95 protein-coding genes and 2 tRNA genes (1 of these 97 running past the window's edge) are annotated in these 115343 nt (G+C 54.4%); 52 read left to right on the top strand and 45 right to left on the bottom strand.

Annotation, left to right across the window (positions count from 1 at the left end; translation table 11 throughout):
- Both JUJ53_RS12445 and JUJ53_RS12440 read left to right on the top strand, forming a co-directional pair.
- On the top strand, positions 1-725 hold the 3' portion of the coding sequence (locus JUJ53_RS12445; protein ID WP_204152341.1) for an alkaline phosphatase family protein. Its footprint begins 673 nt before the window's first position; only the last 725 of its 1398 coding nucleotides appear in the window; its start codon lies off the left edge, out of view; it ends in the stop codon at positions 723-725.
- A 567-nt stretch (positions 726-1292) separates the two neighbouring features.
- Entirely contained in the window at positions 1293-1631 is a 339-nt protein-coding gene (locus tag JUJ53_RS12440; protein WP_204152340.1) for a P-II family nitrogen regulator, read from the top strand.
- Positions 1632-1745: 114 nt separating this feature from the next.
- On the opposite strand, the gene JUJ53_RS12435 is transcribed toward JUJ53_RS12440, so the two are convergent.
- The 4 genes from JUJ53_RS12435 to JUJ53_RS12420 form a co-directional block, all read right to left on the bottom strand.
- Entirely contained in the window at positions 1746-2735 is a 990-nt protein-coding gene (locus tag JUJ53_RS12435; RefSeq protein WP_204152339.1) for an NAD(P)-dependent oxidoreductase, read from the bottom strand.
- A 102-nt stretch (positions 2736-2837) separates the two neighbouring features.
- Positions 2838-3899: a uroporphyrinogen decarboxylase gene (gene hemE / locus JUJ53_RS12430; protein ID WP_204152338.1), complete on the bottom strand. Its 1062-nt coding sequence runs from the start codon at positions 3897-3899 to the stop codon at positions 2838-2840.
- Positions 3900-4048: 149 nt separating this feature from the next.
- Positions 4049-5314, bottom strand: a complete 1266-nt coding sequence (locus tag JUJ53_RS12425) for a hypothetical protein (protein WP_204152337.1) — start codon at positions 5312-5314, stop codon at positions 4049-4051.
- A 29-nt stretch (positions 5315-5343) separates the two neighbouring features.
- Positions 5344-6597, bottom strand: a complete 1254-nt coding sequence (locus JUJ53_RS12420; protein ID WP_343327946.1) for an FIST N-terminal domain-containing protein — start codon at positions 6595-6597, stop codon at positions 5344-5346.
- Positions 6598-7043: 446 nt separating this feature from the next.
- Here JUJ53_RS12420 and JUJ53_RS12415 point away from each other — a divergent pair, with 446 nt between their 5' ends.
- Together JUJ53_RS12415 and tsaE are read left to right on the top strand one after the other, a co-directional pair.
- Positions 7044-7268, top strand: a complete 225-nt coding sequence (locus JUJ53_RS12415) for a Calvin cycle protein CP12 (protein ID WP_204152335.1) — start codon at positions 7044-7046, stop codon at positions 7266-7268.
- A 148-nt stretch (positions 7269-7416) separates the two neighbouring features.
- A complete protein-coding gene (tsaE, locus tag JUJ53_RS12410; protein ID WP_204152334.1) occupies positions 7417-7893 on the top strand; it encodes a tRNA (adenosine(37)-N6)-threonylcarbamoyltransferase complex ATPase subunit type 1 TsaE in 477 nt (158 codons plus the stop codon).
- 69 nt (positions 7894-7962) lie between these two features.
- Here the strand turns inward: tsaE and JUJ53_RS12405 are convergent, their stop codons facing one another.
- Both JUJ53_RS12405 and JUJ53_RS25100 read right to left on the bottom strand, forming a co-directional pair.
- Positions 7963-9291: a four-carbon acid sugar kinase family protein gene (locus JUJ53_RS12405; RefSeq protein ID WP_204152333.1), complete on the bottom strand. Its 1329-nt coding sequence runs from the start codon at positions 9289-9291 to the stop codon at positions 7963-7965.
- Positions 9292-9496: 205 nt separating this feature from the next.
- Positions 9497-9622, bottom strand: coding sequence for a hypothetical protein (locus JUJ53_RS25100; protein ID WP_275415762.1), 126 nt, complete (start codon positions 9620-9622; stop codon positions 9497-9499).
- Between the two features lie 872 nt (positions 9623-10494).
- On the opposite strand from JUJ53_RS25100, the gene JUJ53_RS12400 reads away from it, so the two are divergent.
- Positions 10495-11553 (top strand): septal ring lytic transglycosylase RlpA family protein, encoded by a 1059-nt coding sequence (locus JUJ53_RS12400; protein ID WP_204152332.1) that lies wholly within the window; start codon positions 10495-10497, stop codon positions 11551-11553.
- 201 nt (positions 11554-11754) lie between these two features.
- Here JUJ53_RS12400 and map read toward each other — a convergent pair whose 3' ends face one another.
- The gene (map, locus tag JUJ53_RS12395; protein ID WP_204152331.1) at positions 11755-12534 is read right to left on the bottom strand and encodes a type I methionyl aminopeptidase; all 780 of its coding nucleotides are present in this window, start codon (positions 12532-12534) and stop codon (positions 11755-11757) included.
- Between the two features lie 238 nt (positions 12535-12772).
- Positions 12773-13429, bottom strand: coding sequence for a DUF938 domain-containing protein (locus JUJ53_RS12390; protein WP_204152330.1), 657 nt, complete (start codon positions 13427-13429; stop codon positions 12773-12775).
- Positions 13430-13711: 282 nt separating this feature from the next.
- Between JUJ53_RS12390 and infC the strand changes: the two genes are divergently transcribed.
- From infC to JUJ53_RS12360, 6 genes are all read left to right on the top strand, one after another.
- On the top strand, positions 13712-14200 hold the full coding sequence (gene infC / locus JUJ53_RS12385) for a translation initiation factor IF-3 (protein WP_204152514.1): 489 nt from the start codon (positions 13712-13714) through the stop codon (positions 14198-14200).
- Positions 14201-14469: 269 nt separating this feature from the next.
- Entirely contained in the window at positions 14470-14967 is a 498-nt protein-coding gene (locus JUJ53_RS12380; protein ID WP_204152329.1) for a CGLD27 family protein, read from the top strand.
- A gap of 64 nt (positions 14968-15031) precedes the next feature.
- Positions 15032-15985, top strand: coding sequence for an asparaginase (locus tag JUJ53_RS12375; RefSeq protein WP_204152328.1), 954 nt, complete (start codon positions 15032-15034; stop codon positions 15983-15985).
- A 409-nt stretch (positions 15986-16394) separates the two neighbouring features.
- A tRNA-Met gene (locus JUJ53_RS12370) sits at positions 16395-16471 on the top strand.
- 301 nt (positions 16472-16772) lie between these two features.
- Positions 16773-18227, top strand: a complete 1455-nt coding sequence (locus JUJ53_RS12365; protein ID WP_204152327.1) for a DUF697 domain-containing protein — start codon at positions 16773-16775, stop codon at positions 18225-18227.
- Positions 18228-18256: 29 nt separating this feature from the next.
- Entirely contained in the window at positions 18257-19669 is a 1413-nt protein-coding gene (locus tag JUJ53_RS12360) for a DUF697 domain-containing protein (RefSeq protein ID WP_204152326.1), read from the top strand.
- A gap of 167 nt (positions 19670-19836) precedes the next feature.
- On the opposite strand, the gene JUJ53_RS12355 is transcribed toward JUJ53_RS12360, so the two are convergent.
- Positions 19837-20568: an SH3 domain-containing protein gene (locus tag JUJ53_RS12355; RefSeq protein ID WP_204152325.1), complete on the bottom strand. Its 732-nt coding sequence runs from the start codon at positions 20566-20568 to the stop codon at positions 19837-19839.
- A 767-nt stretch (positions 20569-21335) separates the two neighbouring features.
- Here JUJ53_RS12355 and JUJ53_RS12350 point away from each other — a divergent pair.
- A complete protein-coding gene (locus JUJ53_RS12350) occupies positions 21336-21845 on the top strand; it encodes a hypothetical protein (protein WP_204152324.1) in 510 nt (169 codons plus the stop codon).
- A gap of 150 nt (positions 21846-21995) precedes the next feature.
- On the opposite strand, the gene JUJ53_RS12345 is transcribed toward JUJ53_RS12350, so the two are convergent.
- On the bottom strand, positions 21996-22373 hold the full coding sequence (locus JUJ53_RS12345; RefSeq protein ID WP_204152323.1) for a hypothetical protein: 378 nt from the start codon (positions 22371-22373) through the stop codon (positions 21996-21998).
- 257 nt (positions 22374-22630) lie between these two features.
- On the bottom strand, positions 22631-23032 hold the full coding sequence (locus JUJ53_RS12340; RefSeq protein WP_204152322.1) for a DUF4359 domain-containing protein: 402 nt from the start codon (positions 23030-23032) through the stop codon (positions 22631-22633).
- A gap of 253 nt (positions 23033-23285) precedes the next feature.
- Between JUJ53_RS12340 and JUJ53_RS12335 the strand changes: the two genes are divergently transcribed.
- Positions 23286-23744, top strand: a complete 459-nt coding sequence (locus JUJ53_RS12335; RefSeq protein WP_239125007.1) for a c-type cytochrome — start codon at positions 23286-23288, stop codon at positions 23742-23744.
- Between the two features lie 170 nt (positions 23745-23914).
- On the opposite strand, the gene JUJ53_RS12330 is transcribed toward JUJ53_RS12335, so the two are convergent.
- Positions 23915-26062, bottom strand: coding sequence for a CHASE2 domain-containing protein (locus tag JUJ53_RS12330; RefSeq protein WP_204152321.1), 2148 nt, complete (start codon positions 26060-26062; stop codon positions 23915-23917).
- Between the two features lie 191 nt (positions 26063-26253).
- Between JUJ53_RS12330 and JUJ53_RS12325 the strand changes: the two genes are divergently transcribed.
- Together JUJ53_RS12325 and JUJ53_RS12320 are read left to right on the top strand one after the other, a co-directional pair.
- Positions 26254-27123, top strand: coding sequence for a shikimate dehydrogenase (locus tag JUJ53_RS12325; protein WP_204152320.1), 870 nt, complete (start codon positions 26254-26256; stop codon positions 27121-27123).
- Positions 27124-27259: 136 nt separating this feature from the next.
- Positions 27260-27646 (top strand): hypothetical protein, encoded by a 387-nt coding sequence (locus JUJ53_RS12320; RefSeq protein WP_204152319.1) that lies wholly within the window; start codon positions 27260-27262, stop codon positions 27644-27646.
- 76 nt (positions 27647-27722) lie between these two features.
- Here JUJ53_RS12320 and JUJ53_RS12315 read toward each other — a convergent pair whose 3' ends face one another.
- Positions 27723-28988 carry a lipid-A-disaccharide synthase gene (locus JUJ53_RS12315; RefSeq protein ID WP_204152318.1) on the bottom strand — a complete coding sequence of 422 codons (1266 nt, stop codon included), beginning with the start codon at positions 28986-28988 and terminating at the stop codon, positions 27723-27725.
- Between the two features lie 154 nt (positions 28989-29142).
- Here JUJ53_RS12315 and obgE point away from each other — a divergent pair, with 154 nt between their 5' ends.
- Entirely contained in the window at positions 29143-30225 is a 1083-nt protein-coding gene (obgE, locus tag JUJ53_RS12310; RefSeq protein ID WP_204152317.1) for a GTPase ObgE, read from the top strand.
- 89 nt (positions 30226-30314) lie between these two features.
- Here the strand turns inward: obgE and JUJ53_RS12305 are convergent, their stop codons facing one another.
- Positions 30315-31115, bottom strand: coding sequence for a hypothetical protein (locus JUJ53_RS12305; protein WP_204152316.1), 801 nt, complete (start codon positions 31113-31115; stop codon positions 30315-30317).
- A gap of 327 nt (positions 31116-31442) precedes the next feature.
- Here JUJ53_RS12305 and prfC point away from each other — a divergent pair, with 327 nt between their 5' ends.
- From prfC to recG, 5 genes are all read left to right on the top strand, one after another.
- Complete coding sequence (gene prfC, locus JUJ53_RS12300) at positions 31443-33071, top strand: peptide chain release factor 3 (protein ID WP_204152315.1); 1629 nt, start codon at positions 31443-31445, stop codon at positions 33069-33071.
- A gap of 268 nt (positions 33072-33339) precedes the next feature.
- The gene (locus JUJ53_RS12295) at positions 33340-34011 is read left to right on the top strand and encodes a pentapeptide repeat-containing protein (protein ID WP_204152314.1); all 672 of its coding nucleotides are present in this window, start codon (positions 33340-33342) and stop codon (positions 34009-34011) included.
- A gap of 126 nt (positions 34012-34137) precedes the next feature.
- Positions 34138-35385: an MFS transporter gene (locus JUJ53_RS12290; RefSeq protein ID WP_204152313.1), complete on the top strand. Its 1248-nt coding sequence runs from the start codon at positions 34138-34140 to the stop codon at positions 35383-35385.
- 387 nt (positions 35386-35772) lie between these two features.
- Positions 35773-36783: a hypothetical protein gene (locus tag JUJ53_RS12285; protein WP_204152312.1), complete on the top strand. Its 1011-nt coding sequence runs from the start codon at positions 35773-35775 to the stop codon at positions 36781-36783.
- Complete coding sequence (gene recG / locus JUJ53_RS12280; RefSeq protein WP_204152311.1) at positions 36783-39245, top strand: ATP-dependent DNA helicase RecG; 2463 nt, start codon at positions 36783-36785, stop codon at positions 39243-39245. The genes JUJ53_RS12285 and recG overlap by 1 nt, the downstream gene beginning before the upstream one ends.
- Before the next feature lie 100 nt (positions 39246-39345).
- On the opposite strand, the gene aroH is transcribed toward recG, so the two are convergent.
- Positions 39346-39753, bottom strand: a complete 408-nt coding sequence (gene aroH / locus JUJ53_RS12275) for a chorismate mutase (RefSeq protein ID WP_343327945.1) — start codon at positions 39751-39753, stop codon at positions 39346-39348.
- 171 nt (positions 39754-39924) lie between these two features.
- Positions 39925-40746 carry a signal peptide peptidase SppA gene (gene sppA / locus JUJ53_RS12270; protein WP_204152309.1) on the bottom strand — a complete coding sequence of 274 codons (822 nt, stop codon included), beginning with the start codon at positions 40744-40746 and terminating at the stop codon, positions 39925-39927.
- Positions 40747-41051: 305 nt separating this feature from the next.
- Between sppA and JUJ53_RS12265 the strand changes: the two genes are divergently transcribed.
- Complete coding sequence (locus tag JUJ53_RS12265; protein ID WP_204152308.1) at positions 41052-42110, top strand: DMT family transporter; 1059 nt, start codon at positions 41052-41054, stop codon at positions 42108-42110.
- A gap of 9 nt (positions 42111-42119) precedes the next feature.
- On the opposite strand, the gene JUJ53_RS12260 is transcribed toward JUJ53_RS12265, so the two are convergent.
- Positions 42120-43073: a ribonuclease Z gene (locus JUJ53_RS12260; protein WP_204152307.1), complete on the bottom strand. Its 954-nt coding sequence runs from the start codon at positions 43071-43073 to the stop codon at positions 42120-42122.
- A gap of 363 nt (positions 43074-43436) precedes the next feature.
- On the opposite strand from JUJ53_RS12260, the gene JUJ53_RS12255 reads away from it, so the two are divergent.
- Both JUJ53_RS12255 and JUJ53_RS12250 read left to right on the top strand, forming a co-directional pair.
- On the top strand, positions 43437-45527 hold the full coding sequence (locus JUJ53_RS12255) for a GAF domain-containing protein (RefSeq protein ID WP_204152306.1): 2091 nt from the start codon (positions 43437-43439) through the stop codon (positions 45525-45527).
- A 288-nt stretch (positions 45528-45815) separates the two neighbouring features.
- Positions 45816-46415, top strand: a complete 600-nt coding sequence (locus JUJ53_RS12250) for an SRPBCC family protein (protein WP_204152305.1) — start codon at positions 45816-45818, stop codon at positions 46413-46415.
- Here JUJ53_RS12250 and JUJ53_RS12245 read toward each other — a convergent pair.
- The gene (locus tag JUJ53_RS12245; RefSeq protein WP_343327950.1) at positions 46366-48699 is read right to left on the bottom strand and encodes a glycosyltransferase; all 2334 of its coding nucleotides are present in this window, start codon (positions 48697-48699) and stop codon (positions 46366-46368) included. The genes JUJ53_RS12250 and JUJ53_RS12245 overlap by 50 nt on opposite strands.
- Before the next feature lie 598 nt (positions 48700-49297).
- Between JUJ53_RS12245 and JUJ53_RS12240 the strand changes: the two genes are divergently transcribed.
- Positions 49298-50305 (top strand): ATP-binding cassette domain-containing protein, encoded by a 1008-nt coding sequence (locus tag JUJ53_RS12240; protein WP_204152303.1) that lies wholly within the window; start codon positions 49298-49300, stop codon positions 50303-50305.
- Positions 50302-51108 (top strand): ABC-2 family transporter protein, encoded by an 807-nt coding sequence (locus tag JUJ53_RS12235; protein ID WP_204152302.1) that lies wholly within the window; start codon positions 50302-50304, stop codon positions 51106-51108. The genes JUJ53_RS12240 and JUJ53_RS12235 overlap by 4 nt, the downstream gene beginning before the upstream one ends.
- Positions 51109-51262: 154 nt before the next feature.
- Here JUJ53_RS12235 and infB read toward each other — a convergent pair whose 3' ends face one another.
- From infB to rimP, 4 genes are all read right to left on the bottom strand, one after another.
- Complete coding sequence (gene infB / locus JUJ53_RS12230) at positions 51263-54436, bottom strand: translation initiation factor IF-2 (RefSeq protein WP_204152301.1); 3174 nt, start codon at positions 54434-54436, stop codon at positions 51263-51265.
- 506 nt (positions 54437-54942) lie between these two features.
- Positions 54943-55242 (bottom strand): YlxR family protein, encoded by a 300-nt coding sequence (locus JUJ53_RS12225; RefSeq protein ID WP_204152300.1) that lies wholly within the window; start codon positions 55240-55242, stop codon positions 54943-54945.
- A gap of 138 nt (positions 55243-55380) precedes the next feature.
- Positions 55381-56844 carry a transcription termination factor NusA gene (gene nusA / locus JUJ53_RS12220; RefSeq protein WP_204152299.1) on the bottom strand — a complete coding sequence of 488 codons (1464 nt, stop codon included), beginning with the start codon at positions 56842-56844 and terminating at the stop codon, positions 55381-55383.
- A 115-nt stretch (positions 56845-56959) separates the two neighbouring features.
- Positions 56960-57427: a ribosome maturation factor RimP gene (gene rimP, locus JUJ53_RS12215; RefSeq protein WP_204152298.1), complete on the bottom strand. Its 468-nt coding sequence runs from the start codon at positions 57425-57427 to the stop codon at positions 56960-56962.
- A 650-nt stretch (positions 57428-58077) separates the two neighbouring features.
- On the opposite strand from rimP, the gene JUJ53_RS12210 reads away from it, so the two are divergent.
- The 4 genes from JUJ53_RS12210 to JUJ53_RS12195 all read left to right on the top strand — a co-directional run bounded on the left by JUJ53_RS12210 (position 58078) and on the right by JUJ53_RS12195 (position 64939).
- The gene (locus JUJ53_RS12210; protein ID WP_204152297.1) at positions 58078-58665 is read left to right on the top strand and encodes a 2OG-Fe(II) oxygenase; all 588 of its coding nucleotides are present in this window, start codon (positions 58078-58080) and stop codon (positions 58663-58665) included.
- A gap of 131 nt (positions 58666-58796) precedes the next feature.
- The gene (gene glmS, locus JUJ53_RS12205) at positions 58797-60701 is read left to right on the top strand and encodes a glutamine--fructose-6-phosphate transaminase (isomerizing) (protein WP_204152296.1); all 1905 of its coding nucleotides are present in this window, start codon (positions 58797-58799) and stop codon (positions 60699-60701) included.
- 268 nt (positions 60702-60969) lie between these two features.
- Positions 60970-62427: a DUF2779 domain-containing protein gene (locus JUJ53_RS12200; RefSeq protein WP_204152295.1), complete on the top strand. Its 1458-nt coding sequence runs from the start codon at positions 60970-60972 to the stop codon at positions 62425-62427.
- A gap of 331 nt (positions 62428-62758) precedes the next feature.
- Complete coding sequence (locus JUJ53_RS12195) at positions 62759-64939, top strand: IMS domain-containing protein (RefSeq protein WP_204152294.1); 2181 nt, start codon at positions 62759-62761, stop codon at positions 64937-64939.
- A gap of 113 nt (positions 64940-65052) precedes the next feature.
- On the opposite strand, the gene JUJ53_RS12190 is transcribed toward JUJ53_RS12195, so the two are convergent.
- Both JUJ53_RS12190 and gcvT read right to left on the bottom strand, forming a co-directional pair.
- Positions 65053-65511 (bottom strand): ATP-binding protein, encoded by a 459-nt coding sequence (locus JUJ53_RS12190; protein WP_204152293.1) that lies wholly within the window; start codon positions 65509-65511, stop codon positions 65053-65055.
- 243 nt (positions 65512-65754) lie between these two features.
- Complete coding sequence (gene gcvT / locus JUJ53_RS12185) at positions 65755-66873, bottom strand: glycine cleavage system aminomethyltransferase GcvT (protein WP_204152292.1); 1119 nt, start codon at positions 66871-66873, stop codon at positions 65755-65757.
- Between the two features lie 1032 nt (positions 66874-67905).
- Here gcvT and JUJ53_RS12180 point away from each other — a divergent pair.
- The gene (locus JUJ53_RS12180) at positions 67906-68907 is read left to right on the top strand and encodes a sugar transferase (protein WP_204152291.1); all 1002 of its coding nucleotides are present in this window, start codon (positions 67906-67908) and stop codon (positions 68905-68907) included.
- On the opposite strand, the gene JUJ53_RS12175 is transcribed toward JUJ53_RS12180, so the two are convergent.
- Positions 68878-69867: a stage II sporulation protein M gene (locus tag JUJ53_RS12175; RefSeq protein WP_204152290.1), complete on the bottom strand. Its 990-nt coding sequence runs from the start codon at positions 69865-69867 to the stop codon at positions 68878-68880. The two genes, JUJ53_RS12180 and JUJ53_RS12175, sit on opposite strands and share 30 nt — an antisense overlap.
- Positions 69868-70467: 600 nt before the next feature.
- On the opposite strand from JUJ53_RS12175, the gene hemH reads away from it, so the two are divergent.
- Positions 70468-71631: a ferrochelatase gene (hemH, locus tag JUJ53_RS12170; protein WP_204152289.1), complete on the top strand. Its 1164-nt coding sequence runs from the start codon at positions 70468-70470 to the stop codon at positions 71629-71631.
- A gap of 219 nt (positions 71632-71850) precedes the next feature.
- Positions 71851-72351 carry a hypothetical protein gene (locus JUJ53_RS12165; protein ID WP_204152288.1) on the top strand — a complete coding sequence of 167 codons (501 nt, stop codon included), beginning with the start codon at positions 71851-71853 and terminating at the stop codon, positions 72349-72351.
- A gap of 20 nt (positions 72352-72371) precedes the next feature.
- Here the strand turns inward: JUJ53_RS12165 and JUJ53_RS12160 are convergent, their stop codons facing one another.
- Entirely contained in the window at positions 72372-72857 is a 486-nt protein-coding gene (locus JUJ53_RS12160) for a hypothetical protein (RefSeq protein WP_204152287.1), read from the bottom strand.
- A gap of 506 nt (positions 72858-73363) precedes the next feature.
- On the opposite strand from JUJ53_RS12160, the gene aroA reads away from it, so the two are divergent.
- Complete coding sequence (gene aroA / locus JUJ53_RS12155) at positions 73364-74707, top strand: 3-phosphoshikimate 1-carboxyvinyltransferase (RefSeq protein ID WP_204152286.1); 1344 nt, start codon at positions 73364-73366, stop codon at positions 74705-74707.
- A 60-nt stretch (positions 74708-74767) separates the two neighbouring features.
- Here the strand turns inward: aroA and JUJ53_RS12150 are convergent, their stop codons facing one another.
- Both JUJ53_RS12150 and lpdA read right to left on the bottom strand, forming a co-directional pair.
- Positions 74768-75166 (bottom strand): glyoxalase, encoded by a 399-nt coding sequence (locus JUJ53_RS12150; RefSeq protein ID WP_239125004.1) that lies wholly within the window; start codon positions 75164-75166, stop codon positions 74768-74770.
- 80 nt (positions 75167-75246) lie between these two features.
- On the bottom strand, positions 75247-76677 hold the full coding sequence (lpdA, locus tag JUJ53_RS12145; RefSeq protein WP_204152285.1) for a dihydrolipoyl dehydrogenase: 1431 nt from the start codon (positions 76675-76677) through the stop codon (positions 75247-75249).
- A gap of 781 nt (positions 76678-77458) precedes the next feature.
- On the opposite strand from lpdA, the gene JUJ53_RS12140 reads away from it, so the two are divergent.
- Entirely contained in the window at positions 77459-77677 is a 219-nt protein-coding gene (locus JUJ53_RS12140) for a hypothetical protein (RefSeq protein ID WP_204152284.1), read from the top strand.
- A gap of 33 nt (positions 77678-77710) precedes the next feature.
- Here JUJ53_RS12140 and JUJ53_RS12135 read toward each other — a convergent pair whose 3' ends face one another.
- A complete protein-coding gene (locus JUJ53_RS12135) occupies positions 77711-78511 on the bottom strand; it encodes an RNA methyltransferase (RefSeq protein ID WP_204152283.1) in 801 nt (266 codons plus the stop codon).
- A 252-nt stretch (positions 78512-78763) separates the two neighbouring features.
- Here JUJ53_RS12135 and psaM point away from each other — a divergent pair, with 252 nt between their 5' ends.
- From psaM to JUJ53_RS12100, 7 genes are all read left to right on the top strand, one after another.
- A complete protein-coding gene (gene psaM / locus JUJ53_RS12130) occupies positions 78764-78859 on the top strand; it encodes a photosystem I reaction center subunit XII (protein WP_204152282.1) in 96 nt (31 codons plus the stop codon).
- Between the two features lie 327 nt (positions 78860-79186).
- Positions 79187-79585 carry a hypothetical protein gene (locus JUJ53_RS12125; protein WP_204152281.1) on the top strand — a complete coding sequence of 133 codons (399 nt, stop codon included), beginning with the start codon at positions 79187-79189 and terminating at the stop codon, positions 79583-79585.
- A 315-nt stretch (positions 79586-79900) separates the two neighbouring features.
- Positions 79901-80701, top strand: a complete 801-nt coding sequence (locus JUJ53_RS12120; RefSeq protein ID WP_204152280.1) for a hypothetical protein — start codon at positions 79901-79903, stop codon at positions 80699-80701.
- A 214-nt stretch (positions 80702-80915) separates the two neighbouring features.
- Entirely contained in the window at positions 80916-82016 is a 1101-nt protein-coding gene (gene rseP, locus JUJ53_RS12115; protein WP_204152279.1) for an RIP metalloprotease RseP, read from the top strand.
- 8 nt (positions 82017-82024) lie between these two features.
- On the top strand, positions 82025-82723 hold the full coding sequence (gene nth / locus JUJ53_RS12110) for an endonuclease III (RefSeq protein ID WP_204152278.1): 699 nt from the start codon (positions 82025-82027) through the stop codon (positions 82721-82723).
- Positions 82724-82842: 119 nt separating this feature from the next.
- On the top strand, positions 82843-83145 hold the full coding sequence (gene rpsN, locus JUJ53_RS12105) for a 30S ribosomal protein S14 (protein WP_204152277.1): 303 nt from the start codon (positions 82843-82845) through the stop codon (positions 83143-83145).
- A gap of 226 nt (positions 83146-83371) precedes the next feature.
- A complete protein-coding gene (locus JUJ53_RS12100) occupies positions 83372-84118 on the top strand; it encodes a bifunctional 4-hydroxy-2-oxoglutarate aldolase/2-dehydro-3-deoxy-phosphogluconate aldolase (protein ID WP_204152276.1) in 747 nt (248 codons plus the stop codon).
- On the opposite strand, the gene JUJ53_RS12095 is transcribed toward JUJ53_RS12100, so the two are convergent.
- Complete coding sequence (locus JUJ53_RS12095) at positions 84006-85115, bottom strand: glycerate kinase (RefSeq protein ID WP_204152275.1); 1110 nt, start codon at positions 85113-85115, stop codon at positions 84006-84008. The two genes, JUJ53_RS12100 and JUJ53_RS12095, sit on opposite strands and share 113 nt — an antisense overlap.
- Before the next feature lie 2 nt (positions 85116-85117).
- On the bottom strand, positions 85118-85465 hold the full coding sequence (locus tag JUJ53_RS12090; RefSeq protein ID WP_204152274.1) for a DUF565 domain-containing protein: 348 nt from the start codon (positions 85463-85465) through the stop codon (positions 85118-85120).
- 185 nt (positions 85466-85650) lie between these two features.
- Here JUJ53_RS12090 and JUJ53_RS25095 point away from each other — a divergent pair, with 185 nt between their 5' ends.
- From JUJ53_RS25095 to phoU, 3 genes are all read left to right on the top strand, one after another.
- On the top strand, positions 85651-86628 hold the full coding sequence (locus JUJ53_RS25095) for a hypothetical protein (RefSeq protein WP_204152273.1): 978 nt from the start codon (positions 85651-85653) through the stop codon (positions 86626-86628).
- Positions 86629-86788: 160 nt separating this feature from the next.
- Positions 86789-87691, top strand: a complete 903-nt coding sequence (locus JUJ53_RS25090; protein WP_204152272.1) for a GUN4 domain-containing protein — start codon at positions 86789-86791, stop codon at positions 87689-87691.
- Positions 87692-88291: 600 nt separating this feature from the next.
- The gene (gene phoU / locus JUJ53_RS12075; RefSeq protein WP_204152271.1) at positions 88292-88957 is read left to right on the top strand and encodes a phosphate signaling complex protein PhoU; all 666 of its coding nucleotides are present in this window, start codon (positions 88292-88294) and stop codon (positions 88955-88957) included.
- A 161-nt stretch (positions 88958-89118) separates the two neighbouring features.
- Here the strand turns inward: phoU and JUJ53_RS12070 are convergent, their stop codons facing one another.
- From JUJ53_RS12070 to JUJ53_RS12045, 6 genes are all read right to left on the bottom strand, one after another.
- On the bottom strand, positions 89119-89736 hold the full coding sequence (locus JUJ53_RS12070) for a CU044_2847 family protein (RefSeq protein WP_204152270.1): 618 nt from the start codon (positions 89734-89736) through the stop codon (positions 89119-89121).
- 205 nt (positions 89737-89941) lie between these two features.
- Positions 89942-91309 (bottom strand): bifunctional UDP-N-acetylglucosamine diphosphorylase/glucosamine-1-phosphate N-acetyltransferase GlmU, encoded by a 1368-nt coding sequence (gene glmU / locus JUJ53_RS12065; protein ID WP_204152269.1) that lies wholly within the window; start codon positions 91307-91309, stop codon positions 89942-89944.
- 144 nt (positions 91310-91453) lie between these two features.
- The gene (locus JUJ53_RS12060; RefSeq protein WP_204152268.1) at positions 91454-92479 is read right to left on the bottom strand and encodes a two-component system response regulator; all 1026 of its coding nucleotides are present in this window, start codon (positions 92477-92479) and stop codon (positions 91454-91456) included.
- Positions 92480-92961: 482 nt separating this feature from the next.
- Positions 92962-96273, bottom strand: coding sequence for a carbamoyl-phosphate synthase large subunit (gene carB, locus JUJ53_RS12055; RefSeq protein ID WP_204152267.1), 3312 nt, complete (start codon positions 96271-96273; stop codon positions 92962-92964).
- 214 nt (positions 96274-96487) lie between these two features.
- The gene (gene lptB / locus JUJ53_RS12050) at positions 96488-97207 is read right to left on the bottom strand and encodes an LPS export ABC transporter ATP-binding protein (protein WP_204152266.1); all 720 of its coding nucleotides are present in this window, start codon (positions 97205-97207) and stop codon (positions 96488-96490) included.
- Between the two features lie 154 nt (positions 97208-97361).
- On the bottom strand, positions 97362-97892 hold the full coding sequence (locus tag JUJ53_RS12045) for an LptA/OstA family protein (protein ID WP_204152265.1): 531 nt from the start codon (positions 97890-97892) through the stop codon (positions 97362-97364).
- 284 nt (positions 97893-98176) lie between these two features.
- On the opposite strand from JUJ53_RS12045, the gene JUJ53_RS12040 reads away from it, so the two are divergent.
- From JUJ53_RS12040 to JUJ53_RS12025, 4 genes are all read left to right on the top strand, one after another.
- Positions 98177-99514, top strand: coding sequence for an adenylate/guanylate cyclase domain-containing protein (locus JUJ53_RS12040; protein ID WP_204152264.1), 1338 nt, complete (start codon positions 98177-98179; stop codon positions 99512-99514).
- Positions 99515-99835: 321 nt separating this feature from the next.
- Entirely contained in the window at positions 99836-100840 is a 1005-nt protein-coding gene (crtR, locus tag JUJ53_RS12035; protein WP_204152511.1) for a beta-carotene hydroxylase, read from the top strand.
- Between the two features lie 239 nt (positions 100841-101079).
- Positions 101080-104079, top strand: coding sequence for an L-glutamate gamma-semialdehyde dehydrogenase (gene pruA, locus JUJ53_RS12030; protein ID WP_343327944.1), 3000 nt, complete (start codon positions 101080-101082; stop codon positions 104077-104079).
- A 252-nt stretch (positions 104080-104331) separates the two neighbouring features.
- Positions 104332-104547 carry a hypothetical protein gene (locus JUJ53_RS12025; RefSeq protein WP_204152263.1) on the top strand — a complete coding sequence of 72 codons (216 nt, stop codon included), beginning with the start codon at positions 104332-104334 and terminating at the stop codon, positions 104545-104547.
- 254 nt (positions 104548-104801) lie between these two features.
- Here JUJ53_RS12025 and JUJ53_RS12020 read toward each other — a convergent pair whose 3' ends face one another.
- The 8 genes from JUJ53_RS12020 to JUJ53_RS11985 all read right to left on the bottom strand — a co-directional run bounded on the left by JUJ53_RS12020 (position 104802) and on the right by JUJ53_RS11985 (position 112135).
- Positions 104802-105125: a regulatory protein SipA gene (locus tag JUJ53_RS12020; RefSeq protein WP_204152262.1), complete on the bottom strand. Its 324-nt coding sequence runs from the start codon at positions 105123-105125 to the stop codon at positions 104802-104804.
- A gap of 69 nt (positions 105126-105194) precedes the next feature.
- Positions 105195-106274 (bottom strand): A/G-specific adenine glycosylase, encoded by a 1080-nt coding sequence (gene mutY / locus JUJ53_RS12015; RefSeq protein WP_343327949.1) that lies wholly within the window; start codon positions 106272-106274, stop codon positions 105195-105197.
- Between the two features lie 179 nt (positions 106275-106453).
- Complete coding sequence (locus tag JUJ53_RS12010; protein ID WP_343327943.1) at positions 106454-106792, bottom strand: DUF760 domain-containing protein; 339 nt, start codon at positions 106790-106792, stop codon at positions 106454-106456.
- 127 nt (positions 106793-106919) lie between these two features.
- The gene (locus JUJ53_RS12005; protein ID WP_204152261.1) at positions 106920-107318 is read right to left on the bottom strand and encodes a RidA family protein; all 399 of its coding nucleotides are present in this window, start codon (positions 107316-107318) and stop codon (positions 106920-106922) included.
- A 45-nt stretch (positions 107319-107363) separates the two neighbouring features.
- Positions 107364-107792, bottom strand: coding sequence for an NUDIX hydrolase (locus JUJ53_RS12000; RefSeq protein WP_204152260.1), 429 nt, complete (start codon positions 107790-107792; stop codon positions 107364-107366).
- Positions 107793-108119: 327 nt separating this feature from the next.
- Positions 108120-108500: a response regulator gene (locus tag JUJ53_RS11995; RefSeq protein ID WP_204152259.1), complete on the bottom strand. Its 381-nt coding sequence runs from the start codon at positions 108498-108500 to the stop codon at positions 108120-108122.
- 575 nt (positions 108501-109075) lie between these two features.
- Positions 109076-110353, bottom strand: coding sequence for a serine--tRNA ligase (serS, locus tag JUJ53_RS11990; protein WP_204152258.1), 1278 nt, complete (start codon positions 110351-110353; stop codon positions 109076-109078).
- A 300-nt stretch (positions 110354-110653) separates the two neighbouring features.
- Entirely contained in the window at positions 110654-112135 is a 1482-nt protein-coding gene (locus JUJ53_RS11985; RefSeq protein WP_204152257.1) for a DUF4912 domain-containing protein, read from the bottom strand.
- A 556-nt stretch (positions 112136-112691) separates the two neighbouring features.
- Here JUJ53_RS11985 and JUJ53_RS11980 point away from each other — a divergent pair.
- The 3 genes from JUJ53_RS11980 (at position 112692) to JUJ53_RS11970 (ending at position 115307) form a co-directional block, all read left to right on the top strand.
- Positions 112692-113432 (top strand): DUF2993 domain-containing protein, encoded by a 741-nt coding sequence (locus tag JUJ53_RS11980; protein ID WP_204152256.1) that lies wholly within the window; start codon positions 112692-112694, stop codon positions 113430-113432.
- Positions 113433-113570: 138 nt separating this feature from the next.
- Positions 113571-115130 (top strand): HAMP domain-containing histidine kinase, encoded by a 1560-nt coding sequence (locus JUJ53_RS11975; protein ID WP_204152255.1) that lies wholly within the window; start codon positions 113571-113573, stop codon positions 115128-115130.
- An 88-nt stretch (positions 115131-115218) separates the two neighbouring features.
- Positions 115219-115307, top strand: a tRNA-Ser gene (locus JUJ53_RS11970).
- Positions 115308-115343 lie beyond the last annotated feature (36 nt).

Below are 115343 nucleotides of genomic sequence, written 5' to 3'. Positions count from 1 at the left end.
AGCCGGGCTCTCCCTATGCCAACGCCATCCATGACTACTACGTGCATATCGACCAGCGGGTGGAGCAACTGCTGAACGATTGCGACGACCAAACCGCTGTGCTGATCGTGTCCGATCACGGGGCCCGACCGCTGGTGGGAGGGATTTGTATTAACCAATGGCTGATCGAGCAAGGCTACCTCAGCGTGGTCGAATCACCCACCACGCCCACATCGTTGGATGAGTTGACCATTGACTGGGAGCATACCCAAGCCTGGGGCGCGGGGGGCTACTATGCCCGGATTTTCCTCAATGTCAAAGGGCGTGAACCCAATGGCATTGTGCCCTTAGCTGACTATGAGCGCCTGCGTACGGAACTGGCCGAGAAACTGGCTAGGATTCCTGCCCCGGATGGGACACCCATGGATAACCGGGTCTACAAGCCCCAGGAGGTCTATCAACGGGTGCGTGGGATTGCGCCTGACCTGCTGGCCTATTTTGATGAACTGGCCTGGCGATCGATTGGTACGGTGGGTCATGCCGAGCTCTACACCACTAATAACGACACCGGCCCCGATGATGCCAACCATGCCCGCTATGGCCTCATGATTTTCCATGATCCCCAACAGCCTAAGGGGGGACAGGTGCTCGATCAAGCCCAGATTTATGACATTTTGCCCACGCTGCTCGATCGCTATCAGCTCACGGCTCCGCCTAAGCTACGGGGCAAGGTGCTGCCGGTTTAGACCGATGCCAACCTCAGCTTCAACCGATGAGCTAGGTGAACCCATAGGGGTGCGATCGCCCCGGATGGATCGACCAAACTTCTGTAACCCTGATTCTCACCTAGGTTGAGCTAGCGTCGGCATAACCCAACGGACTCTGAGCTGGCGCTGGGCCTCCCGTTGCTCGAACCAGCCTACGGAACAAGATTGGTCAGTCAATCAGGCGATCGCCCTAGGTCACCAAACGCTGAAATCGAGATGGTTGAGCTAGGAGAATTTGATGAGAGAATACAAAGGAGAGCAAACCGTATCAATGACTACAAAACACCGTGAGCGCACGGTGCTACAACCAGTCAAGTCACTGGGCATCCTCTAGGTTTGCTATCGCAGTGGGTAAGCGGTACGGTTGAGTGGTTTCGTCACCGCTGTTTAGGGTAACAATGAGGTTCTTGTGCGCACAAGGGTCGATCGCTCTTCTGCATGGGCAGGAAAGCTGATAGAACCTATCTTCTCCATGAAGGCAGGTAGCTCATGATCCTCGGTGGCATAACCTTGTTTGAGAATTTGATTAGGAGTCATTGAAGGCTTATGAAGAAAGTTGAAGCAATCATCCGTCCCTTCAAGCTAGATGAAGTGAAGATTGCCCTCGTCAATGCTGGCATCGTAGGGATGACCGTTTCAGAAGTACGTGGATTTGGTCGGCAAAAGGGTCAGACCGAGCGCTACCGTGGTTCTGAATATACGGTGGAGTTTCTACAAAAGCTCAAGATTGAGATTGTAGTAGAAGACGATCAGGTGGATATGGTGGTCGATAAGATCATCTTGGCAGCCCGCACCGGGGAAATTGGAGATGGCAAGATCTTTGTCACCTCTGTGGATTCGATTATTCGGATTCGTACCGGTGAGAAAAATCTAGAGGCTATCTAGCCGTCCAGTATTTCTGAGGAAGGGTTGCGCCGCTAGCCAGTCCTCAGGCAATATGGGTTAAAGCCAACCAGACCCCACGGGTCTGGTTTTTTCGTTGGGTGCGTAGCCGTTGCTCTAGGTGCGCTTTGGATCGATGCCGTTGATTTTCAATAGGTCGGCAATGCTGGTGCAGTAGTGGGGTAATCCTAGAACCGTGGGATTCATGGGATTTTGATAGACAAAGTGGCGATAGTCTAGGCAAAAGCGATCCCAGGCTTCCATCTGAATACGAAAAACCCGAATGATGATATTGGCCAGGTGAATCGAAAGGGGAATGCGGAAATAAATACGCTGGTTCAGATAACGACAGATTTGGGCGATCGCTTGATTGGCGGTGAGGGGATCGTTGCCCAGCACCCATTCGCGGGATTCGCCAGGCTCAGGCGGATGGTCTACTAAATAGGTGACAACTTGGGCAATATCCTGGGCATGGGTGATATGAAAGCTGCCGTCGGCACTCAGGAAGCGAATTAGTCCCATCCATTGAATCACCTCGGGCAGTCCGGCGGAAATCTGCGAGTAGGGTTTTTGCCCATCGCCACCGAAGACGAGGGTGGGGAAGAGGGTGGTGACCTTGGGGGCGATCGCTAATTGGGGCAGTCGCTGATGACAGATATATTTTGATCGCACGTAGCCAGTGCCCATCTGTCCCGCTTGGGGCAGGGGCTGATGATCGCGACCTAGGATACTGGCAGTGGAAAAATAAATCACCTGCTGGCAGCGCTGGGCATCCAACAAGCTCATCAGTTGCAGGGTTTTGGTGACGTTAATGTCGTAGGCGCGCTGCTCGCCACCCCAGGCCGTCGCAATCAGGATGGCGGTATCGATGGTGCTGAGCAGCGCGCGATGGTCTTCGATCTCGTAGAGATCGCCGGTGATCACATGAATGCCCGATCGCGCCTCTAGATTCAGCTTGAGCTTAGCTGGATTCCGCACCAGCAGAAAAAGCTCGTGGGAGGTTTGCTGAATCAACAGTTCGGTAATGTAGTGCCCAATGCAGCCACTCGCGCCGGTGATAAAAATCCGTTGAGGTGCAGGAGATTTAGGAGTTGCTGAAAAGGTCATAGATTATCCGTTACGCAGACCACGCTAGCATACGCCAAAACAAGTATGGATGGCGACCGAGCGATCGCCATCCATAGCATTATTCAACCCCTAGGGTCACCATCAGGTGGCTGCGAGCAGTTGATCCGCTTGCTTCGCCGTCTCAAAGAAGAAGGCGGCATTTTCTTCGGGGGTGCGCTGGAGGATGCCGTGACCAAGGTTGAGAATATGACCCCGGTTGCCGGCCTTGCGGATGGTGTCAATAATGCGATCGCGGATGACGGCTTTGGAGCCAAACAGCACGCCAGGATCGATATTACCCTGAACGCCAATGTTGGGCCCTAGGCGGCGGCGAGCATCGGCCATGTCCACCGTCCAGTCTACGCTGACGATATCAACGCCCGATTGACCCATGCGCTCTAGAACGCCAGCGCTACCGCTGATGTAGAGAATCATGGGCGTATCGGGGTGAACCGCTTTGACCTGACGGATGACCTGCTGCTGGTAGGGCAGGGCAAAGACGTCGTAGTCCTGCGGGCTCAGTTGACCAGCCCAGGAGTCAAACAACTGCACCACCTGAGCGCCACAGTCAATCTGATGGCATAGATAAACAGCGATCGCATCTGCCAACTTACCGAGGAAGGCGTGGAGAATCTCGGGCTGGGTGAAGGCCAAGTGCTTAATCACCGCATAGTCTTTGGAGCTTTTGCCTTCCACGGCATAGGCGGCCAACGTCCAAGGCGATCCAGCAAAGCCAAGCACGGTGGCTTCATTGCCTACTTCTTGGCGCAGGGTTTGCAGAATCGTGCGGATAAAGGGGGTGGATTCATCCGGCTCTAGGGTGTGCAGTTGATTCACCTGCTCTAGGGTGCGGATGGGATTGTCGATGATCGGCCCCTTGCTCTCGATGATTTCAAAGGGAATACCGATGCCAGGCAGGGGCGTCAAAATATCGGAGAACATGATCACCCCATCGGGACGGAAAGCCCGCCAGGGCTGCAGCGAGATCTCGATGGCAATGTCTGGATTTTCAGATCGTTCACGAAATGAGGGGTATTTTTCGCGCAGATCACGGTAAACCTTCATGTAGCGCCCAGCCTGACGCATCATCCACACGGGAGGACGATCCAACACTTCGCCCCGAGCCGCCCGCAACAAATAGGGAACCTGATTCGATCCGCTCATTTCGACTCCAATTCTTAACGTAGTCTTTTTAAACGCATTTGCTAGCTTATCACTGAGCGATCGCCCCAACATGGCATGGCGGTTTACGAAACGTTAAGCTGTCGGCTACACGTTCGGGCCGATTGCCGATGAGGAGTCTAATGGATTGACTAGATTTGAGGGGGTGGGTCGTCGCCATCCGCCGATGAATAGGGCGGGATCAAGATCCGAGGGGCGTCGGGATCTACCCCGTCTGGCTGAAGGACGGTGTTGGGTGACTCAGAGGATGGATCTGACGACGGAGACCCTGGAGCAGTCTCTTCCTCGTTGCGGTAGCTGTAGGAATAAAGGGTGCCGCTTTGCTGACGGCGTACCGGATCTCGCTGGACTTCGTAGATAGATGGCGCAACTTCCTCGGGGCGATCGCTCTCCTGATCGGCATCGTCGTCCCAATCATCCCAGTCGTCTAAGTCGCCTAGGTCGTTGTCTACATCGCTATCTGAACGATCTGGATCGTCAAAGCCTAGATCGTCAACGTCTGGATCATCGGCATGGCGATCGCGCCAAGCTTGCCAGGCAGCAGCCCGATCTCGGTCATAGTCATCAAAGCGCGGGTCATCGTAGACGGAGACGCTCGGGGAGACATCCTGGGATGGATCGTCGTATGGGGAGTCTGCCTCACGCTCGTAGTAAGCTGCGTCGTCGTCTAGGTCTAAGATGTCGTCATCCAAGTTGTCGTAACCTGGTTCTGGATAGACCGCGCGCGGGTCGTCCTCCTCAGCCTGCCAGTCGTCCCAGACGGCAGATTCTTCCACCGGCTGATCCAGCTCGGGATCAGGGGTCACATAGGTGTAGGTTGGCCGACCATAGTCGCGATTCTCGGGCGGCTGACCATAGGACGGCTGGGACGCCGATGGCTCGGCTGTACTGCGCAGGACTTCCGCATCCGTTACCAGGGGCTCCCGCCGATCGCCCTTGGGGATACTACCCTGCCAAGATTCCCACGACTCCCAATCTTCCTTGGATCGCTGCCAAGGGGTATCCCAGGTTTCTCCCCAAGCAGGTTGAGAGGATCGTTGGGATGCTTGAGAAGTGCGATCGCGCTTTGTTGCTCGTGGTTCAGAAGGCGGACTGCCGGCCCGATCCCTCGGTTCTTGACGCCAGCGTGAAAAGGGTGGCGATCGCCGGGGAGCAGGCTCATTGGCCGCTGTCCAGCGTTCCGTCGGCCGCTTTGCATCCGCCTGAAAAAGCCCCATGAGAATGAGAGCTGTCGCCACGCCACAGCCCAAGGCTCCTAAGATCCACACCGATAGGGGCATGGCCAGAGAGATGCGGCCTAGCACAATCAGCGGCACGGAGTACGACCAGTTTTGCACCGCAAACAGGATCAACCCAGCCCCTAGTCCTAGCCCTAGCAATCGATTAAACGTGACCATTCCCCTGCATCATCACAACTAGTTCCAGTCTAGCGGCTTGGATCCGGCGATCGGCAGATACCGAACACTGAGGTATAGCCGTGGAGGAAGGTGGTATTACCCACAGGCCCGACTTCGCCGTTGCAGAAAAAGCCACTTAGGGGCGTATCAACGAGGTAGCGATGGAAGAGCCGAGAATCTACATTGGGCTGTCCGTATAGCCCCTCCCCGCGGCCGAGGCAGGCAAAGAGGAGTGCGCCGATGGGCGAACTACCTTGATGATCCTGGTTTTGATATTGGGTGAATAGACCTTCCATGTCATCAATCGACGTTTGGGCATCCCGTAGATGAAACTGCACCCGTTGCCCTGGCCGTACCCGATCCCCAATGGCGATCGCCCCCACCTTGGGATCGACGCCAATCAGGTTGCGGATCAGGAAATCACCCTGGCCCAGCTTTTCCTTAAACTCATTCTGGGCAATGCCGATAAAAAGGGAATTCTGCGCCAGCATCTGATCATCCTCGCTCAGATCCCGGATTAGCATCTGCAAGGTTTCGAGGGGCGTCTTGCCGACCTCGCAGACTCCGGCCATTTCATCAGCCTCCAGCTCTAGAACGATATTGCGCTCGCCCTGCACAACTCGATAGGGACAGCCAATGGGGCGACAACCCTGGGCTACAATGGCATCGATGACAATATTGCCGCTGAGGGCTAACCCCACAATGCCCTCGTCATAGAATTCGTAGTTGCAAAACAGCCCGCATTGCCCGGTGACCGAGCCAGTGCTGGCCAGCCCCCCAATTTTCACGGAGCCTGGGTAGGCAAAGTCTAAACCCTGCAATAGGTCATTGATCCCCGGTGCAAAAGGTTCTGATAGCAAAACGAACTGGGGTTGATCTGCAGGCGATACTCCGACTAGATCCACCCAGGCATCCGGTGCGGCATCTGGGTCAGGCAAGAGTTCAGAATCAAGGTGAAAGGCTTCCACCTTGACGCCGGGTAGGTGGGCTAAGGTGAGGCTGAGGGCGGCTTCCCCTTCCACTTCCTGCGCTGCATCGCGGGTGCTGGCTTGCCCAATCACCCCACCGCCGCTGCCGCCCACAATGGTGGCTACATCGAGGTAATTGCGCAGGAGCGGCATCAAGCGCGGGAATTCACTGGCATAGGCAGATGAGATGAACACAATCGCCAGGTCGGCTGGAGCATTCAACTGCTGAGTTGCGTTATCAACCACGTCTTGAATAGCGGCTTCAAGAGATGGGAGAGTGGAGAGGGCGTTAGCCCATTTCATAGGGTCAGTCATAGTACTAGTTCGCCGAGTCACAATACGAACTGTCGTAGCGTTCTCCCTATTCTCTAGGAAAACGGGTCAACAGAGAAGTTAAGAGCTGTGAGGCGTTGCTCAATCTTGGTCAACATTGTTCAAGATCCAGACTTCTTCAGCGATCGCCTTCCGGTGAGTTTGGTAACATTGTTGACTAGAACAAGGGCGATCGCACAGTAGCATAGGGATTGGGAAGGTTTGGGTCTCTCTGTCTATGTGGATGATCTAGATTCCAGCCACGGCAAATCTAAAGATAATAGGTTTGGCATTTATGGGGGCTAAATGCGTGAATGGGCTTCAGGGTCAGCCGTTGCATGGCAGGGTTCGGGGTTTTCCCATTCACGACCTCGAAGGTTTCAGACTAAGATAGTCCAGGGTAGACCACCCGAATGTACTGAGATAAGTCATAACCATAACGAAAAGCTATGAGCGATATCCACAACCAAATTGAGCAAGAACGTGAACAGGCACGGGCCGTATGCAGCACTGAAGGTGCTTCCTCTGGGGAATGTGCTGCTGCATGGGATGCTGTAGAAGAACTGCAGGCTGAAGCAGCCCACAAAAAGAGCAAAGAACAGCCCAAAACCTCGTTTGATCAATATTGCGACGAGAACCCTGAAGCTGCTGAGTGCAGAGTCTACGACAACTAAGCCAATTGCTGGGCCCAGTAGTCAGACTATGAACGTGTTTCAAATCAACGTGGGGATCGCATGGGTGATCCCCTTGTTTTTTGTTCAGAAGATCTGACGACGCTTCACCGTGATCTCAAGGCTAGCACGACGCTCATCCATGGATGTGATGGAATTATTGTTACCCAATCCCGCCGCCACCCATCGCCTAGGACAAGTTCTAGGGCGATCGCTTCCGGTTGGAACAATTTTGCTACTAGACGGAAATTTAGGCAGCGGCAAGACCAGTTTAGTTCAGGGTATAGGCCATGGATTAGGGATTTCCGAACCGATTGTCAGCCCCACCTTTACCTTGGTCAATGAGTATCTAGACGGTCGGCTGCCGCTCTACCATTTTGATCTCTATCGCCTAGACACCCAGGCGGTGGCCTCGCTTTATATTGATTTGTATTGGGAAGGGGTGGAGTATCCCTTGGGATTAGTGGCCATCGAGTGGCCCGATCGCTTGCTCCAATGGCCTGAGCCAGCCCTCCATATTCAGCTATCGATCACCCATGATGATCAGCGTTTGGCTACCCTCATGCCTGTGGGGCCGGTGCTGCCGTCTTGGTTTAAGTCGCTTCAAGGATTGATGGCGGCAGGGTAGGGCGGATTCCATGGGGATGCTACCAACCCTGCCTACTAGATCTCTAGGGATCATCAGCTTCCAGGATCATCAGGTTCCAGAACGATTTAGGCGGCGATAGGCTTCAGCTAGGGAGGTGCGATCGCCCACGTTGCCGGGAAAGAGAACCACCGGCAGGTTCGGGAACTGGGGATGATCGGCGGGGGTGCGAATGATGGAACAGCCGGGTAGAATTTGCCCGAGGAGTCTAGCTGCGGTGAGGGCTAGACCGGTGCTGACGACGTCATTGGAGGTGATCCCGCCTTTGCTAATCAAGAATCCTAGGTTGTCTGGCAGGTGGCGCACCACATCCATGAGTAGATCCGAGACGGCTACCCCGAACGCTAGGCGAGTTTCGATGCTATCAAACGTAAGCTCTTCGCGGCTGGTGTAGATTACGGGTGTTTGACCAGCGCTGTGGACGGTGTGAATGCGATCGCAAATATTGGTCAGCAGGTCGGCGCGCTGTTGATCGCTGGCGTCGAGTAAGTGGGCGACGTCAATCTCAACCCCAGCAACACCGGGTTCCTTCAGGAGTTCGTTCAGTTGCTCTGTTGTTTTCTTGACGTGGGATCCCACCAAGACGGCACCGGGTTGCCCGTGACGAGTGTAGGCTCCCATCTGGTCGGCGGGGGTGGGCTGGGGGGGAAGATCTGCCAAGGCGGTCAGTAAGCTGGCGGCGCTGCGAAACAGAAAGCGCTTTCCCTGGGCGGCAGCAGCCAAAACATCCTGGGCAAATCGATCCAAGTCCGCCTGCTCTTCGGCATCTACCACGCCACATTGGTTATCACGGAGGGCCAGGAGGCGATCGCCCGTACCGCCCCGGATATCAGCCAGCAAAAATCGTTCCACATTCTCACTGGAAATGCGGCCTTTGGTTTTCTCTTCGACATAGTCGGGGAGATAGCTGTGGTGGTAACCAAAGACAGAGTCCTGCGCAAACTCGGTGGTGTGTACCGGTGTTTCGACGCCATCTATTAATAAGTAGTGAATGCTGTCGCGGGTGATGCGTCCACCTTCAAAAAAGGCGGGGGTGAGGAAATGGGCATCGAAGGGGCCCAGCTCCTCGGCGATCGCATCGGTTTCAATCGGGTAGTGACCGCGCAGGGTGGAATCAGAGCGGCTCACGATCAAAAAGTCTTGGAGCCCCACCTGAGCGATCGCCCGCTTGAGGGCTTGGCATACCTCACGGGTGATCTGGTTGGCCTGCTCAGGGGGCAGGGCGCGGGTGTTAGTCAAGATAAAAAAGATGGGAGCATCATCCAGTAAGCCCAGCTTGAGGGTGTCTTCATCCCAGCGGGTGAGCAGGAGACAGCTATGCACGGTTTGAGATCCGGTGGGATCATCATCCAGCACAATAATTTTGGGTTGCGTAGACATAGGCTTCTCTCTTAATGCTTCAAGCTAGGACTCACGCATCGCTAAGACCTGATTGGCTGAACCATCTTTCCCCCCATCCTCCAGCCCCTTCTCCCACAAGGAGAACAAGAATAGGTGTTTTCAAAGCCCCCCGCCCGCTCTGGGAGAGGGGTTTGGGGTGAAGGTCTTCAAGTTGTGTCCGTCAACCAGCACTAGGACATGCTGCCTAGCCCCGAGTCGGGTGATTCGGCCAGCGATCGCGCTCTTCGATTTTCCCACTGTCGGCCATGAATTCCCTAGGCGATCGCTGAAATCCATGGCGATCGCCTAGGTTGTATAAGATGAAACTCAATAAATCTAGTGAAATGATAGTCTGGGATGATTGATAGTCTCACTCTAAGTCTTAGTATGCTGCCTGTGAGACATTAGATTAGTAGGTTTGATGAGCCATTTGAGTCGGGATCGTCTTGGGGTGTATTTCTCCATATCTGGGCTGGGTTGAACTGCCGATTTTAGAGAAGATGCGATCGCCTGTAATCTTTATGACGTAGGAACTCGATGCTCTGGGGCTGGAAGGGACTCGTCCAGCATTCTCTTGACCTCCTTGGTGTGATCGAGCGCACGCTAATTAGGTGCGCTCGACACGGTTTTAAAGCAGGTGACTCGAAAAAACTGCCTTCGATCAGGCTAAAACCAGTCTCAGACCCCTACCTGAGACCCCTGAATCAATAAGGAAGTCCTATCTATGTAGCGCCTAATGATATGCCAGAGCCAGATTTATACCCCTGAGCGATCGCTGTGATCCTTCAGGAGTAGGCTGTTATGGCATGAGACTCGTGCTGGCGATCGAGATCAGGCAGTATGAACAAATGTAAACTTGCCATTTGATGCTTCAGCGGCACTTTTGTGGAGTATGGAGCGCTGAACGTCTTGTATGGCAAGGGCGATCGCCCATTGATAAGCAGATCTAAATCTTAGTCGAGAGGGATAGGTCTTCCGTGTGATCCCCTGATCCCCAAGCTAGAACCTTCATGCTAGGCTGTTGCAGTTCCGAACACAGAAGGGTGAACGCGTAACGAGTATGGACTGGTGCTCTGCACTTCTCCTAATGGGTATGACCTAGATACCTAGGTTTTTCCATCGTTAGGACATCATTTTCGTTCCACACATTCCTTTTATAAAGGGTATATGGCTCAAAACAATCAACAGCTTTGGAGTAGTCTGATGACTGCTGCACTCGTTATCGGAACGCTAGCGACCTCGTCTTCTGGACATGCTAGTGTCGCCGGAACCGCAGATAATGACTCAGACGCCAACGTTGCGATCGCAGAGTCTGCGCCTAATCACATCGCAAACGACGGTGTCAGCACCGAGGCCCTGACGACAGCTTCCACTGAAGATGTTGTGAAGGTCGGTGAATATCACTCTCGTAACTCCATTGAACTCTCTCAGAGTGAGGCGATCGCTAGCATTTTGCCCCATCAACTCGATGATCGGCAAGCTGCGACCCTCTATATCCGAGACATTCCCGTCATCACGTTCTTGGCTCCCCTTGATGAGGGTGGCTCGGCTACTACCGATGACGCGAGCGCAGACGTAAAAGTTTCAGGATCTCAAGAAAGCGTTGTGCTTGCCCAGGCTTCAGCATCGTCTGATGTTGATGACTATGCTCAAGATCCTGTTTGGCGTGCTACCGCTATTGCTGCTAACCTCAACCAGCTCTATCGCAGTGGCGTTGATCCATCTTCGATCACGGCTATCTGGGACGATGAAGGCGATCGCCTCGTCATTCAGGTGGGCGATCGTGAGCTAACTGAGATCAACGAAACGACGATTCTGCCTGATACGACCCGAAATCCTGCAGAAGATGCCCTCCAGGCCACGAACCGGCTTCGTCGCCTCTTGGGAGGAGCTGAACCCTTGGGTGAAGTCTATGGCTTGCCTGCCCCTGAGCCTGCTCCTAGCGCATCCTACCATGCTGTTCTGCGTACCCTTAGCGGCATGGCATCCTGGTATGGCCCAGGCTTCCACGGCAACTACAGCGCCAGTGGTGAAATTTTTGACCAAAATGCCATGACGGCGGCTCACCCCAGCCTGCCTTTTGGCACCCAGGTACGCGTCACCAATCTAGATACGGGGCTATCTGTGGTCGTTCGTATTAACGATCGCGGCCCCTATGCCCATGGACGCGTGATTGACCTGTCGGCAGGTGCCGCCCAGGTGATTGGCCTGGTGAGTTCGGGTGTTGCGCCCGTTAGCCTAGATGTTTTAGGCAATAACTAGGCATGACGCCAGCTTTCCCAACTCTCCGCAGATTTACTCTCTGATTCGGACATGGAGGGCGATCGCTTCAACGGTTTACTGTGTTAACCGATTAAGACCGATCTAACCCTCTCCCCTTCTATGGAACATCGAGCGACAGTCATGCACTGTCGCTCTTTTTTTACGATCCCTAGATCCCTGGTCTAGAAAGAGCCTTGATGGTCAGGCGACGACCAACTCGGGATGCTGCGTGAGGATTTCCACGCCCTCTTCGGTGACCGCGAGGGTATGCTCAAACTGGGCTGAAAGCTTGCGATCTTTGGTGACTGCTGTCCAGCCATCCTCCAGCACGTCCACTTCCCACGTCCCTTCATTGATCATCGGTTCGATGGTAAACACCATGCCGGGGCGCAGCTTCTTGCCCCGCCCTCGTCGGCCGTAGTGCGGCACTTGGGGCGCGGTGTGAAAAATCCGGCTGACGCCGTGACCCACGAAGTCACGCACCACCGAAAACCCTTGGGCTTCGGCATAGTCTTGAATGGCGGCACCGATATCTCCAATGCGGGCTCCTGGCTTGACTTCGGCAATGGCAAGCTCCAGACATTGCTCGGTCACTTCGACTAAGCGTCGAGCGATCGCCGACGGTTCTCCGACAAAAAAGGTGCGGGAGGTATCGCCATGGTAGCCATCCACCGTTGGAGTGACGTCTACATTAATAATGTCTCCGTCCCGCAAAATTTGTTTGGCATTGGGGATGCCGTGGCAAACCACTTCGTTGACGCTGGTGCAGATCGATTTAGGAAACCCGTGGTAGCCCAGGGGCGCACTTTTGGCACCGTGGGCTTGAGTCCAGCGTTCTGCCTCATCATTGAGGTCTAGGGTGCTCACCCCAGGTTTGATCATGGGTGCTAGATGATCGAGCAATTGGGCGGCAAGCTGGCCGGCAGCTCGCATTTTGTCTACTTCACGGCTTGATAATAAAACGATCGCTTCGGTATTCATGAAATCTTAAGGGTTACAGTCTCTAATCCTGACATAGTCATGCAGGCTTGAGGTCGTAGAGCGGTTGGGAATCTGGATTGTCCATGCCTCAAGAGGCCATGCAGCACCTGCAACCTCGATTCAACCCTGCTTGTTTTAGGATACCGTTGCCTGCTCGGTTCTGCCTCAGGGATACGAGATCTGTGAGGCTCATGGCTCGGGACTATCCCATCAATCTCGCGGGGATTGTCTAGTCTAGCTAGCGCTGGAACACCACAGAGAGGTTGTTGGCGGGCATGGGCACTGTTTTGACCAACTGCAACTGGTGGGCGATCGCCACGGCAACCACATCTTCCAAGTTGCGCACGCCCCAATCAGGATTTTGGGCGCGCAAACTTTCATCGAAGGCTGCATTACTGGGTGCGGTATGCTGTCCCTGCTGTTTGTAGGGGCCATAGAGGTAGAGCACGCCCCCCGGTGGTAAGAGGCGCTCGGCTCCGGCAAACAGCCCTAGGGTGGCGCTCCATGGCGAAATGTGAATCATATTGATATTCACTAGGGCAGCGATCGCCCCCGGTTCAAATCCTGAGTCAGCCAAGCTGGCAGGCAACGGAACTTGTTCCACGGGCCAAGGACTGATGGCGGCATCGAGGAGAATGGGCGGATAGAGGGTTTCGCAGGGGTGGTGCGATCGCCAAGCGGCAATGCTGTCGATCGCTAGAGGATTGGCATCGGACGGCAGCCAGCGGCGGGGTGCAAGACGAGGCGCAAAGAAGACCGCATGTTGCCCGGTGCCGCTGGAAATTTCTAGCACGGTGCCCGTTTCAGGCAGCACATCTTGCAATACAGCCAAAATTGGCTCACGGTTGCGATCGGTGGCCGCCGCATATTGACGATGGTCAGATGGTGAAGTCATAGGCAATGTGGGGGAGTAGCGATGCAAAGTTTCGTGAATTTCAGATCCAACTCTGGTTCGATGATGTTGGATCCAAGCTTTGATAAGGTTACTCTAGAAGTAGAGTAATCTGATGCGAATGTCCAAGTCTGAACCAGTATCTCGCCGCACCTAGGCATCGTGCCGAAGCAACGAGTCAGCGGCTCAGGCTAGCTTCGAGCCATGAAGCCAATTTGTGTCGAGATGGCCATCGGTAGGGTTCCGACTACCGTCAAACATGTTGAGTTTTAAGAGGATAGAGCTATCGCTAATAAGCAACTCATTAACCACCGCATTCGATCGCCGCGTGTTTTGCTGATTGACCATGAAAACACCAACCGTGGCGTAACTGAGACCCGCGATGCCCTGCAGCTTGCTGAGAGTGTGGGGTTGGATCTAGTCTTGGTTTCTGAGTCCAAGGATGTTCCAGTTGCTAAAATCCTGGACTACGGTAAACATCAATACCAACAAAAGAAACGCCATCGTCAGAATACCAGTAAGCCCACGGTCAAGGAAGTGAAGCTGCGCCCCAATGTGGGTGAATCAGACTACAGCCTTCGGATTAAGCGAGCTGTTGAATGGCTAGACAAAGGTGATTCTGTCAAATTCCAAGTGCGATTACGGGGACGGGAACACCAGCATCGCGATCGCGCCGCTGAGCTACTAGAGCGGGTTGTGACCGATTTAGGTGAATCAGCCAAGGTACAGTCTTTTGATCGGCGGGCGCTGATTGTACAAGTCACCCCTGCTTAACCTGGACACAACAGGTTCAAGGCTGAACATCCTAGGGCACACCCTCAGCATGAACACTCATGGTGCGGTGTAGAGTCTAGGGGCTGAAAATGTGTAGGGAAGATGTGAAAGATGGGCTTAGTCTGTGGAGGTCATCTTACCGGATGGTGATGCCCATTTTTCAACCGATAGGCTACCCCTCAAAGTTCCTTTGAGCAGAATGCTTTGGGGGGTTTACACTAGGGGCAGGAGCAATCCCCATCCGCCACTTAACTACGCCTGTTTTTCGAATGAAGTCTCCTGTTTCCCGCTGTCCAGTTCCTCACGAACAACAACCTATTAATGAGTACCAAGAGCTGCGAGCATCGTGGTTCTATAGCTGGGGAACTCGCAACCTCCGGGGCTATATTGCGCCGATCGTGGTGCTCTGGCTTTTGAGTTGGGCGATCGCTGGCCCCGTGGCGGCGGTCAGCTTTGTGCCAGCCAAGGTGCCGCTACAGTTTTTCCTGGCAGCGGCGACCGGGGCCTGTATTATTCCGGCTTTGACCCTAGCCCGCCTGTATTTAGGATGGATGTATATTCGCGATCGCCTTCACAAACAGACGATTTCCTACGAAGAGTCGGGCTGGTATGACGGTCAGCTTTGGACGAAGCCAGATACGGTGGTCACCCGCGATCGCCTGTTGGTGAGCCACGAAGTTCAGCCTATTCTCCAGCGCTTGCAGCAAACCTTTGGTTTGTTTCTGCTTTTGGGGTTAGGGGAAAGTTTAGTATGGGGCTTGCTTTAGCCCAGGCAAGTACAACTCTGGGGTTTGACGGGCGATCGCTGTTTAGTTGAGATATTGCCTAATCATGACTAGGGGAAAACGCACTCAAACGGCAGAACTCGAAGTTCGGCTTTTGCGAGAAGGAATTGTTGAATCAACCCACCAAGTGCAAGCGGTGGTCTGTGATGAGCGGGGGCGAATGCTGTCCCTGGCTGGTAGCGGTGAGGCGGCGGCGTTCATTCGCTCAGCCCTAAAGCCATTTCAGGCCCTAGCGGTGACCACCACGGGAACGCTGGAAACCTACAACCTCAACGATCGCGACTTGGCGATTATTTGCGCTTCCCATCAAGGGGCGATCGAGCAAGCGCGCCAAGCCTTCAACATTTTATGGCGCTGTGATGTGGAGCCCTCAGCTCTGCAATGCCCCATCCCTGCCGATAAGCAAAGCCCGCTGGAGCATAATTGCTCTGGTAAGCACGCGGGCATGTTGGCGGTGTGTAAGCAGCGCAATTGGTCTCTAGGCAGCTATCTCCAGCCTAGCCATCCGGTGCAGCGGCTGATCTTGGAAAAGGTAGCTGATCTGTTGCAGATGCCCGCAGAAGAATTCATCGGAGCCCATGATGACTGTGGCGCACCCACCTACTTTATGCAGCTTCGGCAAATGGCTACCCTCTATGCCCTGCTAGCCTCGGGCAGCAGCGTGGATATGGAGCGAATTATTCGCGCCATGACCCACTATCCGGAGATGATTGCCGGCCCCGGTCAGTTTGATACGGAGGTGATGCGCTTGACGGAAGGCGAAATCGTCAGCAAATCGGGAGCGGAGGGTGTTCAATGCATTGCCCGGGTCGGAGAAGGCATGGGGCTTGCGATCAAGTGTGTGGATGGATCGCGGCGGGCTAAGTATGCTGTTGCCATTCACCTGCTGAAGCAACTGGGATGGATCACGCCAGCGATCGCCGAGACCTTGTCGGATGTTCACATGACCATTGGTGCATTCAAGCGGCTGGATATTATCGGCGAACTAGCGATGCTGTAGGGCGCGGTTGCTTGAGACGAGGTCTAGGTTGCCGACGCGATCGCAAAATAGCAATCCTCGTTTTGATCAGTAGCTTGTCCAATTCACCCGATCCGGAACGCAAGCATCAGCTTTTGCAACCCATCTCGTCAGCCTGTTTTCACCAAGCTCGGGCTAGACGATATCGTTTCTGTGCGAGCGTGGGACCTATGCGAGCGTGGGAATGCTCCCAGGGTTGCTCCTGCACCCAGACCCAGCCGCAGGAGCGACCAAGACAGGTGTCAAGGCGGAAGCGTTGGCACCCTACGAACGGTTCTTAGCAAGCTCGGGCAAGATGTTCAACCTGAGAATTGCGATCACAAAACAAATTTGTTGCGCAGATGAGATACCTTCTGCTATACTCGATAGAGTGACAAAAAAACAAACGCGACGCGGGGTAGAGCAGTCTGGTAGCTCGTCGGGCTCATAACCCGAAGGTCAGTGGTTCAAATCCGCTCCCCGCCACCACTTTGTAAGACTCAAAAATCCCTGTTGCCTTTTTGGCGGCGGGGATTTTTGATGATCCCCATGGTTTGTGACCTGATGGAGTGTTTGGCACACCGGTGGACTGTGTCAGGACTCGATAGGATAAAGTAGGACTGAAGCATTCACCCGAGAATTTTGGGGTGGTTGTTCACCAAGAGAACAACCGGGTCACGAGACTCATAGCTCCTGCATCCTGACCAATCCCTGACTGGGTCTTTAGAGCAAGGATATCAGCGAGTGCTTCGATCCCTCTAACGTGACGACAGAATTAAGTGAGACTGGCATGGCAATAACGTTGCAGCGCCCCATTTTGATTGGTGGATTGGGCTTGACCGCAAGTATTTGGCTCCTTGATAGCCTGGGTGCCTCGGTGGTGGGGCTGGGAGACAATCTGGTCTGGGCGATCGCTCTTGGGTCTGGCATTTGGTGGATGCGCCATCGCCGCAGTCCGGCTGTTGAACCCACTACCCTACCCAAGGATCGCCCGGCGGTGGAAGCTGCGATTCAGTCGGCGATCGCCCTGATCGATCAGCTTGAAGCGGAACTTCAACAGGAGGCGACTGCTGCAACCCCTGGCATCGTCGATCATCTGCGATCGCAACTGGAGCACTTACAGGGTGAACTGGATCGTTCTACGCTGCGCCTAGCGATTGTCGGGGAAGCTGCCGTGGGCAAAACGGCGATCGCCCAACAGCTTACCCAGCAATGGTTACCCAAGATCTCTTGGCCTACCGATGTAACTGCGGTAGCGATCAGCGACGTGTCGTCCCAAGCGATCGCTCTGGAGGAATCGGAATCGGTGCTCAAGGATGCCGATCTGGTGCTGTTGGTGACCCCTGGTGATTTGACGGAGTCTAGCTACCAAGCGCTGGTCGGCTATGCGACGGCTGGGCAACGGGTGCTGGTGGCGTTCAATAAGCAAGACCAATATCCCTTGGATGAGCGATCGCTGCTGCTGCATCAGGTGCGCCAACGGGTGGCGGCCTATGTTCCGTCGGCGGATGTGGTGGCGATCGCTGCCGATCCAGCCGCGATGAAGGTACGCAAGCATCTAGAGGATGGCACGGTGCAGGAATCGTGGCAGCAGTCCGAAGCTGATCTAGCTAGTCTGAGCCAGACTCTCACCTCCCTGATCCCCCAAGGGCGATCGCTGGTACTAGCTACGGTGGCCCGCCAGGTGCATCAGGTGCGCGTAGCTACCCTAGCGGAACTGAATCGCTATCGCCGCCAACGGGCCATGCCTTTGATTGAGCAAGCTCAGTGGATTGCCGGTGCTGCTGCTTTTGCCAATCCGGTGCCGAGCCTTGATTTGCTGGCCACAGCAGCGGTGAATGCTCAGTTGGTGCTCGATTTGGGCAAGGTGTATCAGCAATCCTTCTCCATGGAGCAGGCTAAGGCGGTGGCGGGAACCATGGCCAAGCTGATGGTGCAAATGGGCGTGGTGGAACTGTCCACCCAGGCGATCGCTCCCCTGCTCAAAACCCATGCTCTGACCTTTGCCGCGGGTGGTGCGCTACAGGGCATGAGTGCTGCTTATCTAACCCGATTGGCTGGCTTGAGCCTAGTAGACTATTTCCAAGCCCAGAGCATAGTGGATCCCAGCGATCGCACCCCCTTCTCGCTCCAGCCTGAGGCGCTCAAACAACGGCTGAACGATGTCTTCCAACAGATGCAGCCGCTGGGCCAGGTGCGGGCTTTGGTGGATCAAGGTTTGCGGCGTCTTGCTCCCACTGCCTAGGGCCGATCGATTACTTGGTGATGCTGCCTATGTCTCGCTCTGATTTAGTTCGCCCCCAGCTTGCCGACACCCACTTCAATCGGGCGCGCGCCAGTCTGCGGCAACTGCTGAATCGCTATGGTCGTCAGGGGCGATCGCGATCCTCTACCGAACTCCAGGCGGCCCTTAAGCCAAGGCTGGATCAGCTTGCCGGTGCCTTGGATAAACTGAACGGCTACCTCGTCCGGGTGGCGGTGTTTGGCCTGGTCAGTCGTGGTAAATCGGCGGTGTTAAATGCTCTGATTGGTCAAAAGGTGCTGCCCACAGGGCCCATTCATGGCGTGACCCAATGGCCGCGGTCGGTCTTTTGGTCGCTGGAGACGGCTATGGGCAAGGCCGTGATTGAGCTGATTGATACACCGGGCTTGGATGAAGTGGACGGTCAGGCTCGGGCGGATATGGCCCGCGAGATTGCTGAGCAGGCTGACCTAATCTTGTTTGTGATCGCTGGGGACATGACCCGCACGGAATACCAAGCGCTGCACGATCTGCTGGCGGCGCACAAGCCCTTGATTGTGGTCTTCAACAAAACCGATCTGTATCCCAACCGCGATCGCACCGTGATTTTTCAACAGCTTCGGGCGCGGCTGAACTCCGGTCACCTGAACTGCCCTGATCCCAATTTGACCCTAGACGACGTTGTGCTCGTGGCTGCCGAGCCAGCGCCTATGGAGGTGCGTGTGGAATGGCCCGACGGACGCATCACCCAAGAATGGGAAGCACCACCCGCCCAGATTACGCCCTTGACCCAGCGGCTCTTGGCGATCCTGAATCGAGAAGGCAAGTCATTGCTGGCTTTGAACGCCATGCGCCAGGCGGAACTCACCGAGGCGGCGATCGCTCAAACCATTGTGGCGCAGCGGGATGCTGATGCTGAACAGTTAATTTGGAGCTTTGCCAAGTGGAAAGGGTTGGCCGTAGCGCTTAACCCGATTGCCGTATTGGATATTGCCGGAGGAGCGATCGCCGACCTCGCGATGATCCGCGCCTTGGCCCGCCTCTACGGGCTACCCATGACTCGCTATGAAGCCGGTAAGTTGCTGAATGCTATCGTCTGGAGCGGTGGACGTTTAGTACTCGGGGAATTTGCCTCCAATGTGCTGTTGGGAGCGGGCAAGAGCGGGGCAGCCATGGCTAGTCTATGGGATGGTGGTAGTAGTCTTGCAGCCTACGGTACGGCGGCGGCAGCCCAGGCAGCGATCGCTGGCTATGGTTCCTATCAAGTGGGTAAAGCCGCCCAAATTTATCTAGAACAGGGCTGTTCTTGGGGCCCTCAGGGGGCCAGCACGGTGCTGCAAGATATTCTGAGCCAGGTGGATGCAGATACCGTGATTGCCCGTCTCAAGTCGGATATTCAAGCGGCAACCCATGCCCAACCTGTACCGTCCTCGGAGCAACCCTAATATCAAGGGTTCGTTCATGCCCCTAGGGCTAGTTGCTACCCTAGAGCCACCGTTCAGATAGATCGTATGCCGTAGCCTCAAACTCCTAGGGAGTGTTTTAAAACTCATCCAAACCCTGATTCTCTCGTACGAAAGATCAAGGGGTTTAGCAGGTTTTAAAACAGAGCCTAGCCTGGAGAGCGTGGAGCTGACCCATCAATGGAACAAAGGCTCAAGTTGCCCTCGCTGCCGGGCTGACCATTAGAAACCCATCCCGTCAGGGGGGAAACGATCGCCACCCAGTTGCGGCCATCGACTTCGGTGATGGTTGCAGGAAAGCCTCCGGGATCCAGGTGGGTGCCATTGGCTACACCTCCCACAATCTGCTCTGCCTCCCCGGGCCAAGCTCGTACATTCAGCCCACTGCTAATGGGCGAATTGACCTGCAGGCACTCGACCGGCTCAATCTGAGTGGCGATCGCTGTCATGGTGGTGGTGCGGACAAATGCTCCGGTTGCATCCCGACAGCCATACTCCACCAGTCCAGTGCCTAATTGGGAGACGAGGGTGCTGAGCCGAAACCAATAGTCAATCGATGGGGCAGTCTCTCCTAGAGCAGTCTGACAGGCCTGTTCAAAAGCAGCGAAGCGCCGGAGGTCTTGGTTGAAGAAGCCGGAGCCAAAGCTGGTCTCGGTTTGAGGTGTTTGACGTTGCCATTCGCCCCAGCCGGCTTCCGGATCTGCACGTAAGGGCGCAACCGATGCCCCGCCTACCCAGAGTAAGGCTGTGGTGACAGACATCCAGAGTCCCATTCCTCGACGGATATCTTTCTTAAGTGAAGTGTTGTGGCTGCTACCTAGCGCTTGGGTGAAGCTAGTGGAATTGCGGAGACGGCAAATGACATTCAACGGACTTTTCATGGCTTAGATGATGTTTTTGTGAAATCTATCGCTCTTATACGAAGTTTTGATGATGATTTCTGACTAGGTTGATGCTTCCCAGATGTGGCTCATGAGCACCTATGCTGTCGTTTTCAAGGCTTGAGTCTTAAAATAGCCAGCGAATATGGGAAATAACCGTAGTTTTGCAGATTTGGCGAGATCAGTAATAATGCTAGTGGGGGGTTAAACCCCTCAGCGTTAACAGCGGACTGCCCTAGCGTCCATCCTTCCAATCCTATCGGTGAGATCCTGGTGGTGAAGCAATCGTTGATCACAACTATTCAGGGATATCTCAGGGATATCTTGATTGGGTATTGGCACTAGAAACTAGGCATAAGGATGATTCGGCACAGAGGGGGCGGGAGCAACGAACCGCGTGTTAAGATTACGCTCCATCAGGGGTCTGCAACTGCACGATAGGATTCTACGTCGTCTTTATCAGGTGTATCGCACATCCAACGCGATGATGCACAGATCAGGTGTTCACGCATGACTGACGCTCACTGCCCAACAGTATGACTGAGGTAGCAAGAAGAACGTTCCCCGCTGGGAGTATCTACGTCACTCAGGGTACCTTGCTCTCTCCATCCATCGTCTGTGGTGCATAGATGTGTTTGGGTCATGCTCCTTATATGCATTTGCAACCAGCCCTCATGATTCCTTCCTCTTCCGCTAAGTTTCTTAACCGCGCGGCCCCAGAGCTGCCCCTTCGATCACCCTCGTTGTTGGCGAAACAGACATCCCTGTTGCCCCAACTGTCACCTACCTCTGCTATCTTACTACCCCGGGCTCAGGATAATCCGCCGGTTTGTGTGCGGTTGGATATGGAAGATCTACAGTGCTTTGAGCGTGTAGAACGTCAGTTTGACGCTTGGGGAATTGTGTTTAAAAATGCGATCGCTCTTCATCCATCCAATCCTGCTTTTCCTACCCGTGCCGGCAAGACGGTCTTAACCGGCGCACCCCACAGTAGCTGGATTGGGGTACAGTTCCATCGTCCTGTTAGCTACGTGAGTGGATTTGTCACCAGTTCACGCCAACTGGCGCTGTCTGCCTATAATGCGGCGGATCAATTGGTTGCTAAGTCTGAGATTCCTAGCGCAAACTTACTAGATGCTACATCGGTGTATCCGCCCAATCTTCAGTTAAGCGTGCGAGGTCAAGCTATTACTCGCATCGTGTTCCACGCGTTTAACGGGCAGTTCACCTTAGATGAGCTGGTCTTTTCGAGCGAAGCTGTTGCTGTCCGTTCATAGCCTATCTAGCAGGTCATAGCCCCTCTAACAAACATCTCCCACCCGGTTGGATGAGAGATGTTGTGAAGGGTCTTGCTAGCTCAGCTACCCACGTGAACAATGAGAACCGTTGAGCACGTCATCCTGAGAGCCTACTAGAGAATCTGTAGCCTAAGCAGTGGGGGTTTTGACGCGGCGGGCCATATCCATAAAGGGAGTGAGGCTGGGGCCGGGACGACGACGCTTGGTGCTAGGTGAGGTCGAAAACTTCGTTGCAAAGTTTTCGAGGACAGGAGATGGATTGGGTTTACTGAGAGTAGCCGGCGCAGGAGACATAGCCACTGGTGCTGGGGCTGGCTTGGGTGCAGCAGCTTCTGGGGAAGGTGATGTTGGTGCAGGTGCAGCCTCTGGGGCTGGCTTGGAGGAGGCTGCAGGTTTGGGGGTAGACTCTGCTTCCATGTAATAAGCCGACTTACCAATGCCAAAGATCTTGAGAATGCCGCCCAAAAACGCAAAGATGCCGCCAAAAATCTTCTGTATAAAACCCATTACTGCGATCGCTCCTAAAGGTTCTGCTAAATGTTGACGTGAACTTCAGACAAAGACAGGTTAAAAGCCATGGACAAACCTGGCCCGGCAACATGCTGCTGAAGATGACTGCAACATGACAACACCGGAGGCTTGCAATATGTTCAGCTTGCCATCTACGAGATTACCATGAGACTTCCACCGCCGTCAGCCTGAATCAACAGGAGTCGCCGGCATTGTTTGGCGATGATTTGATGCGGCAATTTCCAACCGGCATTCTAGCGTTGCTCTGCGGTGTAAATGTAGAAATTTTGAAACACGCCCACCGACTCCACATAGTACGACGGCAGCATGTCGTGTATTTGGAGATTGGTCTTATAAATGCTGAGCACGTAGAAGTTTTGGCGCTCTGTGCTTCTGGAGATGATCTGGCGAACTTGGTTTTGGTTGCTGTCTAGGAGCGATCGCAAGAGCGTGCCACATTGATCCTGCAGCAGGTCTTGCAAAAAACCAGGGGTGTCTTGGCAGATCTCATCACTACGGGTTTCGAGGTAGAGAGTGAGTTGCTGGGTGGCATAGTCTTCATAGGCCTCTTGTCCGGGATTGGTGATCACCATGGCACCTCCCAACCCTACTAAGGATGCACCTAGAAGTAAACTGGCGAACTTAAACAATTTCATAGCATTCGGATCCAAATCTCTTGGTCAATCAACGTGGGGGATAAGACTACCTTCAAAGCGCTGACGGAAGGTTGCGGATGGCAGCCGGGCGAACAGCATCTTGTTGGGGCTGGGGTTTGTCCTACTCAGGTTTGGAATAAGGTCTGAAAAAACTGAAACGCAGGTCAACCTTGGTGTCTAAATCTTGGAGAATGTAGGAAAATGTAAAAAAATGTATCTGCAACATTAATTCTAATTGAGTGTGAATCACGTCATGAGCCGACTTGTGCAAGTTTGGGAGTGGATGACATCCCAGTCAATTCCCTGGATCAGACGTGAATGGGAACGATTAAGTTCACGCAAGGGCATGGGAGGGCGATCGCTCCGGTGGTGGTGGGCGGCTGGGCTGGCGGTTTGCATGGTGGGAGTTCCCGATCGCGCCCTAGCCATCAACGTACCCCAGGGAGCTGAGTTGTTTAACAGCAACTGTGCCCGCTGCCATATTAATGGACAGAATTTAATTTTGCCGGACAAGAACCTGCAGTACGACACGCTGCAAACCTATCAGATGAATTCTGTGGAGGCGATCGCCCATCAAATTCGTCATGGCAAAAACATCATGCCAGCGTTTGGCGATCAGTTCAGCCCAGAGCAACTGGAGAACATTGCTACCTATGTGTTGATGAATGCTCAGCAGGGTTGGAATGCGGTCGCTCAATCTCCGTCACCTTAGCCCATTCGCAACTGCTATTAACCTGTGGCATTGATGCAGACAACGACTGTCATGGATGACGGTTTTGTCCACCATGGGTGACAACTAGGCTCTGGTTTAAAACCTGCTAAACCCCTTGATTTTTCGTACGAGAGAATCAGGGTTTGGATGAGTTTTAAAACACGCCCTAGTTACTCTGTCCACATCATGGTTTCGATCGCCTGTTGATAGCGATGGAGACGATAAAATCGATAGCTAACAATGACACTACCGGTGATGACAAAGGCAAGCACTGGCGCAACGACAGGTAACCAACCTTGATTGATAAACAGCAGGATGCTGGTGCCCACAATAATCACCAACACTGAGGCGCTGCTTAAGCCTAGCGAAAGGGGATGACGAACATACCAGGTGAGTCCACCACCGACGAGGGCCCACAGCAAAATCCAAGCCATTTCAGCTTTGGCGGGGAAAAACCAATACAACGCATTGCCGTCGGTTGCCGCGGTCAAAAGCTGGCTGACCATTTGAGCATGGATGATCACCCCAGCCATTTGATGGTCTTCTTTTAGGCTGGCGGTATAGGGAGTATCAAATAGATCTCGGGCACTGGGGGCTGTGGTGCCAATCAGGACAATGCGATCGCGGATCCAATCTGGCTCAAAGTTGCCATCGAGGATATCGCTGACGGTGATGGTTTGGGCAAGGTGATGGGGCGATCGATACCGCAGCAAGATCTGATATCCAGCCGCATCTACAGATTGGTAGCCTCCAGAGTAGGACTCTAGGGGAATGAGGCGACTCTGGCCGATGTTAAGCTGTTCTAGATTATTTTCCCCATTGACAGGGACAATGCCATCTTCTTTGAGATAGAGCAAGGCTACCCGGGTTGCAAAGGAATGCAGAACCTGAGATTCGTAGGATGCAAAGATCAGATTGCGACGGACAATACCGTCGGCATCAATGGGAAAGTCGTTAAAGCCAATGCGTTCGTCTGGAACGCCCGGTGGTGCAGGAATGTGCCCCCCTGCCACGTCTCCCATTTTGGTAATGGCAATCACGTTATCGGCTTGGAGCTGTTCAAGGAGTAGATCTCGACCGGGATCCTGAGGAATATCCCGATACAGGTCTAAACCGATAACTCGGGGGGAGTACTCTTGCAGCGTACTTAAGACGTCGGACAAGGTGGCATCTGAGGGCGTCACGCGCTGCAGGCGCTGCAGATCGGCTTCAGTAATCTGAACAATCAGCAAGCGTGGATCTGGGTCTAGGCTGGGTTTCAAACGCACCATGTGATCATAGGCAGATAGTTCTAGCGGCTCTAGCCAGCCTAGAGACTGAAGACCAATGACGCCTGATGCGATCGCCACGGATGCCGCGATCGCCACCCCGAAGCCCGATCGCAATTGCCCTCGCCAACCAGGGCCTGGTCGAGCATCAGCATTTAGGGGCAGCCGCAGCATGGACTCTGGCAGCAGCATGGATGGCGGCACTTCTGTAATATTGGTGGGCAGCTCAGATAGCTTATCTAAGGCCCGCAGCACATCTGTTGCAGATTGGAAGCGGGTGCGAAATTCGTAGCGCACCATGCGATCGAGAATCAGACTCAAGCCAGGACTCACCCGCACCACATCTTTCCAGAGAATTTGGGAGGTATCGGGATCAACCGGTAGTTCTGTGGGTTGTTGGCCGGTGAGCGCCTGAATCGCGGTCATCCCGAGGGCGTAGATATCGCTGCTAAAACGCGGGCTGCCAGCAAGCTGTTCACCGGGGGTATAGCCATGAGTGCAAATACCTACAGTGAACTGCGTGTTGCCGCTTTTCTCTCCCCCGAGCAGTTGGGTGCCCAGTTCTTTCACGGCCCCAAAGTCAATTAGAACAATTTGACCATCGGGGCGACGAATTAAGTTGCCGGGTTTAATGTCGCGGTGGATCACCCGGCTCTCGTGGACAAAGGCTAGGATTTGTAGGACGTCCCGCAGGAATTCAATCACCTGCCCTTCGTCGAGACAGTTGTCTCTAGAAAATTCATCGCTGAGGGCATGGCCGTCTACGAAGTCCTCGATGATGTAGAACTCTTGATTTTCTTCAAAAAAGTCTATTAATCGGGGAATTTGTTCATGTTGCCCGAGGCGCTCTAAAATGCGTGCCTCGGTTTCAAACAAGCGGCGAGCCACACTGAGGGTGCGCTCGTCTTGGCTGATGGGCTGAAAGTGTTTGATGACACAGTAAAACGGCTCTGATTGCTGAATATCCTGCGCCAAATATGTGCGGCCAAATCCACCGGAACCCAGTAGCCTTATAATTTTGTATCGCCCACCGATCAACGTATCGAGCATAGTGGTTAGTCAAACGTCGAGACTAAGTACTTCAAGGCCGCAAGATCCCTGCAACGTTTATTGAGAGCTGATGATGGCACAATGATGGACACCCCTGATGGAGCTAGTCATCTTCTAGTTTTGTTACAGGATACTCTATCTTATCGGCTAGAGGGGTGGAACGTGACAAGACTCAAACTCTTAAACCTACTATGACTCAGATTTGTGGTACGACTCAACTGCTGGGTGTGATTGGCCATCCCATTGCCCATACCTTGTCTCCAGCGATGCACAATGCAGCGATCGCTCACCTAGGGCTGGATTATGTCTATCTACCCTTTGCCATTGCGCCGGAGCGGTTGGCGGTGGCGATCGCTGGCTTTGAGGCGATGGGGGTGCAAGGGTTCAATGTCACCATCCCCCACAAGCAGGCGATTATGCCGTTGCTGACCACCGTGACGGCTGATGCGCGGGCGGTGGGCGCTGTGAATACGGTGTGCCGCACAGCAGACGGTTGGCTGGGCACCAATACGGATGTGTTGGGCTTCATGGCTCCCCTGCGAGAGCGATCGCCGGTGAGTGCTTCAGAAACGGTTGTCATCCTGGGTAACGGCGGCGCGGCGCGGGCGGTGGTGGCCGGCTGTGACCAGTTGGGCTATCGCCAGATTTGCGTCGTGGGACGCAGTGCCGACAAGCGTCGAGAGTTCATGGAGAGTTGGCGATCGGTGCCCCTCACGTCCCGGCTTTCTGTGCATTCCTGGGACGATCTGCCCCAGCTTTTACCCTCTGCCACCCTGGTGGTCAATTCCACGCCCTTGGGCATGCATCCCCAAGAAGATCGCTCTCCCCTCAGCCGGACGGATCTGCAGCAACTACCGGCTGGAGCCATTGTGTATGACCTGATCTACACTCCCAATCCCACCCGGTTGCTCTCAGAAGCGCGGGAGTTAGGGGCGATCGCTCTAGATGGCTTAGAAATGCTGGTGCAGCAGGGGGCGGCTGCTTTGGAACTATGGATTGGTCAACGGGCTCCGGTGGACGTTATGCGACGGACGTTGAAGGATGCTTTAGGATTACCTTAAAGGCAACGTCAAGCCCTGCGTCATCTACGTCATCTACTGTGTCACGGTCTTAGATCCCCGGTCATAGTCCTAGGCGATTCCCACTGCAATTCCCATTACAATATATGGAGAATTGTTAATAAACGAAGGCGCGCTCATGGTGACGGACATCTTTCCCTTCCGCCTACATCTTGATCCAACGACATTGGCAGGCATTAGCCTTTGGGCGCTGGCGCTGTATCTAGGCTTCTTTCCCGTAGGTGAATGGGTCACGGTGCAACTGGGGCGCTGGTTCAACTATGCTGAGCGATCGCTCTATACCCCGGCTGAGTTTGAGCGCACTCGGTCTGGACGAGAATCCCTGAACGCCCTCTACGCCTCAGTGTTCAGCATTGTGCCCTTCCTGGGAGCTGGTGGGCTGTGTAACTACGGCGTGGAGATCGGGCTAGGGCGCAGTTGGTCGGTGAGTGTCGGCATGATTGCCTGCATCGGCTGCGGGATTTATGAACTGGGGCGACGCAGCGTGCAGTCGGATGCGGATTAGTTTAGATGTGGATTGCTTAGCAGCCTAGGGTGAGCGATCGCCTTCTCTGCGCAAGTGCCGGATGTTGAAGGGTCTGTCAAGATGACGTTGGCAATGGGTTCTCAAGCAAGTCTAGGGTGAGGTGAGCGATCGCAGCGGCGGCTCCCGGTTTACCCCGAGCTGCTCGTAGTTGCTGGCGCATGTGGGTCAACTGCTGGGGATCATTGAGATACGACAACGCCACCTTGGCTACCTGCTGGGGCTCTAGGCTGCCAACGAGTTCTGGAACAATTTCCTTGCCGGCCCAGATGTTGGGCCAGGCCAACAGGCGCGGCTTGCGGAGAAACCAGCCGTTGATCAGCTTGGCCATGAGGCTGCCGACGCCGGGTAGGTTAGCCAATAGCCCCGGAATGCCGTCCCAGGCACGCATGGCGTCTAACTGCTGGGTGGGAAGCATGACGATCATGGGGATGGTGAGGGCTCCCAATTCGGCGGTATTGGCTCCAATAGTGGTTAGGCAAAGCTGGCATTGGGCGAGGGTTTCATAGGCGGGAAAGCTGCGGATGAGGGTGATTCGCAGGCCATCCCGAGTTTCTAAATAGGGCGGATCACCAGAGTGCAGGGTCGCGCCGGTGAACTGGAAGATCGCGGCGATCGCATTCTGGGCTGGGTCGGCAAAGTGGGCTAGGGTCTCCAGATCCAACGTAGGCGCAACCGGCAGGATGAAGCGGGCATGGGGGCGCTGGCGGTGAATCTGTTGGGCGATCGCTAAACAGAGGGGTACGCCCTGGGCTAGCTTGGCGGGTTTGGAGCCGGGTAATAAACCAATGTGCTCTGTATCAAGTGTTTCTAACGCTGGCACCGCCCCAGCTTCCGCCATTAGGTCTCCCACTACGGTGAATTTAGGGCGATGGCGTACGGGAGCACGCTGGCACAAATCTGCTTTCATGACGGCAAAGCGATCGATCCAGCCATGCCAACGGGTGTCCCATTCACCATAGATCAAGGTTTTGTAGCCAAGACGGCGACCGATGATCACCGGAAAAATCTGATCGCCACCCAGAAAGACCACTACGCCGCGATCGCGCCAGTCCCAGTTCTCTGCCGTCTTACCCCAAAGTAAAAACGGAAAAAAGTCCGTTGCTCCCTGCACCCGATCCACCTCTGGATAGCTCTGAACAATAGCGGCTTCTCGTCCGCTGGCATTGGCACAGGGCGAGAGGATGACGGACAGGCGCAGGGTGGAGCGATCGCCCCCCCAAGCCTGGCGGAGAGCTTGCACCACCGGCCGCACCCAGGTGGCCACTTCGCCCGGGCCGTTGGACAGAATCAGGATATCGACCAGTTGGCCGGGTGGGTCCATCGTTGAGTCAATCGGTTCAGTCATGGATAGTTTGATGGCGGGGGCTTGACATGGGTCTGAGGAATCCGCACCCGCTAGCGGTCAATCCGGACAAAAGTCCCCAAGATTCCTCCAAAATCGCCTAGGATTGATCCAGGTACTCTCACCCACAGCAATGCAGTTTATTGATCAGGCCCAGATTGAAGTCTTTGCGGGAGACGGAGGGGACGGCATGGCCGCCTTCCGCCGCGAAAAGTATGTTCCGGCTGGTGGTCCCTCGGGGGGCAATGGCGGTCGGGGCGGATCGGTCATTTTAGTGGCTGATGAAAATTTACAGACCCTCTTGGACTTCCGCTATGCCCATAAGTTTAAGGCAGAACCGGGTAAGCGCGGCGGGTCGAGCAATAAGACCGGTGCCAATGGCAGCGATCGCGTCATTGAAGTACCCTGCGGTACGGTGATTACCGATGTGGAAACGGGGGAACTGCTGGGAGATCTAGTAACGCCCGGCCAAACCCTTTATGTGGCGCGGGGCGGCAAAGGTGGCTTAGGAAATCGCTGCTTCTTGAGCAACCACAACCGCGCTCCAGAACATGCTTTGCCCGGTCTGCCCGGTGAGCATCGCGTCATCAAGCTGGAACTGAAGCTGCTGGCGGAAGTTGGCATTATTGGTCTGCCCAATGCGGGCAAATCCACCCTAATTTCTGCCCTGTCGGCGGCTCGTCCTAAGGTGGCGGATTATCCCTTCACCACCCTCGTGCCCAACCTCGGTGTGGTGCGTAAGCCATCGGGGGATGGTACCGTCTTTGCCGATATTCCAGGGCTGATCGAAGGAGCCCATGCCGGGGCTGGGCTGGGCCATGAATTTTTGCGCCACATCGAGCGGACTCGCCTGCTGCTGCATTTAGTAGATCTGACGGCTGCGGATCCCGTTGGCGATTTTCGTACCATTCAGGCTGAGCTGCAGGCCTATGGCCATGGCTTAAGCGATCGCCCCCAGGTCATCGCCCTCAGCAAGATTGATGTGTTGGGGCTCTCGTCTGACGATCCGGTTGACGATACCGTGCAGGACATCATCCAACAGCTTCAACCCCACAGCATTGCTCCCGTCCAATTGATTTCTTCGGGAACTCGTGCGGGTCTGGATACGCTGATGGAACATGTGTGGCAACAACTGGCTGCTCTACCTGCCGAGCCGCCCGCCATACCTCCGCCGATTCTGGCTCAGACGGCTAGTGAATTTCATATTCCGGTTTAGCGCAAGAGCCCGCTAGAGCTGCTACTCCGATGCCTAGCATCTCCAAGGTCTGAGAGTCTGAGGGACTAGGATCCCTCAGATCCTGCTCTCTATATATCTTGGGAGTCTATGGTGTCTTCAAAGCTATGTCCTATCATCTGGGACATGGCGGGAGCTGGTCTTGCCGATGCTGGAGATTTGGATGATCCTACAGAGACCGCCAACCGTTGGAATTGCGTAGCGATGTAATCTAGCAACCCGTAGACAAAAGCCAGCACGCCCAGCATTTCGAACACTTCTTCAATGGTCAGCATGACGGCCATCATCATATTTTGATCGGCTGATAACTCTCCGGTTGAACTGGCAGCTTGCCAATGCAGGGCTCCAACCACTTCCATCAAAACTGCGCCACCTACGTATAAAACGAAGGCGGCTACGAAAAAGCGCTGGGTTTTCTTGGGTAAGTGCAACAAAAACCTGATGTAGGCGATGCCAAACACCAGGGCGAAAAGGGCTGCAGGAATCACCCAGGGCTGGCTGAAGGCTTGACTATCAGGCAACACCTTCGGCGTTACATGGTTGAGCAGCTCATGTAGGCTAGCCGCTTCGTCTACGGATAGGTATAGAAAGGCGATCGCCAGACCCGTCCAGTAATACCGGAAGCGATCGCCTGCGGTGTGTTTGGCGATCGCAATTGTAGCTAGCAGAGCTGAGCACAACAGCAGGGTGATGGAGGAATACCAGGTGGGGATACTCTGCTCGGTATTGACATCAAAGCGGGGTACAAACCCAAACATCATGTCATCCCCAAGATAGAACTTGAAGTACTGCCCTAGCAAACTAGCCAACGCTAACCCTATAACAACATAGACGAGAAACTTAGTAATTCGCGTTGGGGATAGGTGAATCATAGTTGTTCTTTTCCAAGACGCATGGTGTAGAGACGCGCGAGCCTTGTCTGACCCTTGGTATAGCTGTGGCAGGTGGGTTGAGACATGGCCTAGATGGAGCCTTCCAAGGTTTGAACGTTGGTTTCTTAATGCTCTAAGCCATATGACTAGAGCCAGTTATTAACTTTTTATTAATCTGTTGTTAACCTTTTGTTTATTAGACATTAACGTTGCAGCCTTGCTAAGGTCAATCCCTCTTGGGGTGATTGTTTAGAGGATGATTTGAACAAATCCGTCTGGCCCGTCCCGTGGCTTCGTATAATGGAGATTCGACTAAAGGCCTTGAGTATGTCCACAGAACTTCAGGGCGAGTTGCAATCGGCGGTGGAAACCCGTCGCAACTTTGCCATCATTTCCCACCCGGATGCGGGTAAAACCACCCTGACTGAAAAGCTGCTGCTCTACGGAGGGGCTATTCATGAAGCGGGTGCCGTGAAGGCCAAGCGATCGCAGCGCCAAGCCACCTCCGACTGGATGGAAATGGAGCAGCAGCGTGGTATTTCCATCACCTCCACCGTGATGCAGTTTGAGTACGATGGCTTTTGGATTAACCTGCTAGATACGCCGGGGCACCAAGACTTTAGTGAAGATACCTATCGCACCCTAGCGGCGGCCGATAATGCCGTCATGCTGGAAGATGCAGCTAAGGGGTTAGAGCCGCAAACCCGTAAGCTATTTGAAGTCTGTCGGATGCGATCGCTGCCGATTTTTACCTTCTTCAACAAGCTGGATCGCCCGTCTCGTGATCCGCTGGAGTTGATGGATGAAATTGAACAGGAGCTAGGCTTGAAAACCTATGCGGTGAATTGGCCCATTGGTACGGGCGATCGCTTTAAGGGCGTGTTTGATCGTCGTAAGCGGCAGATTCACCTATTTCAGCGCACAGTCCACGGCAGTTTCCAAGCGCAAGATACGGTGGTGGAGCTAGGCGATCCGCGTATTGAAGATCTGCTAGAGCCGGATTTATACTACCAACTCAAGGAAGAGCTGGATGTCTTGGAAGAAGTCGGCGATGACCTGGATCTAGACCTTGTGCATCAAGGCAAGATGACGCCAGTCTTTTTTGGCAGTGCGATGACTAATTTTGGGGTCAAGCTATTTCTAGAGTCGTTCCTAGACTATGCCCTCAAGCCAGGGTCTCGCCGTAGTAATCAAGGAGAGATTGCGCCCACGCATCCAGATTTTTCGGGATTCGTCTTTAAGCTGCAGGCGAATATGGATCCGAAACATCGCGATCGCATTGCCTTCATTCGTGTTTGTTCGGGCAAGTTTGAGAAAGACATGATCGTTAGCCATGCGCGATCGGGCAAAAACGTGCGGCTCTCCCATCCTCAAAAGCTGTTTGGGCAAGGAAGAGAATCCTTGGAAGAAGCCTATCCGGGGGATGTGATCGGTCTCAATAATCCCGGTGTATTTGCCATTGGCGACACGATCTACCTGGGCAAGAAGCTGGAGTATGAAGGGATTCCCTGCTTTTCACCGGAGTTGTTTGCCTACCTCAAAAATCCTAATCCCTCCAAGTTCAAGCAGTTCCGGAAGGGTGTGAAAGAATTGCGGGAAGAGGGGGCGGTGCAAATTATGTATTCTGCGGATGATGCTAAGCGAGATCCGATCTTGGCCGCCGTTGGACAACTGCAGTTTGAGGTGGTGCAGTTCCGTTTGCAGAATGAATATGGCGTGGAAACCCGATTAGAACCCTTGCCCTTCAGTGTAGCCCGCTGGGTGGGCGGCGGTTGGGAGGTGTTGGACAAGATCGGACGATTGTTCAACACGGTGACGGTGAAAGATAGCTGGGGACGTCCTGTGCTGCTTTTCCGGAATGAGTGGAACTGTCGGCAGGTGGAGGGTGAGCATCCCTCGTTAGATCTGCGTTCGATCGCGCCGGTGGTATCTGGACAGGAGCCGGAGGATCTCTAGGCGCTTGGGGGACTTGGGAGATGGATGCACCGGATGGGTGCATCCTTGGGATTTGAGATGACTATGTATATTCACTAGTGTGCCAGTCATGGCTACGTCATAGATTTAACAGGACTTAAAGAACTCTTTATGTAGGAACTGCGGGTTGGGGGGCGATCGCCTGAAAGAAGGAATGACAGGAACGTTAGGTCATGGACAGTTTTAGATGACCCGTTACCTCAATGGTCAATCCTTGTTCAATCCTTCAGCGCAACCATTACCGACTTTTATGGCAGACCCTACTTGTCTTGATGTGATCCAACGCGGTACTCAGGTTTGGAATGAATTTCGCAAAACCTATAAGGGTAAGCCAGATTTAAGTAATGCCAACTTGAGTCTTCGCAACCTAGCGGGCATCAACTTATCTGGCATGAATCTGATTGGTGCTAATTTGATTGGTACTGATTTAAGCGGCGCAGACTTGAGCGGTGCCTATTTGATTCGTGCGCGGCTGATAGGTGCTGATTTGGTGGGCACAACGCTGATTAAGGCGATGTTGCGGGGAGCAGACTTAGCTGAGGCGACCTGCTGTATGGCCAACTTCAGCCGAGCTGATTTAATGGATGCCATGCTGGCCGGAACCCATCTTAACCAGAGTTACTTGATTGAAGCTAACTTAAACAATGCTAATCTGTATCGAGCGGATGTCAGCCAGGCTAACTTAGTTGGCGCGAATCTAAATCGCGCTAGTTTAGTTCATGCTGACTGCACCCATGCCAACTTGAGCCGCGCTAACCTTAGAGAGGTGATTGGGGTGCGAACCACGTTTGACTGGGCAGATTTCTCGGGTGCAGATTTGCGCGGGGCTGATATCACCGGCGCTAGTTTGGTGGGCACCCAAATGAAAGAGGCAAATCTCACCGGCGTGATCTTGCCAACGCCTATTGTGCTGGCCAGCTAAGCGATGCGATTGTTCGTCATCTTCAATTGAGGCTCAAGAAGCCTGCAATTTTTTCCAGATTTGGTCATGATAAGAGCAGTGGCGATCGCCATTGTTTCTATGGATACCGTCTGGAAGGATTGACCCTTGAGTGCTTTTTCCCAACTTGACCCGTTGTTACGACGCAACCTGCTGATTTTATTTACAGCAGGTCTTTTATTTTGGGCTGGTCTGGCTTCCTTGTTGCCCACTCTGCCGCTTTATATCGAGGATATTGGCGGCGATCGCCATCAGGTGGGCATTGTCATGGGAGCCTTTGCCATTGGCTTATTGGCCTCGCGTCCTAGCTTGGCCCGCTTGGCCGATGCCCGTGGTCGTAAGGTGGTGCTGCTCATTGGCATGGCAGCGATCGCCTTTGCGCCCTTGGGATATTTGGCCACTGGATCGATTCCCCTATTGATTGTGATTCGTGCCTTTCATGGGTTGAGCATTGCTGCCTTTGCCCTGGCCTATAGCGCCCTCGTGGTTGACTTTTCCCCACCCCATCAGCGGGGAGAACTTATTGGCTATATGAGTTTGGTGAATCCCATGGGTTTGGCGATCGGGCCGGCCCTAGGGGGCTATTTACAGGAGTGGCTCAATTACGACGCCGTGTTCATCATGTCGTTTGCCATGGGAATAGTGGGTCTGATCTGTACGGCCTATGTGCAAGATGCGCCCCATCTGGTATCGCCTACGGCGGCGATCGCTGCCCAGGCGGCGGAGCGGAAAAAGGCTGCGTTTTGGCGGCTGTTGGTGAGCGATCGGGTGCGGGTGCCCGCGTTGATCATGCTGATGGTGGGGCTAGCCTTTGGCACCCTCAGCACCTTTGCGCCGCTCTACGTGAGAGAGGTGGGCATTTCGGTGAATGTGGGGTTGTTCTACACGGCGGCGGCGATCGCGAGTTTTTCCATTCGCTTGATCTCCGGGCCCGGCTCCGATCGCTATGGACGGGGGGTGTTCATTACCCTCAGCGTGGTTCTCTACACAGCGTCGATGCTGATGCTCTGGCAGACCCAAAATGACACGATGTTTTTGATGGCTGCGGTGCTGCAGGGGGCCGGGTCGGGAACCTTGATTCCCATGGTGGCGGCGCTGATGGCCGATCGCTCCTATGCGGATGAACGGGGACGTATTTTTGGTGTTTGTATGACAGGGTTTGACCTAGGGATTGCCCTCGCTGGGCCGTTTCTAGGGGCGATCGCTGATCAGACGGGCATTACGGCCCTGTTTGGTCTCTGTGGTGGTATGACCTTTGTGGGTCTTCTGGTATTTCTCCTGTTTTCTAGCAAAGATGTGGCCCATTCCCTACGCTTTGCCACCGGACGAGAACGGGATATGTATGCGGTGGACTAGGGCCGTAAGACGGAAGAACGAAGACGGAAGAATGAAGACAGAAGAATGAAAAGGAAGTCCAGGACACACAAGGTTTCCCACTTCAGCAACTAGGCGGGTTACGTCTGCCTCAGGGTACTCAGGGGTATTTCTGAAGTTGCTGGTGCTGAAGTATACATAGGCTGGAGCTACGGTGCTTGTCCAACAAGGGCAGGGTTACCCTTGGCTGGATCGAGAGGGTCGAGGTGAGTCGGCCCGTGCAACCAGGGCGATCGCTCCTTGATAACCCGTTGATGATCAGGTCATGCTTGATATCCAACGGGGAATAAGTTGTCTGTTGGGCAATCGCGGGGAAGATGCTGGGAAGATACTTGGCCTATCCTAGGGGCAAGCATCAATAGGATAGACTTGTACTACCGATTGCATGTAGAGGTCATCGAGGCGATCGCGCGGGAGTCAACGGTAAATGTATTGGACAAGCAGGGAATAGTGGCGCTTATGGTTCGTGCGGTGCAAAACATTGAGCAGGATATTCAACGTTTGGATGAAGCTCTGGAGGCGATCGCGCAGGAGCTGCATGGGGCCTATCAAACGTATATAGAAAGCTTGGGAGAGTCGTTGCGCAAGCAGCTTGTTTTGGCTAGCTATCACCTCTGCACCCAAGGCTATCCTGATCGATTTTTGGCCCTATCCCTCAGCCAGCGCCAAGCATTGCAGCAGGAACTCCGTCACCTGGGGCAGCGATCGCAGCAGCAATTGCTCCAGTTCCTGACGCCGCCCCGTCCGATGCCCAAGGCTGTGCCCAAGCCGCCTAGCTTACTAGAGGCGATGGTCAGTGGTGATTTGTCTGGTGATCTGTCCGGTGATCTACCTGATGATGTGCTGCTGGAAGATGCAGGTCTAGATCATCTGTCCCTAGAAGACGATGGCACTGGCGATGTGGCGATCGCTGATCTAGAGGATCTATCTGCCTCGCTCACGCCCTACGACGTCGTGCAGTGGCGCGATGCCTTGGAAGATGCGATCGCTGAACTGTTGCAAGACATGTCCCATGAAGCGAACCGACTGCTGCAGCGCATGAATATGCTATCGAGTGCTTTGCCGGAGCCGGTCTTGGAGGTAGCCTCTAAGGCCGATATGCTGGCAGATGCGTCTAGCGGGCCGCCCAATTTGTTGAAGCTGCGCATTGAGGCGGAGAGCGAGAATAAGAATGAGTCGGAAACGGCGCAACTGGTGGTCATTCATCTGCGGCTGTCGGAAATTGAGTTTAGTGATCCCATCTTTTCCCTGAAGCGGGCCAAAATTCGTGAGCTGTTTGCCCAAGTGAGTCAAATTGGGCACGACTATCAGCGGGTGCATCGAGAGAAGGCGATCGCTGAAGCTGAAGCTGCCTGGCGGTCGAGTTGGTATGAAGGCTGATGGATTGGGAGCGTCTGCAAAAAGCACTGTCCTATGAAGCGGAGGGGGCGTTCAACGATCGCCAGGGCAAGGCCCATCGCTTCAGTGAATTTTTACATCTCAGTCTTCGGGAGCCATCGGTTGACCTGCCGGAGGACGATCGCAATCGCTGCCGAGACATAGCCGATCGCTACCGGGTTTATGGAGACATGACCCTGGCCCAACGCCGACATTTGGTGGCAGATACTCGGCGGTTTGTGTTGCAAAGCCGGCGCTTATTAGAAACGGCCCATCAGTCTCCCCCGGAGGTGACTGCTGCACCCAAAGCTCGATCGCCCCACACCAAGTCGATCACCGAACTGGTGGGTACGTCATCCCAGCTTGACCTCGACCAAGCGGTGACCTATCTGAAAGGCATGGGCCCCAAGAACAGCGATCGCTTAGCCAAGCTCGGCATCTATACCGTGCGGGATCTGCTCTACTACTATCCCCGCGACTATTTGGACTATGCCCGCGAGGTGAACATCCGCGATCTGGAGGCGGGGGAAACGGTCACCTTGCTGGGAACGGTCAAGCGCTGTATGTGTTTCACCAGTCCCCGCAATCCTAAGCTGACTATTTTTGAACTGGTGCTGCGCGATCGCACCGGTCAGATCAAGCTGAATCGCTTTTTCCCCGGCAGTCGCTACAGCAATCGGGGTTGGCAAGAGCAGCAAAAACGCCAATATCCTATTGGTGCCAGGGTGGCCGCGTCGGGCTTGGTGAAGGTGAACAAGTACGGCACCACGCTGGATGATCCGCAAATCGAAGTCCTGTCGGGCCCCGATGACCCGATCGATTCCCTCACTGTGGGGCGGGTGGTGCCCATTTACCCGCTCACGGATGGCGTGAATGCCAATCTCCTGCGCCGGGCCATGCTAGAGGCAATTCCAGCAGCGGCACAGTTGGTCGATCCCTTGCCCCAGCCCCTGCGCGATCAGTTTGAGCTGATGACCTTATCGGAGGCGATCGCCCAGATCCACTATCCCGACCATAGCGATCGCCTCAGCCAAGCCCGCCGTCGGCTGGTCTTCGATGAATTCTTCTACCTACAGTTGGGGCTGCTGCAGCGTCGCCAGAGCCAGCGTCAGGCCCAAACCTCAGCGATTCTCACGCCCCAGGGTGCCTTGATTGAGCAATTTTACGAGGTCTTGCCCTTTCCTCTCACCCAGGCTCAGCAGCGGGTGGTCAGCGATATTTTGCAGGATCTGGAACATCCCATGCCCATGAATCGCTTGGTGCAGGGGGATGTGGGATCGGGAAAAACGGTTGTGGCGGTGATTGCTGCCCTAGCGGCGATTCAGTCGAGCTATCAAGTGGCCCTGATGGCTCCCACGGAAGTGCTAGCGGAACAGCATTATCGCAAGCTGGTGGGCTGGTTTAACCTGTTGCACCTACCGGTGGAACTGCTCACGGGATCTACTAAAGTCTCCAAACGCCGACAAATTCATACTCAGCTAGAAACCGGTGAACTGCCGCTGTTGGTGGGCACCCATGCCCTAATTGAAGATCCGGTGCGCTTCAGCAAGCTGGGTCTGGTGGTGATTGATGAACAGCATCGCTTTGGGGTGGAGCAACGGGCCCGCCTTTGCCGTAAGGGCGATAATCCCCACGTGCTCACCCTTTCGGCAACGCCCATTCCCCGTACCCTGGCCCTGACCCTGCATGGCGATTTGGACGTTAGCCAAATTGATGAACTGCCGCCTGGACGCAAACCCATTCAAACCACGCTGCTGACCGGGAGCGATCGCGCCCATGCCTACGATTTGATGCGCCGGGAAATTGCCCAAGGTCGCCAAGTGTATGTGGTATTGCCCTTGGTGGATGAGTCGGAACAGCTAGATTTGCGATCGGCCATTGAAGAATTTCAGCGTCTCAGCGAGACGGTCTTTCCAGACTTTGCGGTAGGGCTGCTGCATGGTCGCATGTCGTCAGCGGATAAAGATCAGGCGATTCAACAGTTTCGCCACAATGAGACCCAGATTTTGGTCTCGACCACGGTGGTGGAGGTGGGGGTAGACGTCCCCAATGCCAGCGTGATGTTGATTGAACATGCGGAGCGATTTGGTCTATCCCAGCTCCACCAACTGCGGGGACGGGTGGGGCGGGGTGCCGATCAATCGTTTTGTCTGCTGATGAGTACGTCTAAGGCCGAAACGGCTCGTCAACGACTGAAGGTGCTGGAGCAGTCCCAGGATGGATTTTTTATTGCCGAAATGGACATGCGCTTCCGGGGGCCAGGCCAGGTCTTAGGCAAACGACAGTCAGGCCTGCCAGATTTTGCCTTGGCCAGCTTAGTGGATGACCAAGATGTTTTGGAGGTGGCCCGCAATGCTGCTAAGACGTTGATGGAGCAGGATCCTACCCTAGAACCCTGGGATGCCATGCGGCAGGAGCTGGCCTATCGCTACCGAAAACTCATGGGTGGAGCCATGATGAATTAGGTGCATTGGGGGCGATCGCGTTCCCAGCACCCTGGCTGCAAACGATCGTCTCGTTATCCCATTAGTTTGACTGCCCGCCGTCTCAGGACGGTGAGGTGCATCAGGAATGAGACTGCACGGTGGAGGGAGAAGGCATCACAGGGGCAACGCCCCAATCGGGACGCAGATTTTTGGCATTTCTCAGGTAGGGATGATGCACTTGGGGATGGGGCGTATTGACATGGATTAAAAACCGGATGCAGCGTTCTAGCCCGCCTTCCACATGCATCTGTTGGACGTCCAACAGCGGCACATTATCCCAACGGGGACGCGATCGCGCGATCGCTGCTGGAAACACCACATCAATATCGCGAGTAGCCGAAAACATGGCGCTGATGATATCGGATGGATCTAGCTGGTTCAGCGATTCCAATTCATCAAGCAACTCATGCACCGCATCTTGAATGGCCTCCACTGAGTTTTCTGAAACGGTAGTTGCCCCACGAATTGCCCGAACCTTCCACTCCACGGCGAAATCCTCCATGATTTTGATATGTGTGTTGCTATGCTGCCTGGGTCAACCAGGGCGATCGCTCCAAGCTCTGATCCTCAGGGATACCTCGTTGTTCCAGCTCCAGTTCTGTATTGATAGACGCCATCATGTTCCGTATGGTACCCGTCCAACAGCCAGAGCGATCGCCTAAGGACGATAGAGCCAAAGGGGTAGCCCACTGGTTGAGGCTTCAAACTCCAGCCATTCTAGCCCGATTGCCAACGGAGACTGGGCATAGGCTCGCCCAGAAAATAAGCGGCTCGTCCAACTTTTCGGCTCTTCCAGATTAAAACAGGGCGTTTTTTCTGGATCTAGACCCGCTAGCTCGGCGGCCCAACGGCGGGCATCTTCCTCTGTTCCTAAGCGATCGACAACGCCTAAGTCTAAGGCCTGTTCTCCAGTAAAGATGCGCCCATCGGCAAAACTTTTGACGGCTTCAATCGTCAGGTTACGTCCTTCGGCAACCGTGCGGACAAATTGGTGATAGCTGGTGTCAATCAAGGTTTGCAGAATGTCTTTCTCTGGATCGGTCAGCTCACGGTCAAAGGCCAAAATATCTTTGTAGGGGCCTGACTTGATTACCTTGAAGGATACGCCAATTTTTTCCAGCAGCCGCTCTAGGTTGTTGCCCCGCAGAATAACGCCAATGCTGCCGGTAATGGTGCCCGGATTGGCCACGATGTGCTCTGCACCCATGCCAATATAAACGCCGCCGGAGGCAGAAATGTTGCCGAAGCTCGCAACAATTTTGACCTTGTCCCGCAGCTTCATCAATGCTTGGTAGATCTCTTGGGAGTCACCGACGGTGCCGCCGGGGCTATCAATGCGCAGCAGCAGCGCTGGAAACTTTCGCTCTTCAACGACTTTGAGGGCATTGAGAACCTGCTTGCGTGTTCCAGAAGCGATCGCCCCTGTAACTTCAATGCGGGCAATTTGTTTGCGAAAACGTCTAGAAAACGGCCAGACCATGAGCAGTTCAAATCCAGAAAAAATGGTATCTAGGAGTTCCCGTGACCTAACAATCGATGGGAACTGCTGATTCAAGTCTCATGGATCACCCACGCCTCTATAGACGTCATGATCCTCCATACATGAGAGATATGAGAGTTGGATGCAGCCATACTCTAGTGTGCCCTATGTTGAGGTTTCAGGTGCAAGTCCCTTGTCCCGCGATCGCTAGGGAATGTTCGGGGAAGAAAATGCACTACTTTTTAAACCTATAAATGGGCAATTGTGAGTAATACTTTAAGAAACGTAACTATTTTTGTTGCTTCATGGCGTCTAACACTTCCCTAGGGCGATCGCCCTTTCTGCCCCTGCTGCTCATTGCTCCCTTCTTTTTGTGGGGAACGGCCATGGTGGCCATGAAGGGAACCTTGCCCCACACCACGCCCTTTTTTATGGCGGGTGTGCGGCTGGTGCCAGCGGGCGGATTAATTTTGCTGGCTGCCGCCTGGATGAAGCGTCCGCAGCCTCAGGGATGGATGGCTTGGCTATGGATTGGGCTATTTGGGCTGGTGGATGGTGCGCTGTTTCAAGGGTTTTTGGCCCAGGGACTCACCCGGACAGGCGCGGGGCTTGGCTCTGTGATGATCGACTCCCAACCCTTGGCGGTGGCCTTGATGGCGCGCTGGTTTTTCGGCGAACGCATTGGCCTCTGGGGTGGTTTGGGCTTGGCCTTGGGGATCTTGGGGATCAGCCTGTTGGGACTGCCGGATGAATGGCTGGTTAATCTATGGCAGTCTGGTTTGCAGGACGTTAGCGTTGCGTCGTGGCCAGAGGCGCTGGGCAATCTGTTCCAAAGCGGTCAGTGGCTGATGCTCATGGCTGCCCTGTCGATGGCGGTGGGAACGGTGATGGTGCGCTGGGTCTGTCGCTATGCTGATCCCGTGACGGCAACCGGCTGGCATATGATTCTGGGGGGATTACCCCTGTTTGCCCTGTCGTCTGGTCTAGAAACTCAGCAGTGGAGCTTGCTGGATGGCGGTGATTGGCTGTCCTTAAGCTACGCGACTATCTTTGGGAGTGCGATCGCCTATGGATTGTTCTTCTACTTTGCATCGAGCGGCAACTTGACCAGCTTTAGCTCTCTCACCTTCCTCACCCCCGTCTTTGCCTTGGTGTTTGGCAACCTGTTTCTATCCGAGGTCTTAAGCTCGATTCAGTGGGTAGGGGTTGGTTTCACCCTGGCGAGCATTTATCTGATTAATCAACGGGATGTGCTGACCACCAAAATGCGCCTGGGCCGCTGGCTGCAGGCCAAGCAGGCCTCTGAGGAACCAACCGCCGATTTAGCGATCGCCCAACCTCAGGAGCAGGAGCATCCTAGGTAGGACTTGGGACTATCGAGAAGCGATCGCTTCCCGCAACCGTCGAGGAATGTCATGCACCATGAAATCATGGGCCATGACGGTGTTGGGAAAAATGGCCCGAGCTTCTGCCAATAAATCTCCGAGATCAACCGCATTGCCCGGCGCATAGCGAGGGCTGAAATGGGTCATCACCAACTGCTGCACCTGCGCAGATAGAGCCACTTGAGCCGCCATGGTGGAGGTGGAATGCAGACGCTGATAAGCCATCTCCGCGTCGTGGTGGGAGAAGGTGGCTTCATGGACAAGCACGTCGGCATCTTGGGCTAGGGTCACGGCATTGTCGCAGTAAATGGTGTCGGTGCAGTACACAAATTTGCGGCCAATTTCCGTGGGCCCGCAGAGATCGGCTCCGTTAATCTGCCGTCCGTCCGGCAGCGTCACCCACTCGCCACGCTTCAGCTTGCCATATAAGGGCCCCGACGGAATGCCCAAGGCTGTGGCCCGATCGACGTTAAACCGTCCAGCGCGATCTTTTTCGGCCACCCGATAGCCAAAGGCTGGTACCCGATGGGTCAGCGCCTCACAGCTCACCACAAACTCATCATCTTCGTACAGGATCCCAGGCGTGACGGTATGCACCTTCACGGGATAGGAAAAGTGAGTTTGGGAATAGCGGCCGCAGGCTCTCAGGTAGTCGTCTAGCTTGGGAGGGCCGTAGATATCAATCCGGCTAGGATTGCCCGCCAGCCCGCAGCTTGCCAAGAGCCCCATCAGCCCATAGATGTGATCCCCATGCATGTGGGTCACAAAAATTCGGGTGATTTGGCTGATGCGGATGTCACTGCGTAAAATTTGGTGTTGAGTTCCTTCGCCGCAGTCAAACAGCCACACTTCAGCGCGCTGAGGCAATCGCAGGGCAATGCTCGACACATTACGCGATCGCGTCGGAATCCCAGAACTAGTGCCTAAAAACGTTAATTGCAATGTCTGCTCACTTCAGTATCAACAACCAGGAGATATCAACTAGACGTGCTTCTATCCTGACATATCTCAAGCTGGCTGACGCGATCGCTGTTAGGTTTGAACGGTGTTGCTGGATCCCATGCACCGCAAAAAATCCCTCCTCATGGTAGATCAAGCAATGGTCATCAAGATTACCGAGACCATAATCGAAGAAAGGCAATTTAGTTTTCCGCACTGCCCAGAATCGTAGGGAATTCACGGATTCTGTTGGGGGGAATAACCGTGTAGGCTAAGGCCAATCTATGATGATCAGCATCTCTTGAACGCGATCGCCCAGGTCTGGATTTGAGTCATTCATCTTCGCATTAGTAACCCTTTCCTGCGTTGAACATTACGTCAGTCCCCCATACTCCTATTGCTACTGCGTCAGAGCTATTGAAGCAATTGACTCAAGGCTTGCTGTCAGATCAACATCCTCACGATCTGTTGAGCCGGTTTGCCCAAGCCCTTGGAGCCCTCGTTTCCGCAGATGCCGTAGCCCTGATTCAAGCCATTCCAGGACAATCGGGGCTGCAGACTCTGTACTGGCACAAGCAAGGAATTCACAACCCATGTCCTGGCTATCGTTCCCCTTGCTTGCTGAATATCCTAGAGCACCCAGCGATCGCCACCTTGTTTGCCAAGTCAAATGTTCTGGCTATTCAAGACCTTACCGCCAAAGCCAGCCAACACTGGCTCACGGGAGACATCCTAGAATGGCTTTCTGTTTTAAGCGATCGCACCGGACAGTCCACGGCATCATGGAACCAGCCCCGTTCCTTGCTAGCTGTGGTGACCCGTTTGGATCACTGTGTCAATGGAGTCTTTGCTGTGATGCGATCGCAGCCTTACCAATGGATGGAGGCAGACGTGCAACTACTAAATGATTTGGCAGAACCCTTAGCGATCGCCATGTCCCACGCTCAATTTCAGCAGCAGGTGCGGCAACAGCGCCGCTACCAGGGCGTGATTGGACAGTTGGTGACCGCTGTTCGCCATACGGAAACGCTAGAACATATTTTTGAGCAGGCTCTGAGCGAGGTTGTATCGACGCTTCAGGTTAGCCGTGGGTTTATTTTGCTCCTGAAGTATTCCGACCCGGCCTACCAGCGCCAGGCTCGCTCGGCCATCGTAGGTGTGCGGGTCTCTGTTGCCCATCAGTGGCCTCAAACCTGTGAACTCCCTCAACCAGAGGCGCTAGCGATCGCCTTCGATGGCGATGATCGTCATGCGGGCACTTGGATCAATCACTCCTTCGCGCTGTCGGATTGTCCGTCTTGTCAACACCTGTATCTCCATCCCCAAGATGTTCTAGCACTTCCCAGTTCCTTAGCCTCTTCATTGAGTGCGGTCAGGGTCGAGAATGATGCTTGCTCTCTCCACGCCTCTCCCCTCGATAGTTCGATCATGCCATCGTTGGTGCTGGTGCCCTTAGAGAGCCACGGTAAGGTGCTGGGCTACTTGGCGATTCAACATCACCAACCTTGTGTATGGCAATCGGAAGAGCTAGACTTCCTGAAGCTGGTGGCAGCTCAAGTGGGTACGGCTATTATTCAATCTCATACGCTCCAACAGGTGCAGTCGTTGGTGGAAGAGCGCACGGCACAACTGAAGCATAGTCTAGATGTGCAGGCTAAGCTTTATGCCAAAACTCGTCAGCAAATTGAGCAGCTGCAGCAGCTTAATCAGCTTAAGGATGAGTTTCTCAGCACCATGAGCCATGAACTGCGTACGCCCCTCACCAGCATGACCTTGGCCATTCGCATGTTGCGTCAAGCCAATCTGTCGGAGGAGCGCCGCCAGAAGTATCTGGATATTTTAGAAGAGCAATGTGCTCAGGAAACAAGTCTGATTAATGACTTGCTTGCCCTGCAAAAAATCGAAACGGGGAGCGCATCGAGCTATCGCCACAAAATCGACGTTTACAGCATGATTCGTGGCATTGCCCAGTCCTTTGATGATGATTTTGCCAGCCGCGATATTCGATTTGCCGTAGATATACCTAAGCAAAATCTCAGTATTCGTACGGATACGGACAGTTTGCAGCGTATCTTGACCGAGCTGTTAACCAACGCTAAAAAATATGCGGCGGTGAGTACAGATGTCCATTTGCAGGTCATGTCTGAGCGATCGCCTGCCGGGTTACCCCTGCTGCGCGTCACGCTTTGTAATGTGGGCGAAGGCATTGATGCTGAGGATATGCCCTATATCTTTGATAAATTCCGGCGTGGTCGAGGCATTACGCAAAAGGCAATTCCAGGAACAGGTCTGGGTCTAGCACTGGTTAAAGGGCTGGTTGAACATCTGAATGGCACGATTGAGGTATCGAGCCAGCCCATCTCGGCCCCAGTGAGGGCAGGGGATGGGGATCGTGATCAGGCTGAGCCTCGTACCCATTGGGAAACCTGTTTTGTGCTGACGCTTCCCCAAGCATAGGATTGCTTAGTACAAGAAATTGGGTAGGATAGATGGGTGATAGGTAGAGAAATATACTCATGGTCTGAAGAGTTCACCGTCGGCCCATGCCCTAGCAGGTGCCTCATAGGAGGTGTCTGAGCTCAAAAACTCTCAGGTGAGCAATTGGTGGGATGTGTAGAGACGTTGGCATGGCTCTGCTCAAGTAGGTAATGCATCCAAGGTACAGGTACCGTTACGGCTACGCCTAACGGCACCCTACAAGACTCAAGAACCAGATCTCAGTTGGTCGAGCATTAGAGGTTATCAATGAATCAATCCTATTCTGAAGAAAGTGAGACCCTGACGCCTGAGCTTCAGGCTGTGGATCTAGGCGTAACTGAGCCAGACGTCGAGGCTTTGTCCAGCAGTGCAGGAATAGAGATTGCAACGGAAACCCTGGGGCAGCGATCGCGCCGGATTACGGCAGAGATCTGGCTACCCCATTCCCTAGAGCAAATCTGGCAGCTTTTAACCGACTACGATCACCTGGCAGACTTCATTCCCAACCTCGACCAAAGCCGTATCCTGGCCAGTCCTGATGCCCATACCACGCGGATTGAGCAAATTGGTGCCGAGTGCTTTCTGGCGATTCGCTTTTGTGCTCGGGTGGTGCTAGATATGGCCGAGTCATTCCCCCACCGCATTGATTTTCAGATGGTTGAAGGAGACTTTCGTGCTTTCTCGGGAAGCTGGAATCTACGGCCCCAAGAGCAAGCTGGCCAGGCAGGTACCCATCTGCACTATGTGGTGCAGATTGAACCGACGCGCTTGATGCCCATTGGGTTGATCGAGCGCCATCTTCGCAAGAATCTTATGCTTAACTTAGCCGCCATTCGTCAGCAGGCCGACCACCTTTACGTCGTCTAACGCTGGACACGGCGATGGTTCGAGGCTCTCCTGCTGCAAGTAGAGCATGGGGGCGTAGCAGCGTGCGGGTCAGCAACCACAGGGTTTCCAACTCGCCAGGCGTTTGATGGCGCTGCCACTGTCCTGGTCGGCAAAAGAGGAGTTGGATCATTTGTCGCTGTTGGGCTAGGGTCAGCTCATCAAAGCGAATCTGCACCACCGGTATCCCATGGCGATCGCCCATGTGAGTAATCTGACCAGCGATCGCCAGTTGTTCTTCCACCATCTCTAGGGTGACGGCTAAGTCACCGCCAGGGATGTGGGGCTGTTGATCAAGCTTGGGCAGGGCGACTTCCATGCCCACCTGGGAGAGTAAGGTCGTTGTTCCCCAAAAGGTTGGCTTTGGCAGATGGGCAGGCGACACGGATGACGACTCCTCGGCCCGAACTGGAGACCATCCAGGCAATCTGCTTTGGTCGTCGGTTACATGGTGCAGAGCTAGTTGAGGAAGCTGGGATACGCTGCTGGGAAGGTGCATGGTCAACCGCACGGTGCGCTGCAGGGGGAACCAGGGATGGGAATCAGGACGCGGCACATCCAGCAGAATTAACAGCGCTAGACCCACCATTACTAAGTTATAGGCACTCCAGATCCAGCCTAGCCCATAGCTCTTCATGGCATTTGCGCCATCCGCCATCATGTGATGCACCCAAAAGCGCTGCATGAGGTACATGCCAACGTTGACCCAGAGGCTGGCAGCCGTGGCGATGAACAATAGGATTAGCGGACTGGCTAAGACCCAATTAAACCGAAAGCGATCGCTCTCGGTTCCCTTCGGTGTGACCTTGAAGCCACGGGAAAAGGGACGGATGAGCGTTTGCAGAACGGCCAGGGCAATGGGAAAGCAAAGGACGATGGAGTATAGATCTGACAGCAGGGCTGAGCGGGAGCGATCGTTGAGCCAAGCAAAGGTTACCATCTGCACGGCATAGTAGGGCAGAAAGAAATAGACCAGTTCGCTTGGCGTGGCCCAGATGGGAATGATCCCCATAAAGGCGTAGACCAAGGGCATCAGCAAAAATCCAATGCGGGAGAGGTTGGTAAACCAGTGCAGTAATCCCTCTAGATGCACTAAGCGCTGAACCCAGGTGAGACCTGGCAGAGTTAGGGGATTGGCTTGGATGAACAGGGCTTGCAAGGTGCCTCGCGCCCAACGAATTCGCTGGGTGGCATAGTCGGCCATGTTTTCGGGCGCTAGACCGGCGCTGAGTTTTTCATTGAGATAGACCAAGTCATAGTCTAATGCCGACAGGCGCACGCCGGTGAAATAGTCCTCGGCAATGGATTCAGTATCAAATCCACCCAGAGGTTCTAGGGCACTACGCCGCACCACAAAGGAACTGCCGCAACAGGTGACGCTGCGGGTGCCGTCGCGCATGGGCTGGATTTGCCGATAGAAGACTTCTTCTTCTGGGGTCAGCACCGATTCTAGGCGGAGATTTCGGGCTAGGGGATCGGGGTTATAGAACGATTGGGGGGTTTGCACCAGGGCCACATTGGGTTTTTGGAAGAAGCCTAGGGTGCGAGTTAGAAAATTAGTGGTGGGCACGAAGTCCGCATCGAAGACCACGATCAGGTCTCCTGTGGTTTGGGCGATCGCATGGTTGAGGTTGCCAGCCTTGGCGTGACGATTGTCGGGGCGGGTGATGTACTCACAGCCGAGTTCTTGGGCCAAGTGCTGTACTCCAGGGCGGCAGGTATCGTCTAGCAGATAGACCCGATGGTTGGCATAGTCCATGGCCTGGCAGCCAATGACGGTGCGCCGCAGGATGGCTTCGGGTTCATCGTAGGTGGGGATCAAGACGTCAACGGAGGGCCGGTAGTCACCCGACTGGACATCGACGGATAGGACATCGGCCTCTCGCCGGCGATCGCGCACCTTGAAGAGTAAGAAGAGTTGGATCGTGCTGGCGCTCAGGGTAAGTAACTCCAGACCCAGCAGACCCACGCTCAGCAATCCGGATAGGGGAGTGCCGAAGTTCAACGTGGAGAGCGATCGCCAGAGAAGGTAGCGCAGGGTCAATATCGCCAAGGTACCGACAACAATGCCCCGTGACCATGTATTCGGCTGGGGCGACAGCTTCATGGTGATCAGCACTGTCCCCAAGAGAGCGATCGTGGGAATCAGGAGGTGCTCTAAGGATAGGGCAGGAGCCTGCACCCAAGTGGGCGGATGCTGTTGAAACCATTGAATTTGTTGAGCAATTTGCTGGGTCGGGCCATGCCCTCCTAGCCATGCCACCATCACGAATGCCACACTGACCATCAGCCCAAACCCTATGAGCGTGGCAGGGTAGACATGCCAGCGCGCCTGGACGCGTGCGGAGCGATGATTCTGCAGTGAAGGAGGGGTCATAAACAAGACTCAAATGATGGACAAAAGCTAGGGACTGAGAAGTAGATACCGCTTGCTTGAGGCTATACCGCAGATGTTGACTAATATTTAGTTTTGTAAACAGTCTAGTTGCTTTTTCGAAAAAACAGACTGCCTAGGGCAACCACCTCAAGGTGTGTAACCTCGCCAACGACGTTTGGCTTTATTTAAGCTACGGATTGTAGCCCTGCTTGGATTGATGCAAATCATAGATGGAGGATCAGGACGTCTAGATCCCATCGGGATCTCGGGGGAACGCTGAGGCCTGACTCGGTTAGGTCTGTCATGGGTTAGGCAATCCTGCTGTCTAGACTGAGGCTGGATATCTCCGGCAAATGTAGGCTTGGCGCGCTACTCTTCTATTAGTAAGAGATGGGCCAGCCGCTGAGATGAGAGGGTTCTGAGAAGAGTCTGAGGGTATAGAGCGGCGCTGGTTCTCTGTTCAAGGTCTTTAGCCCAGTTCTGCTACATGTCAATGATTTCAGTCCACCATCTCAGCAAGACCTATCCGGTTGCCGTTAAGCAGCCGGGATTGCGGGGAACGCTACAGCATTTGTTCAAGCGCACCTACCACCAGGTCAATGCTGTACAAGATGTTTCTTTCACCATTGAGCCGGGGGAAGTGGTGGGATTTCTAGGCCCCAATGGAGCTGGGAAAACGACGACCCTGAAGATGCTCACGGGCTTGATTCATCCATCGACCGGGGATATACGGGTGGCTGGCCATGTCCCTTATCAACGCGATCGCTCCTTTTTGCAAAGCATTACTCTGGTGATGGGGCAGAAGCAGCAGCTCATTTGGGATCTGCCTGCTATGGATTCTCTGCGGATTAATGCCGCTGTGTATGGCATTGAGGAACGAGAGTTTCGCCATCGAGTTGGTGAGCTGGTGGAGATGCTGTCCCTGGAGGGCAAGCTGACTCAACCGGTGCGCAAGCTGTCTTTGGGGGAACGGATGAAGGCAGAAGTGCTGGCAGCTTTGGTGCATCGTCCTCAGGTGTTGTTTCTAGACGAACCGACGTTAGGGCTAGATGTGAATGCTCAGGTGAGCGTCCGTAACTTTTTGCGGGAGTATAATCAGCGCTATGGTGCCACGATTTTGCTGACCAGTCATTACATGGCTGATATTACGGCCCTCTGTCAGCGGGTGATGCTGATCCATGCCGGGCGCTTGATTTACGATGGCGGCTTAGAGAACTTATTGGAGAAGTTCGCACCTTATCGAGAGGTGACGGTGGAACTGGGTGAGCAGTCTGCCTCGCTTGCGCCGCAGTCCTTAAGCGATCGCCTCCAGTCCTACGGAGAGCTAGAAGCAGTTGAAGGCTGTGTTGCCAGGTTTCTAGTGCATCGCGACCAGCTCCCTGCCGTGATTGCTCGTTTGCTAGCCGATCTGGATGTGATTGATCTCACGGTCACCGATCCACCGGTTGAAGATGTGATTGGCCGAGTTTTTCAGCAAGGACATGTAGCGTCATGACAACCCTCTTTCAGGGGCGGCGTCCCTGGCATATTGCTCGAACGTTGATGGTGGTGTACTACGCCTACATGTTGGAATACCGGGCAGAGCTGTTGTTTTGGGTGCTCTCGGGTAGCCTACCGCTGATTCTCATGGGGGTTTGGGTGCAGGCGTCTGAGACCGGACAGTTTGCCCTGTCCTCCCTAGAGTTTGTCCGCTATTTCTTCGCGGTCTTCCTCGTGCGCCAACTGACCGTCGTTTGGGTGATTTGGGAGTTTGAACGGCAGGTGGTGGAAGGAACGCTTTCCGCTAAGTTATTGCAGCCCTTGGATCCTGGCTGGCATCATTTCGCCTCCCACACGGCAGAACGGCTAGCGCGACTTCCCTTGGTCATCGGCATGATGGTGCTATTCTTCACCCTCTACCCCGATGCTCTCTGGCAGCCCGATCTTGCTAACCTAGGTCTGGGCTTGATGATGACCGTGCTGGCCTTTATCCTGCGCTTCTTAATCCAATACACCTTTGCTATGTTTGCCTTTTGGATGGAGCGGGCTGTTGCCATTGAGCAGTTCTGGTTTTTGCTCTATCTATTTCTCTCGGGTATGGTCGCCCCCCTTGAGGTTTTTCCGCCTATGGTGCGATCGCTTGTCCTGTGGACACCGTTTCCCTACTTGATTAGTATTCCAGCCAGCCTGATCGTAGGGCTGCCGGTAAATCTGACCCAGGCGTTTCTGGTCACCTTCGGGTGGATTGCCATCTTCTGGCTGCTGAATCGCTGGCTGTGGCATAGGGGGCTCAAGCATTACTCGGGTATGGGAGCTTAGGTTGTCCCCTGTCGCTGTGGGATTCATGCCAAGCCTGAGCAAATAGAGCAGGGTGTAGGCATGTTCCAGTAATGACGGCCAAAAAAATAGGGGGCGATCGCCCCCTATGGATATCAATATGTTGTGAGTCTACGTGAGCCTATGGGGTTGACGACTATACCGTCAACGTCCGTCGCTTGCTCACCAGCTTGAAGGTTTCGACAATGTCGCCTTCTTCCCAGCGGTTGAAGTTATCCAAGCCAATACCGCACTCATAGCCAGCATTGACTTCTTTCACGTCATCCTTCACCCGTTTCAGGGAATCGAGATTACCTTCGTGAACTACTTCGTTGCCTCGGCGTACCCGCACACGGCAGTTCCGGATTGCCTTGCCCGACTGCACATAGCAACCGGCTACAGCCCCCTTGCCTACCGGGAAGACCGCCCGCACTTCAACCTGGCCTAGTGGTTCTTCCACCATTTCAGGATCCAACAACCCTTCCATTGCTCCTTGAATATCTTCCAAGAGCTTGTAGATGATGTTGTATTCGCGGACGTCAACGCCAGCTTCATCAGACGCTTGACGGGCACCGCTTGCCAAGGTGGTATTGAAGCCAATGATCACGGCATTACTAGCCGCAGCCAAGTCTACGTCGGTTTCAGTTACCTCACCCGGCGCTGCCAGCAACACCCGAAGCTGTACTTCTTGCTGAGGTAGCTGCTGTAGAGAGCCCAAGATGGCTTCCACGGAACCCTGAACGTCGGCTTTCAGCACGAGGTTGAGTTCCTTCAGTTCGCCTTCCTGAGCCTGCATCGACAGGGTATTCAGGGAGACTCGGCGAGATGCCATAGCCTGCTGCAGGCGAGACTGACGTTGCTGTTCCTTACGAGAATCGGCAACCGATCGCGCCTCCTTCTCTTCTCGGAAAACCTCGAATTCATCCCCAGCGGCGGGTACTTCGCTTAAGCCAAGTACTTCAACTGCAAAGGACGGATAGGCTGCCTCAACCCGCTGGAGGCGATCGTCAATCATGGCCCGCACCTTACAGAAGGACGAACCCGCTACAAGGGTATCGCCGACTCGCAGGGAACCATTTTGAACCAACAGGGTTGCAACTGGCCCACGAGACTTGTCGAGGTTGGCTTCAATGACCGTCCCACGAGCAGGGCGATCGGGGTTGGCATAGAGATCTTCAACTTCGGCTACGAGGAGAATCATCTCCAGCAAGGTGTCGAGATTGTCGCCATTGATGGCACTCACCGGCACCATGATGGTGTTGCCGCCCCATTCTTCCGGCACCAGACCATATTCCGTGAGCTCTTGCTTGACGCGCTCGGTCTGAGCCCCTTCCTTGTCTACCTTGTTAATAGCAACCACGATGGGAACTTCGGCTGCCTTGGCGTGGCTAATGGCTTCGATGGTTTGCGGACGCACCCCATCATCAGCAGCAACCACAAGGACAGCAATGTCAGTCACCCGAGTTCCTCGGGCCCGCATAGCCGTGAAGGCTTCGTGACCTGGAGTATCTAGGAATACCACCTGTTGGGCGTTGTCTCCTTCGCCCATATCGACGTGGTAAGCCCCAATGTGCTGGGTGATACCGCCAGCTTCTCCTTGGGCGACCTTAGTCTTCCGAATAGAGTCGAGCAGGGTGGTTTTCCCGTGATCGACGTGGCCCATAATGGTGACTACCGGCGGACGACGCTGCAGGCTTTCTAGATCGCCCACATCAATCATGTCGGTCACTTTCTTCGCTTCAGCTTCAGCTTCAGCGGTTTCTGCCGTAATGCCAAACTCTTCCGTGACGGTAATCGCCGTTGGAACATCTAGAATTTGGTTGATGTTAGCCGCAATGCCCTTGAAGAACAGGGTTTTGATGATTTCGGTTTCTGGAACTCCAATCACCGCTGCTAGGTCGTGGACACTGAGGCTATCGGTCAACACAATATGTTCTGGCCGCTTGTCCTTCTGCTCTTGCTCGCGGCGATCGCGTCGGTTGTTGCGGGAGTTTTCCCTAGAACCGCCGCCAGACCGCTTCTTCTGAGCCTGGGCTGTGTTTGGAGCCTTGGGCTGCGGTGGACGACCCTTAGGCTTGGGCGGACGGGCTAGGGATAGGCTGACCTGATTGGCGCCATTCTCATCGCCATTGAGCACTTCATCTAGATCTTCATCTTCGTCAATGAGCGGCTGCGTGCGGCGCTTGCTCTTGACACTCTTTGCCCGTGGCGTTTCTTCTTCGTCTTCCTCGTGATCCCGACGTGACTTGCTGCGCTTGGGTGGACGAGGTGGTGCAGGACGCTGCAGCTCTAAGTCTGGCTTCGCTGTAATGTCCGTTTCATCTCTCGTGTCATCCCCATCCGTGCTGTCTGCATCACGGCCGACTTTCGGGGCTCGGGTTGGCTTACGCAGCTCAATGGTCGGCTTGGGCTTCAGCATGGGCTTCTGCCTAACTTCCATATCCGCTGCGACGTCTCTGGAGTCGTCCGTGCTAGGAGACTTTGGTCGCCCAGTGAGTTCTTCCCGGCTGCGAATGATCTCTGCCGACTGGCCATCCGATGGCTCAGTTCTGTTTTTCTTCAGAATTGGACGGCTGGCCGTAGACTGCGGCTGGCTAGGCGTCTTAGCAACGGGGCGAGAGGGCGGCTTAATCAACTCAGGCGCATTCTCTTCTTCTTCGAGCTCTAATGGCTCAGAAGGAGACTCATCAACCGGTGGCTCTGGATCCACCACGGGCTTCTCGACGAGAGGCATGGCCGGTTTTGGCCGCTCAGGAGCTGTAGTGGGTTCTGATATATCTTCTCTGAGGGCCTTGGGCGCAACGGGTTTTGGCGCGATGGGTTTTGGCAATTCAGTCGGCACAGGTTGAGCAGTCCCATTTTGATCGATTCCATGAACCTCGCGATCCCCTGGTTCACTATCGCTAGGTGACGCAACAGATGGACGGGCAGGCGGACGCAGCGGTGCAGATGCAGCGGCGGGTTCGTCTTCCGGCATGGCTGGTTTTGGCCGCTGCTCCGGTGGCTTGGGCGCATCAGAAGAGGTGGAGTGATGCCGACGGATTTCTAGAATCTGCTGCTTCTTAACCGGTTTGCGGGCTCCTAGAGGCTTGGCAGCACTAGGGGGGGCGCTCCCTCCGGCGGTTGGGGAGGGGGCGGGACGACTAGAGGAGGAGTGAGTGACGGGGCGACGCTCAGCGGCGCTGCGAATTTGTGTCGCCTCTGCTTCCGTAATCGTACTGCTGTGGCTTTTGACTGCGATATTGAGTTCTTCGCAGTAGGCTAAAATGTCTCGATTTTCCAAATTCAACTCTTTCGATAGCTCGTAAATTCTAACTTTTCCGTTGTTCATCCACTCGTTCCTCTGCGTACCACCTAGTTGTTACATAGCGACCTACCGCTTTCTACGAAACTGCATAGTTAGATCGTAACGAATGCTGCACCATCGTGATTCACTCTGTCAGGACGTCATGTCACTGGTTGATGAAACATTTGTGCAACTATGCCGGCCTATCATAATCCAGCTTAGGACAACTGCACTGAAACGGCCTACTGGGGCCGTGATGTAGACCTCTCTCGATCTACGTCATCGTGGAGCTATCGCAGTCCTTGCGTGACTGCTCAAGTCTGCCGGATGATGACACGGGGTCTAATGCCGCAACACCTGACGACGAGAGAGGTATGAAGGAAGCTGACCTTAGACATGAACCTGTAGGCTTCATGAGCAATATGCTTAAAGAATATCGATCCCTTGCATCCATCGAATCGTTGCCATGCAATGTTAGCCATGCAATCGTCGATGTTCCACGGTGATCCGTAACTGTACAAGGTACCTAAGAAGCTAAGAAGCTTAAGATTTTAGGATCTTGCTTGCGGGGATCTATCTGTGCCCATGGATTGAGCAGCAGTGTCGTGGGATAGACGCTGCCACAATCCCTGATAGATCGTATCAGGAACAGTAGCTTTAAGCGATCGCCCTAAGCGGTCTTTACGTTGAGCTGCTTTAAGGCAGTCTGAAGATGGGCAAAGATAGGCGGAGCGCCCCATGCCCTCATCTAATTGTACTGTCCGAGACGGATAAACTCGGACAATTCGCCAGAAATACTCTTTTTGATCAACTTTCCGACAACTGATGCAGCGGCGATCGTTGGGCTTCATCGCAAGGATGCACTACGGTAGGGGGCTCTACTGATCGATTGGGCCACCTGCCTCTCGCGGGTTGGGTCGATAGGCGTTCTGGGCGATCGCCTAGAGAACGCCCAGGCAGGTGACGTGGGGATGGTTGCAGGTTTAGGGCTAGGGTCGCTCAGTGGCAGACGGTTGCTCAACGCCAAAACCATCGGAGGGTTCTAGATCGGCATCATCCGCTGCCATCTCGTCATCCTCGCCTTGATCGTCATCATTCTCTAGATCGTCCTCTGCATCATCGATATCTGCAGCCGCTTCCCCAGAGGTGGATTCATCGAGATCATCATCAGACGCGGTGTTGAGGGCGATCGCTTCTTCAGAGTCTTGATCCTCTCCCTCATCGTCATAGTCTTCATACTCCTCATTCTCCGCATCCAGCTCGGCTTGACGAGCCTGACGAGCCTCCAGCAGTTCCTGCATCTTCAAATTTTCGGCGTCATAGTCATAGCGAGCCGTGTCTTTGATGTCAATCTTCCAGCCGGTGAGTCGGGCTGCTAATCGGACATTTTGCCCCTCTTTACCAATGGCAAGGCTGAGCTGATCTTCTGGAACCAGGACATGGGCCTGGCGATCTTCCGAGTTCATCAGCCGCACTTCATCGACCCGAGCCGGGCTGAGGGCATTGGCGATATAGGTAGACGGATCAGGAGACCAGCGGATCACGTCGATTTTCTCACCGCGTAGCTCGTTGACGACTACCTGAATGCGCGAGCCGCGAGCCCCGATGCAGGCTCCCACAGGATCTACATCCCGCTCTAGGGTATCCACCGCAATTTTGGTGCGAGGCCCCACCGATCGCGATGGCGGTGTTGCTTCTCGGGCCACGGCCACAATCCGCACCACTTCGTCTTCAATTTCGGGCACTTCGTTGGCAAAGAGGTAGACCACCAAGCCTGCATCTGCACGGGATACCAAAAGCTGGGGGCCGCGATGCGATCCTTCCGACACCCGCTTGAGGTAGACCTTGAAGGTGGCATTGGCGCGATAGTTATCGTTGGGCAGTTGATCGCGCTTCAGCAGTTCAGCTTCCACATCGGGCTGCCCAAAGCCGCTGTTGACGGCCATGATCACCGACTGCCGTTCAAACCGCAGCACTCTGGCTTGCAGGACAGTGCCTTCTAGGTCTTTAAATTCATCTTGAACAAGTTTGCGCTGCTGATCTCGCAGTTTTTGGGCCAGCACCTGCTTGGTTTGAATGGCGGCCATGCGCCCAAACTCCCCTTGCTCCGGGGTGACATCGAGCACCACTGTGTCGCCAAGCTGAGCTTCTGCCGCCACTTCTTGCACTTCTTGCAGGGCAATTTGATGATCGGGATTGGATACGGCTTCAGCAATGGTCTTGGTGGCTAATACCCGAAATCCTTCTTCTTCGATATCGAGTTCCACCTCGAAATTACTGAAGTATTCTTCATCAAAATGAGCATCATCCGGACGATTGGTGCGGCGATAGCGTTCATACCCTTTCAGCAATGCTTCACGCAGAGCTGTTTGCACAGCGTGCTTGGGTAGGTTGCGCTCCCGACTGATGCTATCAATCATCTCCTGTAGTCCAGGAAGATTGACCATAGACATAGATATAGCCTCCGGTATTCAGGGGTGTAGTGGGACGAGAAAGATAGAGTCGATGGGCTGGGCGATCGCCCTTCATAAGAACATGACTAGGGATTGAGGACTAGAAAATCACGGCTTATTCACTGCCTGCATCGCTGAGTTGAACGGTTTGTACGAGGTGGCGAGGAATCGCGATCGCCCGTCCCTTTTGGTTAATGTGAATACACTCCTCGTCTCGTTCAATCAGATTGCCTGAAAAACTTTTGTGTCCTTTATAGGCTTCGGTCAACATTAGGCAAACCGGAAACCCTTTAAAGGAGATGAACTCGCGATCGGTGGTCAGCGATCGCGAAATGCCTGGACTGGAAACCTCCAAGACGTAGGCATCGGGAATTAATTCAGAGGCATCTAAACTCGCTTCAACGGCCCGGCTCATGCGTTCACAATCATCTAGGCTGGTGTCTTGGGACAGGTTGCGAATATCCAGGCGCAGCACCGGCGGACTTTGATTGGTGTAAAACACCGCAGTGACCAACTCTAGCCCGAGGGAGTCTGCGATCGGAATCGCCAAGTCGAGGATTTGTGGAGTGAGGGGATGCGTCATCGTAACGGCAAAAACCAATAGAAAACCAGCGAATCACGGGCGGGGTTGTCCTAAAATCTAGAGCACATCGTCGGCAAAGGCGTTCTAAGGCTACAGGTGCCTTGCCTTTCCCAAAGGGTGATGTGATATATCAGATTTAGTCATGCCCCATGCCTAGGCTTGACGCAGCGGTACAGTCCCTACACCTCAGCCAATCTGGGGTGGTGCGCAGACCTTGCGACATCCTGACAACATCATATAGACACAAAAAAAGTGGGCACCGACCCACTTCAATCGAAATGATGTCCTAACATGAGCAGGCGAACAGATAAACAGCCCGATACTGCTCATCAGACAGTTTAGCGCATTCTCCCTCAAGGTGATGCACCGGCAGTCTTAGCCAGGCAGCATGGGGCGATCGCCTAGCTCAAGCCGCACCTGCACCGAGTCTTACACTAGCTCATACCCAGATGCTCCTCGCCCCTGATCATCCGGATTCCCAGCGGCCCGCCTTGAAACAGGGAGTCACCCGTTGGGGCGACACAGCGTCATGGGGGGCATCCAAGGCGGGAGATGACTAGAATTGGAACGCAGGGCGATCGCCCCTAGCTTTGTGCAGCTCATTGGTTGCAGCTCATTTATTGAACCCATCTGTGAACGGGAGGACAGTCATGGCGGCGCATCAGCTTACCCGCTTGGGCGATGAAATTTTCTTGGTGGAGGGATTGCTCGATCCCAGCCTATGTCAGCATTTGATCCAAATTGCCGAAACCTGTGAGTTTCAAGCAGCGGGCATTTTGATCGAGAGTGTTGACAACGAGGTGCGCAGCAATGACATGCTGAAGCTCGGCCAGTCAAACCCCCTCGGCGATTCCACCAATCAACTGATTATGATGCGGCTGGCGATCGCCCAAGGGTTGCTGTTCGAGTCCTACGGCGTGCGGTTTCCCTATGCCGAACCCTGTACCATTCTCCGCTATCGGGAAGGGCAGTTCTATAAGCGCCATGTGGATAATCTGCTGCTGTCGAGCCGCTTTCAGGAAGTGGAGCAGGGCATTCCCACTCGGGATATTAGCGTGGTGGGCTATCTCAATGATGGCTTTGAGGGCGGCGAAACCTATTTTGATCGCCAAGGGGTGACGGTGCAGCCGCAGGCGGGCGCGGTGCTGCTCTTTCCCGCCTATTTCACCCATCCCCATGCCTCTCTGCCTGTGCGTAAGGGGCAAAAATATGCCTTCACCAGTTGGCTGTTTCATTAGGCGATTGGGATCGGGGGCGATTGGATCCAGGGGACGATTGGATCCAGAGGGACGGAAGAGCGATCGCCTACAATAGGCTTCAACTGATCGCGTTGGCTGATGAGTTTGATGACCCGTGAGGAGTGGGAACTATGTGTGGAATCGTTGGATATATTGGCACCCAAGCCGCTAGCCAAATTTTGCTAGAAGGGCTGAAGAAACTAGAGTATCGCGGCTACGACTCGGCGGGCATTGCCACGGTCTTTGAAGGCGAAATTCACTGCGTTCGCGCCAAGGGCAAACTCCTCAATCTTCAAGAAAAACTGGCGGGTCTAGAAAATCCGGCGCGGGTGGGCATTGGCCACACCCGCTGGGCCACCCACGGCAAGCCGGAGGAATATAACGCCCATCCCCATATGGATACGGCCTATCGGATTGCGGTCGTGCAAAACGGCATTGTGGAAAACTATCGCGATCTGCGGGATGAACTCAAGGCCAAGGGGCACGAATTTCGCTCTGATACCGACACGGAAGTGATTCCCCATTTAATTGCCGAATGCATGAAAAATCCGGCACCTGTCGGGCGATCGCTTTCCCAGCAGTCGCTCTTCCTAGAGGCGGTTAAGCAAGCGGTGAATCGTCTGCATGGAGCCTTTGCCCTAGCGGTAGTCTCTGCCGACTATCCTGATGAACTTGTAGCCGTGCGGCAGCAGGCTCCCTTGGCCATTGGCTTTGGCCAGGGTGAATTTTTCTGCGCTTCAGACACGCCGGCTCTGGTCGCCCATACCCGAGCGGTGCTGGTGTTGGAAAATGGCGAAATGGCTCGACTGACGCCCCTAGGCGTTGAGGTGTATAACTTCCAAGGCGATCGCCTCAAGAAGTTTCCCCGCACCCTCAACTGGAACCCGATCATGGTGGAGAAGCAGGGGTTCAAACACTTCATGCTCAAGGAGATCTATGAGCAGCCGGGTGTGGTGCGTTCTAGCCTAGAAGCCTATCTCACCCCAGGCTGGACAGCCGACCAGAGCGATCGCTCTCCGGTGCAGCTTGGCCTAGATGATTCGCTGTATGACCATCTCAATGCGATTCAGATCGTGGCCTGTGGCACCAGTTGGCACGCTAGCTTGGTGGGCAAATACCTGCTGGAGCAGTTGGCGGGCATTCCCACCCAGGTGTATTACGCCTCGGAATTTCGCTATGCGCCGCCGCCGATCACCCCCCAGACGTTGACCATTGGCGTTACCCAGTCGGGGGAAACTGCTGACACTCTCTCTGCGTTGGATATGGAGCTGAAGCGGCGGCAAGCGCTCAATCCTAGCGATCGCCCACCCATTTTGGGAATCACCAACCGTACCGATAGCACCCTAGCCACCCTGGCCAACTATGTGCTGGATACCCGTGCCGGCATTGAAATTGGTGTAGCGGCGACTAAAACCTTCACCGCCCAACTGGTTGCCTTTTACATGCTGGCGCTGGATTTAGCCTATCGCCGTCGCACTGTGTCCCTAGAGCGTCTAGAAGCGATCGCCACGGGGTTACGACAACTGCCGTCGGAGATGGAGCTGATTCTCGAAAGCCAAGAGCGCTACATTGAAGAGCTGGCCCATGATTTTGCCGAAACTCAGGACTTTATTTTCCTAGGCCGGGGCATCAACTTCCCCATTGCCCTAGAGGGGGCGCTGAAACTCAAGGAAATCAGCTATATCCATGCTGAGGGTTATCCGGCTGGTGAAATGAAGCATGGCCCCATCGCGCTGCTGGATGCCAAAGTGCCCGTGGTGGCGATCGCTATGCCGGGGGATATCTATGAGAAAGTGTTGTCCAATGCCCAGGAGGCCAAAGCTCGGGATGCCCGGCTGATTGGCGTGACGCCGATGAATGATCAAGAAGCTCAAGAGGTGTTCGACAATATCTTGCCCGTGCCAGCGGTGGAAGAACTGCTGTCTCCTATTTTGACGGTGATTCCGCTTCAGTTTCTGGCGTACCACATTGCGGCGCGGCGCGGTCTGGATGTGGATCAGCCCCGGAACTTGGCGAAGAGCGTCACGGTGGAATAGCCAGTCCTGTCAATATATTCTGTTGTAGCGTGCTGTTAGGCGCAGCCGTAACGCACGATCGCGTCAGGCGTTGCTCGATTGATCGGTTGTCTAGACTCTGTCGTCAACTGGTGGCTTCGGATTCTAAGGGTAGCTACATGCGCAGTTTTGTGATTGATTGCTACCCCTATGGGTTGATCAAGCAATAAAAGCGCTAAGGGCATTTTCCTAAACGTTTGGTAGGTCTTGGGTATTCTAAGGCTGACCAGCCAAGTTGTGGAGAGGCTTGATGACAGGTTCAATCAGCAAATCCCAGATGATGGCGGGCCTGCAGTGCCCCAAACGCCTTTGGCGAGAGGTGAAGCAGTCGTCCTCCCAGCCCATGTCCCTAACGCAACAGCACATTCTGGCTCAGGGACAGGAGGTTGGCCGCTATGCCCGCCAGCAGTTTGCCAACGGCGTGCTGATTGGCGCAGCGACCAGCGAGGCGATTTCTGCCACCCAACGGGCGATCGCTTCTGGATCCACCTGTTTGTTTGAAGCGGCTTTTGAGTTTGAGGGCGTCTTCGTCCGCTGCGATATTCTTCAGCACGTCGCGGCGGGGTGGGAACTGATTGAGGTTAAGTCTTCTAGTAAACCTAAGGATGAGCATGTCTGGGATGTTGCCATTCAGACCTATGTGCTGAGAGGGCTGGGGCTATCGGTTCCCGCCGTCAAACTGATGCATCTCAATACCCAAACCTGCTGTTTCCCAGATTTGACCGATCTGTTTGCGATCGCTGATGTCACCACCGATGTCGAGGCAATCCTCCCCGAGATCCCAACCCACCTGGCTCAGTTCAACCAGTATCTCAGCGAGCCAGCCGAACCTACCCTGGCCATCGGTAAACATTGTGATGCGCCCAATCCCTGCCCGTTCAAACCAGATTGTTGGCAATCGGTGCCGGAACTGTCGATTTTTACGATCCCTCGGCTGGACTGGAAGAAGAAGCAAACCCTGGTTGCGGCAAACATCCTGGCGATCGCTGATCTGCCTGCCGACTATTCTCTTACCCCGCCGCAGCGTGCTTATGTAGACGGAGTCCTGACCCAGCAGCCGACAATTGACCGTGCAGCGATCGCCTCTAGCCTGGCGGAGTTAAACTATCCCATCCACTTTTTTGACTTTGAGACCCACAACCCCGCTATTCCCAGATTTGCTCCCCTTAAGCCCTATGCCCCGTTTCCCTTTCAATATAGTTGCCACATTCTCCATGCCGATGGGTCTCTAGAGCATCGAGACTATCTCCATGGCGATCGCTCCGATCCCCGCCCACCCCTGATCGCTGCCCTGCTGACCGATATCACAGCAGGCTCAGTGGTTGCCTACCACAAGTCCTTTGAAGCCAGTATTTTGCGTCGGCTAGCCCAAGATTTTCCTGACCAAGCGGCATGTCTAGAATCCATCAGCGATCGCCTCTGGGATTTAGAAGACATCTTTAAATATCACTACAAGCACCCTGGATTTCGCGGTTCCACCTCGATCAAATGCGTGCTGCCGGTACTGGTGCCCCATCTTAGCTATCAAGACCTAGCGGTGCAGCGCGGCGACCAAGCCCAAGCGGTTTGGGACACCATGCTAAGCTGCTCCGATGAGGGGAGCAAAGCTGAACGAATGCGAGACCTGCGGGACTACTGTCGGCTTGATACCCTGGCGATGGTCGAGATTTATCGCGCGCTCCAAGCCTTGTCTGTCAATAGCCGATAGATAGGAGAGGTATCCCCGACGTTGAATCTGATTGCATGACCGACCCTAGGGTAACCGCTGGTAATCTCAGCGTTTCTGTTGTGTAATAGGGTGAAGTAGTCAAGGATGCATCAAGAACAGTGGCAACTCTCTAAGGTAGAGTTTGTTCTGGACTAGAGAACACCGATTCTTTCAAGGACTGCTGTACGGGTTGAATGATTGTAAACGTTTACCAAGTTTGTCGGGGTTGCGAATAGTATAGAGGTCAGGTTGTGGTAAGCTTCGGCTCACTTACAATCCTGTGTTATCCTAACTGTCCTTTCAACTAAAGCATCGCTGGGGATGTGAGACTGTGAGAATTCCGCTGGATTATTACCGAATTTTAGGGCTGCCTATTCAAGCAACGGTCGAGCAGTTGCAGCAAGCCTACCGTGATCGTGCGCTCCAGCTACCACGGCGTGAATATTCTGAAGCAGCGATCGCAGCCCGGCGATCGCTGCTCGATGAAGCCTATACCGTTCTCTCATCCCCTGAGCAGCGCCAGACTTACGATGCGCAGTTTCTCAATACGCTGTACGACTCGGGTCAAGGTGATGAAGGTCGGCTAGAGCGATCGCCTACTCCCACCGGCTCGGCCGATCCCAATGATCCCTACAGCCCCAGCATCGACATCGACGATCGCCACTGGATTGGGGCACTGCTAATTTTACTAGAGCTAGGGGAGTATGAACTGGTGCTCAAGCTAGGACGCCCCTACCTGAGTAGCGGCAATATTAGCCTAGAGAGTGGGCGCTATGGCGATCCCGACATTGTCTTAGCCGATATCGTCCTCACCATTGCGATCGCTTGCCTAGAGCTGGGTCGGGAGCAGTGGCAGCAAGGACAGTATGAAGGTGCTGCCGAATCATTAGAAACTGGGCAAGAACTACTCCTCCGCGAGGGTGTGTTTGCTCCATTGCGAGGTGAAATGCAAGCCGATCTTTACAAACTGCGTCCGTATCGCATTCTAGAACTGCTGTCTATTCCCGAGTCTGCTGAAAGCTATCGCGTGGATCACCAGCGCGGCATTCAGGTGCTCCAAGAAATGTTGGATGAACGCGGTGGCATTGATGGTACGGGGGATGATCAATCCGGTCTGTCGGTGGATGATTTCCTCAAGTTTATTCAACAACTACGTGCCTACCTCACGGCAGGGGAGCAGCAAGCCCTGTTTGAGACGGAGGCCCGGCGTCCCTCGGCGGTGGCTACCTATCTAGCGGTGTATGCCTTAGCAGCCCGCGGCTTTGCCGATCGCCAACCTGCTCTCATCCGTCGCGCTAAGCTGCTGCTGCTGCGGTTGGGGATGCGCCAAGATGTCTATTTAGAGCAAGCCGTCTGTGCTCTGCTGTTGGGGCAGACAGAGGAAGCTAGCCGTGCCTTGGAGCATAGCCAAGAGTACGACTCCCTCGCCTTTATTCGCGAACATTCCCAGGATTCGCCCGACCTCCTGCCAGGCCTCTGTCTCTACGGTGAGCGTTGGCTGCAAAATGAAGTATTTCCTCACTTCCGGGATCTGGCCCAGAAGCAGGTGTCGCTCAAAGAATATTTTGCCGATGAGCAGGTGCAGGCCTACCTTGAAGAACTGCCCAATGAACCCGAACCGGCTAGCCAATGGGCTCCTGCCGCCAGCACTCGGGAGCATCACGAAAATGGTCACCGAGACTATGCCGTGGCTGGTTCCGCCTATGCTAGCCGCTCTGTCAACGGTCATCAGCCTTCGGGTGGCTACTCATCGGGTTATGGCGCTACCGCTACCCTAGATGCACCACCGCCGGTGAGCACCGCTGTGCCGATCGCTGAGCGAGTTTCCCATGGGGGCGATCGCCCCGTTATGCCGCCTCCTAGCGCCCGCCCGCCCCGTCCGAATCCTGCGGCGGCGCGATCGCGCCGACCCAGCCGCGGCCGCCCTTCCCCACGCCTTGACCGAATGCTCTTTTTGATAGCTATTGGTGTCTTTGGTCTGGTTGTGATTATCTCCCTGCTCAGCCGCATCAGCCGTGTTTTTGGCGGGACTCCTACGGTAGAACCACTGCAGCAGAGCTCTCTGGCGGGGCTTCCCCAACTCTATGCCGACGCGATCACCCCTCCGGCACCTAGCCTCAGTCAAGAAGAGTTGACCGATGAACTTGCCCTGCAAGTGGTTGAAACTTGGCTGGCAGCTAAGTCTGAGGCTTTAGGGGAGGCGCACAATGTTGATGGTTTATCCCAAATTTTGGTGGATCCTGTTCTTTCCACCTGGGAAGCCAGGGCAGCCCAGAGCGTCAGCAACAACTGGTACATGGTATATGAGCATACCGTGACCATTGATCGGGTTGAGGTGAATGAAGAGGTGCCAGAGGAAGCCAGTGTATTTGCGGCAGTGACCGAAACGGCTGAGCTGTATGTGAACGATCAGATTGACCTAGGAGGATCCTATGATGAGGCTCTCCAGGTTCGGTATGATCTGGTTCGGCAAGATGATCAGTGGCGTATTCGTGCTATGTCTGTTCAGTAACTATGTCTGTCTAGTAGCTAAGTTTGTCCAGCAACTAGACAGGCGATCGCTAAGGGAGAGGCGGTAGACGCTGGATAAACAGCAGCTACTCATCTCTCCCCCATCGGTCTCACCTAGACGGGGGAAGCTACCCTGCCGCGCTTTTTGATAACTTTACATAAGCTCAGCTCATTGCCTTTGGCGTTCCAGCGCACTTCATCAAAAACTTGGTGCAAAATATAGAGTCCTCGCCCGCATTCATCAACGTGGTGAGAATCATGAAGGTGGGGTGTTTCAATCTGGCATTGGCAGGTGGGTGATGGACTAAACCCTGATCCTTGGTCTGAGATGACCCAAGAGCAGCGATCGCCTACGACGGAGAACCGCACCAGCACCGTCTTGCCGGGGTCGAGATCATTGCCATGTTTGGATGCGTTAACCAGAGCCTCTTGTAGGCCAAGGCGAACCTCGTCTCTCCAACAGGCAGGAACGTCTGTCATCAAGAGATCGAGAACTGGACATAGATGAAGCGTGGAGGCAAAGCTAACTGTGCCCCACTTGCGCCCGCTGGGACGCAGTGAGATAGCAATCACGCAGTAAACCTCTCAGTTTTACAGAATTGAGTCGGACAGTCTGAACACAAAAGTTGTCCCTTGTCTTTACCATGGGAGCTGAACTTACAACAGTTGAGCTAGATGAGGCCAGGCCTCAAGCCATGGGAACGTCCCTGATCGTGCTATTTGCTAGTAACTAGGATCGTTAGATAGCTTTTTCAGCACCTTTTTATCCTAGCATATGGACTTTTTGCCCTCAGCTTTTCCCATGGGACTAAAGCATTAGGATGAGGGCGATCGCTTATAGAAAGGGCGTTTCACCACCGTTGCCTCGCAGTGGCGTCCGCGAATATTGACGGTCAGAGGCTGTCCTGGTTTGGCGAAGCTGGGGGGCACATAGGCTAGGGCAATGGGATAGCCGAGGGTGGGGGAGAGGGTGCCGCTGGTGACGTGCCCTACTACATGGCCGTCGTGCATCACCTCATACCCGGTGCGGGCAATGTTGCGTCCCGTCAACCTCAGTCCCACCAAGCGACGCGGTACGCCATGGCGCTTCTGCTCTTCTAAGGGCGATCGCCCAATAAAGTCTCCCGCCTGATCCAACTGTACGAGCCACGATAGACCAGCTTCTAGGGGTGTGGTTGCGGCGTCTACATCTTGACCGTAGAGAGCCATGGCCGCTTCCAAACGCAGCGTATCCCTTGCTCCTAGCCCACAGGGTTCGACGCCAGCCTCTAGGAGCGATCGCCACAGGGTTTGCCCTGGTTGGGCATCCAGCATAATTTCAACGCCGTCTTCTCCCGTGTAGCCGGTACGCGCAACAAAGGCCGATGCGCCAAACATGGATGTTGTGACATGTTCATAGCGCCCCACGGTTGATAGATCCGTCTCGGTATAGCGCTGCACGGTGGCGATCGCTTCTGGCCCCTGCACAGCAATGAGTACGGTTCCTTGAGACTGATCGGTCAAGGTCACCTGGTTGGCATCAAGGTGTTCCAACAGCCATTGGCGATCGCTGGCGGTTGTGGCTGCGTTGACAATCAAAAAAACGCGATCGCCCTCGGTCTCCGTGCTGCCTTGGTTGTAGATGATCAAATCATCCAAAATTCCCCCGGCGGCATTCAGGAGTACCGTGTACTGGGCTTGCCCTGGCTGTAACCCACGGAGATTGGAGGGCACTAACCGTTGCAGGTGCTCTAAGATGCGCTGCCCCGTCAAGACAAACTTGCCCATATGGGAAATGTCAAACATGCCAACGCGATCGCGGACAGCTCGATGTTCTTGGGTAATGCCACTAAATTGCACCGGCATCTGCCAACCCGCAAACGGCACCATGCGGGCCTGTTCATGGAGGGAATACAGCGGAGTTTGGTATAGTGCGCTACGGTCGGAATCAGTCATAACCCAAAACAATTATTAAGCTGACGCCACAGTATTTCATATCCAGACCGAGAACACAATTTTCATGGGGTGCTGTTGTCGGTCAAGGCTCCATACGTACTCCGTAGAGGATCCGTAGAGGGCACTGTACTCCGAGGCGAAAGTAACCGGCCTAGGTGCTAAGGCAGGAACCCTTGTGTGTCCTGGAAGTCTTTTTCGTTTTTCTATCTTCGTTCTTCTGGCTTGCGGTACTAGTGGGAATATCTTGCGTGGGGGAGCGATCGCCCTCGGTTCATGACTGCTGGAGCGATCCAACCCAGCAGTGTGAAGAGACCTTAGAGTCAATATAAAGTTTTTGAATGGTCAGCGTAATTCTTGCATGTGTTCTCGAATGTATTCAATACCATGGGGGTACTCTACGGGGACTTGCCTAGTCTATTTCCGATAGACGTTCCTAAGACAACCGATCGATGTCGTTGGAGCTGGGTCAAGACCAGCGTCTAGACCTGCTTGATCGTCCAAGGACGAACAGTGCTGAGGCTAGAGGTTGGTGACGTAGCCAAATCTTGTGCTTTTTGCGCAAGCCATAGCCAAACTTCAAAGATGTTGTGGTTTAGCGCTCTCAATGCTGGTGGGCATTACGCCCAATTCTTCCTAAACTTGGAGAATCAGCAGGGGCGTCTAGATCACAGTCAAACCGTACAGGCTCATTCGTTCTAAATCTAGTTCTAGATCTACTGGATCTATATATTCATGGCGTAGCCAAGCCGCACGAGTCGTCCTTCGCTTACCATGAGTAACTGAAGAATCATCTAGGCGTTAGTTTTGCTACTGATGTCGTGGTTCTAACTGGGTCATGCTTGTCTCCTAAATGGGGGTGAGATTAGAACGATGTGCTGTTCGGAAGGAGCTTGCTATGAGACGGTATAGGGACGTTGGGGCGACCCACATCATGTGGTATCCCTCTCCTATTTTGGGAATCTTAAGGCTAGGTTTCTTCGTCGCGGTTTGATTTCCGACCTTTCGCTTGCTACACCCAGACACCAGAGCATGATGATTGCTAAATCTGAAAACCCGGACTATCCAGTAACCGTATCAGACCAGACTGCCATGGTTGTGATGCCAGCAATGTTTACTGTGAATCAGGCAGTGTCCTTTAAGCAAGCATTCCAGAGCGTCTGCCAGGATATTCCTTCCCTCACCCAAGCCAAGCTTGATTTCCGTCAAACGACGTTTATTGACAGCAGTGGGATTGGCGCACTGATTAGTGCTTTGAGAACCGCTCAGCAGCAGGGGGTTCAGCTTAAACTTTTTAATGTATCCAGCCAGGTGATGATGGCTCTGTCCATGACCGATCTGGATAAAATCTTTGAAATTGAGCAATCGACTGGTCTTGTGCAGGATCTGAAGGCCCGCCCCAGTCGCGATCAGCAGCCCCATCCGACCCATCCATCCATTACGTCGCCCACCAAACGCGTGATTGATATTGTAGGGGCGCTTGTCGGTTTGACGATTACCGGTGTGCTTCTGATCCCGATCGCGATCGCCATTCAGATCGACGATCCAGGGCCCATCTTTTTTGGGCAAGTGCGCTGTTCTTGGATGGGCAAGCGCTTCAAGATGTGGAAGTTCCGTTCGATGGTCGCGAACGCAGAAGCCTTGAAGCATCAGGTTGAGAACCAGGTGAGTGGGCCGTTGTTTAAGAATGCCAACGATCCTCGCATTACCCGAGTGGGACGGTTCCTCAGACGAACGAGCCTGGATGAACTGCCTCAGTTTCTCAATGTCTTAAAAGGGGACATGAGTTTGGTGGGTACTCGTCCGCCCACCCCTGATGAAATTGAAATGTATGAAATTCCCCAGTGGCAGCGGTTAGATGTCAAACCTGGTATGACGGGTGAATGGCAGGTGAATGGTCGCTCGTCGGTTACCAGCTTTGAGGACGTCATTCGTCTTGACTTGAAGTATCAACAAAACTGGAGCCTCTGGTACGATATCCAGCTCATCTTGAAAACCATTGCCGTTTTATTCAACAAGAAGTCTGGTGCGATGTAGAGAACCGCTGGGGTGGCTGCGACGACTCAAGTAGGCCAGCAGCCCGGTGAGCAGGACGATGCCGGTGATGTATTTTATGACATCGGGAATGGCTGGGTTGGGCGAGAAGAAACCTTCAATCACGCCTGCCATGATCAGCATAGGAACGACACCGTAGACGAGACGGGCTGCAAGCAGCCCGTATTTTTTTAGGGCATCTACTCGACGATAGAGTCCTGGAAACAGTAGCGCCCGTCCTAGGAGGAGTCCTGCTCCTCCAGCCAGAAAGATAGCCGGTAGTTCTAGGGCTCCATGGGGAAACACAAAGGCCCAAAATGGCCAGGCTAGGCCATTCTGTCCCACCAGCGCCCCGATGGAGCCCAAAAATAGTCCATTAAAGATCAGAATATAAACGGTCAGGAGCCCGCCGGTCATGCCGCCCGCCACGGCATTGAAGGACACCCGCAAATTGTTGATCATAATGTTGCTAGAGGCTAAGGGCTCTACACCTAGGATGCTGCCCATCCACAGCTCGCCACGGCGTACCATGGTGATCAGGTCATTGGGAACCAAGATGTCCATGTAGGTGGGGTCATGCCAGGCCAGCCACCAGCTCACGGCAGCCGGGGCAACAAGCAGGAGGGTACTGAGCAGAATGTAGCCGCGACATTGCTGTACGGTTTCAGGAAATCCTGACTGGATGAAGGTGAGCAGCGATCGCCATTCTTGGCGGCGATCGCCTTGGTAGATTTGAGCGTAGCCACGAACGGTTAGGGATTGAAGACGTCGCATGAGATCTGGCCCAAGGTTGTGAGTGCGGGCACGGGCCAGATCTGCGGAGACCGATCGATATAGACTAGCCAGGTTCTGAATATCCTGGGCGGAGAGGGTGCGCAGACCACGGCGTTCTGCTTGAGCGAGCAATCTTTCTAAGTCCTGCCAGCTTTTCTCTCGTTGTGCAACCCATCGCTGGATGTCCATAGGTTCTATCGGTAGCGTTTCGCCCCAGTGTAGCCTGATCACGAAAGCCGTTCCCAAAACTAGCGTTCCACGTCTCGATCCATGCTGTGCTGATCCAGGCTAGCGATCGCTCAACCTGTTTTCCGGGCCGCCCTGTCTGAAGTTTTGACCATTTTGCTCAAAAAAGACTTGCGGCCATCGAGCAAAGCAGCTTTTAATGGAAACTTAAGGAATGCCTGAATTCAAGATATAGTCTAGAAGTGTGGTCTTCGGGGTCTTCATTGAACCATCCTGTCGGCACAGGCACAGCTAGAGGATCAACACCAACGGCGAGGGGCACGATGACCATGGGGTTGCTCATCGGTTTAAGAGCAATCATCGATCATGGGAAGATGATGCGATCGCCAGAGAGATCGTCGGATGTGAGACCGTCAGGGGATCACCACGCTACCGCTACAGTCCACTGGATCTTGAAGATCCGTTACCGTTTTTTAAGGCGATCGCCCCAAAACCCCCGACAACGTTAAGATTATTAAGATAAGCTGCCGGTTAGAACCACTATTTGATCAGTCTATCGTTACAATAAGTAACACAAATCAGAGGACAGAGAAGGTTAAAACTATGGGTCGAGTTGGAGTTTTGCTACTTAACTTGGGCGGACCAGAGCGCCTAGAGGACGTTCGTCCGTTTTTGTTTAATCTGTTCTCTGATCCTGAAATCATCCGCATTCCCTTCACCTGGATGCAGAAGCCGTTGGCTTGGCTGATTTCCACATCGCGGGCCCGCAAGTCCCAAGACAACTACCGGCAGATTGGCGGTGGCTCACCCCTGCGCCGCATTACCGAAGAGCAGGCCCAGGCCCTAGAGGCATCCCTCCGCCAGCGGGGGCAAGATGCTCAGGTCTACATTGGCATGAGATATTGGTATCCCTTCACCGAAGAAGCGATCGCTCGCATCAAGCGTGACAAGATAGAAAAGCTGGTGATCTTGCCCCTCTATCCTCAGTTTTCCATCAGCACCAGCGGGTCGAGTTTTCGGCTGCTAGAGAAAATCTGGGGTGATGATCCAGCTCTTGAAAAAATTGAATATACGGTCATTCCCTCTTGGTACAACAGCCCCGGGTATCTGAGAGCTATGGCTGATCTCATTGCCCAGCAACTCGATCAGTTTCCCAACCCAGATCAGGTGCATGTGTTTTTCAGTGCCCATGGGGTGCCAATCAGCTATGTGGAAGAGGCTGGCGATCCCTACCAGCGCGAAATCGAAGACTGCACCGCGCTGATCATGAAAACCTTGAATCGCCCCAATGCCCATACTCTGGCCTATCAGAGTCGGGTGGGGCCGGTGGAATGGCTTAAGCCCTACACCGAAGATGCCATTGAAGAACTTGCCAATGATGGCGTGGAAAATCTAGCTGTCGTTCCCATCAGCTTTGTCTCAGAGCATATCGAGACTTTGCAAGAGATTGACATGGAATACCGCGAGATTGCGGAAGAGGCAGGGATTGAGCATTTTCAGCGGGTGCCAGCTCTCAACACCCATCCCGTGTTTATCGAAGATTTGGCCACGATGGTGGAGCAAGCGATCGCTTCCCCCAGTATCCAGTTCTCGGATGTAGTCCGTCCTCCTGAAAAGATCAAGATGTATCCCCAAGAGCGTTGGGAATGGGGCTTGACAACGGCTGCAGAAGTCTGGAATGGTCGCTTGGCAATGCTGGGCTTTATTGCCTTGATGCTGGAACTGATCAGTGGGCGTGGGCCGCTCCATCTGGCGGGTTTGCTGTAGGGGGCATCAGCCACTGAGGATTGTGCTGACCTAAGGATTGCTCTGTTAACGGTCGGGTCTGATAACAACTAGGGTAAGACAGGCTGCCGTTGGGGTGACGACGGATCCGGAGGATGGGTTGTGGATGGATCCATCGTCACCTCGGCTGATGGTCAACGTGGCTGAATGCCCTACTTGTTGCTGCCGCTGCATCTACAGAGTCTTTTGAGCTACCTACCTATGACTGACCTTCAGTGCCAGCCTGCCCTAGAGCAGCATGTCCCGGCGATGGGCCATCCCACCGATATGCCCCTCGCTCAAAGCATCCAGCAAATCACAGATTTGCTAAGACGATATCTCAACCTAGGCGATTTGCAGCGGGTTGGCATTAAGCTGTCGTTGCAGGCAGGATCTTTGCGATCGCCTCTGGCTGCCAAGATGGAGCGGCCTCACTCCTCGGGTCAGAATGATTCGCCCAAGGTTTTTTTAGTCCAAGAGGTGGCAAGATCACCAGATGAGCATCGTTCCCTTGGCGTAGCTCGACGGCTGAATATGGGGTCTCAAGACACCATCGAAGATGTTGCCCGCCGCATCCTCGACACTCGGCGGATTACGCGTACCGATCAAAACTCGCTTCTCAGCATTACCCTGTCCCAGGTCACCCTGAAATCTCAGGAGAAACTTTTGGTTGATAAGGTATTTGATGGACTCAAGCTAGGCATCTTGAAAGTCGTAGATTGAGGTTGATCGATCAAAATCGATCAAAGATGAACATCTAAACTCAGAACGTAGCGCCCAAGATGCAAGCGGTTGGCCCAGAGTTCATATTCAATGCGGAGAGATTTCGGTAGAGTATCCTGCGTGAACTCTAGCCGCCGCGTGAAGTTGCGCAGGCGAAACTGCCGTCCGTGGTGCGGCTGAAAGTTCTGCAACCAGTAGCGACTCAAGCCATAGACCCCTTCTTCCCAAAAATGGCGGTAGCTGCTGTCTCCATCGCCCTGCATGGTCATAATCACCCGGTAGGGAGAGACCTCTAGCCAAATGAGACGGGGCGATCGCTGGGTGGCCGCCACGGTGGCTGATGATCGGGATGGGATGTGGTGATGCAGAGAGGGTTCCGTCAGCAAAATATGGAATTGTTCCGCGTCTTTTTGGTAAACAGCCGCTGATGTTTCTGTAACAGACCATAGAGGCATGTCAAACGACATAAGAGAAAGACAGACCGGTTTGCGCGGATGGGTGAGCATAGAGCAGTAGGGATAGATGTCAGATAGGCGATCGGTGGACAGCAGGCAATCGAAACGATGGGGCCTAGCCCCGCTGCGCTGTCAACGAGCGCGGCAAACACTGCATCAAGATGATACTTTGAGTGTATTCCGTGGGTTCAAGAATGAAAAGGCGATCGGCAAAGACTTAACGTGAGGCAAGGTTGGTGGCATACGTCCAGCACGTCTCAGGATAACCATGGTGCCCAAGATCGTTGAGACCAGAATCATGTCTCGTTCGGGATTGGGTGGTTTGGATGAACTGCTTCAATAGCTGGTCAATAGCTGGTCAATATAGGGCGTGCTGGCATAGTTCCGTCGTCGATCATCTAATCATGTAGGCAGTGCAATCCTGCAATCCGGGCTGCTCTTCTAGCTTGCCCTAGGTTCGCGTTTTATTCAAACAGTCGCCGTTACCCCTCCAAAAGAGATAGGATGCTGACGAACATATCGCCCGGATTGTTTGCCGGATTGGGTGGTTATTGTCCATGGTTGTTGCCACGATCGCATTACAAACTCACGATACTCATCACACCCTTGCTATTGCGCCGCCCGCTGCGGGTTGGTCACTGCAGGGAACCATTCGCGTACCGGGGGATAAGTCCATTTCCCATCGGTCACTGATGCTCGGGGCGATCGCCCAAGGTAAAACACAGATTCAAGGATTGCTGCTGGGTGAAGATCCCCGCAGTACGGCCCATTGTTTTCGCGCCATGGGTGCTCAGATTTCTGACCTCAATGTGGATCATGTCGAGGTGGAGGGCATTGGCCTGGGTAACTTGCGAGAACCCTCCGATGTGCTGGATGCCGGTAATTCTGGTACCACCATGCGGCTGATGTTAGGCATTTTAGCGTCCCATCCCGATCGCCTGTTTACCGTGACCGGCGATGCCTCGCTGCGATCGCGCCCCATGGCTCGGGTCATTCAACCTCTGGAGCAGATGGGCGCACAGATTTGGTCGAGGGGCGGCGGTTTGGCTCCCCTGGCGGTGCGTGGTGCCAAGCTGACGCCGATTCATTACCATTCCCCCATCGCCTCGGCTCAAGTCAAATCCTGTATTTTACTGGCGGGCTTAATGGCAGAGGGCATGACCACGGTGACGGAACCGGCCTTATCTCGGGATCATAGCGAGCGCATGCTGCGAGCCTTTGGGGCCACGGTGCAGGTGGATGCGGAGACCTGTAGCGCCAGTGTGATGGGCCCGGCAACCCTGACGGGTCAGCAGGTGGTGGTGCCTGGTGATATTAGCTCGGCAGCCTTTTGGCTTGTAGCCGGGGCGATCGTGCCAGGATCGGATATTCTCATCGAAAATGTGGGAGTCAATCCTACGCGCACCGGCATTCTGGATGCGCTAAAGCAGATGAATGCTGACATCACCTTAGAACATCCTCGCACGGCGACCGGTGAACCGGTGGCAGATATCCGGGTGCGCCACAGCCGCCTAAAGGCCTGCACCCTCGAAGGGGATTTGATTCCTCGGCTGATCGACGAAATTCCTGTGTTGGCGGTAGCTGCAGCCTTTGCTGAAGGTACAACCATCATCCGCGACGCTGCTGAGTTGCGTGTGAAGGAAAGCGATCGCTTGGCGGTGATGGCGACTCAACTAGGAAAGATGGGGGCGGCGATTACGGAACTGCCGGATGGCTTAGAGATTACCGGCGGTCATGCCCTGACGGGTGCGGAGGTGGATAGCTTTACCGACCATCGCATTGCCATGAGCTTAGCGATCGCTGCCCTCATGGCCCAAGGCACCACCACCATCCACCGTGCCGAAGCCGCTGCCATTTCCTATCCTGACTTCACGCCTACTCTGCAGCGGGTTTGCGGTTAGGATGGGGAGCTATTGGACGACTCCCCGCGCTAAAGCAAAGGGGAGTCCCCGGAGGGATAGCTAAGACAAAAACCCCTCATGGAGGATCAGGCGATTGCCCACGGGATCGTAGGCATAGACCTCACGCCCGTGGGAGGTGAGGATGATGTCATCGGGTAAACAGGCCCCGCCCGCCGCCTGCACCTGAGCGATCGCTGCTTCCAAATTTGGCACCTCTAGACATAGGCTGAGGGGGCCACTGGAGGCTGCGGAGAATTCCGAAGTATGGGCGGGTTGGGGGCGAAAAATTCCCAGCCGCATGGGCCCTAGCTGAAATTCCCCGTAGCGATCGGGGGTCAAGGGGTTGGGGGCTTGGTCGAGGAATCGCTGGTAGAACGCGATCACCGTTGCAAACGGTTCGGCAGCGATCGCCATAAAGGCTGTGCGATAGGCGATCGCCTTGGGGGATGACTGTCCCATACTGCTCTTATCCTCTGGGCGGGGCTGTCGGGGGCGGGCAAAACCCATCCCCCGACTGGGCTGGCGTTTGGATGGCATGACTAATGGGCTGCGATCGTACGTTTGTAGGCTTCGTCAAGCACTTCAGACAGGGTGGGATGGGTATGGACTAGAAAGGCTAGGTCATGAACCGACTGCCGGTTGGCAATGGCGTTGGCGGCTTCCTGAATTAGGTCTGCGGCATGGAGCCCGATGATATGGGCTCCCAGCAGCTCTCCCGTATCCTTGCGATAAATCACCTTGGCAATGCCCTCGGTCTCGCCCTCCGCGATCGCCTTGGAGTTGCCCTTGAAGTAGGAGCGCACCGTGGCGACTTCGAAGCCTTCTTGGGCGGCCAGTTCCTTAGCCGTGGGTTCCGTGAGCCCCACAAAGCTCACCTCAGGATGGGTGAAGGCGGCGGCGGGAATGCTGCGATAGTCTACAGCGCGGGGGCGATCGCAAATGGTTTCCACCGTGGCAATGCCTTGGGCAGAAGCGGCATGGGCCAGCATCATCTTACCCGTAGCATCACCAATGGCCCAGAGATGGGGCACCGGCTGCCCATCCAGTAAAACGGCCATATGGTCGTTGACCGTAATGAAGCCTCGGCGATCGGTTTCCACTCCAACGGTTTCTAGACCAAGGTTCTTCGTGGCGGGGATCCGTCCTGTGGCCACCAGGCAAGCATCGACTTCTAGAACTTCCACCACCTCTTTGGTTTTCGCATCCGCTAGTTCGATTACCACGGGCGAACCGGGGATCACCCGCTTGGCCAGCATTCCCACCTTGGTTTCAATATCGCGGGAATCAATCAACACGCGCTTGGCCTGCTTGGCTATATCTGGATCAAAGCCGGGCATGAGTTGGTCTAGCGCTTCCACGATGGTAATTTCACAGCCCAACGCGGTATAGACATCGGCGAACTCTAGGCCAATGTAGCCACTGCCGATAATCGCCACCCAGTCGGGCAGCCAGTCGAGTTTAATGCCGTCATCGCTGGTAAAAACAGTTTTGCCATCGAGTTCGATACCTGGCGGCACAAAGGGTACGGAACCGGTGGACAGAATCACATCCTTGGCGGTGATTATCCGCTCGCCCACATCGGTTTGCACCGAAACTTTTTGGCTGCCGGCCAGCTTGCCCCAGCCGTGGATAATATCAACGCCCAGACGCTTGAGGCTATTGGTGAGATCGCCGCGCAGTTTATCGACTATGTTGGCTGCATGGCTGGCGATCGCTTGCCGATCAAACGTTACATCACCCACATGCACCCCTAGGGCTTGGAGGTGATGGGCGTTGCGCAATTCCCGCACGCGTCCCGATGCTGCCAGCAGTGCCTTCGAGGGAATGCAGCCCCGGTTTACACAGGTGCCTCCCATATCGGCAGCCTCAATGATCGCCGTTTTGAGCCCACAGCTCACGGCATGAAGCGCTGCGCCATGGCCGCCGACGCCCGCACCCACAATCACCAGGTCGTAATCAAATTGACTCACTTCACTTCCTCTGTCCGTCTTACTCTGTCGTGATTTACGCAACCGGGGAACAGTCCCGTTCTACCAACCTCTCTCCGGCGATCGCCCAGCCAATGCCTGCTTATTGTAGCGAACGACTGGGCTGTGGACGACCTGCGTAAATCTTGCTTGTCTAATTTTCAACTGGAGTGGGGTCATTAGACAACAGGGCTGAATATCCCAAATCACACCTCTGGGGCAGGGCATGGGGCCAAAAGACGTCCTATGGGATGAACGGGGTACACTAATAGCTGAGTGACGGATCAGCGTAACGCCAACGCTCCATCCCCTTGCTCCACAATGTGGAGTGCCCAATTTTTTGTCGCCCGTGCGGCGATCGCCATCCTTCCAGGACAAGCGTAATTCCATCATCTGACTTGTGTGATCATCCATCTACCCATTAACCTATTGTGCTGCTGGGTAATGCTCCTAAAACGATGTCATGTCTCCAACCCCATGGGATGGACAACAAGGTTGAGCGATCGTCTGCAACGCTGAATAATCTAGGACTAGGCCCACAAGCCAAGAAGAAAGCTAGGAGTTCATCCCAAGCCACCGTTATCCCAAGCCACCGTCATCACCCATCACGAATCTAGGCCCCGGTGTTGAGCAAGCCACCCTGATGGATCATCCGTTTGGCATGACCATCCGACGGCTGCTCATGCTTGGCCTTTCGCAATGGGAAGCACCTGAAATGCCCTCTAGACAATTAATTTCAGGGCACCGGTTCAAAATTATTGTATGAGTTGGAATTTTGAGCATCATGGATCACCGTCAGCAAGAGTTACGCCGTGCTGCCGCCCAAGACTTTTTAGACTCCCTCCATCAGTTAGAAGACACGTTCAAGCCCGAAGATGATGAGATCAATCATCCCGCTCCACCTGTCCAGCCGCCGCCACCGATGGATGAGCGTCTAAAAGCTATTGAAGCAGCAGCAGCGGATATTGAACGATTTCTCCAAGAGCTGGGCCCTGCTGATTAATGGGACATTGTGCAGGTCTATCCACTGTCTCGCCTAGGATGGGTTGCCCATTTGGGCCTGCTGACGCTGGGCTTCGTAGAGAATCACCGCCGCCGCGATCGCCACGTTGAGCGACTCTACACCGGGAGCTAGGGGGATGGTGACGCTCACATCGGCTAGGGCGCTCAGGGCGGGGGAAAGACCAGCACCTTCATTGCCCAAGAGCAACAGGGTGGGACGCGTGAAATCGACTGTCCAATAGATCTGCTGAGCGGTTGGCAGGGTGGCGACGACTTGATGGTTGGGGTGCGATCGCCATTCCGCTACTTGGGTCGGCAGGTCGGCAACCACGCCCATGGGCAAGCGAAACCACTGCCCCGCTGAAGCCCGCAGCACCTTAGGATGATCAAGATCGACACTGTCGCTGCTGAGCCAGAGGCCATCCACCCCCACCGCCGCCGCCGTGCGAATCAAGGTTCCCAAATTACCCGGATCCTGAAGCGTTTCTAGGGCTAGCCCCAGACGGGTGGGTTGGGGAATGGTGTGGGTGAGCTGGGTGCGATCCAGGGTGGCGACCACGCCGTCGGGGGTCATGGTGGTGGCGATCGCCTTCAGAACGTCTGGACTGACCAACTCACAGCGGGCCGATTGAGCGATCGCCCGTTCCCATAGCTCAGGATAGTGCAAGGCCCAATCGGGCGTGTGGCAGAGAGCTGTGAAGGACATACCTGCTGCGCAGGCCTCCTCGATTAAATGGGTGCCTTCCAGTAACATATGCTGCTGCTCGTGCCGCCCCTTGGCCCGCTGGAGCTGCTTGAGTTGTTTGATAAATGGATTTTTAACACTGGTCAGCATGGAACCCCCCATCTAGTTCGGCGAGCCATGACGCCAGACCCCGGATGTTGGCGCGCCGCTAGCATATATCCGATCATGTCGAGTGTACTCTAGGGTTGGCAAGACTCCCGCTAGACCACTGTCATAATCTGTGACCCAAATTGGGAATGCGGTACTCAATTTTGCAGAACGACTTTGGTATAGTAGGGCAGAAGTATGATGATGACCGAAGCATTTGTTTCGGAATTGTTTATCAATAGGGAGTTTTCATCGATGGGACTATCAGATACTCAAATCTTTGTAGCTTTGGTGATTGCGCTTGTACCAGGGATCTTGGCATTCCGCCTATCCACCGAACTGTATAAGTAAGCGTCCATGGGCTGACCATGCCTCTAGGGGTGTGATCAGCCCTAATTTCTAGAAAAGTAACAAATATTTTAAGTTTTTACGCGTGACGTCGTCCTCCCGGCTAAAAAGTACGGGGCACCAAGGACATGAGGGGTAGCCAACCAATTGACCTTCTGCTATGGGCATGGTGATCTAGGAACAGGATTCACGCTCTTTATTCTTACTGTTACCTATCGTGGTGGCAGTTTTAGAGAAACGGAGCTAACGTTAAGCCTAGGCTTTGATTACGTCTGCATCAGGGGGCTCGCCTCATCCTACCGACTGCGATCGCACCACTTTATATCATCTATGTACGCACCTCAGCCGACTCCGCCACCAGAACATCCACCGCGTCCGTCAGCGCTGCGATCGCGTCGTCCGGTTCGTTCGCCCCACCGTGGGGTGACGGTGGAAGTGAGCACCAAGGTGGTGGTCAACGTATGTTTGGTGGTGGTCTCTAGCGTTGCCTTGGTGAAGCTAATTCCCAATACCCTACGACAGCAGGCTCAGCTTGAGGAACTGCAGGCTGAAGTAACCTACCTCCATCAAGACGTTGAGCAACTGCGCCTTGAGTTTAATGCCTACTTTGACACGACCCAAACTGAGCGTCTTGCCCAAGAAGAAGGACAATTGCTCAAACCTAATCAGCGCCGGGTTGTGTGGCTAGATTCCCAGGAGTCAGATGCGCGTCAACTCGCCCATCACTAACCTACTTTGATGCTCTTGTTGCTGAGAGGGATGACCGACTCAAGATTAGAACCTTAGTTGAGGAAGGAGCGATCGCGTCCTGATGGCAGGATAGATCGGGCGCATTAGGGTAGTAGTGCAGTTTGAATCGTGTTGTGAAAGGGCTAGACGGGTCGCCTAGGAAGCTGGCTCAGCCGGTCGTTTCTAACTAGGGTCTTGCCGCATCCAATGATGATACGTTCGGACATAATTTCTCCAGATGCTCACGCCAGCCAATATCATGGTTTAGCGCCGGGGCACACTGTGAGCTTCAGGTGAATTGACGTTACTCCTGCCATGTCCATTCAAAAGTTTCCGCTTACTACGATTCAAAAGGTGCGGCAGTACATACAAAGTGCCCTTGTTTTGCCAGAGTCAGAACAACAGCCGCCATCCACCAAAACCTTCGAAGATGATAATGAGGTACCCGAACCTGAATCGTTAGATGCCCTAGGAGACTTATTCAAGTTTGGGGGCCCTTCCGAAATCCTAGACTCTAGTGCATCGGCCAGTGGGCGGTGGTTGGTGAGTGCGGTGAATCCTGCTGACGCCCTCATTCGTCTACCAGGGCTGACCCTGAAAGAGGGACTGCGCCTTGTGGGCTATATTTACCGCAGCGAGAAAAACGGTAAGGGCGTGGTTTGGGCGGTGCCGGAGGTGCTCAGCGTGACGGCGGAACTGGAAAAGGCTCTGTCGGATGATCTGGATCTGGCCCATCCCCCTCAGCCCAATCAGGCGCTGAAGGATGTGATGGAATCCATTGAGGGCGATCGCTCTGTGGTCTCGTTCATGGTGGCCTCTATTCTACGGCGGGAGATGCTGGAGTTTGGCTCTGCCGGAAAGCACTGCCGCTGGACACACCATCGCCTGATTGATGGCATTCCCAATACCATCGTGCCAGACTGGCGAACGGCACCGCCCCAAGAATTTGCGCCTCGGGCCCGGATTTTTCCCGATGGGCGAGCTGCGGTGGAATTTTTCACCTGCCGGGTTGCGGCTCCCACCGCCATTTTTCGGCACATTGACCAATATCCCGCCGATAGCTATGTGGTCAATAGCCTGGATCGGGCGATCGCCCTAGTCCACCGTCGTTCCTAGGTTCAGAATGCTCCTGTCCTCAAGCCTTCCTGCAGGGAATCTAGGGAGGATCAGCAAGCCACCCAGAGGATCCCCTGGGTGGTTTGTTATGATTAAACCTTATGGGATCATGATCAGAGAAGACTATCCAGCCTTTGATTAGGCTGTTACTAACTCATTGCTGCTCATCGGCTTGCCCATCGACCTCGACCCTTCACGCATAGCGAAGTCTTATATGTCTGGATTATTTGCGCTGCCAGCGATCGCCGCCCTAGCCATTTTGATTGTGGTTCATGAACTGGGGCATTTTCTGGCTGCCCGCCTCCAAGGTATTCATGTCAATCGCTTTTCCATCGGGTTTGGCCCCATTCTGTGGAAATACCAAGGATCGCAGACGGAATATGCCATTCGAGCCATTCCCTTGGGGGGCTTTGTCGGTTTTCCCGACGATGATCCAGATAGCACTATCCCCGATGATGATCCCGATCTGCTGAGCAATCGTCCCATTCTCGATCGGGCGATCGTGATTAGCGCTGGCGTGATCGCCAATCTTTTATTTGCCTATCTCTTGTTTGTGGGACAGTTTGCTGGCGTGGGCATTCCCGACACATTTAACACCAAGCCAGGTATCTTGATCCCGGAAGTGATGTCCCTCGAAACACCGGCAGCCCAGGCCGGCATTCGTCCTGGGGATTTGGTGTTGGAAGTCAACGAGACCACTCTGGGTGCAGATGCGCCGGTGATTGATCTGTTTACCGAAGCCATTCGCTCAAGTCCCAACCAGCCCGTAGATTTGCTTGTGCAACGGGGCGATCGCCAGCTCAATCTAACAGTGACCCCCGAGGTGAACGACCAGGGTGTGGCGGTTATCGGGGTAAAGCTGATTCCCAATGGAGACGCGACCTATCGTCGTCCCACGGGTATTGGTGAAGTTCTCACGCTGGCAGCCCGGAGTTTTCAAGATATGTTCTTGGGCATTGCTGGTGGTTTTTGGATGCTGATCACCAATTTTTCCCAAATTGCCGACCAGGTGGGGGGGCCGGTCAAAATTGTCGAGCAAGGGGCTCGCTTTGCCGAAAATAATCTGCTGAGCCTGATTCCGTTTACCGCTGCGATCAGCATCAACCTAGCGATTATCAACATTCTGCCGCTCCCGGCCCTTGATGGCGGTCAGCTCACCTTCTTGCTGATTGAAGGACTGCGCGGCAAACCCCTGCCGTCGCAGGTGCAAGAAAATGTGATGCAGACGGGGTTGGTGCTGCTGTTGGGGTTGGGCGTTATCCTGATCGTGCGCGACACAACCCAGCTTGAGGTGTTTCAAAATCTACTGCAATAGGCTGTGCCATGCCGCGCAAACTGTCTATCAAACAACAGCGGGCGATCGAAATCCTCATTCGCCTCAAGCGTCTGTATCCCGATGCCACCTGCTCCCTCGATTATGAAACGCCGGTTCAGTTGCTGGTAGCGACGATTCTCTCCGCCCAATGCACCGACGAACGGGTCAACAAAGTCACACCGGAGCTATTCCGGCAGTTTCCCGATGCTCGGGCTATGGCAGGGGCCGATCTAGAGGAACTGGAAACCTTGGTGCGCTCCACCGGTTTCTATCGCAACAAGGCCAAGAATATCCAAGGGGCCTGTCGCATGATTGTGACGGACTTTGGAGGACAGGTGCCCCAACTCATGGATGATCTGCTGAAGCTGCCAGGTGTGGCTCGGAAAACTGCCAATGTGGTGCTAGCCCATGGGTTTGGCATCAATGCTGGTGTCACGGTGGATACCCACGTTAAGCGGTTGAGTAAGCGGCTAGGGCTGACCCAGCATACCGATCCCGTCCGAGTTGAGCGGGATTTAATCAAGCTGCTTCCTCAACCGGATTGGGAAAACTGGTCGATTCGTTTGATCTATCACGGCCGCGCCGTTTGCATGGCCCGGAATCCGGCCTGCGATCGCTGCCATCTCGCTGATCTTTGCCCTGCGGCCGATCCCAGCAAGGTAGATGCTTCGGGGCCACCCCAATTGCGATCGCTGCCCTCGACCTAAGCATGGTCATCCTGGCCTAAGGGCATCCATGATCCTGGAAGTTTTTGGGAAAAGGGTAGATTATTTGCTTTTGATCGAGGTACCATTAGAGACGGTGTCTTAATAAGTTTTGGATATCTATGGCAAAGAAGAGCATGGTTGAGCGGGAGCGTAAGCGCCAGAAGCTCATTGATAAATACGCCGCGAAGCGGGCAGAGCTAAAGGAACAATTCCGCACTGCCTCTTCTCAGCAAGAAAAAATGGACATTCATCGCCAGATTCAGCAGTTGCCGCGTAACAGCGTGCCCAGCCGTCTGCGCAACCGCTGTTGGCTAACAGGCCGTTCTAGAGGTTACTACCGCGACTTTGGCCTCTGCCGCAACGCCCTGCGGAAAATGGCCCACGAAGGCCTGCTGCCTGGTGTGGTTAAATCAAGCTGGTAGACTCGCCAGTCGTCCCATCAGTATCTCCAACCTATCCTTGGTCACGCCATCACGGCGATGACTAGGCCATCTGTTGGACTGCTTCGTATGGATGAAGTAGCTCAATTTAGACGATATGTGAAAGCTGGGGACGGCAAGATGTCTCCAGCTTTTTGCTCTTCAAGGTGGCCGAAACCTAGGCATCTCGATGAGTGATAGACAAGGCTTTTGATTGCAGGGCAACGGCATGGATGCGCAAGCATGGCTAGAGGAACTGACGCGTAGTCGAGCGATCGCTGTGATTCGGGCTCCTAGCCTAGACATTGGCTATCGCATGGCCCAAGCTGTGGCGGCGGGCGGGATGCGAATGATAGAGGTCACTTGGACGAGCGATCGCCCTGGTGACCTGATCCAGCGCCTGCGAGAGGATCTGCCGACCTGCTGTGTCGGCGCAGGGACGGTGTTAAATCCCACGGATCTACGACAAGCGATCGCTGCCGGTGCCCAGTTTCTTTTCTCTCCCCACACGGATCTAGACCTCCTGCGCTGGGCGATCGCCCATCAGGTGCCGATGGTGCCGGGGGCTTTGTCGCCCAATGAAATCGTGGCGGCCTGGCAGGCCGGCGCTGCCACCGTCAAGGTCTTCCCCGTGCAGGCTATGGGTGGTGCTGCCTATATTCGCAGTTTACAGGGCCCCCTAGGGCATATTCCCCTGATTCCCACAGGGGGCGTCACGCTCCAACATGCTGCCGATTTAATCACCGCCGGGGCGATCGCGGTGGGAGTGTCGGGGCAGCTCTTTCCTGCGGAGGCGATCGCAACGCAAAATTGGTCTGCGGTTACCCATCAGGCCCGGCAGCTTGGGCAAGCTCTCCGTCCCTTCATCCACCATCCGAGGGTAGATGTTGAGGACAATAGACTTGCCCAGGGGCATGATTGGGCTGAATCTCAATCACCAAGTCAACATAGTCGCACTGGTGACACATGGGTGTAATAAATAACTCAGGATGGAGCGATCGCCAAAAGTACAAGACAAAGGCATCAATATCCGCATCGGACATGCCCGAGCGACCGCTGGCCTTCATGCGCTGCTCAGCCTCGCGCCGCCATTGTTGACTGAGGCGATAATCGGTGGGCGAGAGCACCATCAGCCGGTCTAATTGCTCCCAGAGGGGCAGATAGGCCTGCAAGGCTTGGTTAATATCGCGGGCAAATTGGCGATCGCTTTCGGTACTAATGGGCTCGGGAGCTGCGTCAAATACTTGGGGATCCACGGGACGAGTGCCCACAAACCAGCCCTCAAACAGCACAATGTCGGCACCGGAAATCATCATCGGCTCAGCGCGATCGCCCGCTCCGTTGTGCAGGGATTTATCAAACCGAGGGATGGCAATGGGGGTTTGGGGATCGGCCTGCCGCAACTGCTGCAGCACCGATAAACCTAGGTCTACATCATGGGTGCCCGGCGGCCCGCGCCATTTCAGTCGAGCATCCTGGGCCTGCAACACTTGGCGGTCGGCATAGGTTTTATAGAGATCATCAATGGAGAGTTCGCAAACTCGGTAGCCAAGCTGGTTGAGAATCAGGGTCAAGATAGCAGCCAGGGTGGTTTTTCCAGTGCCTTGCCCGCCCAAAATTCCCTGGACAAGGGGACGACCCAAGGTCTGGCGATCGGCGACAAGCTGCATTGCTAACGGCAGCCAAAGTGACCAGAGGGTATCTAGGCGGGCTTGACTGTCGTGAACGGCCCAGCCCAGGCGATGCTGACAAAAGGGAATAAATTGATGATAGACAGCGCGAAAAAGCCGTAGGCGATCGCGCACCACTTGACCCGCCGTCTCTCTTGTAATGCCAAAAGCCTGAGCCCGAGCTTGATCTGCTAACGTGGCCTGTTCTAGCTCTTGGAGAATAGATCCATCAAGCGATCCATCTTGCGCTTGCGTTGTAATCAAACCTGTTAAGAGCTCGATGAGAGGAGCAGAGTTGTCCATCGCTAGCTTCCGAGAAGTTGTGCTTGGATAAACATGCCATAGATGAATCCAATTTTCAGTGCATTGAGAATATCTAAAAGCCAGTAGGGGCGAGATGGCGGTATGTCTGCAGCCGATTGCCGACGATAGGTCGCCCAGCTTATAAGCTCTACGGTGAGCACCAAAAAGCTGGCAACCACAACATCAATTTCAGCCGTTTGTCCAGCCGTCGTGGAGACGACTAGGGCTAAAAAGATGCCAAACAGCAGCCCAATGACTAAAAACGAGAGTCGCCGCCAGGGGTTTTTGAGCCAGCGGGTGGCCTGAACGGTCACATCTTCAACTAAGCGGTTGAATCGAGTATTTTGCATGGCAATGTCTGAAGATGGCGGGGCAGTTTCTAGGCTGATTCTGGAACAAAGCCAAGAAACATCCCTGGGGATGACTACTGTATAAATTCCCCTAGATTTTAACGGTTCTTGGTCGAGTGGACGCAATGCTCGGTTCGCAGTAGCGTATAAAGGACGTCCTTCGACTGCCTGATTGAGGCATTGCCGTGTCAGATTCGCCCCTCTCTCCATCCCCATTGTCTAACGTCAGCACTCCAGGACAGTTTGATGCCGTGCTGGGTGGAGCGATCGCTCCCGCCTCAGGGGTGGTTCTGGGCGGTCTGGAGGGATTGATCTGGCGGATTAAAACCCTACCCGCAGACCAGCAGCCCTTAGCGCTTCCTGCTCTTTTAACCTACGGCGAACCAGGGCTAGCAGAACTGGTGCAGTGGCTACAGCACGATCGCCCTAGCCTGCAAAAAGCTGCCTATCAACTGCTCCGCGATCGCCCTGAAGCCATCGCCCAGGCTGCTATTGAAACCTGCTGTCCCTGGCCCTGGTTAGAGCAGCAAGCCGTCTTCACCCATGCCAGCGGTATCACAGCCTTGTCCATCCATCCCCACCATCCCTGGATGGCTAGCGGTTGTCGGGATGGTACGGTGACCCTTTGGGATCTCCAGACCGAGGAATCACGGTGGGTGATCGACACGGAGGATTTTATCCATACCCTCACCATCCTGCCTGGGGAGCAGTTGCTTTGTGGGCTAGGCAGGGGGCGATCGCCTATCCACTGGCATCTGCACCATGGGCAACGGGTTGATGGGGCGGGACATGTACCGCATGGATCAAGCACGGCATCGGGTCAGCAGCCGGATGCGATGGATCAACTGGCCGGCCAGGGTTGGCTTGATGAAGCGATCGCCTGGCAGACCGTAGACAGTCCCCCACCTCAGCTCCCTACCGTTCAGCCCCAGCAGCCCAAGGCAAGCCTGAAACAGATTGCCTCTGTCACCTTGAGCGATCGCCGCTATTTAATCAGCGCTAGTAAGAACATGATTCGCATCTGGGATTTGCGGGTGGGGCGGGAAGTCATGATACTGAAAGGGCATACTAGTCTTGTAACCGCCGTGGCAGTGCGCAGCGATCGCCCTTGGCTGGTCAGCGGCAGTGAAGATCGCACGGTTCGCCTCTGGGGACTTCCCTAGGGGATGGCTGATGGCAGGCGTTGACCTCGGTGATCATCCCTCGGTGATCATGTCTCGTTGCTGATTTCATCTTGCTCTATAACCTGGGGATATGACCCACGATCTACCCAATTCAGCTAGTCAACCCAGCGCTTTTGATGCTGTCTTGGGAGGGCAATCTGTGTCACCTTCCACCGGAGCTGTGCTGGGTGGCTTGGCGGGCGTCAAGCGGCGATTGATCAGCCCTGATCCGCAGCAGCGTTTGGCGGCCCTCACCGATGCCCTGCGCTACCCCTCTGGTCTGGAGTTGGTGATTGGAGCGTTGAGCGATCGCAGTGAGGTGGTGCAAAATGCTGCCTATCAACTCTTGCAGGATCAGACGGATGCTACTGTGCAGCAAGCCCTGCGTCTCTATGTTTTCTCTCGCTCGAAGCGCCATATAGCCAGTGAGGACGAAGCGACTCGCATAGCGGCCCTCTCGGATCTGGTTCACTGTGGCCATGAAGGGCTCAATTTGGTGATCCATGCTCTGCGCGATCCGTCTGACCTGGTGCAGCGAGCTGCCTATGATCTGCTCAAAGACCGTCCAGAACGTCGTGTGCGAACGTCGCTAGAACTTTTTTCCGCTGCCGGTGTGAACTACATGCGATTGCGAGCGCTGTTGATCAATGGAGAATGGTGCTTGGCTGACCAAGAGACGGTTGATCTGATGATCAAAGCCTGCGGTTTAGACCATGGCCCGCTGCAGCCGACTCAACTGCTACGCATTCCCTGTGAAGATTTGCTGATTATCGATCGCTTGTGGACACGCTACAGCAGCGGTCGTTTTGGCTTCAGCGTCCAGTGTTCTATCTGGCAAGATTTTTACAACCTCTATTGGAGCAAGTCCGATACTTGGAGTGCCTTTGGCGATCGCGTTGGCTGGCGTGTGAACCATCTGCTCAACCCCAATCACTGGCGGCGTTATGACGAACTGATCTTTAGCCTGCGGGCTCCCGTGGGGCACCTGCCGTTCTTGGGCGATAAATTTGGCATCTTTACAATCGAAACCATTGCCGGTCGATTGGCAAATTGTCAACGCTAAACAGAATTGCTGAAGATGAATCTAGTACGATCACAAATGTCAATTAACCTGCAGTAAAAAAATCAGCGGACTAAGTAGGAAATGTTAGGCTATAGGCTCCCTGATCTTCAGGGCTGCTTGGCGATTAGGTCACTCCTAACGCGATCGCCCCCTGTTCATTGAACAGGGATGACCATCCACATTTTTTTCTCTGCGGTATAAGGAAAACACCACCCCACCCTTTACATAGATCTATCCAAACCGTCATTATTTCTTAACTTTTGTGTCTTAAACTAAGTGAAAAGCATCAGTCCAAAACTCCTCTGTTGAAGATGCATCTAGGCAACTGTGTGGCTTGTCCTAAGATATTGTTGAGAACCGATCGCATGTTGCTTGGCTGCCGTTCAGCTAGTTCATACGCTATGGTGACTGGATAGCGGTTGCGTTGCTCATGGGTCTTACAGCCTCAGCATGGTTACCCTCAACAATTCCAGTTCGACAGCGTGACTCCTTTTTGAGACTGCTGGGTGGCTGAGTCACCTCAAGGTCTCTTGTGTTTTTCATCCATCGCTTTTATTACGACCCATTTGATATTTGGCAATACAGTAAGCAGGTTAGCCTATGGTCTCTTACATCTCAAACAAGGCCACTCGCATTGAATTTGAGCGAAAAATCCGTCGGATTCAACGCGATGTTTTGCGGATGGGAGCACTCGTGGAAAGTTCCTGCTGGCTAGCACGACGAGCTTTATTTGAACAAGACTTAGATGCGGCTCGGCAAATCGATCAACAAGATAAACAGATTGATCACTTCTACCGGCAAATTGAAGTTGATTGTGTCAATTTGATGACGTTGCAGGCTCCAGTCAGCCAAGATCTACGCCTTTTGAGTGCCTTGATGCAGCTTGTTCGTGATCTAGAACGTATTGGTGACTATGCCAATGACTTGGGAGAGATTGCCATCAAGCTTTTTCCCTATCCGGTGCATCCCTGCATGGGGCAGGTTAGGGAGATGTCGGATCGCTGCCGTGCCATGCTGGCAATGAGTTTGGCGTCGTTGTCTGACTTAGATGCTGAGTCTGGGTTAGAGATGAAGCTCAAGGATGACGCGGTGGATCTAGACTACGAGCAACTCTACGATCGCTTGGCTCACCAAACCGATGTCCAAGGCTCTATTGAGCCCATTGTGCTGTTGGTGCTAGTGATCCGTCACCTTGAGCGCATGGCTGACCATGCCACCAATATTGGTAAACGCGTAGCCTACATCGTAACGGGGCAACGGCACTAAGCAGATAGCCCTACTCCTCTCTCGTCAAAGACTCATAGTCAAAGGCTCATGAAACGTGCGTTACGGCTGCGCCTAACAGCACGCTACGACAGAGATACGACCGTTTGGGCTGAGCGGTTGCAGCCCCTCTCCTGACCTCAGGCTGATGAACTCATGCTGACTTAGAAGCCACCCCGTCGATTGGGCGGCGGATCTTCGTAGTCTTCGTAGGTATCATAGCCATACTCTTCTTCGCCCCATTCATCTTCATCATCGGCACCTTCCCATTCTTGGTTGGCAGGGGGTTGCCAGTCGAGTTCTTCATAGTCTTCTTCTGCATAGCCGGGCTCTCCCCAGCGAGGTGCTTCGCCGGTCGGCATCTCTGACTCGGGTAAGGGCCAACCCCGTCGTCGTCCGGGAGGGGACGGCATCTCGTCGTCTAGAACTAGATCATCCCAGAGGCGATCGCGCTGGCGAGAAAGTTCAATCGCAGATGGAGCTGGAGCTTCGACTTTGGGTTGCCAGGTGAGTTTGACAGAAAGGGCAGCGCTGCGGCCAATATTCACAATGGCGGCTTGACCGTTGGCGTTGAGCTGAATGCCAAAGGACACTTCAACTTGGGAGGGGCGATCGTCTAAGCTATTCATCGTCTCAGCCACCTGTTGTGCCATGGATCGCATGGTGTTCATGGCGTGGTTGATGGCGTTGGTAGACATCTCCGGTGACTGTGGCGATGACGAGCCAGCAGCGTCAAACTCTACGACAATGGGTGCGTTTTCATCTGGGACAAAGCTAGGCATACAATCATCTCAACCCGTTGAAGTCTACGATCCAGTCTAATCTGGATTTTGATCTTGGCCATCTTGCTTGAGGGCGATGGAGCATCGCTGGTCATCCCAAGAAAATTGGCACAATTATTGTAATGGGTTCACACCACCTGTCTATGACCTTGGGGCTGAACCTGCTGTGCTGGGCAGTTGATATGAGCGCTAGGCGTCGGTCATCCTATGCATCGGCCGGTTCAGATGGCGAGAGTTGCCAGCCTGGTTTGACCACTTGGCGCGCTCGGGCAATCACTAAACTATCATCGGGTACGTCATCGGTGACGGTTGATCCTGCTGCTACCGTGACGTTTTCTCCTAGGGTGACGGGAGCCACGAGGACGCTGTTCGACCCAGTCTTGCTGCGATCGCCAATGACAGTGGCATGTTTTTTCACCCCATCGTAGTTGGCCGTCACCGTGCCCGCGCCAATGTTTACGCCCTGCCCCAAGGTGGCATCCCCTAGGTAGGACAGATGAGCGGCATTGGTGCGATCGCCCAAGGTGGCTTTTTTAATTTCCACGAAGTTGCCAATGCGGCACTGTTCGCCAATTTCCGCATGACCGCGCAGGTGGGCGTAGGGGCCAATGCGGCTGCCGTCTTTGACGACGCTGTCTGAGATCACGGAGTAGAGAACCGTTACCTGTTCACCAATCTGGCTATTGTCTAGCAGCGTGCCTGGGCCAATGTGGCTACCTGATTTCACCGTTGTGCGACCCCGCAGATGGGTTTGGGGCTCGATCACCACATCCGGTTCTAGCTGCACATCTTCATCGATGGTAATGCTGTCGGGATCCACTAGCGTGACCCCAGCCTTCATCCAGTGTTCTTTGAGGCGATTCTGCAAAATCCGGTAGCCCATGGCAAGCTGTTGGCGATCGTTGATGCCCATAATTTCCTGGGGATCATCGACATCAATGGACACCACAGGCTTCAGCATGGTCATCGTATCGGTGAGATAGTATTCCTGCTGGTCGTTATTAGACTGGAGCTGGGGCAAGACCTCTGCTAAATCCGGCCAGCGAAAACAGTAGACCCCGGCATTAATCCGCCGATTTTGGCGTTGGGCGGCTGTGCAGTCTCGATCTTCCACAATTTGAGTGACGACATTGTTCCCGTCACAAAACACGCGACCATAGCCTTGAGGGTTGGGCATCTGGGCGGTTAAAATAGCGGCTGCACTACCGGACTCTTGCTGAGTGGTCAACAAATGCTGCAGGGTTGTTGGACGCAACAGCGGCACATCCCCGTTGAGGACGAGCAGCGTTCCCTCAAATCCTTCCAGGTGGGGTAAAAGCTGCTGTACGGCGTGTCCTGTGCCCAGTTGCTGGGTCTGCTCCACAAATTCTAGGTTGGGATAGTCGGCCAAGGACTGACGCAGCGCCTCTTGGCCATAGCCCACAATAATGAGCGTTCGTGAGGGTTGAATGGTGGATAAGCTATCCAACACCCGTTGAATGAGCGATCGCCCCCCAAACGAGTGTAAAACCTTAGGCAACTGAGACTTCATGCGGGTTCCGCGCCCTGCTGCCAAAATTGCTACCGCTACCATACTCATCCCCTCAGTTCATTCAAACGGAGTATATCGCGCTTGCTGGATCATCGGCCGAGTTTTTATGGCAACGCTGGCCAGAGTTAGGGCGAATGTTGCATGGATGGGGGGATGGAAAACGGGGGATGGAAGCAGCGGAATATGCTAAGCAGACTCGATTAGGGAGGATGAGCTAGGGGCTAGGTTGTTGCTTGCCGCCTGGATAAACTCTACGAACTGCTGCATCAGAACTGGATTACGCCAGCCTTGCCGAGTTTCTTGCACCATGATGTCTAACGACTCTTCTGGTGTGTAGGCAATTTTGTAGGGGCGTTCGCTCGTAAGCGCGTCATAAATGTCGAGCAGTTGAAAAACCTGCGCCAAGAAGGGAATATCGTCGCCGGTCAAGCCATCAGGATACCCGGAGCCATCCCAGCGTTCGTGGTGGTGGCGAATGATCGGCAAGACACCTTTCATGGTGCGCAGGGGCTGACAGATTTGTTCGCCAATGAGGACGTGCTGGCGCATGATCATCCATTCGTCATCCGATAACTTGCCTTGTTTCAGCAAGACTGAGTCGGGAATGCCAACTTTACCAATATCGTGCAGGTATGCGCCCCACAGGAGATCGCGAATTTCTTGCCGAGACAGGTGCAGAAATTCGCCAAAGGCCTGGCCGCGTTTCACTAAGCGATCGCAATGGTCACCGGTATTGGGGTCACGACGTTCAATGGTGCGGGCGATGGAGAAGAGTACCTGTCCTGCATGGTCTAAGTCTTCATTTAAGCGCTTTTGCCGGATCAGCGACTTGACCCGAGCGGATAACTCTAGCTGATCAAAGGGTTTGGTTAGAAAATCATCACCTCCTGACTCAATGCCTCGTAGGCGAGCCCGGCGATCGTTTAAGGCTGTGACAAACACCACAGGAATGAGGCGTGTATGTTCATCCTGTTTCAGATGACGACAGACCTCAAACCCATCCATGCCCGGCATCATCACGTCCAACAGAATTAAGTCCGGGGCAATTTTTGTTACTAGCTCTAATGCTGCAAACCCGCTTTCTGCCTCCAAAACTTCATATCCTTCGACCGATAGAAGCGCCACGGCTGTCATGCGGCTGGATGGGTGATCGTCAACAACTAAAATTTTGGGATGCTCAGCATCAGAACTATTCACTGGAGAAGTTCCCATTCCAATCAAGATTTTGATCCCCTACATCGGGTTATGTATGGGTAGAGTATGGGCTTAATATCCCATACATTCGGTACATGAATTGGCACACCTGACATGAAGTTTTGTCTTGATTGAGCTATCGAAACACAACCGAAGACGCAAGACTCATGGGTCTCCTCTAAGCGATACATACTAGCTAGATTGTGGTGATCAAGCTTGATGTTAATGCTATTAACCTTCGCCCTATTAGTATGATGAATTAGTCACCATGGGAAATCAGTCGTTTTACGGAGATTCTTATCTATGGTGCCCATTCTAGAGCGAGAATAAACAGCTTTGACCCAAAGTCCACCCGTGATGCTGTGAACCTGCAGGCAGGAACGGGGTTGCCATGGGTGAGTATTTTGACCTGAAAACCCCGATCGCCATGACAGGGGATCGGGGCTCTTGTCGGCTTGATGGGTTTCAACACCTAGGGTCGGACGTGGTTTGGGCGATCGCTACCCTTGGTTTTGTACGTCGGCGGTGTAGTCTTGGATAGCCTTGACTTCTAGCGGCTGAGACTGCAGGGCTCGAATGGCGCTGGCGGTGGCTTTGGCTCCGGCAATGGTGGTGACGATAGGCACTTTGTAGACCAGGGCGGTACGACGGATAGCGCGATCGTCGATCTGGGCAGTGGCTCCAATGGGGGTATTGATCACCAGTTGAATCTGATGATTTTTGATGTAGTCTCCGACGTGTGGCCGCCCTTCATGCAGTTTCAACACTAGGTCTGCTGGCACGGAGTGATCCTCTAGCACCTGTTGGGTGCCAGCAGTGGCCACAATGGTTAACCCTAGGTCAATCAAGTCTTGGATCACGGGGACAGAGGCTTCTTTGTCGCGATCGTTCATCGAGACAAACACCGTTCCGGTCAGGGGTAGTTTTTGTCCAGCAGCTAGCTCGGCCTTGGCGAACGCTTTGCCAAAGTCGGTATCAATGCCCATGACCTCGCCGGTAGATCGCATTTCCGGGCCCAGGATCGTATCACTGCCCGCAAATTTTTCGAAGGGGAAGACGGCTTCCTTCACCGCAATGTGGGGAGGAATCACTTCCTTGGTGAAGCCAATCCCCGCTAGGGTTTCTCCAGACATGACCCGCACAGCGACCTTGGCCAGCGGCACGCCGATCGCCTTGGAGACAAAGGGCACGGTGCGAGAAGCGCGGGGGTTGGCTTCTAGAATATAAACCTGGTCTCCCTGCACGGCGAACTGAATGTTCATCAGCCCAATCACGTCTAGGGCCTTGGCTAACTTTTCAGACCAGGTGCGAATCACGGTCAACACCTCATCGGAGAGGGAAATGGTGGGAATCGAACAGGCCGAGTCGCCGGAGTGGATGCCAGCTTGCTCAATATGCTCCATGATGCCGCCGATCACCACTTGTCCTGTTTGATCAGCGATCGCATCCACATCGACCTCAATGGCATTTTCCAAGAAGCGATCGATGAGGATGGGATGATCGGGCTCCACCTGCACCGCATAGGTCATATAGCGCTCTAGCTCTGCATCGGAGTAGACGATTTCCATGGCTCGCCCGCCTAGGACGTAGCTAGGACGTACAACAACCGGGTAGTTAATGGTTTTGGCAATCTGCAGAGCTTCGTTATAGCTGCGAGCCAGACCGTTGGGAGGTTGTTTAATATCGAGGGTATTGAGGATTTTCTCAAACCGCTCCCGGTCTTCAGCCGTGTCGATAGAGTCGGGGGAGGTACCCCAGATTTTGGTCTGGACGGGGCAGTCGGCAGCGTTCAAGTAGTCTTGTAGGGGCACCGCCAGTTTCAGGGGGGTCTGTCCTCCAAACTGGATGATGACGCCCTCGGGATTTTCCGCTTCGATGATGTTCAGCACATCTTCACGGGTCAAGGGTTCAAAATAGAGGCGATCGCTGGTGTCGTAGTCGGTGGAGACGGTTTCGGGGTTGGAGTTGACCATGATCGTCTCAAAGTCTGCATCCTGCAGAGCATAGGAGGCATGGCAACAGCAATAGTCAAACTCAATACCCTGACCAATGCGGTTGGGGCCGCTGCCGAGGATCATCACCTTACGGCGCGTGGAGGGCAGCACCTCCGACTCCACGACGGGGAAGACCGTACTGTCATCCTGGCTGGCGGCAAAGCAGGATACGGCGGATTCGTAGGTGGAGTAGTAGTAGGGGGTGAAGGCCTCAAACTCAGCGGCACAGGTATCCACGGTTTTGTAGACCGGCAGCACCTGCAGCGCTTGCCGGTAGGCGCGCACGTCGCCTTCAGTGGTTTGGGTGGCGTGGGCAATTTGGCGATCGCTAAACCCGTGGGCTTTGATCATCAGCATCTGGGCAGCGGTTAGCGACTTGAGGGGAGTGAGTTTGATGAATTTCTCCACCTCCAGCAATTCGGCAAATTTGTCTAGGAACCAGGGATCAATGCCGGTGAGTTCATAGACTTCTTCGACGGTCATGCCCAGCTTCAGAGCGTGGCGTACGGTGAAGATGCGCTCGGGATTGGGGGTGCGCAGGTTGGTGCGCACTTGCTGGAGACTGGGGAGCTTCTCAGCGCGATCGCATCCCCAGCCAAATCGTCCTGTCTCAAGCGATCGCAGCGCTTTCTGGAAGGATTCTTGGAAGGTGCGGCCAATGGCCATAGCTTCACCCACCGATTTCATCTGCGTGGTGAGGGTGGTGGTGGAACTGGGGAATTTCTCGAAGGCGAAGCGAGGAATTTTGGTGACGACATAGTCGATGGTGGGCTCAAAGCTGGCGGGGGTTTTTTGGGTAATGTCGTTGGGAATTTCGTCGAGGGTGTAGCCGACAGCGAGTTTGGCGGCAAATTTGGCAATGGGGAAACCGGTGGCCTTGGAGGCCAGGGCCGAACTGCGAGACACCCGAGGGTTCATCTCAATCACAATCATGTCGCCGGTGTTGGGGTTGATGGCGAACTGAATGTTGGAACCGCCGGTTTCCACGCCAATTTCGCGAATAATTTTGATCGAGGCATCCCGCAGCCGCTGATATTCCTTGTCGGTCAAGGTTTGGGCCGGCGCAACGGTAATCGAATCACCGGTATGCACCCCCATGGGATCAATATTTTCAATGGAGCAGATGATCACGACGTTGTCTGCCAGATCGCGCATCACCTCTAGCTCATACTCCTTCCAGCCCAGCAGCGATTGCTCGACCAAAATCTGAGACATGGGACTAGCATCGAGCCCCGACTGGGAGATAGCTTCAAATTCTTCTTGGTTGTAGGCAATGCCGCCACCGGTGCCGCCCAGGGTAAAGGCCGGGCGAATAATCAGGGGATAGGTGCCGATCTGGGCAGCGATCGCCCTGGCCTCATCCATGGTCTGTGCTAGACCGGAGGGGCAAACACCCACCCCAATTTTTTCCATCGCCTCTTTGAAAAGCTTGCGATCTTCCGCCTTTTCAATGGCGGGTAACTTTGCGCCGATCAGCTCCACCCCATACTTGTCCAGGACGCCATTTTTAGACAGCGTGACGGCTAGGTTGAGCGCCGTTTGCCCGCCCATGGTGGGCATGAGGGCATCGGGGCGTTCCTTTTCGATCACCTTTTCTAGAATTTCCGGCGTTAGCGGCTCGATGTAGGTGCGATCGGCCGTCTCTGGATCCGTCATGATCGTCGCGGGGTTGGAGTTGACCAGCACCACCTCATACCCTTCTTCTCGGAGTGCCTTGCAGGCCTGGGTACCGGAGTAGTCAAACTCACAGGCCTGACCAATCACAATGGGGCCAGAGCCAACAATCAAAATTTTGCGGAGATCATCACGACGAGGCATAGCGTCACCAACGGAGTCAGGGTTAAGTAAATCCCAATTATTTTAGAGGCATTCGGATCGGCCATCGCGGTGACTTGAGGATCAATTTTCTAAGGTTCGATGACTTAACAAGCCTTCTCAGAGGCAGGATATCCCCCTGAGCATGTTCCAGCTTTCTTTAGAATTGCGTTGTCTGGAGCTGAACGCTAGGACTGAGTAGTCTAGGGCTGAAAAACTAGGGCTGAAAGTTGTCGCCCAAGTAGTATTGACGCACCAGGGGATTGGCGTAGAGTTCTTCGGCGCTGCCCGCTGCTAAAATTTCACCATCGCGCATAATGTAGGCGCGATCGGTGATGGCTAGGGTTTCCCGCACGTTGTGATCCGTGATTAAGATGCCCATGTGGCGATCGCGGAAGCCAGCTAGGATATCTTGAATTTCAGCGACAGCGATCGGGTCAACCCCGGTAAAGGGTTCATCCAGCAGCAGAAACGTGGGATTCGCTGCTAGGGAGCGGGCTAGTTCGGTACGTCGCCGCTCGCCCCCCGATACATGGATGCCGGGTGTATTGGCAACGCGTTCTAGCCGAAATTCTTTGAGCAGGTCATGCAATCGGGCGGGTTGGTCTTGACGACGCACCTTGGTTTCTTGAAACACCAGCAGAATATTGTCGCTAACGCTCAGGTTGCGAAAGATGCTGGGCTCTTGGGCCAGGTAGCCAATGCCTAACTGGGCCCGTTCATGCAACGGCAAACTGGTGATATCTCGATCATCGAGGAAGACCTTACCCTGATCAGGACGTTCAATGCCTGTGGCTATGTAGAACGTTGTCGTTTTGCCAGCTCCGTTGGGCCCCAATAAGCCCACAACTTCCCCTTGATTAACAGACAAGTTGACGCGGTTGACGACCGCGCGTTGATCGTAAGCCTTGTGGATATTTTCAAGAACGATTTTCAAGCGCCCTATCCTAGATTGCTAGCAAAACAGCAGTGTGAGCGATCGCTCCCCGGCACAATCGGCGAGTCAGCCTGTTCCCATGGGGGATGGGCAGGCGTCGATCATTTGACATGACGCTCATCCTAGCAGAGGACAGCCCCTCGGGAGGGTGTTGTTACTCAACGGGCTCCAGAATTTCGGTTTTTGGATCAAAATCTGACTGTTCTGGTGCAACGGCTCCGCTGCCGATGGGTTCTGGATTTGCATCGGGCACAATGTAGATCGACTGCACCTGCTGGCCGCGATTGGGCAATGCCACAAACCGCCCTTCTTCAATCAGGTAGGTGACGGTTTCACCCCGCAGGCTGTTGCCTTCCTGCAGCACATAGACATCGCCACTGAGCACAATCCGCTGTTCGCGGCTGTAGTAAAGCGCTTGGGCAGACGTGGCCTGGATTTGGCGGGCGGGGTAGTCAATTTGCACATTGCCCCGAGCCGTAATCACACCGGTGATGGAATTGGCTTCTTGAATATCGGAGCGCAGCGTAAGAGCTTGACCGGGCGTCTGAGCAGTGGCGGAGGAAAGCTGGCTGAGGGGAGCGATCGCCCCGACGGTGAGAGCCGTGACCAAAAGGCTACTGGCTCGAAACCAACGCCGGAGACGAGCGGATTTAGTGATGGTGAGGGGGGTGGAAGCAGACGCCATAGGAGTTTCAATCACACGTGAAGGCTAATTTTAAATGTCCTCCGTTCCTAGGGCGAGAGCGGAGAGTTGACCGTTGAGGTCTAGGCTGAGAGCATAGGGTATATCAGGTTGCCCATAACCCGTTCTCTAACCATTTTAGAGAATACCCTACATTCATAACTGACGACTATTACGGTATTTAGGTGCCTTGATCCGGTAAACGTCTATGGCTAAGGTGCGAGAATCCATTGATTACGAAGATTACGTGGCTGGTTCGCGACGTTTACGAAAGGCCATAACGCAACATGATCACTTCGAGCTGGCGGAGCTTGTTTAGGCGGCTGTTGTTTTGGGGAAAGCGATCGCTCCCGGCTATCTTCCCCCGAGACTCTCGCAGCTACCGTGCTCGACGACGACACTTTATGCATCGCCGTCTCACCTTTAGCCTGCAGCTTGCCATCGTGGCCTATGGGACGTTCATCGTCTATACCTTGCTCAAGGTTGGCAATGGGCTGGTGGAAACTGCTGATGGCTGGCTTTGGATGGCAACCGGGAGTGTGCTGGGGCTAACGGTATGCTGGCTGCTGCTGAAAACCGTTTGGGGTCGGCAACATCCCGACCTCCTGTTTGTGGCCACAGCCTGGATTATTATCTTAGGCGAGCAACTGTGGGCGACGATCAACGGGTTTGCGCTACCAGCCATGTATTCTTGGACGCTGGTCTTTTTGGTGCTGGCGGCGATGATTCCGGTGCGCTGGCCGCTGCATGTGCTCACCCAGGCTGGCGTGCTGATCTACTACTACGGCGTGAACGGGCTTCTAGGATTGACCGTGCCGGAGGCGATCGCTCAAGATTCTCGCCAAATTCTCTACTTCTTCTGGTTTTTTGGCATTTGTAATATCTCGGTCTACCTGTATGAAAAGCTGCAGCGCTCTGAGTTTCAAGCCCTAAAGTCTCTGCGCCAGGAACGCGATCGCTCCGAGCGACTTTTGTTGAACATTTTGCCGGCCACCGTAGCTCGCCAGTTGAAGCAAGAGCACCGCACTATTGCGGAAAGTTTTGCCGAGGCTTCTGTTCTCTTTGCAGACGTCGTCGGCTTTACGGAACTATCTACGGGCATTCCTCCCCAAGACTTGGTGCAAATTCTCAATGAAATCTTTTCGGAGTTCGATCGCTTAGCCGATAAACATGCCCTTGAGAAGATCAAGACGATTGGGGATTCCTACATGGTGGTCGGCGGGTTGCCGGTGGAAGATCCAGAGCATCTGGGGGCGATCGCTGAGATGGCGCTGGATATGCAGGCGGCGATCGCCCAGTTCTCGCTCCAAGGCGACAAGCCGCTGCAGATTCGCATTGGCATCAACGTCGGCCCCGTGGTGGCAGGGGTGATTGGCATGAAAAAGTTTATCTACGACCTCTGGGGCGACACGGTGAATGTGGCGAGCCGGATGGAATCTCAAGGCATTGCCGGTGGCATCCAGGTTACAGAGGCGGTCTATCAACGGTTGAGCGATCGCTATGACTTCCAGTCTCGGGGCAGTGTTGAAATCAAAGGCAAAGGCGCGATGACCACCTATTTGCTGCTGGGGGCCATCGCTAGCAATCCCCTATCTATTTCCTTCGATGTCACCAAGACGGATTGATCACAGGGGTCGGGGAAAACTACGGACAAGCTGGCGGCCATGCCTAGAAAGTTCACCGCTTGATCCTCGCTATGCCGACGATGATGACTAAAATCTAGCCTTTCCTGGCTCGTGGGATTAAATGAGCTAATTTCACAAAACTTTATTCTTCTTCGCCCTTATCTTATACTACGCAAGGAACACTAACCCGGATTGACCAACTTGACTCACGTCCGGCACCTGTTTTCCTGGCTGAAAGAGCTGAAAGATCTGAGAGAGCGATCGCGCCCCCCAGGGTTTCACCTCAGCCCTGTGCACCACCAGTTGAAGGAGAAAGAAGCGATGTCGGAGGCCGTTAAGCCGCTGACAGTACCGAAAGAGTTTTTGGGCCCACCCCGCGATGTGAACCCTACTCTGATTATGTTTTTGGTTGCGGTTGCCACCGCCGCCTTGTCAACCCTAGGCTATTTCCGTTGGGGGTTGCCCGGCTGGATCTGCTTCCTGGCCAATACCCTAGCGTTGCATTTGGTTGGTACCGTCATCCATGATGCATCCCACAATGTGGCCCATGAAAATCGCATTATGAATTCAGCCTTGGGTCACGGCAGCGCGCTGATGCTGGGGTTTTCGTTCCCCGTCTTCACCCGCGTCCACATGCAGCACCATGCCAATGTGAATGATCCGGAAAATGATCCCGATCATTTTGTGTCCACGGGCGGTCCGTTGTGGTTAATTGCCGCCAGGTTTTTCTACCATGAGATTTTCTTTTTTAAGCGTCGCCTGTGGCGAAAGTATGAGCTGCTGGAATGGTTTTTAGGACGTCTAGCCGTTGCTAGTGTGGTCTATCTCGCGGTTCAGTATGACTTTCTTGGGTATTTGTTTAACTATTGGTTTTCGCCGGCGCTGGTGGTGGGCTTAGCGTTGGGGTTGTTTTTTGACTATTTGCCCCATCGTCCGTTCAAAGAACGCGATCGCTGGAAGAATGCTCGGGTGTATCCTAGCCCGGTGTTGAACCTGTTGATTATGGGGCAAAACTATCATCTAATTCACCATCTTTGGCCCTCGATTCCTTGGTATAAGTACCAAGCTGCCTACCGGGCTACCCGACCGCTGCTGGACGCTAAAGGCTGTGAGCAGTCCCTAGGTTTATTGAACGGCAAAAACTTTTGGAGCTTTTTGTACGACATTTTCCTAGGCATTCGGTTTCACCATAAGCCTGCTGCGGCTGCTACCCTAGAGATCTCAACGGAAGATCTGCTTGGGGTTGAGTCTGAGGTGGTTGAGTCAGGGGCTGAGCCGGCTATGGCGGGCTTAGAGGCTGAGGCTGGCCGCTCGGACAGCCGCTAAGGTTTCCTGCCGGGGTCAAGAAACCTTGGGTTGGTCAGGGTCAAAAAACTGGACAATAGAACTAGGGCAGGAGCATCTCACTCCTGCCTTTTGTTTTCGGTTTGGCAGATGGGCCAAGCCGAATCTGTGACCCAAGCTGTTGAGGCTGGACACGATCAAGCGCTGACGTTGCCTGAGTCGGAGTTCAGGCGAGGTTTGGGTCGGCTCATGAATTGTTCGCCCTCACCAAGGAGTATTCTGTGGTTTTACATGTTTCAGATCCAAGCCTTCACCCAGGGGGCCCTAACCCCTACGAGAACCAAACCCTAGCGATCGCCCGTGAGCTTTTGTCGGCAACTCGGGAGAAGCGATCGCTCTTTGCCCAAATGCGCGACCAAATGCGCTGGGACGATAAGCTGCTGGCCTGGACGATGGGCAACCCTGGGCTACGGGTGCAGTTGTTTCGGTTCATCGACTGCCTGCCGGCCCTGCGCAGCAATACCGAAGTGGCCCGGCATCTGCAGGAATATTTGAGCCAAGAAAGTGTTGAATTGCCCAGCGCCTTGAAAGGCTTGCTCAACTTTGCTGATGCTAGCTCCCTGCCAGGACAAGCCGCTGCCACAACGGTGAAAACGGCGGTGGAAACTTTGGCTCGTAAATATATTGCGGGGGAAACCGTTCAGCAAGCCCTCAAATCCATCGAGCAGCTTCGCAAGCAGCGCATGGCGTTTACCGTGGATTTGCTAGGGGAAGCGGTGATTACCGAAACCGAGGCTCAGCAATACCTCGATCGCTATCTGGAGTTAATGCAGGCCCTAACCACGGCATCCCAGCGCTGGTCGGCGATCCCTCAGATTGACCAGGCAGATGGTGAAGCTCTGCCTCGGGTGCAGGTATCGGTGAAGCTGACGGCTTTCTATTCCCAGTTTGATCCCCTCGATGCCGTTGGTAGCCAGGCTCGGGTGAGCGATCGCATTCGCACACTGCTGCGCCGGGCTAAGGAGCTGGGGGCGGCGGTGCATTTCGACATGGAGCAGTATACCTACAAGGATCTGACCCTGGCGATTTTGAAACAGATTTTGCTGGAAGATGAGTTCCGCGATCGCTCCGATATTGGCGTCACCCTTCAGGCCTATCTCAGGGATAGTTTGACGGATCTCCAGGGATTGATCGCCTGGGCTAAGGAACGGGGCTGTCCCGTAACGGTGCGGTTGGTCAAAGGTGCCTACTGGGATCAGGAAACCATCAAAGCGGTGCAGCACGACTGGGCTCATCCCGTGTATAGCCTCAAGTCTTCCACCGATGCCAACTTTGAAGCCATGACCCGGCTGCTGCTGGAGCATCATGACTATCTCTACGCCGCCATCGGTAGCCACAACGTGCGTTCCCAGGCCCACGCGATCGCCATTGCCCAGGCCCTGAAGATTCCTGCCCGTCGGTTTGAGCTGCAGGTGCTCTATGGCATGGCGGATAAGCTGGCGGATGCTTTGGTGGGCCAGGGCTACCGCGTGCGGGTTTACTGCCCCTACGGCGACCTGATTCCCGGCATGGCTTACTTAATTCGTCGCCTGCTGGAAAATACGGCCAATAGTTCCTTCCTGCGGCAAAACCTGGAAGAACGGCCCGTGGATGACCTCCTGGCTCCACCAGCGATGGAAACCCAGTCCCATCTGCCGGAAACGCTTAAACCAGCCTTCCCCAATGTGGCCGATACAGACTATGCGGATGCGGCAGAACGCGATCGCGCCCAGACCGCCCTCTCCAACCTACGCAGCCAGTTGGGGCAATCCTACCTACCGCTGATTGATGGCCAGTATCGCAACACGGCGGAGACCATCGACTCGGTGAACCCCTCCAATCCCTCGGAGGTGATTGGCACCATTGGGTTAATCAGTATCGACCAGGCGGAGCAGGCTATCCAAGCCGCTAAGGCCGCCTTCCCTGCCTGGCGCAAGACCCCAGCTTCGGAGCGGGCCGCCATTCTGCGCCGCGCCGCGGACTTGATGGCAGAACGACGGGCCGATCTCTCGGCGCTCATGGTGCTGGAAGGCGGGAAAGCGCTGCACCAAGCGGATCCGGAAGTGTCGGAAGCCATTGATTTCTGCCGCTACTATGCCGATGAGATGGAGCGCTTGGATCAAGGCTATGCCTACGATCTGCCTGGGGAAACCAATCGTTATCTCTACCAACCGCGCGGCATTTCGGTGATCATCTCCCCTTGGAACTTTCCCCTTGCCATTCCCACCGGCATGACCGTGGCGTCCTTAGCGGCAGGTAACTGTACGCTGCTGAAACCGGCGAATAGTACGGGGGCGATCGCTGCTAAGCTCACGGAAATTCTCGTCGAGGCGGGCATTCCCAAGGGTGTCTTCCAATATGTGCCGGGGCGAGGCTCTACAGTGGGCTCGCACTTGGTGCAGCATCCCGATGTCCATATGATTACCTTCACCGGTTCCCAGGAGGTGGGTTGCCAGATCTATGCCGAGGCAGCGGTGTTGCGTCCTGGGCAAAAACACCTGAAGCGGGTGGTGGCGGAAATGGGCGGCAAGAATGCCATCATCGTGGACGAAAGTGCCGATTTGGATCAAGCAGTGCAGGGGGTGGTTTACTCAGCCTTTGGCTACAGCGGTCAGAAATGCTCCGCCTGTTCGCGGGTGATTGTCATGGCGTCCATCTACGATACCTTTGTGGCGCGCTTGGTGGAAGCCACGCGATCGCTCAACATTGGGCCGGCAGATCAACCGAGTACCCAGGTTGGCCCCGTGATTGATGCCGCTGCCCAGAGCCGGATTCGAGAGGCGATCGCCCAAGGCAAGACCGAGGCCACCGTTGCCCTAGAGATGGATGCTCCTGATACCGGCTACTTTGTTGGCCCAGTGATTTTCACCGATGTACCGCCGACGGGACGTCTAGCCCAGGAAGAAATCTTTGGGCCGGTACTGGCGGTGATGAAGGCGGAGACCTTTGGGGAGGCGATCGCCCTGGCCAACGGCACGGCCTATGCGCTCACCGGCGGTCTTTATTCCCGCACCCCCTCTCACATTGCCCAGGCAGAGGCCGGTTTTGAGGTCGGTAATGTATACATCAACCGCAGCATTACGGGGGCGATCGTTTCCCGGCAACCCTTCGGAGGTTTCAAACTCTCAGGGGTGGGCTCGAAGGCCGGCGGCCCCGATTACCTGATGCAATTTTTAGAACCACGGGTCATTACGGAAAACGTTCAGCGGCAAGGCTTTGCACCGATTGAGGGGGTGGAATAGACCTAGATGCGATCGTTTGATTTGTTGCATCTATCCGAAATGAGGCTGCTGCTGTTGTAGCTGTTCAACGGAAACTGGAAAACCGAGCTGGGGTTGAGCATTTAGAACATCCGAGGTTCAATGGATTCTAAGGCTCAGCCCCATTTTATTCAACATCATATATCCTGCCCAGCGGCTGAATGATAAGGCGCACGTTGATGGCTATCCTAATCTAGGTAGGATGTTGAATGCTCTTTATCCCTAGGTTTAACCATGGATTTGGTCATTTTAATTGCAGCTATTCTGGTCACGATCGCCGTTTTCACCTGGCTGCTGCGCGTGTTCAAAGCTACGCTGAATACAGCGATCCTAATTGCCATTGTGGTGCTGCTGGTACAGCTTTTGTTTGGCATCGGCCCCGGTGAACTGCTCAACTATACGCAACAGCTTTGGCAGGTAGTTTGGCAAGCGATTACGGGGGGCGGTTAGACCTTCTGGGCGGCTAGACTGCCTAGGGAGGGTTCCCAAGAGAACAATAGGACGAAAGCGATCGCCCACCCCGAGATCTAGGTACACTCCATGCAGCTTGCCGGGTTTCGACGTTGCTCAACCCTCTGCGCATAGGAGTTAGATCTGTGCAGGGGAATTGGAGCATTCGCCGTCTCTCCATGCTGGCTAATCGTGATGTCTCCCACGTACTGCTCTACAGCAAGTGCCCCACCCATGGTTGACTAATCTAGCCCTTAGTCTTCAGATTTAGCCTCATCTGTTTCGTTCTCCGACGCAGGATCCGTCTCCTCGTCGGCCGCATCCGTCTCCTCGGCAAGCTCGTCAACCGCTAGCTCTAAATTGCGGCTTTCCATCAAAAAGATGCCCTTGGAAAATCGCACGCCCCAATAGCCCCCCGGTCGGCGATCGATAATGGTGCCTTCTTCCCCAATACTCACCACATTGGGCGGGCGCAGCATGGGCATCGGGTCAGCGGTTTTGACATAGGGCAGCGTGTTCATCAAACGCACCTGGTCACCGGCTTGGAAATCTTGCTCTAAGTCCTGGTTTTCAGACATGGGTTCCTGAATCGGTTAAATGGTCAGAATGCCACCTTCAACGTGGGAGTTGGCAGGGGTATCGATCGGTTAAGAATGGGCAGGGATCGCCGTTGCCAAGATGGCCTCAATGATCTGCACATTGGCCTTGGGGAACGGGTATTGCTCTAGTTCATCAGGGCGAACCCAGCGGATCTCATCACATTCTAAGGGTTGGGGGTCACCGCTGAGATGGGAACAATGGTGGACATTGAGGGTAACGCGAAAATGGCTATAGGCGTGGTCAATCACAATCAGGCGATCGCCCACGGCTACGTCAATGGCTAGCTCTTCCTGAATCTCTCGCTGAATGCAGGCTTCCACCGTTTCTCCCGGCTCAATTTTGCCCCCTGGAAATTCCCACATGCCGCCCAGCAATCCCTCTGGACGGCGGCGATCGATTAAAATCTGACCCTGCTCATTCCAAATAACGGCGACGCCAATCTGCTTATGGGGTATGGGATTACGCGGTTCAGACATGGGTAGTTGGGTTTGTAGATTGCGGGCATGGGCTTGGCAAACGGGCTGCCACGGACAGCGATCGCACTGGGGCTGTTTCGGCGTGCAGACTGTGGCACCTAGATCCATCAGCGCTTGGTTAAAGTCGCGAGGATGTTGGGGATCCAATACTTCTGATGATACCTGCCAAAGCTGTTTCAGCCTACGGTTTGGCGGCTCTTGGATAGCACAGAGCCGCGCCAAGACCCGCTTGACGTTGCCGTCAAGAATCGGGTAGGGCAAATTGAACGCGGCGCTGAGAATACCGCCCGCTGTGGTTTGACCAATGCCGGTCAAGGCCAGCACGGCATCAAAGCTGGAGGGAAACTGCCCTTGGTGGCGCTCTAAAATCTGTTGGGCCGCTTGGTGCAGCCGCCGGGCCCGCGCGTAGTAGCCTAGCCCCTGCCAGACTTTCAACACCTGCTGCTGGTCGGCTTGGGCCAGAGCAGTAACGGTGGGAAACTGCTCTAGCCAGCGGTGATAGTAGGGAATAACGGTTTTGACTTGGGTTTGTTGCAGCATGACCTCGGAGATCCAGATGGCATAGGGATCTCGGGTCTCACGCCAGGGGAGCGATCGCCCTTGGTGGGCATACCAATCTAAAAGCGATCGCCGCAGAACCACAACATCCAAGCTTGGGGTGGCGCAGGCATCGTCTTCTAGGAGCGGTATGTTTGGAACATCGCCTAGAGAAGCAGAATCAGCACAACGAAATCGGGGCAACACGGGGGCAATCTATCAACGTACCGGATCATTATTTCACAGATGGATCAACGGTCGCAGGCAGCGATCGCCCTCAGCGTTGCCTGGCTCTAGAGATCGGTGGATGGGGTAGCGTCGGCCTGCAGCGATTGCTCAAAGGTCATCCGCTGTTCTGCACCGCGCAGGAAATAGCCATTCATCATCGCAGAGGCGAGGAGCCGGCCTAAATTTTCACGGCTGGTGGTGATGGATACATCAAACTGATCGGAAGGCAGTCCACCTAGCATCCCGATGATGTGATGCTCCATCATTTGGAACACTTCCGCAGAATTGGGCTTGGAGAGCTGAGCGACTGTTTCAGGACTCATGGACTGCATGTACTGCCACAGGGAGTTTCCCCGATCAATACCTGCAAACACACTTGCCTTTCTGTCAGATGGGTTATTCACGTCGAAAACCTCACTAACCTTGTTATTGTTCGTACCATGCTCACAATCTACCAACCTGAAGCCATGGATGGGTAGTGAGTGGAACCGAACGGAAGGTAGGGAATTGCCCCCTCTCACCCCAGTAGTGTTACGGGCTAGGCACCACTGCAATGCATTCAATTTCAACCTTGACGTCCTTGGGCAGGCGAGATACTTCGACGCAGGCGCGGGCTGGGGCTGTGTCCGCGTCAAAAAATTGGCTATAGACCGCATTCATGGCGGCGAAGTCATTCATATCACTTAAAAAAACTGTGGTTTTTACCACGTCAGCACAGGAGGCTCCGGCGGCAGTCAAAATGGCGGTGAGATTGGCCATCACCTGCTGAGTTTGCTGGGCAACGTCGTCACCTCCCACCAGAGACCCGCTTTGGGGATCGAGGGGAATTTGTCCGGCCACAAACAGCAGAGTGCCGCTGGCAGCGATCGCTTGACTATAGGGCCCCACCGGCGCGGGAGCTTGATTGGTTTGAATAACAGTGCGGGTCATGGGCGTCAAATCGTATAAATAACCCGATCGCTTTCCCTGAAACGATTACAGACGCGGGCGTTGCCCATGAAATCGATAGCGCCAATAATCTTCCAGGATGCGATCGTGATCAAAGCATAGACGATCGGGCACCTGCCACGGCTCAAAAACCTGCACCGTTTTGGCGTCATCGCCGGAGACTGGATCTGCGGAAGCGATCGCTAAGAAGACAATACTGAGGGTATGTTGCCGAGGATCGCGATCGGGGTCGGAATAGACATGGAACTGATCGATCAGCTCGACATCGAGACCAATTTCTTCCTTCGCTTCCCGCCGTGCCGCCGTTTCCACCGATTCGCCATAGTCCACAAAACCACCGGGAATCGCCCACCCATAGGGCGGATTCAGCCGCTCGATTAATACGATGGGCCGATGGGGACGGTGGGTAAGTTCAACAATGATGTCTACGGTTGGGGTAGGGTTCCGATAGGTCACGGGGGGCGATCGTTGAAGATGGGACAGGATAGAGCGAGGCCAGGAACTAGGCGGTTAGATAACGAAGCGAGGAAACGTTCTGTCAAGTCTATCGAATGTGCATGGCTGAAACATCCTGCCTTCGATCCCCCGCTTTTCCAACCTCTTGTCAAGGGTGCTACAGACCTCTGGGGACTGCCACAGCCTTGCAAGACGGTGCGTTACGGCTTCGCCTAACAGCACCCTACCACAAGGTTTGTTGAGGGCCATTGACGTAGGACTTTCTTGACGTTGATCTTCTACTGGTTCCGCCATCATCACAACATGGCACCACCAACCTGCTCCTCGCTAGCTGGCTTGGCTACGTAATAGCTGCTTTACGGTTTGCAGCAGTTCTGGTGGATGAAACGGCTTGGTAATATAAGCATCGGCACCTTGACGCATCCCCCAGTAGCGATCGAAATCTTCGCTTTTGGTGGTACAAACTAGGACAGGAATATTCTGAGCCTTGGGTTCATTCTTAATCCAGCGACACAGTTCATAGCCGTTCATCTGCGGCATAATCAAATCTGTAATCACTAAATCGGGATAGCTAGAGCTAGACTGAATCTTTTCCTTAGCTTCCACCCCATTGGTGGCTTCAATGACCTTAATCCCCTGCTCTTGAAGTAAATCCGAGAGCATCTGCCTCAAGGTTTGACTATCATCCACAATTAACACTGTAGTCATAACGTTTCAACTAACCCTGGATAGCTTGGATGAGGTGATAGCCGCTCACTATAATATGGCCAGACTCCACGTCTAGTTCGGCATTGGACTGGGCTGTAGAGCAGCGATATCAATTGCTCAGAGCGCTTGATTTTGGGGCATTGGGTACAGACATTCTACACTATCCAGTTGGCTGCCTGTCGCCATACTGAGCATAAAAAGCACGATACATCTTGCACGTATATCGATCGCCCTGTGATAGATCATACGAACGCTGTTGAGTGATCTAACGGAAGTCGGTTATGAGTCCCCAGTGAATGTAGCTGCATGACATTGACGGCTCTAGGGGCTGACATCATTCAGCGTGAAACCAACAAGCAAATCACAACCCTATCGACTTCATTCTAATCTTCAGATGCATCCTGAAGAAATCAGGACGGTTCAGGGGGGCTTGCTCTGGGTTCCGCCATCTAGCGTACGTGAAAACTAGGAGGTGGTGGGCGATCGCCCCTGATGTTGCCCTAGATCGTGGGGAGCATCGGCGTGACTTTGACGGTTTAGACTAGAGCGATCGCCCTTGATAAGACCCAATGTTGCTACAGCACCTCTCGCTTCAGGTAAGGCTGTAAGGCATCCGGCACCCGCACCGTACCATCGGGCTGCTGGTAGTTTTCTAGAATGGCCGCCATGGTGCGTCCAATGGCCAGCCCGGAGCCATTGAGGGTGTGGACGTACTGGGTGCCCTTTTTACCCGGTTCCTTAAAGCGAATGTTGGCGCGCCTTGCTTGGAAATCTAGGCAGTTGGAGCAGCTTGAAATTTCGCGATATTTGCCCGATGACGGCATCCACACTTCTAGGTCGTAGGTTTTGGTGGCAGAGAAGCCCAGATCTCCGGTACAGAGTTCCAGCACGCGGTAGGGGAGCTGCAGGGCTTGCAGAATGCCTTCAGCACTGGCGGTCAGCCGTTCCAGCTCTTCAAACGACTGGTCAGGATGGACAAATTTGAACATTTCGACCTTGTGGAACTGGTGCAGGCGGATCAGCCCTCGGGTATCGCGCCCGTAGCTGCCGGCTTCGCGGCGGAAGCAGGGGGTATAGGCACAGTAATAAAGAGGCAGGTCATCGAGGGACAGAATTTCATCGCGGTGGAAGCTGGTGAGGGGCACTTCGGCGGTGGGGGTGAGCCAAAGATCATCGCGATCGCACTTGAAGCTTTCGTCTGCAAACTTGGGCAACTGACCTGACGCGGTGAGGGACTGGGTATTCACCAAGAAGGGCGGAATAATTTCCGTAAAGCCAGCCGCAGTATGGCGATCGAGCATGAACTGAATCAGCGATCGCTCTAGGGCCGCTCCAGCACCGATGAGGGTGACGAATCGACTTTGGGCTATGCGGGTGGAGCGCTCGAAGTTGAGAATGCCTAGCTTTTCGCCAATCTCCCAGTGGGGGAGCTGGTCGTTGGTGGTCGGCAGATACTCGTCTCCCCAACGGCGTACTTCCACATTGTCATCTTCGCTCGTCCCCGACGGCGTTGAGGCGCTGGGCAGGTTCGGTAACGCCAGCAAAATCGACTCCAGCTCTGCCTTTAGCCCTTTTTCCGTGGGCTCTAGTTCAGAAATCTGGGTCTTGAGTTGATTCCCTTCCTCTCGTAGGGCAAGGATTTCAGGCGCATCCGCCGCCACGCCAGACTTCATGGCTTGCCCAACCTGCTTACCAATTTCATTGCCACGGGCCTGCAGTTGCGATCGCTTCGTTTCGAGATCTCGCTGTTGTTGATCCAACGCCACTAAGGGTTGGAGATCATAGGGCCCTCGGCGGCTCAAGCGGGCCTGCACGTCATCAAAGTTATCGCGTATCTGCTTTAGGTCAATCACAACCGTTCCTTATGTCTCTCACGTCCTGGCGGGTTCACTAGAATGAGCCGCTGACCCAAACTGTTAGCGGCCACCTTCTCTATCAATACATCAGAATATACTCAGCTCTGCCCACCAGCCAACTAGATGGTGTTTGCTCCTGTGAGGAGAACGGTCACCCAGGGGGCGATCGCTGGATCTAAGTTGCTGTTAGGCGAAGCACCGTTTCGTACCGCAAGGCAAAAAAATCCCCGCCACCAAGGTAGCAGGGAATCTGTCGAATCATTCGTTAGGCAGGGATATGCTTAACGTCAGCGAACCTTAGTTCAACCATTCCACCACGGCATCTTCCTTGGTGTTGGTGTTGCGCTCAGGGGTTTCGCGGGTGAATTTCATTTGGATGGAGCGGGTTTGCTCACCGTCTGCCGCCACCGCCTTGATTGGGTAGTCGATCAAGCCATCTTGGAATGACATTTGGAAACGGAAGGTGCCATCGGGATTGAGCTTAATGGGGCGACCACCAATGGTTACGGTGGCATCAGGCTCGGTTGCGCCATACACAATGAGTTCGGCATCGGCAATCAGCCAGAACTGTCGGGGGCGAATCGGCGGCGCAGAAGCAGAGAAGCCTGCGCCCGACATGCCGATGCCCGACATACCGCCCATCATGCCGATACCCGACATGCCACCAATCATGCCTGCGCCCGACATACCGCCGATCATGCCTGCGCCGGACATACCGCCGATCATGCCCGCGCCGGACATACCGCCGACCATGCCTACGCCGGACATGCCACCGACCATACCCATGCCCGACATGCCTGCAGCACCAGCCATGCCCATGCCCGACATGCCCACACCGGACATACCCGCTGCGCCAGCCATGCCCGCGCCGGACATGCCTGCTCCAGACATCGTTGGCGCTGCCCACATACCCACACCGGATGGGAACACGTAGGAGCTGAGAGCTTCTTCTGGCACCTGCTGCATGGAGCCAAAGAGGGAGCCGGCTACCCGCTGAGCTTCCACCGACTCAGCCATATCGAAGATTTGGTCGTAGATGGGGCTTTGGGCGGTGGCCATGCGACGGCTCGGGGGCACTAAGTTCGCGTAGGTTTTGCCGCGTAGGTCTTCATCCCAGGTGATGCTGAGGAACTGGTCTTCGATCCAGTCGGAGGGATAGACGGGCGGGATGTGGGCAGGCGTTGAGCGAGCCAGCACCAGCCACCGACCATCGGCGCAGATGTAGCCAATTTCTGCCACATAGTCGCGATCGCTCACGGGGATCGGTAGATACCATTCCCGAGCTAGTTCATCACATTCATACTGCTGCAGGCTATGGGGACGCTGAACAGCCATATCCAGGGCAGTGACATCATAGAAGCGTAGGGCTAGACGGATGCCTCCCTGCCGCCGCATCTCTTCTTTTTGGTCGTTAGGCACATCCCAATAAGCGTAGGCCCACTGGGGATCTCGGGGCATGAGCACGATACTGCTTTCGCCATAGCCGGATGGCAAATCCTCTAGTCCCTCATCAACTACGGCCAACGTTGCAACAGAGCGATCCGTCTGACCAACATCGAATTTAGCGGCTTCCACTTCTTCCTGCGCCTCCAATGAGTGGGATGAATTTGACGTAACAACTGTGGGCCCAGCAACACCAGCCTGTTTCATCTTGTCGCGAATGGAACTGAGCAATTCGTCCTTCCTCATGCGACTGTATCGGGAGACGCCATATCTGCTAGCAAGCTTACGAAGCTGTCGCAAGGTCATCTCTTCAAGAGGGGGAAAGTCCTGTGTCATGTGTTTTCTCCAGTAGTTCTGACAGCAACTGACAGACGTCTCGAATGCAGATGGTCTAAGCCTTGTGCTCCCCTAACACTGCAAGGGTTCGAGTTAGTCATTTTAATAAAACCAAGTATGAGGACGTTCGCTATCATGTATCGCTCATGTTCCAAGGGACTGAAACATTTACCACCGTCGTGATACGCGACTGGGATCATGGTGCGGGGATCAACTTGCTCTTATAGTGCAGAAAGTTAAGGATTTGGTCAAGAGGCTAGCTGCCTTGATTCTGCTGGTCTTGACGAGATTTGTTGAGGTTTGGGGATCGCATTGTTATGGAACCCTGACAATTGCGATCGCCTTCGGGATCGAGTCGGGATCGCCTTGGGATCGCCTTATGTTTGCTTTTCATGACATAGGCGATCGCACCCCTCTCAGCCTGTGCGATTGGGTACGGAGTTCAGCTCTATCTAGGTGATATAGGTAGATGTTCAACCTTGCTTGAAGATGTGTATGCTGAGCTTTTAGACCGCTGTCTTGCCGTTCTTTGAGACAGTCATCCACCCACGTCGCTATGCCAACTTCTTTTGATCCCCTAGAGCCCCCAGAGCCCTCCCCCGCTGCATTTGCCGCCGCTGCTAGACAAAGCCACATCATTACCCGCCTGCTGACGCCAGCCGTCCATGTCTGGTTGCGATCGCAGGTGGAGTCGATTCAAACCCTGGAGATCGATATTCGGGGGGGCGATCGCCAAATCCTATCGGGGTACCTTCCCCAGGTAGCCGTTGGCGCGGAGGGGGCCGTCTATCAGGGACTCTACCTCAGTCAACTGCAGCTTCAAGCGCAAAATATTCGCGTCAACCTCGGGCAAGTGGTGCGGGGGAAGCCGCTGCGATTGCTGGAGGTGATTCCGGTAGAGGTAGCTGTCTGTCTATCAGAAGCTGATCTAAACGCTTCCCTACAAACGCCGCTTTTGGCCAATGGCGTGGCCGATGTTCTTAGTCCGCTGCTGCAGTCGGCAGATGCCGTCACGCCGCTAGCCATTGAGCATCTGCAGGTGTCCCTAGAGCGCGATCGCTTGGTGTTGACGGTCACCCTTGCCGGTCAAGCGACGCCCGTGATGATCACCACGGGGTTATCCATGGTGAACGGACATATTCTGCGGTTGACGGATTCTCAGTGGCGATCGCCCGTGGATCCCATTCCAGCTTGGATGAACTTCGATATTGACCTTGGGCAGGATGTCCATATCGACGATCTGCGGATTGAACCTGGTCAGCTCCTATGTCAGGGTCGGCTGAACGTTATTCCCTAGGCATCCCTCGGTAAACCTAGGAGTGAATCAAGTTCCTGATCTGCTAGGGCGGTGATTGCGACCAATGCGTTCGGTTGCACAGCTAGTCGCAAACGTCATCACCCAGTATTGTCAAGGGAAAGGCAGTGGCGAAATGACATGATCGCGCGGGAACGGGTGAGGGGAATGCCGGTGAACACATGGTATGCACCAACATTAAGTGAAATTATTGCCCTAGGAGAGCAGGACATCCTCGGTTCGCTGATGCCGAATGCGGCTCCGCCACCCCTAGACAAAACTCCAGAGCAGCGTCAGGCAAGCATGGAACGGCAATGGTCAGGGGCGATCGCTGCTTTGAATGCCTGTTTTGCCGCCATGGTGCCCTCCTCCTCAGATTTGGGGCATTCTGCCATTGGTGTGGTGCTCTCTGGGCCCGCACCCATTTTGCAATCCGGCTTGGCTGACCACGTAGCTAGTTGGACGATGACCGCCGAGCTGAGCTTGGCAGATTGGCTTCCCTATCACCTCTTGCCTTCATCGGAGACGAGTGCGCCCCATCCCTTTTCGACGCCCTCCACCTTGCCGCTGCTGGGCCACGATCCCCTAGTCCAAGAGCAATTCTGCCTAGCGCTTACGCCTCAGTTTGGGGTGGTGATGACCCTAGGACGCGACACAACTGGCGATCCAGTTTTTCTCGTGTCCTTTGTGCCCGATGTGGTGATGCAGGCTTGGCGATCGCTGCGATCGCGCCTCGTGCTCAGTGCGCCCCATGTTCTTTCCCAGCTCGACCATCTGGTGCAACAGTTTACGCCGCCCACCCCCGACTACCGAGTCGTCACCCAATTTCATCGGTTGATGCTGATGCATCTGCCCGAGCCCAACCATGGGGTCGTCCACAATATTGATGTAGCTCCCTCTTGCCCTGTGGATGGTTTTCAGCCGATGCATGCACAGGAGCCAGCGTTACATCCAACTCACTTAGATACCCACGGACGGGCCGATGTGGAATTGCTGAGGGCGATCGCCCACGAGGTGCGTACGCCCCTGACCACCATTCGCACCCTGACGCGGCTGCTGCTGCGACGCAAAGAGGTGACGCCCGATATTGCCAAACGTTTGGCGATGATCGATCGGGAATGTACCCAACAAATCGATCGCTTCAACCTGATTTTCCGCGCTGTGGAGCTAGAGACAGAAGCCAGTAAACCCTGTGCCCAATCCCTTGCGTCCATTTCGCTGAAGCAAGTTTTCCACGATGGCGTACCCCAGTGGCAAGAGCGGGCCAGCCAGCGCAACCTCACCTTGGATGTGCGTCTACCCCAGACGTTACCGATGGTGGTGAGCGATCCGGTGATGCTCAACCAAATGCTCAGCGGTCTCATTGATCGGATCACCCAGACGTTGCCTTCTGGTAGCCATATCCAAATGCAGGTGTCCCTGGCTGGTAGCCAACTCAAACTGCAGTTGCGATCGCACCTAGACCATAAAGGCGATCGCCCAACTCCCGATCCGGTGTCCTATGGCTTTTTTGCGCCCACGTTGCAGTCCATTGGCGATTTGCTGATGTTTCAACCTGAGACGGGTAATCTTAGTCTGAATCTCGACGTCACCAAGAACTTGTTCCAGGCTCTGGGTGGAAAACTGATTGTGCGCCATCGTCCACACCATGGCGAAATTTTGACGATTTTTCTACCGCTTGAAACCCGATCTGAGGCATAATAGCTGAGGTGGATCAACCGGCTCAAGCGGCTTGAGAAAAGTGTTTGAGTGTGGGAAAAGATCTGCTACTATAAAAGACCAGCATATTGGAGAGATGGCTGAGTGGTCGAAAGCGGCAGATTGCTAATCTGTTGTACGGTTTAGGTCGTACCGAGGGTTCGAATCCCTCTCTCTCCGTTCATAAGGCTTTCAGCCAATAAGCGCTCTCAGTTT

Source organism: Leptolyngbya sp. CCY15150, from assembly GCF_016888135.1.
GTDB lineage: Bacteria > Cyanobacteriota > Cyanobacteriia > RECH01 > RECH01 > RECH01.
Note: the sequence above shows the minus strand (reverse complement) of the source record. Positions and strands in the feature narration are given on the sequence as shown.

What these genes read in the sequence shown, in the direction of transcription:
- JUJ53_RS12400 (WP_204152332.1), top strand. Translation starts at nt 10,495, where the DNA reads ATGACTGCTGCACTCGTTATCGGAACGCTAGCGACCTCGTCTTCTGGA.
- JUJ53_RS12380 (WP_204152329.1), top strand. Translation starts at nt 14,470, where the DNA reads ATGAAGTCTCCTGTTTCCCGCTGTCCAGTTCCTCACGAACAACAACCT.
- JUJ53_RS12135 (WP_204152283.1), bottom strand. Translation starts at nt 78,511, where the DNA reads ATGCTGACCAGTGTTAAAAATCCATTTATCAAACAACTCAAGCAGCTC.
- psaM (WP_204152282.1), top strand. Translation starts at nt 78,764, where the DNA reads ATGGGACTATCAGATACTCAAATCTTTGTAGCTTTGGTGATTGCGCTT.
- nusA (WP_204152299.1), bottom strand. Translation starts at nt 56,844, where the DNA reads ATGTCTATGGTCAATCTTCCTGGACTACAGGAGATGATTGATAGCATC.
- JUJ53_RS11975 (WP_204152255.1), top strand. Translation starts at nt 113,571, where the DNA reads ATGATCGCGCGGGAACGGGTGAGGGGAATGCCGGTGAACACATGGTAT.
- map (WP_204152331.1), bottom strand. Translation starts at nt 12,534, where the DNA reads ATGAATACCGAAGCGATCGTTTTATTATCAAGCCGTGAAGTAGACAAA.
- JUJ53_RS12235 (WP_204152302.1), top strand. Translation starts at nt 50,302, where the DNA reads ATGACAACCCTCTTTCAGGGGCGGCGTCCCTGGCATATTGCTCGAACG.
- JUJ53_RS12320 (WP_204152319.1), top strand. Translation starts at nt 27,260, where the DNA reads ATGGTGACGGACATCTTTCCCTTCCGCCTACATCTTGATCCAACGACA.
- JUJ53_RS12210 (WP_204152297.1), top strand. Translation starts at nt 58,078, where the DNA reads ATGGCGGCGCATCAGCTTACCCGCTTGGGCGATGAAATTTTCTTGGTG.
- JUJ53_RS12360 (WP_204152326.1), top strand. Translation starts at nt 18,257, where the DNA reads ATGTCTCGCTCTGATTTAGTTCGCCCCCAGCTTGCCGACACCCACTTC.
- prfC (WP_204152315.1), top strand. Translation starts at nt 31,443, where the DNA reads ATGTCCACAGAACTTCAGGGCGAGTTGCAATCGGCGGTGGAAACCCGT.
- JUJ53_RS12020 (WP_204152262.1), bottom strand. Translation starts at nt 105,125, where the DNA reads ATGTCTGAAAACCAGGACTTAGAGCAAGATTTCCAAGCCGGTGACCAG.
- JUJ53_RS12295 (WP_204152314.1), top strand. Translation starts at nt 33,340, where the DNA reads ATGGCAGACCCTACTTGTCTTGATGTGATCCAACGCGGTACTCAGGTT.
- JUJ53_RS12420 (WP_343327946.1), bottom strand. Translation starts at nt 6,597, where the DNA reads ATGACTGACCCTATGAAATGGGCTAACGCCCTCTCCACTCTCCCATCT.
- JUJ53_RS12390 (WP_204152330.1), bottom strand. Translation starts at nt 13,429, where the DNA reads ATGACTTCACCATCTGACCATCGTCAATATGCGGCGGCCACCGATCGC.
- carB (WP_204152267.1), bottom strand. Translation starts at nt 96,273, where the DNA reads ATGCCTCGTCGTGATGATCTCCGCAAAATTTTGATTGTTGGCTCTGGC.
- JUJ53_RS12265 (WP_204152308.1), top strand. Translation starts at nt 41,052, where the DNA reads ATGGCGTCTAACACTTCCCTAGGGCGATCGCCCTTTCTGCCCCTGCTG.
- infB (WP_204152301.1), bottom strand. Translation starts at nt 54,436, where the DNA reads ATGAACAACGGAAAAGTTAGAATTTACGAGCTATCGAAAGAGTTGAAT.
- hemH (WP_204152289.1), top strand. Translation starts at nt 70,468, where the DNA reads ATGGGTCGAGTTGGAGTTTTGCTACTTAACTTGGGCGGACCAGAGCGC.
- JUJ53_RS12140 (WP_204152284.1), top strand. Translation starts at nt 77,459, where the DNA reads ATGGATCACCGTCAGCAAGAGTTACGCCGTGCTGCCGCCCAAGACTTT.
- JUJ53_RS12060 (WP_204152268.1), bottom strand. Translation starts at nt 92,479, where the DNA reads ATGGGAACTTCTCCAGTGAATAGTTCTGATGCTGAGCATCCCAAAATT.
- JUJ53_RS11985 (WP_204152257.1), bottom strand. Translation starts at nt 112,135, where the DNA reads ATGACACAGGACTTTCCCCCTCTTGAAGAGATGACCTTGCGACAGCTT.
- JUJ53_RS12325 (WP_204152320.1), top strand. Translation starts at nt 26,254, where the DNA reads ATGACTCAGATTTGTGGTACGACTCAACTGCTGGGTGTGATTGGCCAT.
- JUJ53_RS12415 (WP_204152335.1), top strand. Translation starts at nt 7,044, where the DNA reads ATGAGCGATATCCACAACCAAATTGAGCAAGAACGTGAACAGGCACGG.
- JUJ53_RS12160 (WP_204152287.1), bottom strand. Translation starts at nt 72,857, where the DNA reads ATGCTCACCCATCCGCGCAAACCGGTCTGTCTTTCTCTTATGTCGTTT.
- JUJ53_RS12090 (WP_204152274.1), bottom strand. Translation starts at nt 85,465, where the DNA reads ATGCAAAATACTCGATTCAACCGCTTAGTTGAAGATGTGACCGTTCAG.
- JUJ53_RS12425 (WP_204152337.1), bottom strand. Translation starts at nt 5,314, where the DNA reads ATGGTCACGTTTAATCGATTGCTAGGGCTAGGACTAGGGGCTGGGTTG.
- JUJ53_RS12305 (WP_204152316.1), bottom strand. Translation starts at nt 31,115, where the DNA reads ATGATTCACCTATCCCCAACGCGAATTACTAAGTTTCTCGTCTATGTT.
- JUJ53_RS12045 (WP_204152265.1), bottom strand. Translation starts at nt 97,892, where the DNA reads ATGGCGTCTGCTTCCACCCCCCTCACCATCACTAAATCCGCTCGTCTC.
- JUJ53_RS12250 (WP_204152305.1), top strand. Translation starts at nt 45,816, where the DNA reads ATGAATCAATCCTATTCTGAAGAAAGTGAGACCCTGACGCCTGAGCTT.
- JUJ53_RS12125 (WP_204152281.1), top strand. Translation starts at nt 79,187, where the DNA reads ATGTACGCACCTCAGCCGACTCCGCCACCAGAACATCCACCGCGTCCG.
- rpsN (WP_204152277.1), top strand. Translation starts at nt 82,843, where the DNA reads ATGGCAAAGAAGAGCATGGTTGAGCGGGAGCGTAAGCGCCAGAAGCTC.
- JUJ53_RS12365 (WP_204152327.1), top strand. Translation starts at nt 16,773, where the DNA reads ATGGCAATAACGTTGCAGCGCCCCATTTTGATTGGTGGATTGGGCTTG.
- JUJ53_RS12175 (WP_204152290.1), bottom strand. Translation starts at nt 69,867, where the DNA reads ATGGACATCCAGCGATGGGTTGCACAACGAGAGAAAAGCTGGCAGGAC.
- obgE (WP_204152317.1), top strand. Translation starts at nt 29,143, where the DNA reads ATGCAGTTTATTGATCAGGCCCAGATTGAAGTCTTTGCGGGAGACGGA.
- rimP (WP_204152298.1), bottom strand. Translation starts at nt 57,427, where the DNA reads ATGACGCATCCCCTCACTCCACAAATCCTCGACTTGGCGATTCCGATC.
- JUJ53_RS12100 (WP_204152276.1), top strand. Translation starts at nt 83,372, where the DNA reads ATGGATGCGCAAGCATGGCTAGAGGAACTGACGCGTAGTCGAGCGATC.
- JUJ53_RS12120 (WP_204152280.1), top strand. Translation starts at nt 79,901, where the DNA reads ATGTCCATTCAAAAGTTTCCGCTTACTACGATTCAAAAGGTGCGGCAG.
- glmS (WP_204152296.1), top strand. Translation starts at nt 58,797, where the DNA reads ATGTGTGGAATCGTTGGATATATTGGCACCCAAGCCGCTAGCCAAATT.
- JUJ53_RS12095 (WP_204152275.1), bottom strand. Translation starts at nt 85,115, where the DNA reads ATGGACAACTCTGCTCCTCTCATCGAGCTCTTAACAGGTTTGATTACA.
- crtR (WP_204152511.1), top strand. Translation starts at nt 99,836, where the DNA reads ATGTCGGAGGCCGTTAAGCCGCTGACAGTACCGAAAGAGTTTTTGGGC.
- JUJ53_RS12335 (WP_239125007.1), top strand. Translation starts at nt 23,286, where the DNA reads ATGAGCCGACTTGTGCAAGTTTGGGAGTGGATGACATCCCAGTCAATT.
- JUJ53_RS12435 (WP_204152339.1), bottom strand. Translation starts at nt 2,735, where the DNA reads ATGACCTTTTCAGCAACTCCTAAATCTCCTGCACCTCAACGGATTTTT.
- JUJ53_RS12345 (WP_204152323.1), bottom strand. Translation starts at nt 22,373, where the DNA reads ATGGGTTTTATACAGAAGATTTTTGGCGGCATCTTTGCGTTTTTGGGC.
- aroA (WP_204152286.1), top strand. Translation starts at nt 73,364, where the DNA reads ATGGTTGTTGCCACGATCGCATTACAAACTCACGATACTCATCACACC.
- JUJ53_RS12180 (WP_204152291.1), top strand. Translation starts at nt 67,906, where the DNA reads ATGATTGCTAAATCTGAAAACCCGGACTATCCAGTAACCGTATCAGAC.
- JUJ53_RS12150 (WP_239125004.1), bottom strand. Translation starts at nt 75,166, where the DNA reads ATGGGACAGTCATCCCCCAAGGCGATCGCCTATCGCACAGCCTTTATG.
- JUJ53_RS11980 (WP_204152256.1), top strand. Translation starts at nt 112,692, where the DNA reads ATGCCAACTTCTTTTGATCCCCTAGAGCCCCCAGAGCCCTCCCCCGCT.
- nth (WP_204152278.1), top strand. Translation starts at nt 82,025, where the DNA reads ATGCCGCGCAAACTGTCTATCAAACAACAGCGGGCGATCGAAATCCTC.
- JUJ53_RS12355 (WP_204152325.1), bottom strand. Translation starts at nt 20,568, where the DNA reads ATGAAAAGTCCGTTGAATGTCATTTGCCGTCTCCGCAATTCCACTAGC.
- hemE (WP_204152338.1), bottom strand. Translation starts at nt 3,899, where the DNA reads ATGAGCGGATCGAATCAGGTTCCCTATTTGTTGCGGGCGGCTCGGGGC.
- rseP (WP_204152279.1), top strand. Translation starts at nt 80,916, where the DNA reads ATGTCTGGATTATTTGCGCTGCCAGCGATCGCCGCCCTAGCCATTTTG.
- JUJ53_RS12025 (WP_204152263.1), top strand. Translation starts at nt 104,332, where the DNA reads ATGGATTTGGTCATTTTAATTGCAGCTATTCTGGTCACGATCGCCGTT.
- JUJ53_RS12200 (WP_204152295.1), top strand. Translation starts at nt 60,970, where the DNA reads ATGACAGGTTCAATCAGCAAATCCCAGATGATGGCGGGCCTGCAGTGC.
- recG (WP_204152311.1), top strand. Translation starts at nt 36,783, where the DNA reads ATGGATTGGGAGCGTCTGCAAAAAGCACTGTCCTATGAAGCGGAGGGG.
- JUJ53_RS12330 (WP_204152321.1), bottom strand. Translation starts at nt 26,062, where the DNA reads ATGCTCGATACGTTGATCGGTGGGCGATACAAAATTATAAGGCTACTG.
- JUJ53_RS12165 (WP_204152288.1), top strand. Translation starts at nt 71,851, where the DNA reads ATGACTGACCTTCAGTGCCAGCCTGCCCTAGAGCAGCATGTCCCGGCG.
- JUJ53_RS12315 (WP_204152318.1), bottom strand. Translation starts at nt 28,988, where the DNA reads ATGGACCCACCCGGCCAACTGGTCGATATCCTGATTCTGTCCAACGGC.
- gcvT (WP_204152292.1), bottom strand. Translation starts at nt 66,873, where the DNA reads ATGACTGATTCCGACCGTAGCGCACTATACCAAACTCCGCTGTATTCC.
- JUJ53_RS11995 (WP_204152259.1), bottom strand. Translation starts at nt 108,500, where the DNA reads ATGACTACAGTGTTAATTGTGGATGATAGTCAAACCTTGAGGCAGATG.
- JUJ53_RS12340 (WP_204152322.1), bottom strand. Translation starts at nt 23,032, where the DNA reads ATGAAATTGTTTAAGTTCGCCAGTTTACTTCTAGGTGCATCCTTAGTA.
- JUJ53_RS12405 (WP_204152333.1), bottom strand. Translation starts at nt 9,291, where the DNA reads ATGTCTACGCAACCCAAAATTATTGTGCTGGATGATGATCCCACCGGA.
- JUJ53_RS12240 (WP_204152303.1), top strand. Translation starts at nt 49,298, where the DNA reads ATGTCAATGATTTCAGTCCACCATCTCAGCAAGACCTATCCGGTTGCC.
- JUJ53_RS12005 (WP_204152261.1), bottom strand. Translation starts at nt 107,318, where the DNA reads ATGACCCGCACTGTTATTCAAACCAATCAAGCTCCCGCGCCGGTGGGG.
- tsaE (WP_204152334.1), top strand. Translation starts at nt 7,417, where the DNA reads ATGGAATTATTGTTACCCAATCCCGCCGCCACCCATCGCCTAGGACAA.
- glmU (WP_204152269.1), bottom strand. Translation starts at nt 91,309, where the DNA reads ATGGTAGCGGTAGCAATTTTGGCAGCAGGGCGCGGAACCCGCATGAAG.
- phoU (WP_204152271.1), top strand. Translation starts at nt 88,292, where the DNA reads ATGGTCTCTTACATCTCAAACAAGGCCACTCGCATTGAATTTGAGCGA.
- JUJ53_RS12245 (WP_343327950.1), bottom strand. Translation starts at nt 48,699, where the DNA reads ATGGTGGCATGGCTAGGAGGGCATGGCCCGACCCAGCAAATTGCTCAA.
- JUJ53_RS12375 (WP_204152328.1), top strand. Translation starts at nt 15,032, where the DNA reads ATGACTAGGGGAAAACGCACTCAAACGGCAGAACTCGAAGTTCGGCTT.
- sppA (WP_204152309.1), bottom strand. Translation starts at nt 40,746, where the DNA reads ATGGTCTGGCCGTTTTCTAGACGTTTTCGCAAACAAATTGCCCGCATT.
- JUJ53_RS12225 (WP_204152300.1), bottom strand. Translation starts at nt 55,242, where the DNA reads ATGAAGCCCAACGATCGCCGCTGCATCAGTTGTCGGAAAGTTGATCAA.
- JUJ53_RS12440 (WP_204152340.1), top strand. Translation starts at nt 1,293, where the DNA reads ATGAAGAAAGTTGAAGCAATCATCCGTCCCTTCAAGCTAGATGAAGTG.
- JUJ53_RS12070 (WP_204152270.1), bottom strand. Translation starts at nt 89,736, where the DNA reads ATGCCTAGCTTTGTCCCAGATGAAAACGCACCCATTGTCGTAGAGTTT.
- JUJ53_RS12040 (WP_204152264.1), top strand. Translation starts at nt 98,177, where the DNA reads ATGATCACTTCGAGCTGGCGGAGCTTGTTTAGGCGGCTGTTGTTTTGG.